Source organism: Spirillospora sp. NPDC047418, assembly GCF_040643275.1.
Lineage (GTDB): Bacteria > Actinomycetota > Actinomycetes > Streptosporangiales > Streptosporangiaceae > Spirillospora.
The window spans coordinates 1-87,272 of sequence record NZ_JBEYTW010000032.1; the positions used below are offsets into that span (position 1 = coordinate 1).

85 protein-coding genes are annotated in these 87,272 nt (G+C 73.2%); 39 read left to right on the forward strand and 46 right to left on the reverse strand.

Features of this window, described 5'->3' with window-relative positions; translation table 11 throughout:
* The 3 genes from ABZ806_RS20940 to ABZ806_RS20950 all read left to right on the forward strand — a co-directional run.
* A partial coding sequence (locus ABZ806_RS20940; protein ID WP_500218999.1) for an ATP-binding cassette domain-containing protein occupies positions 1-309 on the forward strand: 309 nt, incomplete at its 5' end.
* Complete coding sequence (locus ABZ806_RS20945) at positions 306-2,831, forward strand: ABC transporter permease (RefSeq protein WP_500219000.1); 2,526 nt, start codon at positions 306-308, stop codon at positions 2,829-2,831. The genes ABZ806_RS20940 and ABZ806_RS20945, both read left to right, overlap by 4 nt.
* Positions 2,832-3,013: 182 nt before the next feature.
* Positions 3,014-3,358 (forward strand): hypothetical protein, encoded by a 345-nt coding sequence (locus ABZ806_RS20950; protein ID WP_500219001.1) that lies wholly within the window; start codon positions 3,014-3,016, stop codon positions 3,356-3,358.
* 71 nt (positions 3,359-3,429) lie between these two features.
* Here ABZ806_RS20950 and ABZ806_RS20955 read toward each other — a convergent pair whose 3' ends face one another.
* The 4 genes from ABZ806_RS20955 to ABZ806_RS20970 form a co-directional block, all read right to left on the reverse strand.
* The gene (locus tag ABZ806_RS20955) at positions 3,430-4,839 is read right to left on the reverse strand and encodes an aldehyde dehydrogenase family protein (RefSeq protein WP_500219002.1); all 1,410 of its coding nucleotides are present in this window, start codon (positions 4,837-4,839) and stop codon (positions 3,430-3,432) included.
* Positions 4,836-5,870 carry a nitrilase-related carbon-nitrogen hydrolase gene (locus ABZ806_RS20960; RefSeq protein ID WP_500219003.1) on the reverse strand — a complete coding sequence of 345 codons (1,035 nt, stop codon included), beginning with the start codon at positions 5,868-5,870 and terminating at the stop codon, positions 4,836-4,838. The genes ABZ806_RS20955 and ABZ806_RS20960 overlap by 4 nt, the downstream gene beginning before the upstream one ends.
* Positions 5,871-5,935: 65 nt before the next feature.
* Complete coding sequence (locus ABZ806_RS20965; RefSeq protein ID WP_500219004.1) at positions 5,936-6,625, reverse strand: ABC transporter ATP-binding protein; 690 nt, start codon at positions 6,623-6,625, stop codon at positions 5,936-5,938.
* Positions 6,622-7,707 carry an FtsX-like permease family protein gene (locus ABZ806_RS20970; protein WP_500219005.1) on the reverse strand — a complete coding sequence of 362 codons (1,086 nt, stop codon included), beginning with the start codon at positions 7,705-7,707 and terminating at the stop codon, positions 6,622-6,624. The genes ABZ806_RS20965 and ABZ806_RS20970 overlap by 4 nt, the downstream gene beginning before the upstream one ends.
* A gap of 177 nt (positions 7,708-7,884) precedes the next feature.
* Between ABZ806_RS20970 and ABZ806_RS20975 the strand changes: the two genes are divergently transcribed.
* Positions 7,885-9,132: a sensor histidine kinase gene (locus ABZ806_RS20975; RefSeq protein WP_500219006.1), complete on the forward strand. Its 1,248-nt coding sequence runs from the start codon at positions 7,885-7,887 to the stop codon at positions 9,130-9,132.
* Positions 9,129-9,767, forward strand: coding sequence for a response regulator (locus tag ABZ806_RS20980; protein ID WP_500219007.1), 639 nt, complete (start codon positions 9,129-9,131; stop codon positions 9,765-9,767). Before ABZ806_RS20975 ends, ABZ806_RS20980 begins: the two co-directional genes overlap by 4 nt.
* 37 nt (positions 9,768-9,804) lie before the next feature.
* On the opposite strand, the gene ABZ806_RS20985 is transcribed toward ABZ806_RS20980, so the two are convergent.
* Complete coding sequence (locus ABZ806_RS20985; protein ID WP_500219008.1) at positions 9,805-10,584, reverse strand: IclR family transcriptional regulator; 780 nt, start codon at positions 10,582-10,584, stop codon at positions 9,805-9,807.
* 451 nt (positions 10,585-11,035) lie between these two features.
* On the opposite strand from ABZ806_RS20985, the gene ABZ806_RS20990 reads away from it, so the two are divergent.
* Positions 11,036-11,839 carry an IclR family transcriptional regulator gene (locus tag ABZ806_RS20990; RefSeq protein ID WP_500219009.1) on the forward strand — a complete coding sequence of 268 codons (804 nt, stop codon included), beginning with the start codon at positions 11,036-11,038 and terminating at the stop codon, positions 11,837-11,839.
* A gap of 39 nt (positions 11,840-11,878) precedes the next feature.
* Here ABZ806_RS20990 and ABZ806_RS20995 read toward each other — a convergent pair whose 3' ends face one another.
* The 3 genes from ABZ806_RS20995 to ABZ806_RS21005 are packed head-to-tail and all read right to left on the reverse strand — an operon-like array spanning position 11,879 to position 14,381.
* Entirely contained in the window at positions 11,879-13,138 is a 1,260-nt protein-coding gene (locus tag ABZ806_RS20995) for a DUF4437 domain-containing protein (protein WP_500219010.1), read from the reverse strand.
* A 45-nt stretch (positions 13,139-13,183) separates the two neighbouring features.
* Positions 13,184-13,633: a DUF3598 family protein gene (locus tag ABZ806_RS21000; protein WP_500219011.1), complete on the reverse strand. Its 450-nt coding sequence runs from the start codon at positions 13,631-13,633 to the stop codon at positions 13,184-13,186.
* Positions 13,634-13,655: 22 nt separating this feature from the next.
* Positions 13,656-14,381, reverse strand: a complete 726-nt coding sequence (locus ABZ806_RS21005; protein WP_500219012.1) for a VIT1/CCC1 transporter family protein — start codon at positions 14,379-14,381, stop codon at positions 13,656-13,658.
* Positions 14,382-14,502: 121 nt separating this feature from the next.
* On the opposite strand from ABZ806_RS21005, the gene ABZ806_RS21010 reads away from it, so the two are divergent.
* On the forward strand, positions 14,503-15,123 hold the full coding sequence (locus ABZ806_RS21010; RefSeq protein ID WP_500219013.1) for a neocarzinostatin apoprotein domain-containing protein: 621 nt from the start codon (positions 14,503-14,505) through the stop codon (positions 15,121-15,123).
* A gap of 62 nt (positions 15,124-15,185) precedes the next feature.
* On the opposite strand, the gene ABZ806_RS21015 is transcribed toward ABZ806_RS21010, so the two are convergent.
* From ABZ806_RS21015 to ABZ806_RS21040, 6 genes are all read right to left on the reverse strand, one after another.
* Positions 15,186-16,355, reverse strand: coding sequence for an oligopeptide/dipeptide ABC transporter ATP-binding protein (locus ABZ806_RS21015; RefSeq protein ID WP_500219014.1), 1,170 nt, complete (start codon positions 16,353-16,355; stop codon positions 15,186-15,188).
* Complete coding sequence (locus ABZ806_RS21020; protein WP_500219015.1) at positions 16,352-17,299, reverse strand: ABC transporter ATP-binding protein; 948 nt, start codon at positions 17,297-17,299, stop codon at positions 16,352-16,354. Before ABZ806_RS21020 ends, ABZ806_RS21015 begins: the two co-directional genes overlap by 4 nt.
* Positions 17,292-18,851 (reverse strand): ABC transporter substrate-binding protein, encoded by a 1,560-nt coding sequence (locus ABZ806_RS21025; protein WP_500219016.1) that lies wholly within the window; start codon positions 18,849-18,851, stop codon positions 17,292-17,294. Before ABZ806_RS21025 ends, ABZ806_RS21020 begins: the two co-directional genes overlap by 8 nt.
* A gap of 19 nt (positions 18,852-18,870) precedes the next feature.
* Positions 18,871-19,740: an ABC transporter permease gene (locus tag ABZ806_RS21030; protein ID WP_500219017.1), complete on the reverse strand. Its 870-nt coding sequence runs from the start codon at positions 19,738-19,740 to the stop codon at positions 18,871-18,873.
* On the reverse strand, positions 19,737-20,705 hold the full coding sequence (locus ABZ806_RS21035; RefSeq protein WP_500219018.1) for an ABC transporter permease: 969 nt from the start codon (positions 20,703-20,705) through the stop codon (positions 19,737-19,739). The genes ABZ806_RS21030 and ABZ806_RS21035 overlap by 4 nt, the downstream gene beginning before the upstream one ends.
* Before the next feature lie 130 nt (positions 20,706-20,835).
* On the reverse strand, positions 20,836-21,627 hold the full coding sequence (locus ABZ806_RS21040; RefSeq protein WP_500219019.1) for a DUF1838 family protein: 792 nt from the start codon (positions 21,625-21,627) through the stop codon (positions 20,836-20,838).
* 175 nt (positions 21,628-21,802) lie between these two features.
* Here ABZ806_RS21040 and ABZ806_RS21045 point away from each other — a divergent pair, with 175 nt between their 5' ends.
* The 3 genes from ABZ806_RS21045 to ABZ806_RS21055 are packed head-to-tail and all read left to right on the forward strand — an operon-like array spanning position 21,803 to position 23,907.
* On the forward strand, positions 21,803-22,465 hold the full coding sequence (locus ABZ806_RS21045; protein WP_500219020.1) for a biliverdin-producing heme oxygenase: 663 nt from the start codon (positions 21,803-21,805) through the stop codon (positions 22,463-22,465).
* A 9-nt stretch (positions 22,466-22,474) separates the two neighbouring features.
* Entirely contained in the window at positions 22,475-23,713 is a 1,239-nt protein-coding gene (locus ABZ806_RS21050; protein ID WP_500219021.1) for an NADH-ubiquinone oxidoreductase-F iron-sulfur binding region domain-containing protein, read from the forward strand.
* Between the two features lie 2 nt (positions 23,714-23,715).
* Positions 23,716-23,907, forward strand: coding sequence for a ferredoxin (locus tag ABZ806_RS21055; protein WP_500219022.1), 192 nt, complete (start codon positions 23,716-23,718; stop codon positions 23,905-23,907).
* Between the two features lie 66 nt (positions 23,908-23,973).
* Here ABZ806_RS21055 and ABZ806_RS21060 read toward each other — a convergent pair whose 3' ends face one another.
* A complete protein-coding gene (locus tag ABZ806_RS21060) occupies positions 23,974-24,639 on the reverse strand; it encodes a biliverdin-producing heme oxygenase (RefSeq protein ID WP_500219023.1) in 666 nt (221 codons plus the stop codon).
* A gap of 108 nt (positions 24,640-24,747) precedes the next feature.
* Here ABZ806_RS21060 and ABZ806_RS21065 point away from each other — a divergent pair, with 108 nt between their 5' ends.
* Positions 24,748-25,359 (forward strand): TetR/AcrR family transcriptional regulator, encoded by a 612-nt coding sequence (locus ABZ806_RS21065; RefSeq protein ID WP_500219024.1) that lies wholly within the window; start codon positions 24,748-24,750, stop codon positions 25,357-25,359.
* Between the two features lie 136 nt (positions 25,360-25,495).
* On the opposite strand, the gene ABZ806_RS21070 is transcribed toward ABZ806_RS21065, so the two are convergent.
* From ABZ806_RS21070 to ABZ806_RS21095, 6 genes are all read right to left on the reverse strand, one after another.
* Positions 25,496-26,152, reverse strand: coding sequence for a neocarzinostatin apoprotein domain-containing protein (locus tag ABZ806_RS21070; protein WP_500219025.1), 657 nt, complete (start codon positions 26,150-26,152; stop codon positions 25,496-25,498).
* A complete protein-coding gene (locus ABZ806_RS21075) occupies positions 26,149-26,946 on the reverse strand; it encodes an ATP-binding cassette domain-containing protein (RefSeq protein ID WP_500219027.1) in 798 nt (265 codons plus the stop codon). The genes ABZ806_RS21070 and ABZ806_RS21075 overlap by 4 nt, the downstream gene beginning before the upstream one ends.
* A complete protein-coding gene (locus ABZ806_RS21080) occupies positions 26,946-27,941 on the reverse strand; it encodes a hypothetical protein (protein WP_500219028.1) in 996 nt (331 codons plus the stop codon). Before ABZ806_RS21080 ends, ABZ806_RS21075 begins: the two co-directional genes overlap by 1 nt.
* 257 nt (positions 27,942-28,198) lie before the next feature.
* Positions 28,199-29,248, reverse strand: a complete 1,050-nt coding sequence (locus ABZ806_RS21085; protein WP_500219029.1) for a hypothetical protein — start codon at positions 29,246-29,248, stop codon at positions 28,199-28,201.
* A 121-nt stretch (positions 29,249-29,369) separates the two neighbouring features.
* Positions 29,370-30,692: a WxL domain-containing protein gene (locus ABZ806_RS21090; protein WP_500219030.1), complete on the reverse strand. Its 1,323-nt coding sequence runs from the start codon at positions 30,690-30,692 to the stop codon at positions 29,370-29,372.
* Between the two features lie 442 nt (positions 30,693-31,134).
* On the reverse strand, positions 31,135-33,588 hold the full coding sequence (locus ABZ806_RS21095; protein ID WP_500219031.1) for an excinuclease ABC subunit UvrA: 2,454 nt from the start codon (positions 33,586-33,588) through the stop codon (positions 31,135-31,137).
* Between the two features lie 250 nt (positions 33,589-33,838).
* Between ABZ806_RS21095 and ABZ806_RS21100 the strand changes: the two genes are divergently transcribed.
* The 6 genes from ABZ806_RS21100 (at position 33,839) to ABZ806_RS21125 (ending at position 38,971) form a co-directional block, all read left to right on the forward strand.
* The gene (locus tag ABZ806_RS21100) at positions 33,839-35,062 is read left to right on the forward strand and encodes a glycoside hydrolase family 6 protein (protein ID WP_500219032.1); all 1,224 of its coding nucleotides are present in this window, start codon (positions 33,839-33,841) and stop codon (positions 35,060-35,062) included.
* 130 nt (positions 35,063-35,192) lie between these two features.
* Positions 35,193-36,140 carry an NADP-dependent oxidoreductase gene (locus ABZ806_RS21105; RefSeq protein ID WP_500219033.1) on the forward strand — a complete coding sequence of 316 codons (948 nt, stop codon included), beginning with the start codon at positions 35,193-35,195 and terminating at the stop codon, positions 36,138-36,140.
* Positions 36,141-36,154: 14 nt separating this feature from the next.
* On the forward strand, positions 36,155-36,631 hold the full coding sequence (locus tag ABZ806_RS21110) for an ester cyclase (RefSeq protein WP_500219034.1): 477 nt from the start codon (positions 36,155-36,157) through the stop codon (positions 36,629-36,631).
* On the forward strand, positions 36,628-37,314 hold the full coding sequence (locus tag ABZ806_RS21115) for an alpha/beta fold hydrolase (protein WP_500219035.1): 687 nt from the start codon (positions 36,628-36,630) through the stop codon (positions 37,312-37,314). The genes ABZ806_RS21110 and ABZ806_RS21115 overlap by 4 nt, the downstream gene beginning before the upstream one ends.
* Positions 37,314-38,249, forward strand: a complete 936-nt coding sequence (locus tag ABZ806_RS21120) for an LLM class flavin-dependent oxidoreductase (protein WP_500219036.1) — start codon at positions 37,314-37,316, stop codon at positions 38,247-38,249. The genes ABZ806_RS21115 and ABZ806_RS21120 overlap by 1 nt, the downstream gene beginning before the upstream one ends.
* Before the next feature lie 83 nt (positions 38,250-38,332).
* Positions 38,333-38,971 (forward strand): TetR/AcrR family transcriptional regulator, encoded by a 639-nt coding sequence (locus tag ABZ806_RS21125; protein ID WP_500219037.1) that lies wholly within the window; start codon positions 38,333-38,335, stop codon positions 38,969-38,971.
* A 500-nt stretch (positions 38,972-39,471) separates the two neighbouring features.
* Here ABZ806_RS21125 and ABZ806_RS21130 read toward each other — a convergent pair whose 3' ends face one another.
* On the reverse strand, positions 39,472-39,885 hold the full coding sequence (locus ABZ806_RS21130) for a roadblock/LC7 domain-containing protein (RefSeq protein ID WP_500219038.1): 414 nt from the start codon (positions 39,883-39,885) through the stop codon (positions 39,472-39,474).
* Between the two features lie 226 nt (positions 39,886-40,111).
* Between ABZ806_RS21130 and ABZ806_RS21135 the strand changes: the two genes are divergently transcribed.
* From ABZ806_RS21135 to ABZ806_RS21155, 5 genes are all read left to right on the forward strand, one after another.
* Positions 40,112-42,559: a sensor histidine kinase gene (locus ABZ806_RS21135; RefSeq protein WP_500219039.1), complete on the forward strand. Its 2,448-nt coding sequence runs from the start codon at positions 40,112-40,114 to the stop codon at positions 42,557-42,559.
* Positions 42,556-42,972, forward strand: a complete 417-nt coding sequence (locus ABZ806_RS21140; RefSeq protein WP_500219040.1) for a roadblock/LC7 domain-containing protein — start codon at positions 42,556-42,558, stop codon at positions 42,970-42,972. Before ABZ806_RS21135 ends, ABZ806_RS21140 begins: the two co-directional genes overlap by 4 nt.
* Before the next feature lie 14 nt (positions 42,973-42,986).
* On the forward strand, positions 42,987-43,355 hold the full coding sequence (locus ABZ806_RS21145; protein WP_500219041.1) for a DUF742 domain-containing protein: 369 nt from the start codon (positions 42,987-42,989) through the stop codon (positions 43,353-43,355).
* Positions 43,336-43,947, forward strand: a complete 612-nt coding sequence (locus ABZ806_RS21150) for a GTP-binding protein (protein WP_500219042.1) — start codon at positions 43,336-43,338, stop codon at positions 43,945-43,947. Before ABZ806_RS21145 ends, ABZ806_RS21150 begins: the two co-directional genes overlap by 20 nt.
* 67 nt (positions 43,948-44,014) lie before the next feature.
* Positions 44,015-45,220 carry a cytochrome P450 family protein gene (locus ABZ806_RS21155; RefSeq protein ID WP_500219043.1) on the forward strand — a complete coding sequence of 402 codons (1,206 nt, stop codon included), beginning with the start codon at positions 44,015-44,017 and terminating at the stop codon, positions 45,218-45,220.
* A 49-nt stretch (positions 45,221-45,269) separates the two neighbouring features.
* Here the strand turns inward: ABZ806_RS21155 and ABZ806_RS21160 are convergent, their stop codons facing one another.
* Positions 45,270-48,050 (reverse strand): helix-turn-helix transcriptional regulator, encoded by a 2,781-nt coding sequence (locus ABZ806_RS21160; protein ID WP_500219044.1) that lies wholly within the window; start codon positions 48,048-48,050, stop codon positions 45,270-45,272.
* Positions 48,051-48,248: 198 nt separating this feature from the next.
* On the opposite strand from ABZ806_RS21160, the gene ABZ806_RS21165 reads away from it, so the two are divergent.
* Positions 48,249-48,485, forward strand: a complete 237-nt coding sequence (locus ABZ806_RS21165; protein ID WP_500219045.1) for a hypothetical protein — start codon at positions 48,249-48,251, stop codon at positions 48,483-48,485.
* 37 nt (positions 48,486-48,522) lie between these two features.
* Here the strand turns inward: ABZ806_RS21165 and ABZ806_RS21170 are convergent, their stop codons facing one another.
* The 6 genes from ABZ806_RS21170 to ABZ806_RS21195 form a co-directional block, all read right to left on the reverse strand.
* Positions 48,523-49,371, reverse strand: coding sequence for an SMP-30/gluconolactonase/LRE family protein (locus ABZ806_RS21170; RefSeq protein WP_500219046.1), 849 nt, complete (start codon positions 49,369-49,371; stop codon positions 48,523-48,525).
* 92 nt (positions 49,372-49,463) lie between these two features.
* Complete coding sequence (locus ABZ806_RS21175) at positions 49,464-50,204, reverse strand: class I SAM-dependent methyltransferase (protein ID WP_500219047.1); 741 nt, start codon at positions 50,202-50,204, stop codon at positions 49,464-49,466.
* 5 nt (positions 50,205-50,209) lie between these two features.
* Positions 50,210-51,187 carry an ABC transporter substrate-binding protein gene (locus ABZ806_RS21180; protein WP_500219048.1) on the reverse strand — a complete coding sequence of 326 codons (978 nt, stop codon included), beginning with the start codon at positions 51,185-51,187 and terminating at the stop codon, positions 50,210-50,212.
* A complete protein-coding gene (locus tag ABZ806_RS21185; protein ID WP_500219049.1) occupies positions 51,184-52,023 on the reverse strand; it encodes an ABC transporter ATP-binding protein in 840 nt (279 codons plus the stop codon). The genes ABZ806_RS21180 and ABZ806_RS21185 overlap by 4 nt, the downstream gene beginning before the upstream one ends.
* 7 nt (positions 52,024-52,030) lie before the next feature.
* Positions 52,031-53,137 carry a FecCD family ABC transporter permease gene (locus ABZ806_RS21190; RefSeq protein WP_500219050.1) on the reverse strand — a complete coding sequence of 369 codons (1,107 nt, stop codon included), beginning with the start codon at positions 53,135-53,137 and terminating at the stop codon, positions 52,031-52,033.
* 209 nt (positions 53,138-53,346) lie between these two features.
* A complete protein-coding gene (locus ABZ806_RS21195; RefSeq protein WP_500219051.1) occupies positions 53,347-56,250 on the reverse strand; it encodes an ATP-binding protein in 2,904 nt (967 codons plus the stop codon).
* A gap of 180 nt (positions 56,251-56,430) precedes the next feature.
* Between ABZ806_RS21195 and ABZ806_RS21200 the strand changes: the two genes are divergently transcribed.
* Together ABZ806_RS21200 and ABZ806_RS21205 are read left to right on the forward strand one after the other, a co-directional pair.
* Entirely contained in the window at positions 56,431-56,787 is a 357-nt protein-coding gene (locus ABZ806_RS21200; protein ID WP_500219052.1) for a VOC family protein, read from the forward strand.
* A gap of 53 nt (positions 56,788-56,840) precedes the next feature.
* A complete protein-coding gene (locus ABZ806_RS21205) occupies positions 56,841-57,482 on the forward strand; it encodes a glyoxalase (RefSeq protein WP_500219053.1) in 642 nt (213 codons plus the stop codon).
* A gap of 54 nt (positions 57,483-57,536) precedes the next feature.
* Here the strand turns inward: ABZ806_RS21205 and ABZ806_RS21210 are convergent, their stop codons facing one another.
* On the reverse strand, positions 57,537-58,196 hold the full coding sequence (locus tag ABZ806_RS21210) for a response regulator transcription factor (RefSeq protein ID WP_500219054.1): 660 nt from the start codon (positions 58,194-58,196) through the stop codon (positions 57,537-57,539).
* Positions 58,184-59,449, reverse strand: a complete 1,266-nt coding sequence (locus ABZ806_RS21215) for a sensor histidine kinase (protein WP_500219055.1) — start codon at positions 59,447-59,449, stop codon at positions 58,184-58,186. The genes ABZ806_RS21210 and ABZ806_RS21215 overlap by 13 nt, the downstream gene beginning before the upstream one ends.
* A 173-nt stretch (positions 59,450-59,622) precedes the next feature.
* Between ABZ806_RS21215 and ABZ806_RS21220 the strand changes: the two genes are divergently transcribed.
* The 3 genes from ABZ806_RS21220 (at position 59,623) to ABZ806_RS21230 (ending at position 64,281) form a co-directional block, all read left to right on the forward strand.
* Entirely contained in the window at positions 59,623-60,429 is an 807-nt protein-coding gene (locus ABZ806_RS21220; RefSeq protein ID WP_500219056.1) for an ABC transporter ATP-binding protein, read from the forward strand.
* A gap of 3 nt (positions 60,430-60,432) precedes the next feature.
* Positions 60,433-62,964 carry an FtsX-like permease family protein gene (locus ABZ806_RS21225; protein WP_500219057.1) on the forward strand — a complete coding sequence of 844 codons (2,532 nt, stop codon included), beginning with the start codon at positions 60,433-60,435 and terminating at the stop codon, positions 62,962-62,964.
* Positions 62,965-63,108: 144 nt separating this feature from the next.
* Positions 63,109-64,281, forward strand: a complete 1,173-nt coding sequence (locus ABZ806_RS21230) for a serine hydrolase domain-containing protein (protein ID WP_500219058.1) — start codon at positions 63,109-63,111, stop codon at positions 64,279-64,281.
* A 9-nt stretch (positions 64,282-64,290) separates the two neighbouring features.
* On the opposite strand, the gene ABZ806_RS21235 is transcribed toward ABZ806_RS21230, so the two are convergent.
* Positions 64,291-64,611 carry a DUF6223 family protein gene (locus ABZ806_RS21235; protein ID WP_500219059.1) on the reverse strand — a complete coding sequence of 107 codons (321 nt, stop codon included), beginning with the start codon at positions 64,609-64,611 and terminating at the stop codon, positions 64,291-64,293.
* Between the two features lie 414 nt (positions 64,612-65,025).
* On the opposite strand from ABZ806_RS21235, the gene ABZ806_RS21240 reads away from it, so the two are divergent.
* The 3 genes from ABZ806_RS21240 to ABZ806_RS21250 all read left to right on the forward strand — a co-directional run bounded on the left by ABZ806_RS21240 (position 65,026) and on the right by ABZ806_RS21250 (position 67,798).
* Entirely contained in the window at positions 65,026-65,859 is an 834-nt protein-coding gene (locus tag ABZ806_RS21240; RefSeq protein ID WP_500219060.1) for a peptidoglycan-binding domain-containing protein, read from the forward strand.
* 70 nt (positions 65,860-65,929) lie between these two features.
* On the forward strand, positions 65,930-66,817 hold the full coding sequence (locus ABZ806_RS21245) for a peptidase inhibitor family I36 protein (RefSeq protein ID WP_500219061.1): 888 nt from the start codon (positions 65,930-65,932) through the stop codon (positions 66,815-66,817).
* A 33-nt stretch (positions 66,818-66,850) separates the two neighbouring features.
* Entirely contained in the window at positions 66,851-67,798 is a 948-nt protein-coding gene (locus ABZ806_RS21250; protein WP_500219062.1) for a peptidase inhibitor family I36 protein, read from the forward strand.
* Between the two features lie 59 nt (positions 67,799-67,857).
* Here the strand turns inward: ABZ806_RS21250 and ABZ806_RS21255 are convergent, their stop codons facing one another.
* Positions 67,858-68,904 (reverse strand): NBR1-Ig-like domain-containing protein, encoded by a 1,047-nt coding sequence (locus ABZ806_RS21255; protein ID WP_500219063.1) that lies wholly within the window; start codon positions 68,902-68,904, stop codon positions 67,858-67,860.
* Between the two features lie 261 nt (positions 68,905-69,165).
* Between ABZ806_RS21255 and ABZ806_RS21260 the strand changes: the two genes are divergently transcribed.
* Both ABZ806_RS21260 and ABZ806_RS21265 read left to right on the forward strand, forming a co-directional pair.
* Positions 69,166-69,795: a ClpP family protease gene (locus ABZ806_RS21260; protein WP_500219064.1), complete on the forward strand. Its 630-nt coding sequence runs from the start codon at positions 69,166-69,168 to the stop codon at positions 69,793-69,795.
* The gene (locus ABZ806_RS21265; protein WP_500219065.1) at positions 69,792-70,394 is read left to right on the forward strand and encodes a ClpP family protease; all 603 of its coding nucleotides are present in this window, start codon (positions 69,792-69,794) and stop codon (positions 70,392-70,394) included. Before ABZ806_RS21260 ends, ABZ806_RS21265 begins: the two co-directional genes overlap by 4 nt.
* Positions 70,395-70,409: 15 nt before the next feature.
* On the opposite strand, the gene ABZ806_RS21270 is transcribed toward ABZ806_RS21265, so the two are convergent.
* A complete protein-coding gene (locus tag ABZ806_RS21270; protein ID WP_500219066.1) occupies positions 70,410-70,949 on the reverse strand; it encodes a helix-turn-helix domain-containing protein in 540 nt (179 codons plus the stop codon).
* 153 nt (positions 70,950-71,102) lie between these two features.
* Positions 71,103-71,984 (reverse strand): LysR family transcriptional regulator, encoded by an 882-nt coding sequence (locus ABZ806_RS21275; protein ID WP_500219067.1) that lies wholly within the window; start codon positions 71,982-71,984, stop codon positions 71,103-71,105.
* Between the two features lie 71 nt (positions 71,985-72,055).
* Here ABZ806_RS21275 and ABZ806_RS21280 point away from each other — a divergent pair, with 71 nt between their 5' ends.
* Genes ABZ806_RS21280 through ABZ806_RS21290 form a run of 3 tightly spaced genes read left to right on the forward strand, consistent with a single transcriptional unit; the run spans position 72,056 to position 74,578 of the window.
* Positions 72,056-73,252 (forward strand): thiolase family protein, encoded by a 1,197-nt coding sequence (locus ABZ806_RS21280; RefSeq protein ID WP_500219068.1) that lies wholly within the window; start codon positions 72,056-72,058, stop codon positions 73,250-73,252.
* Complete coding sequence (locus ABZ806_RS21285) at positions 73,249-73,944, forward strand: 3-oxoacid CoA-transferase subunit A (protein ID WP_500219069.1); 696 nt, start codon at positions 73,249-73,251, stop codon at positions 73,942-73,944. The genes ABZ806_RS21280 and ABZ806_RS21285 overlap by 4 nt, the downstream gene beginning before the upstream one ends.
* A gap of 1 nt (position 73,945) precedes the next feature.
* Positions 73,946-74,578 carry a 3-oxoacid CoA-transferase subunit B gene (locus ABZ806_RS21290; protein ID WP_500219070.1) on the forward strand — a complete coding sequence of 211 codons (633 nt, stop codon included), beginning with the start codon at positions 73,946-73,948 and terminating at the stop codon, positions 74,576-74,578.
* 60 nt (positions 74,579-74,638) lie between these two features.
* On the opposite strand, the gene ABZ806_RS21295 is transcribed toward ABZ806_RS21290, so the two are convergent.
* The 5 genes from ABZ806_RS21295 to ABZ806_RS21315 all read right to left on the reverse strand — a co-directional run bounded on the left by ABZ806_RS21295 (position 74,639) and on the right by ABZ806_RS21315 (position 79,082).
* On the reverse strand, positions 74,639-75,889 hold the full coding sequence (locus ABZ806_RS21295; protein ID WP_500219071.1) for an FAD-dependent oxidoreductase: 1,251 nt from the start codon (positions 75,887-75,889) through the stop codon (positions 74,639-74,641).
* Between the two features lie 20 nt (positions 75,890-75,909).
* The gene (locus tag ABZ806_RS21300; protein WP_500219072.1) at positions 75,910-76,533 is read right to left on the reverse strand and encodes a maleylpyruvate isomerase N-terminal domain-containing protein; all 624 of its coding nucleotides are present in this window, start codon (positions 76,531-76,533) and stop codon (positions 75,910-75,912) included.
* Positions 76,533-77,363, reverse strand: coding sequence for a fumarylacetoacetate hydrolase family protein (locus ABZ806_RS21305; protein WP_500219073.1), 831 nt, complete (start codon positions 77,361-77,363; stop codon positions 76,533-76,535). Before ABZ806_RS21305 ends, ABZ806_RS21300 begins: the two co-directional genes overlap by 1 nt.
* Positions 77,364-78,509 carry a cupin domain-containing protein gene (locus ABZ806_RS21310; protein ID WP_500219074.1) on the reverse strand — a complete coding sequence of 382 codons (1,146 nt, stop codon included), beginning with the start codon at positions 78,507-78,509 and terminating at the stop codon, positions 77,364-77,366.
* 78 nt (positions 78,510-78,587) lie between these two features.
* A complete protein-coding gene (locus ABZ806_RS21315; RefSeq protein WP_500219075.1) occupies positions 78,588-79,082 on the reverse strand; it encodes a MarR family winged helix-turn-helix transcriptional regulator in 495 nt (164 codons plus the stop codon).
* 93 nt (positions 79,083-79,175) lie between these two features.
* Here ABZ806_RS21315 and ABZ806_RS21320 point away from each other — a divergent pair, with 93 nt between their 5' ends.
* Complete coding sequence (locus ABZ806_RS21320) at positions 79,176-80,231, forward strand: amidohydrolase family protein (protein ID WP_500219076.1); 1,056 nt, start codon at positions 79,176-79,178, stop codon at positions 80,229-80,231.
* Positions 80,232-80,329: 98 nt separating this feature from the next.
* On the opposite strand, the gene ABZ806_RS21325 is transcribed toward ABZ806_RS21320, so the two are convergent.
* On the reverse strand, positions 80,330-81,169 hold the full coding sequence (locus ABZ806_RS21325) for a LysR family transcriptional regulator (protein ID WP_500219077.1): 840 nt from the start codon (positions 81,167-81,169) through the stop codon (positions 80,330-80,332).
* A gap of 82 nt (positions 81,170-81,251) precedes the next feature.
* Between ABZ806_RS21325 and ABZ806_RS21330 the strand changes: the two genes are divergently transcribed.
* Complete coding sequence (locus ABZ806_RS21330; protein WP_500219078.1) at positions 81,252-81,977, forward strand: SDR family oxidoreductase; 726 nt, start codon at positions 81,252-81,254, stop codon at positions 81,975-81,977.
* Between the two features lie 53 nt (positions 81,978-82,030).
* On the opposite strand, the gene ABZ806_RS21335 is transcribed toward ABZ806_RS21330, so the two are convergent.
* Both ABZ806_RS21335 and ABZ806_RS21340 read right to left on the reverse strand, forming a co-directional pair.
* Positions 82,031-83,323, reverse strand: coding sequence for a serine hydrolase domain-containing protein (locus ABZ806_RS21335; RefSeq protein ID WP_500219079.1), 1,293 nt, complete (start codon positions 83,321-83,323; stop codon positions 82,031-82,033).
* Between the two features lie 61 nt (positions 83,324-83,384).
* Entirely contained in the window at positions 83,385-84,056 is a 672-nt protein-coding gene (locus ABZ806_RS21340) for a TetR/AcrR family transcriptional regulator (protein ID WP_500219080.1), read from the reverse strand.
* Between the two features lie 169 nt (positions 84,057-84,225).
* On the opposite strand from ABZ806_RS21340, the gene ABZ806_RS21345 reads away from it, so the two are divergent.
* Entirely contained in the window at positions 84,226-85,470 is a 1,245-nt protein-coding gene (locus ABZ806_RS21345) for an oxygenase MpaB family protein (RefSeq protein WP_500219081.1), read from the forward strand.
* 29 nt (positions 85,471-85,499) lie between these two features.
* Here the strand turns inward: ABZ806_RS21345 and ABZ806_RS21350 are convergent, their stop codons facing one another.
* From ABZ806_RS21350 to ABZ806_RS21360, 3 genes are all read right to left on the reverse strand, one after another.
* Positions 85,500-85,871, reverse strand: coding sequence for a fluoride efflux transporter FluC (locus tag ABZ806_RS21350; protein WP_346046928.1), 372 nt, complete (start codon positions 85,869-85,871; stop codon positions 85,500-85,502).
* Positions 85,868-86,353, reverse strand: a complete 486-nt coding sequence (locus ABZ806_RS21355) for a fluoride efflux transporter FluC (RefSeq protein WP_500219082.1) — start codon at positions 86,351-86,353, stop codon at positions 85,868-85,870. Before ABZ806_RS21355 ends, ABZ806_RS21350 begins: the two co-directional genes overlap by 4 nt.
* A 13-nt stretch (positions 86,354-86,366) precedes the next feature.
* Positions 86,367-87,272 (reverse strand): urease accessory protein UreD (locus ABZ806_RS21360; RefSeq protein ID WP_500219083.1); only part of this gene is annotated, 906 nt, incomplete at its 5' end.

Sequence of the window (87,272 nt, forward strand, 5' to 3'; positions counted from 1 at the left end):
GGCGGCCAGCAGCAGCGGGTCGCGATCGCGCGGGCGCTGATCGCCCGGCCCGCGGTGCTGTTCGGGGACGAGCCGACCGGCGCGCTGGACACCGGTACCGCCCGGGAGGTCCTCGGCCTGCTGCGCGAGGCGGTCGAGGAGACGGGGCAGACGGTGGTGATGGTCACCCACGATCCGGTCGCCGCCGCGCACGCCGACCGGGCGCTGTTCCTGGCGGACGGGCGCCTGGCCGGCGAGCTGGACCGGCCGACCGTCGAGCGGGTCGCCGCGCGGATGACGCGCCTGGGTGCGGACGGAGCGGGCCGATGACCGGGATCGCACTGCGCACGCTGCGCTTCCACAAGGCCGGCTTCCTGGCCTCGTTCGCCGCGCTCTTCCTGGGCGCGCTGATCGTGGTGGGCTGCGGCGGGCTGCTGGAGACCGGCATCCGCTCCGCCGCGCCGCCGCAGCGGCTGGCCGCCGCCCCGATCGTGGTGACCGGCGACCAGCGCTACCACGGCACCGTCCAGGAGCTGATCTTCCCCGAGCGGGCCCGCCTGGACGCCGCCCTGACCGCGAAGATCGGCGCGGTCCCGGGGGTCGCCGCGGCGGTGCCGGACGTCTCCTTCCCCGCCGCGGTCGCCTCCCACGGCACGGTCGCCGGGCACAACTGGGCCTCGGCACGGCTCGCCCCGCACCGGCTCGCGCGGGGCTCCGCGCCGTCCGGTCCCGGGCAGATCGTGCTGGGCGAGGAGCTGGCCGAGCGGGCCGGGACGCGTCTCGGCGGCCAGGTCGAGTTGCTGGTGCACGGCGCCGCCGAACGATTCCAGATCGTCGGGCTGGCCGCCGGCACCGGTGACGTCTTCGTCTCCGACACCGACGCGCGCCGCCTGACCGGACACCCCGGCACGATCGACTCGGTCGGCGTGCTGCTCGGGCCCGGCGCCGACCTCGGCCAGGTCGCGCGGGCCGTGGAGTCCGCGCTCGGGGACGCCGCCGGGTCCGGCACGGCGGTGCTGACCGGGGACGACCGGGGACGGGCCGAGGACCCCACGCTGGTCGAGGGCACCGACGACCTGATCCCGCTCGCCGCCGCGTTCGGCAGCCTGGCGGCGCTGGCCATGGTGTTCGTGGTGGCCGGCACCGTGGGCCTGTCGATCCGGCAGCGGCAGCGGCAGACCGCGCTGCTGCGCGCGGTCGGCGCCACCCCCGGCCAGCTGCGCCGGATGATCCTGGCCGAGACGATGATCCTGGCGGTGGCCGCGACCGCGCCCGCCTGTCTCCTCGCCCCCTGGTTCGGGCATGGGCTGCTGGACGTGTTCGTGCACGGCGGCGTGGTCTCCGACCTGGTCGCGTTCCGCAGCGGCGCCGTCCCGCTGATCGCCGGCGCCGGCCTCGCCCTCGGCGCCGCGCTGAGCGCCGCGTTCATGGCCGCGCACCAGGCGGCGCGCACCCGCCCGGCCGAGGCGCTCGCCGAGGCGGCGCTGCAGCGCCGCTGGTTCAGCACCGGCCGGCTCGTCCTCGGTGTGCTGGGCCTGGGCGGCGGCGCCGCACTGGCGGTCGGCACCGCCGGGTCCGACGGTCCCGACGCGGGCGGCGTCGCCACTCCCGCCGCGCTCGTCTGGACGATCGCGTTCGGCCTGCTCGGCCCCGTCCTGGCCCGCGCCATCGCCGCCGTCCTGGCCCGGCCGGTCCGCGCGCTGTCCGGCCTGACCGGCGAACTGGCCACCGCCAACGCCCGCGCCCGCACCGCCCGCCTCACCACCGCGGTGATGCCGGTCATGCTCGCCACCGGGCTCGCCCTCAGCCTGACCTACCTGCAGACCACCCAGTCCGACGGCAACCGCCGCGCCTTCGCGCAGGCCCAGCGCGCCGACCTCGTGCTCACCTCAACCGCCGGCGGCCTGCCCCTGGACACCCTCGACACCGTCCGCGCGGTCCCGGGCGTCGCCGCCGCGACCGCCCAGATCTCCAGCCGCGGCTTCATCGAACCGGCCGTGGCACCCGCGCCGTCGGGCGGCGGAGGTGAGGAGGAATCGGCCGGGCCGCAGCCCACCGCACTCGCCCTCCAGGGCATCACTCCGCAGGGAGCCGACCGGACGACCGCCTACCGCGCCGCCACCGGCACCCTGACCGCGCTGCGGGGCGACACCGTCGCGCTGCCCACCCGCTACGCCGCCGGACACCGGCTCGGCGACACCATCGCCATGCGGCTCGGCGACGGCAGCCGCACGCGCCTCAAGCTCGTCGCCACCATCGACGCACGGCGCGGTTATGAGACCGCCCTCGTGCCGGCCGCGCTGCTTGCCCCGCATGCCGGCACGGGGCTCGTCCCGCAGATCCTCATCAGCGCCGCCCCCGGGACCGACCGGTCCGCGCTGGCCACGGCGCTGACCTCCCTTGGTCGGCCCGGCCTCCAGCTCACCGACAGCGACGGCCTGGCCGCCGCCCAGCAGGACCAGGACCGCACCCAGGCCACCATGGCCTGGCTCGTCCTCGCCGTCGTCGTCGGCTACGCGGTCATCTCCCTGATCAACACCCACGCGCTCGCGACCGCCGAACGCCGCCGCGAGTTCGGGCTGCTGCGCCTGGTCGGAGCCACCCGCCGGCAGATCCTGCGGATGATGGCCGTCGAGGCGACCCTCGTCGCCGCGGCCGGGATCACCCTCGGCCTGCTGATCGCCGCCCTGACCCTCGTCCCCGCGGGTCTCAGCGTGCTGGACTCCGCCGTCCCGGGCGGGCCGCCCTGGATCCTGGCCGCGACCGTCGCCGCCGCCCTGGCGCTCACCGCCCTCACCACCCTCGCCGCCACCCGCATCATCCTGCGCGGCGGCCCCGACACCACCGGCTGAGAGACGGCCCGGCCGCGGCATCGCCTCGAAGGACTCGCATGGAGCTTCTGCTCGGAACCACCGTCCCCGGCGGCGCACGCGATTCCGACAAGGCGCGGCTCGCGGGCTCCCCAAAACGAGACTCGCGGGCTAAACTGAAACGGCGTTCCTGAAAGTGGAACAACCTCCACGGAAGGTGCCGAATGATCTACCTCGTCTACCGCATGAAGCTGAGCGAGCGGTCCCGCCGGAACCAGAAGGCGTTCTGGGCGTGGCTGGAGGACCGCGAGCGCTGGTTCTACGGCGATCTGCCCATGGTCAGGGAGGTCCGCTGGTACTACAGCGTGATCGGCGACGTCTACACCATCGAGAACTGGGCGGCCTTCGACGACGAGGCCGCCTGGGGCGCCTACCGCGCCGCGCTCGGCACCTTGAAGGCCGACGCCGAGTGGGAGGGCGAGCGGGTCAGGCAGGACGACTGGTGGGAGTTCCTGGACACCAGGATCGTCACCGACCCGCCCGTGCCCGTCGGCCTGCGGCGGGGCTGAGCCGGCGCCCCCGTCCCTCCCGCGGCGGGTCCGCGCGGGAGGGGCGGGCCGGCGCACCGGCGCAGGCCCGGTCAGTGCCACCAGGGGTCGGCGGCTTCCGAGTCGTTGATGAGGTAGGCCCTCGTGCGCAGGAAGCGCCGCAGGGAGGCGGGGCCCATCCGTGAGGCGCCGAGGCCGGAATTCTTGAAGGAGTTCTTCTCCCCCTCGTGCACGAAGGCGGTGAGAGACGCGTCGTTGACGCTGACCGCGCCGGCTTCGAGGCGGCCGGCGACGGCGAGGGCGTCGGCGGTGGTCGCGCCGAACACCGCGGCCGACAGCCCGTAGGCCGAGTCGTTGGCGAGGCCGATCGCGTGCTCGGCGTCCCTGGCCGGCATCACGGGCAGGACGGGCCCGAAGGTCTCCTCGGTCATGATCGCCATGTCGTGGGTCACGCCGGTCAGCACCGCGGGCCGGCACCACCAGCCGCCGTCGATCCGCTCGACCGTGCCGCCGCAGTGTGCGGTGGCGCCGCGGGCGAGCGCGTCGGCGAGGTGCCACTGGACGACCGCCGCCTGGTCGGCGTCGATGATCGGCCCGATCTGGCCGTCGGTGACCCGCGGACGGGCGAGCCGGAGGCGCTTCGCCTTGGCCGTCAGCCGTCCGACGAACTCGTCGTGGACGGGTTCCTCCACGTAGACGCGTTCGATCGACAGGCAGGACTGGCCGGCGTTGGCGGTGCCGCCCCACAGGATGGCGGAACTGGCCCGGTCGAGGTCCGCGCCGTCCAGCACGATCGCGGGGTCCTTGCCGCCGAGTTCGAGGAAGGCGGGGATGAACGCGGCGGCGGCCGAGGCGGCGACGGCCCTGCCGGTCGGGACGCTGCCGGTGAACACGACGGCGTCCACCAGTCCGACCATCGCGGCGCCGACGTCGCCGTCCCCCTCGATGACGCCGAGGACCGCGTCGAGTTCGGGTACCGCCCGCAGGGTCTCGCCGAGCGGGGCGATGAAGCGCGGGGTGACCTCGCTGGGTTTGACGAGCACGGCGCAGCCCGCGGCGAGCGCGGGGATCGCGTCGATCAGCCCGAGGAGCAGCGGGAAGTTCCACGGGCTGATCACGCCGACGAGGGGATACGGGGTCGCCGCCCCGGCGATGCGCATGCCGGGGACGGACGCGGCGCGGGGCGCGGGCGGCGTGAGCAGGCCGGGCGCCTGTGCCGCCCAGCGGTCCAGCATGGCAAGGACGCTGCGGACCTCCATCTCCGACTCGATCAGCCGTCCGGTGTCGTCGACCAGCGCGGCGACCAGATCGTCGTGGGCGGCGTCGATGGCGTCGCGCCAGCGCAGCAGCGCGCGCGAGCGCTCGTCCGGGTGGAGGCCCTGCCAGTGCCCTTGCGCGGTGCGCAGTGCGCCCGCGTGCGCGCGGAGGTCGGCGGGCGGGCGCAGGGGCCGGACCACCGCCCCGGTCCGGGGATCGCGCACCTGGTACGGCGTGCCCGTCATGCGATCACCCCGGCGTCCCGCAGGCGCTCGATGGTGTCGCGCTGGCGTGCGGCGAACCAGCCGCGGTCGGGGGCCGCGGAGCCGTCGCCCAGCTCGTTGGGCCGTTCGCCGCCGAGCCGGGCGTATTCGGCCGCCCACAGTGCGGGCTTCGCCCTGGCGAGCAGGTTGGCCATGCCCGGACGGGCGCGGTGGCGGCGCAGCGCGCCGAGGTCGAGTTCGGCGGCGGCGACGAGGCTCTCGCCCGGCCCCGCCTGGGCGAGGGCGCGCCCCTCGAAGTCGATGATCTCGGATCCGCCGGAGGTGGAGTCGGCCGGGATGGGGATGCCGGTGAGCCCGCCGCTGTTGGCGGACACGACGTAGGCGAGGTTCTCGATCGCGCGGGCCCGCCTGGCCACGGCCTTCGGCGGCAGCGCGGGGCTGGACGCCTCGGAGGTCGGATGGCACAGGATCTCGGCGCCGCGCAGGGCGAGCGCACGGGCCAGTTCGGGGTAGAGGATCTCCTCGGAGCAGATCGCCGCGAGGTTCCCGATCCCGGTGCGGGCGACGGGCAGGACCGCGTCCGGCCCGTACGCGTCGAGGTAGCGGTCCCACACGTCGTAGGGGGTCGGCGAGTACATCGAGTAGAGCCGCCGGTACCGCAGGACGACCTCGCCGGCGGGGTCGATCACGAAGGACGCCTGGAAGTAGATGCCCGGGAAGTGCGGATCGGTCTCGTAGGCGTTGCCGGCGAGGTAGACGTCCTGGTCCCGGGCGATCTCGCCGAGCGCCTCGTACTCGGGGCCGCCGGGCGCCAGCGCGGCCCGTTCCGCCCAGGCCGGGACGGGGTCGCCGAGCGGGAAGCCGGTGAGGACGTACTCGGGGAGCACGACCAGGCGCAGGTCGGTTCCGATCCAGGCCCGGGACGCGCGGACCTGCCCGCCGATCCGCCCGATGGCGGCGGTGACGGCCGCGCGGGCCTCGGCGACGGGCAGCCCGCTCACGCAGCGCGTCGAGGTCTGCAGGGCGAGTGCCCGGTACGCGGGATGTTCCACGGCGACCTTCCCAAATTGAAACAGCGTTCCTAAATACGGAACATAACAGGATCGGACCGCAACGGCTAGGCGGCCGCGGCGCGGTCGGTCTCGGCCAGCCGGCCGTCGATCATGGAGTAGACGCGGTCGGCGGCGGTGAGCTGGGCCAGGTCGTGGGTGACCATGACGGTGGCCAGCCGCCGTTCGCGGGTCAGCCGCTCCAGCAGCCGCACGATCCGCTCGCCGCGGTGGTGGTCGAGGGCGCTGGTGGGCTCGTCCACCAGCAGGACCTCGGGGCCGTTCATCAGCGCGCGGGCGATGTTGACGCGCTGGCGTTCGCCGCCGGAGAGCTGGTGCGGCCGCTTGTGCTCCTGGTCCGCGAGGCCCACGGCGGCCAGCAGTTCCCGGGCCCGGCCGGTGGCCTGCCGCGCGGACCGTCCGGCCATGTGCGCCATCACCGTCAGCTGGTCGAGGGCCGTCAGCGACGCCAGCAGGTTGGGCTGCTGGAAGACGATGCCCACATGGTCGCGGCGCAGCCGGGACCGGGCGGCGGGACTCAGCCCGCCGACCTCCCGGCCCGCGACCGACACCGTTCCGGACGCGGGCTGGACGAGTGTCGCGGCGACGGCCAGCAGGCTCGACTTGCCGGATCCGGACGGGCCGACCACCGCGGTGAACTCGCCGGGCGCGACGCTCAGGCTCACCCTGTCGAGCGCGGTCAGCGTGCGCTCCCCGTCGGGGTAGGTCAGGACGACGTCATCGAGAGCGAGGGTCATCGTGCGGCTCCAAGCGCGGTCAGCGGGTCGACAAAGGTGATCTTGCGGATGGCCAGCGCGGCGCCCACCGCGCCGAGCGCGATCATCACCGCCACCGGGAACAGGGTGGTGGCGGCCGAGACGACGAAGGGGACGCCGTCCCCGATCGCGAACCCGGCCAGCGCGCCGATCGCGCCGCCGAGCCCGGCCCCGGCCAGCAGCACCAGGACGGCCTGGGCCAGCGCGTCGCGCAGCAGGTAGCCGGTGCTCGCGCCGAGCGCCTTCAGGACCGCCACGTCCCCCCGGCGCTGGATCGTCCAGACCGTGAAGAACGCGCCGATGACCAGCGCCGAGATGGCGAACAGGAACCCGCGCATGAGCTGCAGCGACCCGTTCTCGGCGGAGAACGACGGGATCGCGGACTTCGCGTCGCCCTGGGCGATCGTGGTCGTCCCGAGGCGCTGGTCGGCCGCGTCCAGGTCCGGCTTCCCGGTGACGTCCAGCAGCAGGACGGTGGCGGCCTGCCGCTGCGCGTCGCCGCCCTCCGGGCTGAGGGCGCGCCAGTCGTCCACCCCGATCCAGGCGACCGGCGTATGGCTGTAGGACGACGCCTCGCCCGTGCCCGCCACCGCGAACCGCTGCCCGGCGATCTGGACGCCGTCGCCCGCCGCCAGCCCGGTGCTCTCGGACAGTTCGGCCGACAGCACGATCTGGCCGGACGGCAGGGAGTGACGGGCGTTCCCGGTGGCCTCCCGTCCGTCGGGCGCGGCCCCGAAGAGCGCGACCGGCGCGCCCCGGTCCCCGGCCGGACCGAAGCTGATCCGGTTCATCGAGATGCCGAGCGGCTCGGCCGTCACCCCCGCGACGTCCTGCCAGCCCTTCATCGTCGCCTGGTCGATCCGGCTCTCGGAGAAGGAGGTCTCCCCGTCGCCCGTGCCGAACACGATGCGGTCGGCGGGCAGGTTCTCGACGGCCGAGGCGCTGTCGCGCGCCAGCCCCGCCGTCAGCCCCGACAGCATCGTCACCAGCAGCGTGATGAGCAGCACGACCGATCCCATGAGCGCGAACCGCCCCTTGGCGAACCGCAGGTCCCGTAGCGCCACGAACACCGCACGCCCCCCGTTTCCTCTGCGTCTGAAGTGGACATCTCCAGCGTGCGCGGCCCCGCCGTGGCGGCGCATCGTGCGCCGGGACCGGCGGATCGCCTTCTTCCGGACCGCCGGACATCCATCTTTCGATCGATCCGGCCCGTCCGGCCGCCGCCTACCGTGAGTGGGGACATGCGGACCGATCTGTTCTCTCCGGCGATGCGCCTGCTCGGCTGGGCCGTGCACGGCACCTTCCTGGTGCTGCTCGCGGTCGCCCTGGTGCGCACCCTGCACGACGGGCGGGCGTGGACGGCCGCCGGCGGCCTGGCCCTCGGTGCGATCTACGCCGGCGGGGTGCTCTGGGCCGGGCGCGATCGACGTCCTCGGCTGGGCCTCGCCCGTCTCTGGCTCGCACTGCTCACCGCCGCATGGGCGGGGCTGGCCCTGTCCTCCCCCGACTTCGTCTGGCTGGCCTTCCCGCTGTTCTTCCTCTACCTGCATCTGCTGCCGCTGCCCGCGGCACTGCCCGGTGTGGCCCTGCTGACGGCCGCGGCGGTCGGGGCCGTGGCCTGGCACGGCGGCGGGGTCAGGCTGGCCGAGGTGCTCGGCCCGACCATCGGCGCGTCCGTCGCCACCCTGATGGCCCTCGCCTACCAGGCGCTCTACCGGGAGAGCGAGGAGCGCCGCCTGCTCATCGAGGACCTGGTCCGCACCCGCGAGAAACTGGTCGAGGTCGAGTCCGCGACGGCACGGCTCACCGAGCGCGAGCGCCTCGCCCGGGAGATCCACGACACCCTCGCCCAGGGGATGTCCAGCATCATCCTGCTCCTGCGGGCCGCGCGCCGCGATCTCGGCGGCGGCACGGACGCGGCGCTGGCCCGGGTGGCGGAGGCCGAGCAGGCCGCCGCGGAGAACCTGGAGGAGGCCCGCAACTTCGTGCGGGGGCTGGCCCCGCCCGTGCTGCAGCAGTCCTCCCTCACCGACGCGCTGCGCCGGATCACCGAGTCGGCGGCCGTCCGCTCCGCGTCCCGGATCCGGTTCGACGTGACGGGCGCTCCCGCCGAACTCCCGGTCGCCTACGAGGTGGCGCTGCTGCGCATCGCCCAGGGGGCGCTCGGAAACGTCGCCAGGCACTCCGCGGCCGAGAACGTCGGAGTGACGCTGACCTATCTCGACGACATGGTGATGCTGGACGTCTTCGACGACGGGCGCGGCTTCGATCCCGCGGCGATCGGTCGTCCACCGGCCGGATCGGGGAAGGAAGCGGGGAGGGAAGTGGGGAAGGATGCGCGGGACGGTGGCGGTACCGGCTACGGGCTCCGGGCGATGCGCGACCGGGCCCGCGCGCTGGGCGGGACGCTGACGATCGAGTCCGTACCGCGGGAGGGGACGGCCGTGGTGGCGACCCTGCCGGTGCCCGGGGGTGAGGAGCGACGATGAGCGAACCGATCCGGATCCTGCTCGTGGACGATCATCCGGTCGTGCGCTCCGGCATCCGCGCCATGCTGCTCGACCAGCCCGGTTTCGCCCTGGTGGGCGAGGTCGCGACCGGCGCGGAGGGGGTGGCGGAGGCGCGGCGCCTGCGGCCCGACGTCGTGCTGATGGACCTGCAGCTCGGCGAGGGCCTGCACGGGAGCGAGGCGACCCGGCAGATCACCGCGGCGGGTTCCGGCGCACCCCGGGTCCTGGTGCTGACGACGTTCGACACCGATGCCGACATCCTCGCCGCCATCGAGGCCGGCGCCACCGGCTACCTGCTCAAGGACGCGCCTCCGGAGAAGCTGTTCGCCGCGATCCGGGCGGCCGCCGCCGGCGACAGCACGCTCGCGCCCAGCGTCGCCTCACGCCTCCTCGGCCGGATGCGCTCCCCCGTCGCGACGCTGACCGCGCGCGAACTGCAGGTACTGGAACTGGTCGCCGAGGGACTGTCGAACCGGCAGATCGGCAAGCGGCTGTTCCTCAGCGAGACCACGATCAAGACGCACCTGGTGCACATCTACGCCAAGCTCGACGTCGACTCCCGCACCGCCGCCGTAGCCGCCGCCACCCGCCGCGGCCTCATCCGCTCGTCCTGACCCGGTCAGGAGTGCGCGGGGTCAGGAGTGGGCGGGGTCAGGAGTGCGCGGCCCAGCTTTGGGAGATCTCTTCGGCGGCGTCGCGGACGAGGGGCCGGTAGCGGTCGACCGCGTCGGGGGTGAAGCGGTGGCCGGGGCCGCAGACGCTGATCGAGCCGTGCACCTCGCCGTCCGGGCCGAACAGCGGCGCGGCGACCGAGCCCGCGTCGGCCTGCCGCTCACCGAACGACACCGCCACACCCTCGCGGGCCGTCTCGGCGAGCCGGTCGCGCAGCGCCGCCCCGTCCACGACGGTCCGATCGGTCAGCGCCGCCAGCGGCCGCGCCAGTAGCGCCTCACGCCGCGACTCGGGCAGGAACGCCAGGATCACCCGCCCGGACGAGCCCGCATGCAGCGGGAACCGCCGCCCGACCTCGACCGTCATCTTCACCTCGCGGGGGCTCTCGAACTGGTCGAGGTAGACCCGCTCGTCACCGGCGAGGCCGGAGAGCGTCGTCGTCTCCCCCGTCTCGTCCCGCAACCGCCGCAGCACCGGCGCGGCGGCACTGCGGACATTGAACCGCCGCAGCGCACTCACCCCCAGCGCCACTGCCGCCGGGCCGAGCCGGTACCCCGACGTGCCCGCCTCCAGCATCTCCCGCGACACCAGCGACTGCAGAATCCGATACACCACCGCCTTGGAGATCCCCAACTCACGACTGATCGCGGTCACACCCAGATGCTCCGGCCCGCCCGCGAACAGCAGCAGCACGTCCGCGACACGCCCCGCGACCTCGGTGCCCCCGGAGGGCGGAGCGGCGGTCGTCTGGTCGGTCACGCCACGATTTTAGGGTTCACCGGCCACGGCACAGGCAGCGGCCGACCAGGTCGTCGGCGCCCATCTGTTTCGCCTAGCGGAACACACGTCAGGTCGACGTGGTCGCCACACCCGCCGCAATCAGGGTTATTGCCCAGAGGCAGCCTCAACTACTGCGGTGATCAGCGCCATCTTGACGAGTCCGGCGTGCTGATACGATCCGGATTGCCGCACGCTAGCGTTTCCGCTAGCGAAACAACTGAGCGAAGGTGGTGCCGTCCATGACCGACGCTCGGTCCGGGGCCCGGGTGGGGACGGCGCCCGGCACCATCGCGGCCGTCCCCGGCGACGAACGCTGACCGGTCACCGAGTGCTCTACGGGGCGTGATGGAATCCTCTCAGCGCCAGAACGCCGCCCATCCGCCTGTGCCGGCCGGACACGGGCGCCCAGCAAGTAGGGACTCCCATGCCCATGGACACATCCAAGCCGATCCGCCGCCGCGGCGGCGAGTCGTCGAGCAAGACGGTCGCGACCGTGGAACGCGCCGCGGACGTGCTCGTCCTGTTCGCCGAGCCCGGTTCGGTCACCCTCGGCGTGACCGAGATCGCCGAGCGGCTCGGCCTCTCCAAGGCCGCGGTGCACCGCATCCTCGCGTCCCTGCGGCTGCGCGGCCTGATCGACCTGGACCAGGAGACGCGCCGCTACTCGCTGGGCCTCACCACGATGCGGCTCGGGCTGGCCTATCTCGACCGCATCAACATCCGCCGGATCGCGGCGCCGGAGCTCACGAGCCTGTCCCGCTCCCTGTCGGAGACCGCGACGCTGTCGATCCGCACCGGCAACACGCGCGTGTACGTGGACCAGGTGACGCCGAGCCGGGAGGTCATCATGTCGGTCGGTCTCGGGATCCCGTATCCGCTGCACGCCGGGGGTTCGTCCAAGGCGTTCCTCGCTTTCCTGGACGAGGAGGAGATCGACGCCTACTTCGCGGACACGCCGCTCACCCGCCTGACCGAGCGCACCATCGTCGACGAGGACGCCCTCCGCAAGGAGCTGCGGACGATCCGCAGACGCGGCTACGCCCAGTCGGTCTCCGAACGGCAGCCCGGATCGGCGTCGGTCGCCGCCCCCGTCCTCGACCACCACGGCAGGCCGGCCGGCGTGATCAGCGTCTGCGGCCCGGCCGAGCGGTTCCGCGGCGAGGCCAAGCGGTGCGCCGAGGCCCTGCTCGAGGTGACCGGCAGGCTGTCGGCCGGCATGGGCCACAACGCCTGACCGGCAGGGCCCCGGGCGGTCCGGGACCCTGCCCGGCGGTCACATGCCGTCCCCCGCCCAGCGGCCGGTCGACCGGCTGCGCACCGGCAGGGTGGAGATGATGGGTGCGGGGATCGGCTGCCCCTCCTTCCAGGCCCGGCCGGCGCCCCAGTTGTGGCGCTGCTCGTCGGTCCGCTCGTCGGGGTGCTCCAGGTCGCCCAGCTCGGCGCCCCAGTCCGCGGTGACCGGCTCGTGCTCATGGTCGTGATCGGAGTCGTGGTCGTGGTCCGAGTCGTGGTCGTGGGCGCCGCCGGGGCCGTGCCCGCCCCGCAGCTCGGCGATGTCGATGGCCTTGGCGATGGCGATCAGGCTCTTGTCGGCGCCCGTCCCGTTCGGCACATAGTCGACGTCGTCCTTGCCCTGCTCGCGCTGGAACAGCACGGAGGCCCGCAGGTCCGCCAGGTCCCGGTCGCCGCGCGGCGGGACGCCGCGGCCGATGTCGTGGCTCGACATCGACCACCGCATGCGGCCGCCGCCCGGACCGTAGTTGACCGCCTCGCCGCCCCAGCGGAGCCACTCGTTCTGCGTGTACCAGTTGACCAGCTCGCCGTCGGAGCGCATCAGCCAGGTGACGCCGCCCTCGGGGGTGGTGAAGTGCCCGTGCTTGACGCGCGCGGGACGGAAGAAGTACGTGCCGGGGTCGAGCGTCCCGAAGTTGTACTCCATGCTGCCCTGCAGCGTGTACGCCTCCTCGTAGCACGGATGGTGGGCGAGGCGATGGTCGGTCCACCCCTCCTGCGAGTGGACGAGGCGCGTGTAGAAACCGCTGACCGGGTCCACGTGGAGGTACTTGATGAACAGGCCCGGCATGGGACCGGCGTTGGGGACGGCGTCCCACGCCATCGCCTCGGTGTCGAGGACCGTCACCTCGCCGCGGGCGTCCGCCCAGCGCGGCGCGCCCGCGCCGTCCACCGGGTCGAAACCGGCGTCGCCGTACTCGCGGTAGTGCAGGATCCGGGTGCCCTCGCGGAAGGTCATCGCCTCGGCCGGCACCCCCTTCGGCGCATGCACGTAGCCGCCCTTGCCGATCGTCCGGCCGCCGTAGGTCAGCGATCCTTCGAGGACGTGGTACTCGGTGTCGGCGTGGTGGATGCCCGGCCCGCGTCCCCAGTCAGTGTGGAAGTCGACGCGCAGCGACGACGAACCGTCCTCCTCGTCCACCGACAGGCGCCGTTCGCTCGCCCGGCCCTCACCTCCCACCAGTTCCGCGCCGTGCCAGACGTAGTCGTCCTCCTGGATCAGCTCGACATGGGCTCGCATCTCATCACTCCTTCACTGCGCCGGGGACTACTGTGCCGGGGACGTTCACGGCAGCCGGGTCTCGTTGATCAACGTGCGCTGGACGCAGCGGCCGCCGCTGACCCACTGCCAGGTGCGACTGCGGTTCGCGCCGTCGTCGCTGAGCACGATCAGCTCGAACAGCCGCATGTCGGCGCCGCGCTCCTTGTAGACCCACGACAGGTAGATCGTGGTGTCGTCGACGGCCCAGAACTCGCCCTTGATCCGCTCGGTGTCGAACGCGCAGCGGCCCCCGCCCAGGTAGGTGCCCGGGAACCGGTGCTCCTCGGTCCGCCCGTCCGCCCAGGTGTACTTGTTGACCTGGTAGTAGTCCCAGGTGCCGTCGCCGGGGAGGCGGCACGACAGCAGGGACCGGTGCTCGTCGGTGACCTTCCCCGACCGGTCCACATAGGTGTAGGTGCCCTCCCAGTCGCCCTCGTGCCGTGCCAGCAGCGGCATGTCCTCGCGGATGCCCATGGGTTCTCCTTGCTAGATCGGATCAGGACAGGCCAGCGCCGACCAGGCCGCCGATGCCGAAGGTCGCGGCGGCGGCCGCACCGCCGAGGACCAGTTGCCGCAGGCCGCCGCGCCACCAGGGCCGCGCGGTCAGCCGCGCCACGGCGGCGCCCGCGCCGAGGAGCCCGAGCGTGCTCACGATCGAGGCGATGAGCAGGCCGTCGGCGCCGAGCATGAACGGCAGCACCGGGATGATCGCGCCGAGCGCGAAGGCGGTGAAGGACGAGCCCGCGGCCACGTACGGCGAGGGCAGGTCGTCGGGGTCCACGCCGAGCTCCTCCCGGACGTGTACGCGCCAGGCCAGTTCGGGCTGCTCGGAGAGCTGCCGGGCCACCGCGCCGGCGGTCTTCTCGTCCAGTCCGCGGGCCCGGTAGAGGGCGGTCAGCTCCGCCAGCTCGCCTTCGGGGTCGCGGGCCAGCTCGGTGCGCTCCACCTCGATCTCGGCCCGCATCAGTTCCGCCTGCGACGCCACGGAGGTGTACTCGCCGGCCGCCATGGAGCAGGCCCCGGCGGCGAGCCCGGCGAGCCCGGTGACGACCACCGCCGAGGACGACGCGCCGCCGCCGACCACGCCGCTGAGCAGGGCGAAGTTGGACACCAGCCCGTCCATCGCGCCGAACACCGCGGGACGGAGCCAGCCGCCGGTCACATCGCGGTGCCCGCGGTGGTGCTCCACCGGCGGGGTCAGGGTCGCGGCCTCGGCGTTCATGGGGGTCCCTTCGGCTCTCCACTGCTCTTGTTTTACGACACTATGTCGTGAAACAGTGTTTCGCAAGTCACTGCCGAGGCTCTTTCGGGAGCTTGCGAGCACGTCCCAAGGGAGGCCCCAGATGCCCGCACCCCACCCCCGTCCGCGCTGGGCCAGGCCGCTGTCGGCCGTGCCCGTGCTCGCCGTCGCCCTGCTGGCCGCGAGCCCGCTCACCGCCGCGGCCGCGGCCGCCGACGCCAAGCCGGAGATCACCCTCACCCCGTCCGGGGACCTCACGCCCGGGACCGAGATCACGGTGCGGGGCACGGGCTTCGAACCGGGGAAGCTGCTGTTCGTGGCCCTCTGCGACACCGGCAAGCCGCTCGGCAGCGCCTGCGACACCGGCCACTACGCCAAGGCGACCACCGGTGCGGACGGATCGCTGAACACCAAGCTCAAGGCGGTCGCGTCCTTCGGTGACACCGACTGCGCCAAGACGTCGTGCGCCCTGATGACGAACGACCCGGCCGATCCGAGATCGACTCGCAACTACGTCACCGCGCCGGTCACCTTCACCGGCGGCGGAAGCGCGCCGGCCGCCGCCCCGTCCGCGAAGGCGGCCGCGGCGGAGGACGGCGCGACCGGCGACGACGACGGCGGCAGCGGCATGCTGCTGGCCGGCGGGGCCATCGTGGTCGTGGTGGTGGCGGGCGTGGTGCTCTTCCTGGTCAGGCGCGGCCGGTCCTCCCCCGCCGGTTGCTAGCCCGCGGCGCGGCCGGGGGCTGGACGGGCGCACCGTCCCGCCCCCGGCCGCCGGCGTCGCCGTCACCGGTCTTCGGCGGCCGCGATGTCCAGCACCTCGGCATCGCGCAGGCACGCGCTGTGCCGCGCCCCGATCGCGACCAGCTCCGGCCTCTGCCGTGCGCAGACGCCGACCGCGTACGGGCAGCGCGGGTGGAACGCGCAGCCCGGCGGAGGGTTCACCGCCGAGGGCACCTCCCCGGTCAGCACCGGCAGGTCGCGCCGGGACGGGTCGGGCTCGGGGATCGCGGCCAGCAGCGTGCGCGTGTAGGGGTGGCGGGGCGAGGCGAAGACCTCCGGTGCCGGGCCGGCCTCCACCACGCGTCCCAGGTACATGACCGCGATGTGGGTGGCCAGATGCCGGGCGATGTCCAGCTCGTGGGTGATCAGCACGTAGCCGAGCCCGAGCGACTCGCGGAGATCCAGCAGCAGGTTGACCAGCGTCGCCTTCACGCCGACATCGAGGCTGGCGGTCGGCTCGTCCAGGACGATCGCGCGCGGGGAGGCGGCCAGCGCACGGGCGACGGTGACCCGCTGCAGCTCGCCGCCGCTCACCCCGCCGGGCCTGCGGCCCGCGTACTCGGGCGGCAGCCCCACCTGCTCCAGCAGTTCGCGGACCCGCGCGGCGCGCTCGGCGGCCGACGCGCACAGCCCGTGCACGGCGAGCGGCTGCCCGATCGCGTGGCCGATGCTCTTGCGCCGGTTCAGCGCCGACCACGGGTTCTGCGAGACGAACTGCACGGTGCGGCGCACCTCGCGCGGCAGCCGGGCGCCGGCCGGAACGCCGCCGACGCGCACCTGCCCCAGCGTCGGCCGCAGCAGCCCCACCGCCAGCCGCGCGACGGTCGACTTGCCGCAGCCGGACTCGCCGACGATCGCGAGGGTCTCTCCGGGCCCCAGCGACAGCGACACGTCCTCCACGGCGTGGACGACCCGGCGCCCGCGCGGACCGAGCGCCTTCCCAAGAGTGAACCTGCGGGTGACATGGTCCAGCTCGATCAGCGGCACGCCGTTCCAGGGCGGGCTGTTCTGGGCCGGCGTGTTCGGGGGCGGGGTGTTCGGGGCCGACGTGTTCGGGGCCGACGTGTTCGGGGCCGACGTGTTCGGGGGCGGCGTGTTCTGGGCCAGCGTGTTTTGGGGTGGGGTGTTCGGGGGTGGGGTGTTCGGGGACGCGCTGGTCGGGGGTGGGGTCATGTGGGCTCCTCGGCGTGGTGGCAGCTGATGGTGGCCTCGGAGGTGACGACCGGGCGGGGCGCCTCCTCGCGGCAGCGCTCCAGTACCACCGGGCAGCGCGCCGCGAACGGGCATCCGGGGTGGCGGGCGGCGTCGACGGCGCTGCCCGGGATGGCGCCGAGCCGGTCGCCGGGCCGGGTCCGGCCGGGCAGCGCGGCCAGCAGCGCCTTGGTGTAGGGGTGCCGGGGCGCGGCGAAGATCTGCCGGACCGGTCCCGTCTCGACGAGCCGCCCGCCGTACATCACCGCGACCCGGTCGCAGACCTGCGCCACCACGGCGAGGTCGTGCGTGACGTAGAGGATGCCCAGGCCGAGCCGGTCCCGCAGGTCCAGCAGCAGCCGCAGCACCTGGGCCTGCACGGTGGCGTCCAGCGTCGTGGTGGGCTCGTCGGCGATCAGCAGGTCGGGGCGGCGCGCCAGCGCGGCCAGCACGATCAGCAGCCGCTGCAGCTGGCCGCCGGAGAAGCGGTGCGGGTAGTCGCGGGGCCGGTCCAGGACGGCGCGCAGCCCGACCTGCTCCAGCAGCGGGACGAGGTCCTCCCCGCCGCCGTACCACCGCAGCTGCCGCAGCACCGGGGTCGCCGGGCTGAGGGACGTCATCGGCCGCTGCGGAACGAGCCCGATGCGGGTCGCGCGCAGCCCGCGCATGGCCTCGTCCGGCAGGCCGATGAGCCCGGTGCCGTCGAACGCCAGGCCGGCGGCGCGCAGCCGCGCGCCGTCCGGGAGGGTCCGGGTCAGCGCCGCGCACACGCTGCTCTTGCCGCTGCCCGACTCCCCGACCAGGCCGAGGACCTCGCCGCGGCGCAGCCGGAAGGTGACCCCGCGCACGGCCGGAACGGTCCGGCCGGCGTGCCCGGGGTAGTCGACGTGCAGGTCTTCGACGTCCAGCAGCACCGGCTCAGGCACGGGAGCCTCCGGCGGGGCGGAGGGCGGCGACGCCGAGGCGGCTGATCCGCATTCGCGCCGGATCCATGGGTGCCACGCCGTCGCGCTGCCCGGTGACCATCTGCGGGTAGGCGGGCGGGAACATCACGGCGTCCTCGGCCAGGGTGCGGCCGACCTGCTTCAGCAGCCGGGCCCGCTCGTCGCGGTCGGAGGTCTCCCACACCCGGTCCAGTGCCCGGTCCACGGTGTGGTCGCGGTAACCGCACGCGAGGACGCTGCCGGACTGCGCGGGCGAGAGCGTGAGGTAGTTCGCGGCGCCGCTGGTGAAGCCGCTGGCGAACTTGTTCATGATCATCTGGTAGTCGCCGGAGATCCACCGCTGCGCCCACGGGCCGCTCTGCAGCACCTCCAGCTTCACCCGCACGCCGAGGCTCTTCCAGTTCTCGACGAGGATCTGCGCGATTCCCTCGATGGTCTGGCCCGCCGCGATGGTGAGGGTGAACTCGCGGCTCCCGCCGGCGGCCGCGAGGAATCGTTCGGCCTTCGCCAGGTCGGGACGGGCCGGGAACGCCTTCAGCGCGGGGTCGTAGCCGAGTTCCGCGGGCCCGATCGGCCCCTGGCCGAGGGTGGCGGCGCCGCCGAAGACCTTGTCGACCACGGCCTGCCGGTCCATCGAGTACGCGATGGCCTTGCGGAAGTTCGCGTCGGAGAACGGCCGGTCGCCGGCCTTGACGTAGGTGAGGACGTCGATGGGGGCGTCCACCTTGTGGACGGTCACCCGCTTGTCGCCGCGCAGCAGCGGCAGCGCGGCGACGGGCAGGTTCGTGGCGATGTCGACCTTGCCGGCGCGCAGGTTCACCGCGCGCGTCGAGCCGTCCGGGATGATCTGGTATTCCATCCGCTGGAAGGCGGCCTTGGTCCCGTGGTAGTCCGGGTAGGCGCTGAGCGAGTAGCCCAGCCCGTCCGACACCCGGTCCAGCCGGTAGGGCCCGGTGCCCATCATCGTGTCCTTGCGCCCGACGAACGACCGGTGCGTGATCGGCAGGTTGGTCAGGTGCGACCGCATCAGCCCGTACCGGCGGTTGAGCTTGATCTCCACCGTGTGCGCGTCGACGGCGCGGGCGGCGGAGTAGTAGTGCAGGAAGTAGACGATCCATTCGCTGCCGCTGGCGAGGGCGGTCACGTGCTTGAGCGAGGCGACGACGTCCTCGGCGGTGAACGCGTCCCCGTTGTGGAAGGTGATCCCCTTCTTCAGCGGGATCGTCATGGTGAGCCCGTCCGCGGAGACCCGCGGTTCCGCGCTCGCCAGCAGCGGGACCGACCGCAGCTCGCCGTCGTAGTCGTACAGCGACTCCATGATCGGCTCGGCGATCCAGCGGGTCACCTCGCTGCCGGAGTCGAGCGGGTTCAGGTTGCCGGGGCCGGCCTCGATCCCGATCCGCAGGGTGCTGCCCGCGGCGGTCCCGCCGCCCGCGCAGCCGGCGGCGCCGGACAGCGGGATCGCGGCGGCGCCCGACGCGAGCGTGCCGAGGACCCGCCGCCGGGACCAGCCGGACGCCGGTGTGTTGGCCATCATGGAAACCTCCGGGAGGTCATCGCGCGGTGCCCCGCTCGCCGAGGCGGTCGGCCAGCGCGTCACCGATCAGGTTGAAACCGAGGATTCCGGCGAGCATCACCGCGCCGGGCAGGACGGAGTACCACCACACGCCCCCGGGCAGGTAGCCGGTGCCGCCGCCGGTCAGGTTGCCGAGCGTCGCCTGCGGGAGCTGGACGCCGAGGCCGAGGAAGCCCAGGCCGCCCTCGGCGAAGACGGCCAGGGCCATGGCCAGGAACGCCTGCACGACCATGGCCGGCATCACGTTGGGCAGCAGTTCGCCGAGCACGATCCGGGACCGCGGGACCCCGATGACGCGCAGCGCGGACACGTAGTCCTGCCCGGCCTCCGCCATCGTGGCCGAGCGGACGACCCGCGCGAAGTAGGGGATGAACGCGAACCCGAGGAGCAGCACGACCTTCGCGGTGATGGTGACGGGGACGGGTCCGACGTGCCCGGTGCCGGTGCCGGTGAGGCCGATCACGAACATGGCCAGGACGAACATCGGCAGCGCCTGGACGGTCTCCAGCACCCGCATGACGAGGTCGTCCAGCAGGCCGCCGCCGACATAGCCCGCGAGGACCCCGAGCGGCAGCGCGATGAGCAGGCCGAGTGCCACCGCCGACAGGCTGACCAGCAGCGATACCCGCGTTCCGGCCGCCGTGCGGGCCAGCAGGTCGCGTCCGAGCTGGTCGGTGCCGAACAGGTGCTCCAGGCTCGGGCCCGCGAGCACGGTGGCGCTGCCGGCGTTCGGATCGGGCGTCAGCAGCGGCCCGAGGACGGCCAGCAGGCAGAACAGCCCGGCGCAGCCGCCGCCGAACCAGGTCAGCGCGTCGCCCCGGCGGCTCCACCGCCCGGCTTCGCTCATGGCGTCTCCGTCCCGGAGAGGACGCTCTCCTTGATGCGGGGATCGATGACCATCTGGGCGAGGTCCACGAGCAGGTTGCTGAACAGGTAGAGGACCGCGACGGCCAGGCAGCATCCGGCCGCGACCGGGTAGTCCTGGCGGCGGAAGGAGTCGACCATCAGCTGGCCGAGGCCCGGGATGCCGAACACGTTCTCGATGAGGATGGCGCCGCTGAGGAGCATCCCCAGCATCAGCCCCATGACGGTGACCGCCGGGACGGCGGCGTTGCGCAGGGCCACCTTGCGGACGACGAGCCGGCGGCGCATGCCCATCGAGGTCGCGAACGCCACGTAGTCGCGGTCCAGCACCTCCAGCAGCGAACTCCGCAGCGTCCGCGCGACCACGGCGAAGGCCGGCAGGCCGAGGACGAAGGACGGCAGCACCATCGAGGCGAGGTGCCGCCCCAGCCCCTGGGACGGCGGCACATAGGCCACCGGGAAGACCCCGGTGAGGTAGACGCCGAAGACCAGGACGCAGGCCAGCCCCAGCCAGAAGCTCGGCACCGAGAGCGCCACGACGCTGAACACGCGGAGGAACCCGTCGAAGAACGAACCGCGGCGCAGGGCCGCCAGGCATCCGGCGGCGACGCCGACGGCCATCCAGACCCCGCCCGACAGCACCGCCAGCTCCAGCGAGACGGGGACGCGCTGGGCGAGGGACGTCCAGACCGGCTGCCCGGAGAACACCGACTGCCCGAGGTCCCCGCTGAACATGCGCGCGATGTAGCGGACGTACTGCTCGGGGATCGAGGCGTTGAGGCCGAGCCGCTCGGCCACCGCCGCGCGGCCCTCCTCGCTGTAGCTGTAGCCGAGCAGGGTGTAGAGGGGGCTGCCGGGCGAGAGCCGGAGCAGGAAGAACACCAGCGAGACGACCACGAATACGGTGGCGAGGAGGGAGAGGATCCGCCGGAGCACGTAGCGGGCCAAGAGAGATCACCCCTTCCGGTGGAATTCCGGAATCAGGTTCCCGATAGTGGAATCAGGGCGCGATGGTCCGATGCTAGGAGCCGCCGCGCCGGACCGTCGTCATCCGAACGATGGATTGCCCGGCAGGGCGTCAGCCTGCGGATTCGGCCGGATGGAGTTTCTTGAAGGCGGTCCAGCTGGTCTCGCTCGACGGCGACCACTCCGTCGGGGCGTGCCGGAACTCGGGCCGGCGCCGCTCGACGAACCGCCGGACCCGGCCGGGCACCTCGTCCCAGCCGGCGACCTTCGCGCCGCGGCAGTGGTACACCATCGCACCGGGCCGGTCGGCCATCCGCATCCACGGAAGCCAGGGCGCGACCCGTACCCACGACAGCGTGCACGGCACGCTGTCGAGCGCGGGGTCGGCCAGGTCGGCGGCGCGGGTGAAGAACTGGAACAGCTCCATCGCCCGGTAGACGTCGTCCCCGGAGTTCGCCGGATAGTCGGCGACCGGCAGGGGGGACGGGTAGGCCAGCAGCACGTCGGTGTTGAAGACGACGTCGCCGCCGATCCGCGTCCGGGGGAACCGGAACGGGCCGCGCCGCCCGTCGGCCAGCCAGCGGAAGTCGACCGGGTCGTTCCAGACGTGCTCGACGTCCACGGTCTCGCCGGTGTAGCGGTTCTCCCAGGCGTCGACGACCTCCCGGGAGGACGGGTCGAGGTAGCTCGCCGCCTCACGGCTGAGCTGCTCGTACCCGCCGTCCACGGGGATCGTCCGGGCGACGTTGACGCCCTCGAAGCCGAACAGGTGGTGCGGCCCGTCCCCGGGCAGCCAGGCGTAGACGTCCCCGGTCCACCAGATGAACGCCTCGCCTCCGCCGCGGGTCGTGCGCACCCGCACCATCTCGTCCAGTGCCCGCCGGGGGTCGTGTTCGGGCGGCATGCCGGCTCCTCTCCGCCGCCTGCTCCGCAGCCGGCCTGTTTTCACGACGACATGTCGTCAAAACCCTTGACGCGTGTCGCCATCTTGATGACACTCTGTCGTGAAACATCGTTTCAATGCAAGCCTTTCACGACGCCGTCCCGATCGGCGGCGCGACGCGGACAAGGAGACCACGTTGACGGACGCACAGGCTGAGGGATTCGCCGACCAGCTGAGAAAGGCGACCTGGACCGACCACGAGGCGGCCGAGTACACCAACTACATGCAGGCGCTCCTCGGCGGCCAGATCTCCAAGGACGGCTACGCCGAGATGGTCGCCCAGCACTACTTCGCCTACGTCGCTCTTGAGGAGGCGGGGCACGCGCTCGCCGGCGACCCGGTCGCCGGCCGGTTCGTGTTCCCCGAACTGGAGCGGGTCGAGGCGCTCGAACACGACCTCGAGGTGCTCTACGGCGACGGCTGGAAGGACGCCGTCGAGCCGTCCAAGCCCACGCTCACCTACGTGGCGCGGATCAACCAGATCGCGGACTGGCCTGGCGGATTCATCGCGCACCACTACACCCGCTACCTCGGCGACATGTCCGGCGGGCAGGTGATCCGCAAGTCCGCGGAGCGCGCCTACGGGTTCGGCGGCGACGACGGCGTGGGGTTCTACAACTTCCCGGAGATCCCCGACTACAAGGCGTTCAAGGTCGAGTACCGCGACAGGCTGAACGCCCTCGGCCTGGACGAGGTGCAGCGCAAGCGGGTCATCGGCGAGACGCTGCTGGCCTACCAGCTCAACACCGAGGTGCTGGCCGACCTCGGCAAGCGGATGTCCGAGTTCCAGGTCGCCTGACCGGCCGCCATGGGATTCCCGCTGCACACCCGGCCGCTCGGCACCGCGCGCCTGCTGGCCGCGCCGCCGAGCGGCCCGTCCGCCCCTGGAACCGGCTTCCGCCCGTCCGGCACCGGTCCGTCCGGGACCGAGATCATCGAGATCGCGGGGGCGGCCGGGATACGCGGGCGGGGCGGGGCCGGGTTCCCGCTCGCCGTCAAGCTGCGCGCGGTGGCCGACGCCGCGGCGCCGCGGCGGTACGCGGTCGCGAACGCCGCCGAGGGCGAGCCCGGGTCGGTGAAGGACAGGTTCCTCATCCGCGAGCGGCCCGAACTGGTCGTCGAGGGCCTGGCCCTGGCCGCCCGCGCGGCCGGCGCGGAGCGGTCGTTCCTCTACGCCTGCGACCGGCCCGGCGCCGACGCGCTGGAGAAGGCGGCGGGCGCGTTCGCGGACATGGAGGTCGTCCGGGTGGAGCCCGCCTACGTGGCCGGGGAGGAGACCGCCGTCGTCCGCGCCATCGGCGGCGGCCCCGCGCTGCCCGCCGTCAAACCGCCGCGCCCCTGGCAGGAGGGTGTGCACGGTGCGCCGACGCTCGTCGCCAACGCCGAGACGCTGGCGCAGCTGGCCCTGGCCGTGCGGCTCGGGCCGCGCGCGTACCGGTCGGCCGGCACCGGCGATTCGCCCGGTACCTTCCTCGCGACCGTGTCGGGTGGCGGGCGGCCGCCCGTCCTGTACGAGGTTCCGTACGGCGTTCCGCTGCGCGAGCTGGGACGCGTTCACCTCGGGGACGCGGCGGCGGTGACCGGCGTCCTGGCCGGCGGGCTCGCGGGCGGGCTGCTTCCGGGCGGCCTGCTCGGCCTGTCGCTGACGCACGCGGCCTTCACCGCGGCCGGCAGCACGCTCGGGTGCGGGGCCTTCGTGCTGCTGACGGACGAGTGCCCGGTCGAGGCCGCGGCGGGCGCGGCGGCCTTCCTCGACCGGGAGAACGCCCGGCAGTGCGGCCCGTGCGTACGCGGCACGCAGGCGGTCGCCGCCCTGCTCGCGGCGCTCATGTCGGGCACCGCCGGACCCGACGGCGCCGCCCGCCTGGAGCGGATGGCCGGCGGCCTCGTCCGGCGCGGCAACTGCGCCACCCCGGACGCGGTGAGCGTGCTGGTCGGTTCGCTGTTCCGGCATCACCGCTCCCTGGTCGACGGGCACGCCGCCCGCGGCTGCGCCCGGTGCGCCGGGGCCCGGCCCTTCGATATCCGGATCCAGTTGGGAGATTGAGCATGAAGAAGGTCGTCATCGACGCCTCGGCCTGCGATGGCCAGGGGTACTGCAAGCGCTTCGCACCCGAGGTCTTCGACCTGGACGAGTGGGGCTACGGCAAGGTGGTCAAGGAGGAGATCCCCGACGAGCTGGTGCCCAACGCCGAGGCGGCGGTCGAGGCGTGCCCGATGCAGGCGATCAAGCTGTTCTGACCGGGCAGGACGCGCCGCCCCCGCCGGAGCCTCCGGCGGGGGCGGTCCCGTTCTCCGGGCGGGCGCTCAGGACAGGCCCGCCTCGGCCCCGAGCTCCGTGGTGATCGCCGTGTTGGCCTCGAACGCGCGGTTGCCCTCGGCGACCAGTGCGGCGATGTCGTCCGGCCCGACCGGGACGGCGTTCATGCGGGCGTGGTACTCGCCGATGAAGGCGGTCCGGTCGGGGATGGCGGCGAAGTCGTAGAACCGCATGCCCTCGCCCTCGGGCAGCCCGTAGGTCGTGGTGAGCATCTTGGCGAGGGTGGCCCCGCCGTGCAGGTAGCCCGCGTAGCGGATCCAGTGGTGCGGGACGAGCCCGAGCGGCCACTCGTCCCGGACGTGGCGCAGCCGGGCCACGTAGGCGTCGGTGCCCGGCGACGACGCCAGCTCGTCCCGCCACGACCTGCCGTAGAAGTGGGCGAGGTCGCGCTCGATCGCCTCCGTGCGGTCGAGTTCGGGCAGGCGCAGCCCGCCGACGGCGGAATCGCCGCGCAGCGCCTCGGACGTCTCCTCCAGGGCCGCGTAGACGAAGTGGAAGCGCACGAGCCAGCGGCCGTAGTCCTCCTTCGGCAACGTGCCCTGGAACAGCGCGAGCATGTAGGGCGTCTGCTCGGCGGCCTGGTGGGCCGCCGTCGTCCCCCGGTACAGCAGCTTGGACAGGGGCTCGCGGTCAGCGGTGGTCTCGGCCGGCATGAGAACTCCTTTTCACGACAGAGTGACTTAAAGATAACGACATACTGTCGTGAAAACAATGCCTCGACCGGCCACTGGGGACAGCGGGGGGTCATGAGAAGATGAGGCATGCCTAAGATCTCGGCCGGGACGCTGGGAGAGCACCGTGCGCAGACGGTGGACCGCATCTTCGACGCGGTCGCCCAGCTCTCCCGCGACCGTGGCATCGACACGATCTCCATGACCCAGGTGGCGGCCGCGGCCGACGTGACCCGGACCGCGCTGTACAACTACTTCCCGGACAAGGCGGCCCTCCTGCTCGCCTTCACCGAACGGGTCACGACGTACTTCATCGAGAGCTTCGAGCGCGGGCTGCCGAAGAACGCCGGCGCCACCGCCCGCCTCCGCGCGTTCGTCCGCCTCCAACTGCGCGGGCTCCTCGCGCACCCGCACCCGAGTGCCGCGGAGGTCACGGCGGCCCTCGGCCCGGAGGCGTACGCGTCGCTGGCCTCCCATGTCGCGCCCATGCAGCGCATCCTCACCGGGATCCTCGCCGACGGGATGGAGTCCGGCGAGTTCCGGCGGGCGGACGTCGAGGCGACCGCGCGCAGCATCCTCGCCGTCGTCGGGGCCGAGCGCCTCCCGCTCATCAGCGACGCCACCACGATCCGCAAGTCGGAGCGCAACGTCACCGCCTTCGTGCTCGGAGCCGTCGCCGCGCCACCGGCCGCCGACGACTGAGGCCGGCCGCCGGCCACCGGGGGCCGGGGACTGAGGCCGTCCGCCGGCCGCCGGGGACTGAGACGGTGCGGTGCGCCGGGCGGGCCGCCGCTCCCCCGGTGCGCGCCGCACCGTCCGTTCGTCCCCTACCGGGCGTTCACGAGTCGTGCCTGCGGCGCGGGACGATGAGCAGCGCGGCGCCCCCGGCCATCACCAGGGCCGAGGCGACGAGCGCGTAGGTGGGAAGGCCGTCCGGGCTGCCGGTGTGGGGAAGCTGCCCGCCGGGCTTGCCGCCGTCGGGCTTACCCCCGCCGCCGCCATTGTTTCCACCGCCGTCCCCTCCGTTGCCGCCGTTTCCGCCGTCCCCGCCGTTCCCGCCGCTCTTGGCGAAGGTCAGCGGGACCTTGGCGAGCACGTGCGTCGGGTCCAGGAGGCTGGTGGCGGCGATGACGCAGGCGCCGGGCTCGGCGGTGCAGTCCACGTCGCCGATCTTGTTGACCAGGACGATCGACTTCGGCCCTCCGCTGCCGGGGGTCCACGTTCCCTTCGCGTCGGTCTTGCCGCCGACCAGGGCCTTGTCGTTCACGCAGGCCCCCTGCGCCAGCTTGGGCTTGCACTGGCCGATGACGATGGCCTGCAAGTTCGGGTCGAGCCCGGTGAACGACTCGACGGTGACGGAGTCGCCGGCCTTGACGCCGGTGGTCTTACTGAGCTTGAGCGTCGGTGCCGCGAGCGCGCTGGGCCCCAGGCCGAGCACGCTCGCGGCGCCGATCGCGGACACCACGCCGAGGCGCCGGTACAACGAGCGCATCATTCCTCCTGCTTGTCGTCGGAAGGGTTCGCGGCCGGTTCGCGGCCGGTTCCGTCATGGGCCCGCCCGGACGCCGGCGGGCGGACGGCGCGCAGCGACTCGGCGATCGACGCCGGGCGCGGGGCCGTGAACTCCGCCGTGATCCGGCCGTCCCCGAGCACGCACGCCCGGGTGCCGGCCGCGAGCGCGACGGGAATCACCGGTTCGGCGATGACCGCTGCGGCGCCCGCCCCGAGCAGCCGCCGCACGAGGACCGGCAGCGCGTCCAGATGAGGCCCGGCCAGGCCCGGGGTGAGCCCGTCGATCAGCAGCAGTTCGGGCCGGGACAGCAGGGCTTCGGCCAGCCCGAGCAGCCGGTGCTCGCCGTCGGTCAGCGCCCCCAGCGGTGACCGGGCCCTGGCCCGCAGCATCGGGAAGACGTCCAGGACGGCCGCGGCGGAGCGCGGGTCGCCGCCCCGCAGCCGCGCGCGTCCGGCCAGGTGCTCTTCGACCGTCCGGGTGCCGGCACGTGCCGGGGCCGGTCCGATGGAGTGGCCGACGCCGATCCCCCGCGGCTGCTCGGCGCCGTGCAGCAGGATCGCGCCGCCCGACAGCGGTACCCGGCCGGCGAGGACCGCCACGACCGTCCGCGCGCCGGGTCCGAAGAGGGCGACCGCCTCGCCCCGCCGCACCCGGAGGCCGACGCCGCGCAGCCCGCCGGACTCGGGCGCGGTGGCCAGGTCGCGCGCCTCCAGCAGCGGCGCCCCGTTTCCGTCCGCCGCTTCGGGGCGGGTCCGGGACCGGGGACGCGCGCCCATCACCGCTGCTCCCGGAGGTACCGGTCGAGCGCCTGGAGATCGACCGGGGGCTCGCCGCGGCCGCGCAGGTAGGAGACGAGCTCGGCGCGGTCGACGCGGTCCGGGTCGCCGCGCCCGAGGCCGGCCGCCCGGTCGAGATGGGCCAGCACCTCCCCGACCTCGACGGCCGGGCGGGAGCGCGGGGCCATCCGGTGGTGCGCCGGCGCGGACGCGCCGGCGGAGGCGATGGCCCCGCGCGTTCGTGACGCCGCCCTCCGCGCCGCCCGGCGGCGGAGGGCACGGCGGACGCCGAGGAGCAGGAGCAGCGCGGCGAGGACGTTCACGCCGATCAGGCCCCACGGACAGGTGGTGAACGAGGTCTTGAACGGGACGGAGCCGGCGTACCGGCCGCCCACGACGAACGTCCCGAACGAGGCGGGCGGGAGCTTTACCGCGATCCGGTACGTCGCGGTCTCTCCGGGCTTCACGACTCCGCTCGGCGGCGCGTCGAGCGGGTTGTCGGGGTCCGTGCCCGCGCCCCAGCCGACGACCAGCGGGGCGTCCGCGACGGGGTCGGCGCCGCTGTTGCGCAGCCGCACGACCAGGGTCCGGCGGGGGCCGCCGCCGAAGAGCTCGCCCCATCCGCCGCCACCGACGAGTTCGAGCCCGACGACGTCGGCCCGGACGGGGACGATCTCCGGCAGGATCGGGCCGACCGGGTGCCCCGGCACGGCGAGCGGGACGGCCGCGTGCCGGACGGGCCCGCCGCCCGAACCCGGCAGCGTCACCGCTCGGAGCACGCACGGGCAGTCGGTGGGCGGCGCGCCGACGGTGAGCCCGGCCTCGAAGGTGCCGGCGGGCGCGGTCCGCGCCGTGACCCCGCCTCGCGTGTCGCAGTCGGCGGAGCCGTGGACGGCCCGCTGCCCGCAGATCTGGACCTGCACGATCGCGCCGGGCGTCCACGCGCTGCCGCGGACGCGCACCGCGGTGCCGACCGCGGCCTGCTCAGGCTGCACGCTGAGCCCGGGCCCACCGGCGCCAGGCTGACCGACAACAGCGGCACCGCTCACCGGCGAAAACGCGACAAGAGCGGCCACGAACACCACACCGACCACGAACACAGAGGCAGCCGCGAACAGAGGAGCGCCCGCGAACCCGCGACGACGGCTTGGGCGGCCAAAGCTCAGGCGATGGCTCGGGCGGCTGAAGCTCGGGAAGCTGAGGCTCGGGAAGCTGAGGCTCGGGCGATGGCTTGGACGGTGGCTTGGGGGGGTCATGGGTGGGCTCCGTCGTCGAAGTACGACGGGTCTACGAGGTCTTCGGGTGGGCGGGCGAGGGCGTGGCGGCCCCCGTCCAGTCCCGCACGCAAGCGCCAGCGACGCACCAGCCGGGGGAGCACGAGCCAGCCGAACAGTGCGGCGGTGGCCAAGGCGGCCAGCGCTGACCACGGCACCTCGACGTACTGGCTCTGCGCGCGGGCCCTGATGCCGTCCCCGGCGGTCAGTTCGACCCGTACGGTGACCGCTTCCAGCGGCGGCGGATCGTCCCAGGGGACGGTGAGTTCCGTCCTCTGGCCGGGCAGGATCTCCGGGACGCGCTGGAGCGGCCACTCCTTGATGGTGCGGCCGAAGAGCCCGGTGGCCCACACCCGGGCGGTCGGGCTCAGCCGCTGGTTTCCCGTGTTGACGACCTCGTACCGCACCGTCCCGCGCCCCTTCCCGAGGTAGGGCAGGAGCGGCTGGCTGCGCCGCACCGCCGGCGCGGCCGGTTTCAGGCCCGGGGTCAGCGGCCCGTCGACACGCAGGTAGATCCGCGCGGCGACCGCGCGCCGCAGCCCGATGGCGGCACCGCCCGACCGCTGGACGCCCTCGACGGCGGTGTTGAGCGCGACGATCCCGCCGATGTGCTCGCCGGGTGTCGCGTTGGCGGGGATCGTGATGCTGAACGGAACATCGCGCGCTCCGCGCGCGGGAACCTTCAGCCGGCCGGCCCGTAGGTCGAGCCAGGCTCCGACGTCTTTCTGGTCTTCGGCGGCGGACCGCAGGGCGAAACCCGCGTCGCGCGGGGTGTTGTAGGCGTCCGCGCCGTAGAGCTGGAAGGTGAGCGGCTCGCCGGTCAGGTTCGTGATGCGCACCGCGTCCTTGATCGTCCTGCCTGCGGGGGCGTCCATCGCGAAGTAGGGCCGGGGGGCGAGTTCGTCGCCGTGGCCGACCGGGCCCACGGACCAGGAGCCGTTGCCGGTCGCCGGCGCCGGTTCACGCGCTTCGGCCGGCGGCACGGCGGCGGTGAGCGCGCAGGCTGTGAGGGTGTAGACCGTCGCCACCCTCGCTACCGCGGCGGGTGAGGGCCATGGGCCGTGGGTCACGGTTACCTCGGTTCTTGCCGGAGCGGGGTGTGCCGGAGCCGGCCGGGCCGCGTCGCGGCCCGGCCGGGGATCGGACCGGTCAGGACAGGACGATGGTGAGGACGGCCTGGTACTGGCCCGCCCCGGTCACCGCGGGGACGTCGAGCGTCAGCCCGGCACCCGCGTCGTAGGCACCGCCGACGATCGCGCCGCCGTCGCCGCTCGCGCCGCTGCACAGCGTCGCCGCCGTGGTGGTGCTCAGCGGTCCCGGGCTGCCCGTCGTGACGGGGGTCGCGCCGGCGCCCGCCGTGCAGGCGGGTGCCCAGGACAGGTTCCCGGCCGGGATCTTCGGGCCCCCGGCGGAAGTGAAGTCCGTCATGGTGCCCGTCAGCGACCAGCCCGTGCTGCCGCCGCGGGCGTCGATGACCTGGACCTGCTTGATGTCGCCGGTCGCGGTCTTCGGCGTGCCGTCCAGGGTGATCTTGCTCAGGTCGACCGCGCCGGGCTGCTGCGCCATCGTCAGTTTCCCGGCGGCCACCCTGAGGTTGATCTTCTGCTCGCCGCACTGCCCGGCGGGCTTGTCGGCGCATGCGCCGGTGGGCGGCGGCACCTTCTCGGTGACGGTCAGCCCGACGGTCTTCGCCAGCGCGCCTTGGGTCGCCTTGATGGTGCGTGCTCCGGGGGCGGCGTCCTCGGCGACCGTGGCGGTCCCGGTCAGCGTTCCGTAGCCGTCCGCCGAGGCCGACACGCCGGTCAGCCCGGTGGCCGAGCAGGCGGCGCCGTTCTCATCGCACAGCGCCAGGTCCACCGGACCGCTCTCCCAGCGCGCGCCGCCGACCGTGATGCCACCGCCCTGGTGGACGGTCGCCGGCCCCACGGTCAGGGACGGCCCCGCGTTGCCGGCCCTGACCGTGGCGAGAGTGGGCGGGTCGGCGGGCGCCTGGCATTCGATCGCGGCCTCGACCCCGGAGGCGTCCATGTCCATTTTGACCGTCTTAGGGACGATCGAGATGTCTCCCGGGGCGGAGGCGTTGAACTTACCGGTGAGCTTGTTGATCGGTATCGGGGTGTTCTTCGGGATGTTGCCCGTCTGCTTCGGGGTACTGAAGGCGAACTCGCCGGACACCGCGCCGGACAGTGCCATCGTCCCGCTCGTCGTCCAGGACAGCACCGGCAGGGGCGACTTGCTCGGCATGTCGCTCAGGTCGACCTCGACCGTCACGTCGTCGCCGGTGGTCGCGGTCTCCGGCGCCGTGACGGTGACGGTCGCGGGGTAGGGGAAGGCGTTGCCGAGGACCGTGCAGGTGTAGTCCACCTGCGTGGTCGCCGCGAACGCCGCCTGCCCCGCGAGCGCGGGGACCAGTGACGCGCCCGCGATCGCGGCGGCCGCCGCGATCGCCTTGAGCCTGGGGGGACCTGTCATCAGGAGTGCCGCTCCTTCATGTCGGGCGTCCCGCCGCCGGGACGGGACGCGCGGGCAGCCGGCGCCGCACCACCAGCCCGCCTGCCGGGCCAGCGCCCTCGCTTGTTCCACATGCAGGAACATAGTTCCGCAAGTGCCCACAGCGAACTCTGTGGCACGGTCGATGTCAAGACCGTCCAGGACATCGTTTCGATAATCGGATCAGCGTTTCGAAACCATGGATACGGGTGCCGGGCAGGCCGACATTGCTGCACGGTTCGGCAGAGCCGGTGCTCACCGCCGGTCCGCCGCCGGCCCGCAGCGGCCGTCCGGACGGCCGTTTCCGGTCCGCACCGGCGGCCGAAATCGGTCACCGCACCACGTGACGGCGCCGGTTCACTCGCGGCATCGGTTCAACCGCGGCATCGGTTCAACCGCGGCGCCGGTTCAACCGCGGGCGGCGCTAGTCTCCGCCGCGGAGGTGGCGGGCGAGGTAGCGCCCGGTGATGGACGCGGGGTCGCGGGCGACCTGGCCCGGGGTCCCGGTGGCGATGATCCTGCCGCCGTCCTCGCCGCCGCCGGGGCCCAGGTCGATCATGTAGTCGGCGTTGGCGATCAGGTCGAGGTCGTGCTCGATCACGATGACGGTGGCGCCGCGGTCGGACAGCCGTTGCAGGACGGTCAGGAGGGTGCGCACGTCCAGCGGGTGCAGGCCCACGCTCGGTTCGTCGAGCACGAAGACGGCGTCGGTCTGGTCCCGGTGCATCTGGCTCACCAGCTTCAGGCGCTGCGCCTCGCCACCGGACAGGGCCGGGGTCGCCTCACCGAGGGTGAGGTATCCCAGCCCCAGTTCGTCCAGGGCCGCCAGGCGCTTGTGTACCCGCCGCAGGTCGGTGGTGGCGGTGAGGGCCTCGCGGATCGTGCACTGGAGCAGGCCGGGCAGGGTGATGCCGTTGCGCCGGTAGGCGTCCGCGCGGGGTGCGAAGCGGCTTCCGCCGCACTCGGGACAGATGATGTCCACGTCGGGGAGGAACTGGACGTCCAGGGAGACCTCGCCGGTGCCCTCGCATCGGGGGCAGGCCAGCGAGCCGGTGTTGTAGGAGAAGTCGGAGGCCGTCAACCCGTCGCGGTGGGCCTCCGTCGTCGCGGCGTACGCCTTGCGCAGGTCGTCCATGACGCCGGAGTAGGTGGCCACGGTGGAGCGGACGTTGATGCCGATGGGGGCCGCGTCGACGACCTGGACCTTGGTGCCGTCCGGTGCCCGCAGGTCGCGCACATGAGCCGGCGCCGCCACGGGCGATGACTTCGACCGTGCCTGCAGGGCCGGGACCAGGCATTCGAGTATGAGGGTGGTCTTGCCCGATCCGGAGACGCCGGTGACGGCGGTCAACCGGCCGAGCGGAATCTCGACCTCCAGGGGATGGACGGTGTGGATGGCGTCGGTCTTGAGGGCGATCGCGCCGTGCTCGAACACGGCGGCCGGCTCGGCGCAGGCGCGGACGATCACCGGCTCGTCCCCGGTGAGGAACCCGGCGAGCCGGGAGCGGGGCGCGTCCGCGAGGGCGCCGGGGCCGCTCTCGGCGATGACGGTGCCGCCATCGGTCCCGGAGCCGGGGCCGATCTCGATCAGCCAGTCCGCCTCGCGCAGGATCTGCACGTCGTGGTCGACGAAGACGACCGAGTTGCCATCGGCCAGCAGGTCGCGCATCACGCCGAGCAGGCCGTCGACGTTGGCCGGATGCAGGCCGATGGACGGCTCGTCCAGGACGTAGAGGACGCCGGTGGTGCGGTTGCGGACCGCCCGCGCGAGCTGTGCGCGCTGCCGCTCACCGGTGGACAGCGTGGACCCCGCCCGGTCCAGCGCGAGATAGCCGAGGCCGAGTTCGACCAGGCGCCGCCCCATCTCGACCAGGGTGTCGGTCAGCGACCGGGCCATGGCCCGCATGTCGGCCGGGAGGTCCGCCACCACGCCGGGCGCCCACGCCAGCACGTCGTCCAGGGTCATCGCGGTGACCTCGGCCAGGTTCCGTTCACCGATCCGGGGCGCCCGCGCGGCGGGGCTGAGGCGGCTGCCCCCGCAGTCCGGGCAGGTGCCCTCGCGCAGGAAGCGGCTGACCCTGGCCAGCCGCTTGTCGGTGTCGGCCCGCTTCAGCTCCTCGGTCACCGTCAGCCGCGCGTTCCGGAAGGTGAAGTCGAGTTCGTGGACCCCCTTCTTGCTGGTGACGGTGATGTGCTTCTTCTCTTCCGGCCCGTCCAGCACGATCTCGCGCTCGGCGTCGGTCAGCTCGCTCCAGGGCACGTCGGTGCGCACACCGAACTCGCGTGCGATGTCGGGCTGGACGTTGAAGCCGAACATCCGCCAGGGCACGACCGCACCGTCCTCCAGCGTCCTGGACGGGTCCGGGACGAGCGTCGCGTCGTCCACCGTGCGCACCACGCCGATGCCCTGGCAGCGGGGGCAGGCGCCCGTGGAGTTGAACGACAGTGACTCCGCGCCCGGCGGATCAACCCGCTCCCCGCATACCGGACACGCGAAGGGCACCTCGGCCGCCACATCGATCGTCGGCGGAACCCGGTGGCCGTTGGGGCACACGTGCGAGGCCAGCCGCGAGAACATCAGCCGCAGTACGTTCAGCAGCTCACTGGACGTGCCGAAGGTCGACCGCACACCGGGCACACCGGGCCGCTGCCGCAGCGCCAGCGCGGCGGGGACGTGCTCCACCGAGTCCACGGCCGCCCGCGGCGCCTGGGCCATCCGGCGGCGGGTGTAGGTCGACAGCGCCTCGATGTACCGGCGGGACCCCTCGGCGTACAGCACGCCCAGCGCCAGCGACGACTTCCCCGAGCCGGACACACCGGCGATCCCGACCAGCGAGCGCAGCGGGACGTCGACATCGACGTTCCGCAGATTGTGCACCCGGGCACCGCGCACCCTGAGCCGATCAGGCTGAGTAGAACTCATCGCCGCATGCTCCCTCTGCAAGGTCTCCACCTCACGACCCGGACCGAACGCTCCGTACCCCTCACCCGACCGAGTACAACCCGGCGAAGGCGCCCGATGATGCCGCGGCAGCACCGGAGATTGGGTCTTGACGGACGCTCGAAGGGTGATCAAAATCACGCGTGGGAGCGCTCCCACACCCTCTCTCGAAAGTCTGGAGTACCGGATGAGACGACGCATCGGGATCCTCGCCGCCGCCTCGGCGAGCATCGTCGCGGTCCTCGCGGCCCCCGCGCCCGCGCAGGCGCAAGGGCACGCGCAGGGGCACGGGCACGGTGATCCGCTGGCCGGGAAGGCGAGGTTCTACGTCGAGCCCGCGACCAACGCGGCGAAGCAGGCCGACCTCTGGGCGGCCGAGGGGCGCGGCGCCGACGCGGCGCGGATGCGGGCCCTGTCCAAGGTGTCGCAGGCGATCTGGTTCACCGGCGGCACCCCCGCCGAGGTGCGGGCGGCGGTGCGGCGGACGATGGCCGGCGCCGCCCGGCAGCACGCCGTCCCGGTCCTGGTGGCCTACAACGTGCCGGGCCGGGACTGCTCGCAGTACTCGGCGGGCGGCGCACCGACCGAGGCCGCCTACCGGGCCTGGATCGACGCCCTCGCCAGGGGGATCGGCGGGGGCCGGGCCGTGGTGGTCGTCGAGCCGGACGGGCTGGCGCTGCTGTCCAGCGAGCCGTGGTGCAACGAGGGCGGTGGCGGTACCACCGGAACGCCGGAGGACACCGCCCGGGTCGACGAGCGCTTCCGCGAGATCGACTACGCGATCACCGCCCTGCAGCGGCTGCCGCGCACCGGTGTCTACGTGGACTCCGGGCACTCGGACTGGCAGCCGCTCAACGACTACGACGCCGGATACGGCGAACCGCGCGCGCAACTCGGCATGGCCGGCCGCCTGCTCAAGGGCGGCATCGCCAAGGCCGACGGCTTCGCGCTGAACGTCTCGAACTACCGCAGTACCGACGAGCTGGTCTCCTACGGAACCAGGCTGTCGAAGTGCCTGTACTTCCGCCAGAAGACGGGCGCGGCCAGTTGCTCCGACACGGATCTCGCCGGTGTCCGGAACGACCCGCGCAGGCTCCCGCACTTCGTCCTCGACACCAGCCGCAACGGCCAGGGGCCGTGGACGCCGCCGGCGGATCAGTACACCGACGCCCAGGTCTGGTGCAATCCGCCGGGCCGCGGCCTGGGCTCCCGTCCCTCGACCCGTACGGGTGACCCGCTGGTGGACGCCTTCCTCTGGGTCAAGCGTCCCGGCGAGTCCGACGGCCAGTGCACCCGCGGCACCGCCGGTCCGGAGGATCCCGAGTACGGCGTGGTCGATCCGGCGGCCGGCGCCTGGTGGGGCGAGTACGCCCTGGGCCTCGCCCAGCGAGCCGTCCCTCCCCTCCACTGACCGGCCGGGCGGGGTCCGCCGGGACCGGCGGGCCCCGCCCGGAGCACGCCCGCCGAATCGCGGACGCATATTTACATACATGCAGTATGTATGTAGCCTCCCGAGTGATCCTTTCAGGAGGGGGGCGCTCATGCGGGCGATACAGCAGGCGGCGTGGGGCGGCGCCGAGGCCATGGCGCTGGTCGAGGTGGCGGAACCGGTGCCGGTCTTCGGCGAGGTGCTCGTCAGGGTCGCGGCGGCCGGGGTCAATCCGGTGGACGTCTACACGCGCCGCGGGCAGGCGTACAACCGGGTGCTCGACCTGCCGTTCGTCAACGGCTGGGACGTCGCCGGCGAGGTGGTGGAGACCGGTTACGGCACGTTCCGGTTCCGGCCGGGCGACCGGGTGTTCGGGATGCCGTGGTTCCCCCGGGCGGCGGGCGGCTACGCCGAGTACGTCACCGCCCCCGCCCGCCATTTCGCCCGGATGCCGGAGGGCCTGTCCTTCACCGAGGCGGCGGCGCTGCCGCTGGCCGGACTGACGGCGTGGCAGATGCTCGTCGAGGTCGCCGCCGTCGCACCCGGGCAGCGGGTCCTGATCGCGGGCGCGGCCGGCGGGGTCGGGCACCTCGCGGTCCAGATCGCCAAGGCCCGGGGCGCGCACGTGACCGGCACCGCGAGCGCCGCCAAGCACGCCTTCGTGCGTGCGCTGGGCGCGGACGAAGTGATCGACTACACCGCGACCGAGGTGTCCGCCGAGGCACGTGACATGGACGTCGTCATCCAGATGTTCGGCGGCCGGGCGGGGCTCGCCGCGCTGGACTGCCTGCGGCCGGGCGGCGTCCTGGTCAGCGGCCAGGCGGCCTGGACCCCGGGCCTGCGGGAGCGCGCCGCCGAGCTCGGCGTGCGCGCCGTGGACTACCTCGTCGACCCCGACGGTGCGGGGCTCGACGCCCTGGCCGGGCTCGTCGCGGACGGACGGCTCGCGGTGCATGTCGACGCGGTGTTCCCGCTGGCGGAGGCGGCCGCGGCCCACGACCGCGTCGAAGGCGGCCACACCACCGGCAAGATCGTGCTCGCCGTCGGCGGGCACGCGTGAGAGGAGGCAGCGGAATGCCCGAGAAGCACACGACGCCGACCGAGGTCGTCCGGGACTACGCGCGGGCGAAGAGCCGTGCGGACATCCCGGCGGCGATGCGGTTCTGCCACCCGGACGTGGTCTTCGAGACGGTCGCCTTCCAGGCCGTCGCGACCGGCTGGGACGAGGTCGCCCGGCAGAACACCGCGTTCCTGCGCACCTTCCCCGACTACGGCGTGGAGCTGGAGTACCTGGTCGAAGCCGGTGAGCTGGCCGTCGGCTCCGGGACCGTCCGGGCCACCATGAAGGAGAGCCTGGTGGGGATCGCACCCACCGGCAGGTCCTTCGCACTGCCGTTCGCCTGCCACTGGACCGTGCGGGACGGGCTGATCACCCATGAGCGGTTCTTCTTCGACTTCCATCAGATGTGCGAGCAGCTCGGGCTGCCCACCGAGGCCGCCGCGGCGCAGTTCGCGGCATGGCGCGAGCGTGCGGAGGAGACGGCGCGATGACGACCTATGTGCTGGTTCATGGTGCGTGGCACGGCGGCTGGTGCTGGCGGGACGTGGCCGCGCGGTTGCGGGAGGCCGGGCACGACGTCCACACCCCGACGCTGACCGGGCTCGGTGAGCGCGCCCACCTGGCGGGCCCCGAGATCGGCCTGCGCACGCACGCGGACGACCTGCTCGGCCGGCTGGAGTACGAGGATCTCCGGGACGTCGTGCTCGTCGCGCACAGCTACGGCGGCCTCGTGGCGCGCGAGGCCGCCGACCGCATGCCGGAACGCGTCGCCCGCATCACGATGGTCGACGCCTGGGCGGGCCGCGACGGCGAGTCGCTGGACGACCTCGCCCCCGCCTTCTTCCGCGACTGGGTCGCCTCGGTCACCGCCGACGGCCTGGTCCCGCCCGGCCCCGCGGCCGCCGTCGGCGTGACGGAACCGGACCAGGTCGCCTGGCTGGAACCCAGACTGACGCCCCACCCGCGGCGGACGTTCTCCGACCCGGCCCGGCTGTCCGGGGCCGTCGACGCGATCCCGTGCCGCGCGGTGCTCTGCACGCCCGGCGGCCCCATGCCGTTCGCCCGGATCGCCGACGACCACGGCTGGCCGCCCACCATCCTGGACGCCGGCCACGACGCCATGGTCACCGCACCACACGCGCTGGCGGACGTCCTGCTGAAGGACGCGTCCTGATGCCGGCGGCGGTGAAGATCGGCTACCTGCTGCCGACCCGCGACCCGGCCGCGGGCGGTGACGACGACCCGGCCCGGCTGATCGAGCGGGCCCGGCACGCCGACGCCCTCGGGTTCGACTCCGTCTGGGCCGGGGACAGCCCGCTCACCCGGCCCCGCGCCGACCCCCTGCTCGTGCTGTCGGCCGTCGCCGTCGCCGCGCCGCGGCTCACGGTCGGCACCGCGACGCTGCTGCCCGCGCTCCGGCATCCGATCCTGCTGGCGCACCAGCTCGCCACGCTGGACCGGCTCGCCGGCGGGCGGCTGATCGTCGGCATGGGCGCCGGCTTCCCCACCGACGGCACCGCGGCGCAGTTCGACGCGATCGGAGTCCCCTTCCGCACCCGCTTCAGCCGCCTGGAGGAGTCGATCGAGGCGATGCGGCGGCTCTGGAGCGGCCCGGAGGCGTCGTTCACCGGCCGGCACTTCGACTTCCGCGGGGCCACCCTCGCGCCCGCCCCGGCCCGTCCGGGCGGGCCGCCGGTCTGGCTGGCGGGCGGCGGCGACTCCGCCCTGCGGCGGGTGGCCCGGCTGGGCGACGGCTGGCTGCCCTATCCGCCCGACGTCGCCGACTACGCCCGCGATCGGGCGGCCGTCGAGCGGCAGGCGTCCCGTCCGGTGACCGCCGCCCTGTACGCGACGCTCTGCCTGGACGACGATCCCCGGCACGCGCGCACGCTGCTGCGCAGGAGCATCGAGCTCTACTACAACTTCCCGTTGGAGACGGTGGAGAAGATCCAGACCATGTTCGCAGGCCCTCCGGTGGACGCCGCCGCCTGGCTGAACCGCTACATCGCGGCCGGGGCCCGGCATCTCGTCATCCGCCTGGTGGGCGGCGACCATAAGGCGGACCTGGAGCGGTTCGCCGCCCGCGTCCTGCCCCTGCTGGACGGGTGAGGACGGCTCCCTCCCGCCACCGGCACCGGCACCGGCACCGCGTACGTTCTTCTATCCTCGGTCCAGGTCGGGAGGATACGCGGGTGGCATCGAACACGAATACGCGCCGGAGCCAGCGGGAACGCACCGCCGCGACCACGGGCGCCTTGGTCGCGGCGGCTCGCGAGCTCTTCGTCGAGGACGGCTTCGCCGCCACCTCCCTGGACGCGATCTGCGCCAGGGCCAAGGTGACGCGCGGCGCCTTCTACCACCACTTCGGCAACAAGGAGCACATCTTCCGCGAGGTCTACGCCGCCGACCAGGAGAGGCTCTCCGCGGTCGTCCGGCAGGCGTTCCAGGCCCAGCCGGACCCGTGGGACGGGATGTTCGAGGGCTGCCGCGCCCTGCTGGAGGCGTCGCTGGAGCCCGGCGTCCGGCAGATCACCCTGCTGGAGGCGCCGGGCGCGATCGGCTGGTCGGCGATGCGCGACATCAAGGCGGGATGCAAGGACCAGACGCGTCGCGGGCTGGCCATCGCGGTCGAGGCCGGGTGCATCAGCGAACGGCCGCTGGGCCCCGTCACCTCGCTGCTGTACGGCGGGATCTGCGAATGCGCCCTCGACATCGCGCGCGCCGCGGACCGGCGTGCCGCGCTGGACGACTCGCTGGCGGAACTGCGCCTGCTCCTCGCCGGCGTCTCCGACCGCCCCACCGGCGGCTGCGCCCACAGGGAACCCTCCTAAGCCGGCCCGGAACCGGGCCACATTTCACCGATACTTTCGCCGGCGAGTTCGACTTCTTCGCCTGTATGAGCACTTGAGCAAAGGTCGGCAAAATTCTCGCCGCCAAGGCCCCGAGTTGACAACGCACTGATTTTCAAGTACAGGGCTGCAATCGACCGAATCGATTGTTACCTCCTCAGTCAGATTTCACCGTGATTTGCACGACAATGCCATGCCCAAATCGCGGAACACGAAATCCATGCCAGAAGTGATTCGGCAGTCACCTGACGCACCGATTGACCAGGCGAAATACGCTTTCGCTGCGTGAGGCGGCCGGACGATCACCGCCGACCGCACACCGTCGCCAGTGCTGTCTCGTCCGGTGAATACGACGGCGATGACCACCGCCCCATCAACACGGCGGTGTCAGGTAGACCCGAGTTCACCGAACTCGGTGGGTTCTCTCCGCGCCCTCCTGCTCGTTCCCCATATTCCGACGTCCGCCCCCGGCGGGATCCGGCTCAGGAGCCCGCGTGGTTCCGCGGACGGGACGCGAGGTGCTCCCCGACCCGTCCGACCAGGAGGGTCATCTCGTAACTGATCTGCGCCGGGTCGGCACTCGCGTCGGTGAGGACGGTCAGCGAGGCGCCCTCCCCGGCTGCGGTGACGAACAGGAACCCGTTGTGCATCTCGATGATCGTCTGATGCACCTCGCCCGCGCCGAACTGGGTGCGGGCGCCCTGCGCGAGGCTCTGCACACCGGCGGCCAGGGCGGACAGGTGCTCGGCGTCCTCCCGGCCGAGGCCGGCGGACGCCCCCATGAGGAGCCCGTCCGCCGACTGCACCACCGCCTTGGTCACCTGGGGCACGCGTTCGACGAGCCCGTCGATCAGCCAGTCCAGCCGGTTGGTCGATTCGCCTCGCAGCGGCGTCACGTGGCTTCTCCTCTTCCGAGACATCGGTGGGCGTCCGGGGTCGCCGAACGCCGCCACATGATTCCATCGGCGCGCCGAGAAGATCCATCGAATTCCAGACAAATGATCAAACTTGTGGCTACGGTGTAGCCCGAGTTCGGCCGTCCGGTGCCCCCGCCAAGCCTGAGAGAGACACCATGTGCGACCACGCCCGTCATATCCGCGTTGACCTCGGCCTTTTCGCCCGGTGAGGGGCCCACGCCGCCGGCGTTCGATCCGGTTCTCCCTTTTCGGCCTGATCATCATTCCGCTGATCTCGCTGATCACGTTGTGGGCCTTCGCGGCGCAGAGCACCGCGGCCAAGGCCCTCAACCAGCGCGACCTCGACACCACCAACGAGATCTACGGCGGCGCCGCGCAGCCGATGCTGGTCACCCTGGCCCAGGAACGGCAGGAGTCGGTGACGTGGCTGAGCCGCAACGAGCGGCTGCCGCGCGCGCCAATGGACGCCGTCCGCGCGAAGATGGACGGCACGATCGTCCAAATGAACAAGGCTGTTAACTCTGGCAGGTTCCAGGCCACGCTGACCGACGCGATGAAGCAGCGGCTGTCGGTGCTGATGGGCAAGCTCAACGGGATCGGCGAGCTGCGGAGCCAGGTCGACTCCCGGGCGCTGACGAGGCTGGAGGCGTTCAACGCCTACAACGACGTCCTCGAGGCCCACTTCCAGTACGTCAACGTGCTGGTGGCCGGCGACGGCCTCCAGCAGTCGGCCCACACCGCCGCCATGTCGCGCGGCATCGAGTTGCGCGGACGGGAGATAGCCCTGGTCGGCGGCGTGCTCACCGACGGGGGCCGGATGACCGCCGGCGAGTACGCGGCGGTCAGCAGGCTGGTGTACGAACGGCGGTTCCTGGAGGGCTCGAACCTCGCCGAGCTGCACCCGGCCATCGCCGCTCCCTTCAGGCAGGCGCTGGCGTCACCCGCCGAGCGGACCTTCACCTCGGTGGAGGACGCCATCCTGGCGACCCGTCCCGGCAAGAGGCTGCAGATCACCCCGGCCGCCTGGAAGGCCGTCGCCGGCGCCTCCATCGGGGCGGTGGACGGCGCGCTAGGGAAGTCCCGGGCGCTGAACGCCGCCGAGGCCAAGGAAGCCTCCGACGACACCCTGCTGCGCCTCGCCCTCATCGGCGTCCTCGGCCTGATCGCGATCACGCTGACGGCGTTCCTCATGCTCCGGTTCAGCCGCCGCATCAGCCGCGACCTGCTCGGCCTCCAGGGCGCCGCGCGCACCATGGCCGAGGAGCGGCTGCCCGACGTGGTCCGCCGGCTGAGCCGCGGGGCGGAGGTGGACGTGGCGGCGGAGGCCCCGCCGCTGGAGGTCGGCCGGACGGCCGAGGTGTTCAACGTGTCGGCCGCGTTCTCGTCCGTGCAGCGCACCGCCGTCGAGGCCGCCGTCCGGCAGGCCGAGCTGCGCGCGGCGGTCAACCAGGTGTTCCAGAACCTCGCCCGGCGCAACCAGTCGCTGCTGCACCGGCAGCTGGCGATGCTGGACACGCTGGAGCGCAAGGCGTCCGACCCGGACTCCCTCGCCGACCTGTTCGCCATCGACCACCTCACCACCCGCATGCGGCGGCACGCCGAGGGCCTGATCATCCTGTCCGGCGCCGCGCCCGGCCGCGGCTGGCGGCACCCGGTCGGCATCCTGGACGTGCTGCGCGGCGCCATCGGCGAGATCGAGGACTACGCCCGCGTCGAGGTGGTCAGCACGGCGGAGGAGGGCATCGTCGGCTCGGCCGTCGCCGACGTGATCCACCTGCTGGCGGAGCTGATCGAGAACGCGACCGTCCTGTCGCCGCCGAACACGCCGGTCGAGGTGGACGCCGGGCTGGTGGGGCAGGGTTTCGCGATCGAGATCCAGGACCGCGGCCTCGGCATGAACCCGGAGAAGCTGGCCGCCGTCAACGAGCAGCTCCGCCGCGAGCCGGAGTTCGAGCTGACCCACGGCGACCAGCTCGGGCTGTTCGTCGTCGGGACCCTCGCGCACCGGCGCGGCATCAAGGTGGCGCTGGAGCCGAACGCCTACGGCGGCCTCAAGACCGTCGTGCTGCTGCCGCACTCGCTCGTCGTCCCGGCGGACCGGGTCGGCCGCGCGAGCGACACCGCCACCGACACCGCCACCGAGCCGGCGGACGCCCCGGACCGGGCCGCCGCGGCCGGGACCCCGGTCGGCACCGGGCCGCTGGACATCACCGGCCACGACACGCAGGAGAACGCGATGGACTCCGTCGGACGGCACCGCGCCGACGGCACCGAGCCGGACGGCGACCACGACCCGCTCGGCACGCCGCCGCCGGCCCCGGCCCCGGCCGAGCCGCCCGCGCCAGACGCGCCCGGCGCGCGGCCCGAGCCGCACCAGGCGCCGGCGGCGTCCGCCCCCGCGTCCACCACCGCGTCCACCACCGAGGGCACCCACGCGGGGATGCCGCGCCGCGTGCGCCGCGCGAACCTGGCGCCGCAGCTGCGCGACGCCGCGCCGCCCGCCCGGGAGGACAAGCGGCCGCCCGGACGGAGTGCGCGCTCGCCGGAGCGGGCCAGTTCGGTCATGGCCTCGATGCAGAGCGGGTGGCGGCGCGGCCGGAGCGAGCCGCCGCCGGTCCCGCCCACCGGACGCGACGAGGAGGGCGAACGATGACGGAACCATCGATCACGGCCGATGAGGTGCGGCTGCTCCTGGACCGCCTCGGCGGCCGGGCGGAGCTGGTGGGCGGCGCCGTCCTGCTGTCCAGGGACGGGCTGGTCGTGGCCTGCTCCTCCGGCCTCGGCCGGGAGGACTCCGAGCATCTGGCCGCGCTGGTGGCGGGCGTGCAGGGCCTCGCCCGGGGCGCGTGCCGCCGGTTCGACGGCGGCGAGCTGCTGCAGAGCGTCATCGAGATGGACTCGATGCTGGTGTTCATGGTCCCGGCGGGCGAGCAGGCGTGCCTCGCCGTGCTGGCGGACGCCGCCGCGGACGCGGGCGCGGTCGTGTTCCGGATGTTCCAGCTCGCCGAGGAGCTGGCCGAGCGGCCGCCGTTCGTTCCCCGGCTGTCGGGATCGGGCGCCAGGTGAGGCCGGGGTGACCGATGAGCGATGACCGATGGCTCGACGGGGACGCGGGCCCCGTCGTCCGTCCCTACACGGTCACGCGGGGCCGGACGCGGCTCCGCGACGACGGCCTCGACCTGATCTCCGTGCTGGAGGCGACCGGTGTGCCGGTCCCCCGGCGGGTGCGGCTCGACCCCGAGCACCGCAGGCTGCTGGCGATCTGCCGGGAGCCGATCACCTTCGCCGACCTGGCGTCCGAGATCGACCTGCCCGTCGGGGTCGTGCGGGTCCTGGTCGACGACCTGCGCGACGAGAACGCGCTCAGGGTGCTGAAACCGACTCCCACCGGCGACGTCCCGGACGAGCTCGTACTAAGGAAGCTGCTGAATGGACTACGCGCACTCTGACACGGCCGTCCGGAATCCGGGCGGCGCCGGAGGCGGCGGTCAGCTGACCGCCGCGAAGATCCTCATCGCGGGCGGGTTCGGGGTCGGCAAGACGACCATGGTGGGCTCGATCAGCGAGATCCGCCCGCTGCGCACCGAGGAGATCCTCACCGACCGGAGCGTCGGCGTCGACGACACCACGGGCGTGGACGGCAAGGTCAGCACCACCGTGGCCATGGACTTCGGCCGGATCACGCTCCCCGACGACCTGGTGCTGTACCTGTTCGGGACGCCCGGCCAGCAGCGGTTCTGGTTCATGTGGGACGAGCTGGCGCTCGGCGCCGTCGGCGCGGTGGTGCTCGCCGACGTGCGCCGCCTCGCCGACTGCTTCGGCACCGTCGACTACTTCGAGGACCGCCGCACCCCGTTCATGGTCGCGGTGAACTGCTTCGACGGCGCCGAGCGCAAGAACCCCGAGGACGTGCGGATCGCCCTCGACCTGGACGACGACGTCCCGCTGGTGCTGTGCGACGTGCGCAACCGGGAGTCGGCCAAGAAGGTGCTGGTCACCATGGTCGAGCACGTCCTCACCAAGACCACCTCCAGGCGCTGAACGCACCAACGCTCCCGCGCCACCGCAATCCCCCCATCCCCCCGCACCCACAAGGGATCACATGCCAATGCCCCTGCCCGCCTTCCCCGCCGCGGACGAGAAGCCGCTCGACACCTGCGTCCGCCTGCGCGAGATCGCCCCCGTGGTCGAAGTGGAGTTCCCGGGAGGCGTCGCCGCCTACCTGGCGCTGACCCACGACGCCGTGAAGGAGATCCTCGCCGGAGACAACAAGACGTTCCTGCGCGAGCCCGAGAACTGGCCCGCCCTGTACGACGGGACGATCCCGGAGGACTGGCCGCTGCGGGCCGTCGTCCAGGGTGGTCACCTGTCCACCAAGGACGGCGGCGACCACCGGCGGCTGCGCGGCCTGATCGGGAAGGCGTTCACCCCCGCGCGGATCCAGGCGATGGAGCCGCGCGTCCAGCAGATCGTGGACGACCTGCTCGACGACGTGATCGCCGCCGGCGACGGCGTCGACCTGGTCCCGGCCTTCACCGAGGCGCTGCCGATGGGGGTGATCTGCGAGCTGTTCGGCGTACCGGCCGCGGACCGGACCCGGATGCGCAACTGGACCGCCGCCCTGCTGGCGCACACCACACCGCCGGAGGAGGCTTTCGCGACGCAGAAGGCGTTGCAGGCGTACCTGCACGAACTGGTGGACCGCAAGCGGGAGGCGCCCGGCGACGACCTCACGTCCGGGCTGGTCCAGGCGCACGACGAAGGTGACCGGCTCACCACCGAGGAACTGGTCGGCGTGCTGTGGCTGATGCTCGTCGCCGGCCACGAGACGACCGTCCACCTGCTCGGCCACGCCGTCCTGGCGCTGGCCGAGCACCCCGACCAGCTCGCGCTCGCCAAGGCCGAGGACCGCTGGGACGACGTGGTCGAGGAGACCCTGCGCTACCGCCACTCGGTGATGATGACCAGCTGGCGCTTCACCGCCGAGGACGTGACCATCGCCGGGGTGGACGTCCCCAAGGGCCAGGCGGTCGGCGTCGTCTACCAGGTGGCCGGCATCGACCCGGCCGAGCACGGCGACACCGCGGACCGGTTCGACATCACCCGCGAGCAGAACACGCGCCTTAGCTTCGGCCACGGCCCCCGCTACTGCATCGGCGCGTCGCTGGCCCGGCTGGAGGGGCGGCTGGCGCTCGCCACGCTGTACCGGCGGCTGCCCGGACTCACCCTCGCCATCGACCCCGGCGACGTCCCCTACTCGCCGTCCTTCTTCACCATCGGCCCGCTCTCCATCCCGGTCGACCTCGGCCTCTAACACACCGCGCCGGCCCGGCGGCCCCGGCCGCCGGGCCGGCCCGGCGGGGCTAGCCCGCGCCGAGGCGGCTGAGCGGGACGTGCGGGAGCTGGTTGCGGGAGCTCACGTCGAGCTTGGCGAAGACCTTGCCCAGGTGGTACTCCACCGTCCGGTGGCTGATGAACAGCTGGGCGCCGATCTCGGGGTTGGACAGGCCGTCGCGGGCGAGGCGGGCGATCTGCGCCTCCTGCGGGGTGAGGTCGCCGCGGACGCCCACGGCGCGCCTGCGGGCGGTCGCGCCGGTGGCCGCCAGCTCGCGCCCGGCCCGCCCGGCGAACGCCCGCATGCCGATGTCGGCGAACAGGTCGTGGGCCTCGCGCAGCTGCGTCCGCGCGTCGGTCCGCCGCCCCTCGCGGCGCAGCCACTCCCCGTACAGCAGGTGCGCGCGGGCCAGCTCGGCCCGGAAGCCGATGCGGCCGAGCCGGTCGACCGCCTCGCGGTACCCCCGGTCGGCGTCCTCGCCCTCGGCGAGCAGCGCCCGGGACCGCGCGTGGACACCCTGCGCCCAGTCGGTCCGGGCGACGCCGGTCACCTCGGTGAGACGGTCGAGCGCCTGCGCCGCCTCCCGGGTCCGCCCGCTCCTGGAGGCGGCCTCGATCAGCTCGGGGAGTGCCCACATGGAGACGTACAGTTCGGGTGCCTGCTCGGCGGCCTGCCGCGCCGGGGCCAGCGCCTCCTCGTGGCGGCCGAGCCCGTTGAGCAGGACGGCGGACATCCACTGCGACATCTGGACCGCGCTGCCCTGGCCGGCGTGCCCGGCGGCGGCGGCCACGGCCTCGATCATCGGGGCGTCCTCGGCCTCGTCCCCCCGGTGGCCGGCCAGGAGCAGGGCCGCGTGGCGGGCGAACCCGGCGCCCGTCGCCGCCGCGAGCTCCTTCTCCTCGGCGGCCAGCGAGACGGCCGCCGCGAAATCGCCGCGCCAGATCGCCATCACCGCCATCGGGCCGAGGTAGAGCGCCAGCTGGGTGAGCATGCCCGTCTCCCGGCACGCCTGGACGTCGCGTGCGAGGATCGCGCGCCAGTGCTCCTCGTCCCACACCAGTGCCGCGGCGGCCAGCGCGACCCGGCTGCACTGGAGGCGCTCCGCCGGCGGGATGTCGTCCTCGGCGACGGTCCGCGCCGCCTCCCGCAGCACGGGTGCGGCCTCGGCGCGTCCCTCGGTGACCAGCAGGGACAGCCCGTCCACCAGCAGGTCCACCGGACGGGGCACGCCCTCGGGCGGTGGGGCGGACCGCGCGGCCCGGGAGACCTCGTGCAGGTCGCCGGCGCCCGCGGCCCGGCCGGCGTAGACGGCGGCGAACCAGGCGTCGAGGTAGGTCTCGCGCGCCAGCCCGGCGTCCAGCGGCTCCAGCTGCCCGGCCGCCTTCAGCAGCAGCGCCGGGGCGTCGCCGCCCTGGCCGGAGGCGAACGCGAGCCGCCCGCGCAGCAGGGCCTCGCGGGCCTGCCGCAGCTCGTCCGGCGGCCCGGCGGCGGCGCGGGCGAGCAGGTCCGCCGTCGCGTCCAGCGCACCGGCCTGGAGACCGGCCCGCGCCGCCGCCAGCGCGCGGTCGGCGCGGCGGGCGGGCTCGTCGGTCAGCTCGGCCGCGCGCCGCAGGAACGCCGCCGCCGCGGCCACCCCGCCGCGGGCCTGCGCCCGGTCCGCCGACCGCTCCAGCTCCGCGGCCACCTCGTCGTCGGGACCGGGCGCCGCCGCCGCGCGATGCCACGCCCACCGGTCCGGATCGCGGTCGCGGTCGGTCACCTCGGCCAGCGCCCGGTGCGCGGCCCGCCGCTCCCGCGGCGACGCCGCCGCGTAGACCGCCGACCGCACCAGCGGGTGCCGGAACCGCAGCAGCGTCCCGGCCCGCAGCAGCCCGTCGGCCTCGGCGGCCTCCACGGCCGAGGCCGGGATCCCGAGCCGTCCGGCCGCCCGCCAGATCAGGCCCGGATCGCCGGCCGCCTCCACCGCCGCGACCAGCAGCAGCGACCGCGTCGCGGCGGGCAGCGCCGCCACCCGGCGGCGGAAGCCCTGCTCGATGCGGGTCGGCACCCCCTGCTCCCCGGCCGGGCCGGGCTCCCCGACCAGCCCGAGCCCGCCCGCCAGCTCCGCCGGGCCCAGCCCCCGCGGCAGCTCCAGCAGCGCGAGCGGGTTGCCCTTCGTCTCGGCCAGGATCCGGTCCTGGACGGGCCCGTCGAGCCGGAACCGCACCACCGACCGCAGCAGTGTGCGGGCATGCCGGTCCGGCAGCCCCCGCACCTCCAGTTCCGCCAGCCCGCGGTACTCCTCGCCCGGCTCGCGCGCGGCGAAGACCACCCCCACCGGCTCCGCCAGCAGCCGCCGCGCCGTGAACGCCAGCACCTGCGCCGACGCCTGGTCCAGCCACTGGACGTCATCGATCACGCACAGCAGCGGCCGCTCCTCCGCCGCCTCCGACAGCAGCGTCAGCACCGCGAGGCCGACCATGAACCGGGCCGGCGGATCTCCCTCCCGCAGCCCGAACGCGACGCTCAGCGCGTCCCGCTGCGGTCCCGGCAGGGCGTCGAGCCGGTCGAGGAGCGGCACGCACAGCAGATGCAGCCCGGCGTACGCCAGCTCCATCTCCGATTCGACGCCCGCCGCCCGGACGACCCTCATGTCCGCGGCCGCACCGCCCGCGTAGTCGAGCAGCGCCGACTTGCCGACGCCCGCCTCGCCCCGCACGACCAGCGCCCACCCGCGTCCCGACCGCAGATCCTCCAGCACGCCGTCGAGCACCGCACGCTCGTCCAGCCTGTCCAGCAGCTCCGGCGCCGGCTCAGGTCCAGTCCGCATGCCCGTTCTCCCTACGCAGCCCAGCGCCGGCCCGCAGGCGTCGGTACATCGCATCCGTGCAGGCCAAACCACACAAACCGACCAGGACACGATATCGCCCAGCCGCCCGGACGCGCTGTGCGGAGACTGTCACCGATCGGCGTGCCGCCCGGTCTTTATGGAGAACGAACCCGCGCATTCCACCGAAGGAGACAGCACATGCCCGGCGTAGACGGCACGCTCAGCTTCGAGAAGGACATCAGGCCCCTTTTCCGGGCCAAGGACCGCAACGCGATGCTCGCCCGCTTCGACCTGTTCGATCACGCGGACGTCGCCCGGCACGCCGACGCCATCATCGGCTCCCTGCTGAGCGGCCGCATGCCCTGCGACGGCGCGTGGCCCGAGGAGCACCTGGCGACGCTCCAGCAGTGGATCGACACGGGCAAGGCCGCCTAGCCCGCCAGGCGTCGATGGCGGTCGGCGCGTGCATCGGCTATCCGGCGAACTCGCGGGCCGGTGCGCCCTGCACGCCCACCGCCGCCCGGAACAGCGAGCCCGCGGACGGTTCGTCGCCCGGGGCGAGTCCTTCGCGGGACGTGGTGATGAAGAGTTCGTCCAGGTCCGGGCCGCCGAAGGTGCACGCGGTGACGCCCCGCACCGGCACCTCGACCACCTCGTCCAGGGCGCCGGCGGGGGTGTAGCGGCGCACCTGCCCGCCCTGGTTCAGCGCGACCCACACCCCGCCCCGGGCGTCCACGGTGAGGCCGTCCGGGACGCCGTCCTCCGCCGCGATCGACACGAACGGGCGCCGCCCGGTCAGTCCCGATGCCGGGTCGTAGTCGAACACGGCGACCTGCTGGGTGGCCGTGTCGTTGTAGTACGCGAGGTCGCCGTCCGGGCTCCAGTCCAGCCCGTTGGAGATGGTCACGCCTTCGAGCACGACCGCCGTGGAACCGTCGGGGTCGATCCGGTAGAGGGAGGCCGCACCCGCCGTCTTGTCATAGGCCATGGACCCGCAGTAGAAGCGGCCCTCCGGGTCGCAGGCGCCCTCGTTCATGCGGATGCCCCGATCCGGCCACAACTCGGGCAGGGACGTCAGCGTGCCGTCCGCGTCCTCCAGGGCGAAGCCCCGCTCGACGCCGATGACCGCGCCCCCGTCCCGCCGGGGACGCAGCGCGGCGGCGACGTCGCCGACGTGCCGCCGGCCGACCGTCCCGTCGGCGGCCAGCGACAGCACGTCGCCGGCGAGCATGTCGACCCAGCGCAGCCCGCCCCAGCGCGGCGACCAGACCGGCCCTTCCCCATGAAAGGCCACCGCATCGGTGATCTGTTCGGCACGCACGAACCCTCCCCCCCACCCGGACCCGGCCCCGGACCCGGGTCCGGCGGTACCCCGCCGCGAGCGGCACAAACGACGCGCCACCGGACGAGGAGTCAGGCGGCGTCCGGGTTCCGGGCGGTGATCAGGTGTTGCAGGGTGCGGCGGTGGTCGGTCGCGACGCCGTGGACGCCGTCGAGCTCGTAGAGGCCGGTCAGCGCCGTGACCTCGACGCCGGTGAAGCCGGCGGCGGTGATCCGGTCCTGCCAGGCGGTGATGGTCTCGGCCTCGGCGAGGACCAGGGCGCGGCGGGCCTCCTCGTCGTAGGCGCGGGCCCGGGGGTCGGTGTCGGAGTGCCGCATCCCGCCGGCGTGCCAGGGCGCGTCCACGATGGCCAGCCGGCCGCCGGGCCGCAGCAGGCGGCGCCAGTTGCCCAGCGCGGTGTCGACGTCGGGCAGCGTCCAGAGGAGGTAGCGGCTGACGAGCGCGTCGAAGGGGCCGCCCGGTACCTCGGGCCTGACGGCGTCGCCCTCGACGAAGGTGATGTCGAGTCCGCGTGCCCTCGCGTTGTCGCGCGCGTAGCCGATCATGGCGGGTGCGATGTCGATGCCGGTCACCGCGAGGCCGAGGGCGGCGATGGTCAGCGCGGCGTGGCCGGTGCCGGTGCCCACGTCGAGCACGGTCGCGGTGCCGTCCGGCAGTGCGTCCCGCCAGATGCGGGTCCAGGCGGCGCTGTAGTCGGGGTGGGCCAGCCGCTGTTCCTGGAACTGCTGGTAATCGGGGGCGTCCTGGTTCCAGTACCAGGTGATCCGCTCCTGGACCGTCGAGTTCGGCTGGACCGGCGAGTTCGCGGGCATGGCGTTCACTTCCCCTTGAGGTAGGCGGCGAGGCGCTCCAGTCCGTCCAGGACGAGAGGCGTGGGCGGTTCGGTGAAGTTGAAGAGCTGCACGGTGATCGCGCCGTTCTTGACCGCGCGCAGGTCCGTGGCACCGGGGATGTCGAGCAGGGCCCGCCGGATCTCCTGGTCGGTGCCGTCGGTGTGCAGCAGGACGATGACGTCGGGGTCGCGTCCGAGCAGTTCCTCCATGGAGACTTCGAAGACGCGCTTGCCGACGTCGGCGAACACGTTGCGGGCGCCGAGCGTTTCGAGCTGCGGTGTGGCCATGCTCTGGCCGCCGTAGGCCCCGACGGTCCCCTCGCCCCGGTAGGGCCAGAGGACGGCGACCTTGCGGCCCTGCTGGCCCGGCAGGCCGGCCTCGACGGTCCGGACGCGCTGCCGCAGCTCCTCGACGGCCTGCTCGGCCTTCTCCCGGCGGTCGAAGACCTTGCCGTAGAGCCGCATCTGGTCGTAGATCGTCGCGTAGCCCGGGTCCTTGATCCCCTCCGGGCAGAAGCTGGGCTCGATGAGCACGGGGATGCCGGCGGCGGCGAGCGACTCCCGGGTGACGCCCTCCGGCAGGCCGAGCAGCAGGTCGGGTTCCGCGGCGATGATCGCCTCGGTGGAGATCTTCAGGTGCCCGTCGGAGCCGAGCCGGTCGGTGAGGGACGGCACCTTGTGCACCGCCTCCAGGGTCTCCTTCGAGTAGTACTCCGGCGGGAACTTCCCGGCCCGGGAGGCCAGCCGGTCCAGCACGCCGAGCGTGGACAGGTACTGCAGCGGAGCACTGTTGACGATCATGACGCGGGACGGGGGCCGCGCCAGCTCGACGTCCACCCCGCAGTTCCGGACGGTGACGGGCGCCGCGCTCCCCCGGCCGCCCGCCTCGGGACCGGTCGAGCCGCAGCCCGCGAGTGCGGCGGCCAGCAGGCCGGCCGCCAGGCAGGCGAGGGGTCGCTTCATCTGGCAGATCGCTCCTTGGCGTGATCGGCGGTGGCTTCGTGGGAGTCGGCGTCAACGGAGTCGGCGTCAACGGAGTGGGCGTCGAGCGGGTGGAAGAGGAACTGGAGGCCGCGCGAGGTGTCGAGGCGTTCGACGCCGACGCCGTAGACGCCTTCGAGGAGTCCGGGCGTCAGGACGTCCGCGCACGGCCCGTCGGCGACGACCTCCCCCTGCTGGAGCACCAGGACGTCGTCGCAGTACCGCGCGGCCAGGTTGATGTCGTGCAGCACGATGACCGTGGTGATGCCGAGCCCGCGGATCATGGTGAGCAGCTCGTGCTGGAACCGGATGTCGAGGTGGTTGGTCGGCTCGTCCAGCACCAGGTGCGCAGGCTGCTGCGCCAGCGCGCGGGCGATCATCACGCGCTGCTTCTCGCCGCCGGACAGCCGGACGAACGTCCGGTCGGCGAGGTGCCGCGCGCCGACGCGGCGCAGCGCGGCCGCCGCGATCCGGTGGTCCGCGGCGCTGTTGCGCGCGAACGTCGACTGGTGCGGCGCCCGGCCGAGCATGACCATGTCGGCCACCGTCATCGGCAGGTCGCCCGACGACTCCTGCAGGACGACCGCGACCTGGCGGGCGAGTTCCCGGTGCGGGACGGAGCCGAGCGGCCGCCCGTCCAGCAGGACCTGCCCGCCGCGCGGGGCCACGATCCCGGTGAGCATCCGGACCAGCGTCGTCTTGCCGCTGCCGTTGGGGCCGAGCAGCCCGAGGATCCGCCCCGTGTCGGCCCGCACGTCGATGTCGCGCAGCACGGTCGTCGCGCCGTAGGCGTAGCTGAGCCCGCGTCCTTCGATCATGGTTGCCTCACTCGCTCCCGGCGTGCAGCCGGCGGACCAGGATGAGCAGGAACGGCGCCCCGACCAGCGCGGTGATGATGCCGATCGGCAGCTCCTGCGGGCTCAGCACCATGCGGGCGCCGAGGTCGGCCCACAGCAGGAAGGTCGCGCCCATCAGCGCGGCGACGGGGACGGCCCGCCGGTGCGTGGCCCCGACGACGCGCCGGGCCAGGTGCGGGATCACGAGGCCGACGAAGCCGATGCTGCCCGCCGCGGCCACCAGCACCCCGACGGCCAGGGACACCAGCACCAGCAGGACGAGCCGGAACCGCGCCGGCGAGATGCCGAGGGTGTGCGCGGTCTCGTCGCCGATCGCGAGCGCGTCCAGCCGGCGTCCCCACAGCGTGAGCAGGGCGGTCACCAGGACGACGGCGGTGACGACCACGGCCAGCGGCATCGACCAGTGCGCGAGCGCCAGCGTGCCGAGCAGCCAGAACAGCACCGACCGCGACCCCTCGGCCGAGTCGGACGCGAAGATCAGGAAGCTGGTCAGGGCGTAGAGCGCGTACCCGACGGCCACCCCGGTCATCAGCAGCCGGGTCGAGGTGATCCGCCCGGCCGTCCGCGCGATCACGAACACCAGCAGCGAGGCGCCGAGCGCGCCGAGGAACGCGGCGAGCTGCAGCGCGTGCTCGCCCCACCCCGCGCCGAACCCGAACAGGATCGCGGCCGCCGCGCCCGTCGAGCCGCCGGAGTTGACGCCGAGCAGGTACGGGTCGGCGAGCATGTTGCGGACCATCGCCTGCAGCGCCATGCCGGTGACGGCGAGCCCGGCGCCGACCGCCGCGCCGAGCAGCACCCGCGGCAGCCGGACCCGCCACACGATCGAGTCGTGCGCCGGCCGCCAGGTTGCCTCGGCCGGGCTGCCGACCAGGTGGTGGCCGACGATGTCGAGGACGGTGAGCGGCGGCACCCGCACCGCGCCGAGCCCGATCGCCGCGACGACCGTCCCGCCGAAGGCCGCCAGCAGCCCGACCAGGAGCAGCAGATACCGGCGCCGCCGGACGGACGCCCCCAGATCGTCGCCGCCCGGCCCCGCGACCCCGACCGGCGTGACGACCGCTGACGAACTCATGCATCCCCTCAGTTATTGCGACCGATACGCAATAGCCAAGATCATGCAAGAGCGTCCTGTCAAGCGGGGACACCATGAGACAAACCGCTCATCAGCAACGACAACCGCAGCGGCCGACCAGACGGGCGACGGATTACCGGACCCGCGGCGGGCTACCGGACCCGCGGCGGGCTACCGGACCCGCGGCGGGCTACCGGATGGGCGGCGGGCTACCGGACGGGCGGTGGGGTGAAGCCGAGGGCGGTGAGGGCGGCCGCTCCGCGGGGGGCGTGCTCACCGCCCGCCAGTACCGCGGTCCGGGCCGACTGGTAGTGGCAGCCGGCGGCGTCGAACGCGTCCGCCGTGACGAGCAGCCGTTCGGAGTCGCCGTCGAGCAGTGCCTCGGCCCGCGCCACGATGGCGCCGGCGACCGGGTTGCCGGCGGTGAGCTCCCGGGCGTCGGCCAGGCGGTCGCGGGCCTCGGGGCCGCCCGCGAGCACGGTGGCCTCGGCGCGCAGCGCCACGTACCAGTGGAGCCAGACCCAGGTGACCCACCGCCACACCTCACCCGGTTCGGGGGCCAGCCGCTCCAGCGCTTCCGGCGCCCGCCCGGCGTGGAGCAGCAGCATCGCGTCGAAGACCGCGCCGTAGCCGTGGACCCGGTTCGGCGACGTGCCGAACCGCTCCAGGATCGCCTCCCACTCGTGCTGGGCGTCCTGGTCGCCGCGCAGGCCGTGGACCGTCGCGACGGCGGTCACCGCCGGTTCCAGGTCCGGCCAGACGGGGCTGCCGCTCCGCTGCCACGCGTCCAGGAATCGGACGGCGCCGGTGAGCACGCCGTCGCCGTCGCCCGCCAGCGCGTCCGCGACCAGCTGCCAGCTCGTGGCGCGGTGCCCCACTTCGGCCAGCGACGGATGATCGGCGAACCGCCTCGCCCAGCGGCGGGCGCCGGGCAGGTCCCCGACGCCGATGCCGGTCTGGGCCGCCTCGCCGAGGGCCTGGACGAGTTCGTGGACGACGGCGGGCGTGGCCGGCGCGGACGACAGGAGGGTGACGCGGCGGCGGGCCGTGGCGGCGGCGGCGAACGCGTCACCGGCCCAGCTCCGCACGGCGGCCAGCGCGTCCAGCGCGGCGGACTCGGCGGGCGGGTCGCCGGTGCGGTGGGCGAGTTCGACCGCGTGCTCGGCGCGGGCGAGCGTCTCCGCCACGGCGCCGTCCCGCGGGTCCTGGTCGGCGCCGAATGCGTCGGCGGCCGACGCGGCCTCGGCCAGCGCGACGGCCGCGCGAGCGGCGGGGTCGTCGCCCGCGTGCTCCCGCGCCTCGGCGATCAGCGCGAGCGTCTCGTCCGGCGCCGGCGTCCGGACGAACGTGCCCGCGAACCGGTACACGGTGCTCGCGGCGGTCGCCAGGTCGGCGGCCGCGCGGGCCGGGGCGCCGGACCGGCGGGCGGCGTCCCCGGCGGCCCGGTGCAGGCGGTACATGTCGTCGCCGTGCATGCGGCACCCGGCGACGGCGGCGGCGTGCCGCAGCATCGCCGCCGCGGCGGCCGGGTCGCCGGCGAGCGCGGCGGCCTGCTCGTAGCGCTGCTGGGACTCGCCGACCAGATTGCGGGTGAAGGCGAGTCCCGCCAGGTGGCGGGCGAGGTCGTGCGCGTCCGCGCGGTGTTCGGGCTCGCCGGCCGCCCAGGTCAGGGCGGCGCGGAGGTCGTCGGCGACGGCGTCGAACCGGGGCCGCGAACCGGCGCCCGCGCCGTCGAGGCCGGCCGCCTCGGCCAAACACCAGCGGAGGTGCCGGGCGCGGGTGCCCGCCAGCTCACCGGCCTCGGCGAGCCGCTCGGTCCCGTACTGGCGGATCGTCTCCAGCGCCCGGTACTCGGTCGCGCCCGCGGACGCCCGCACGACCAGCAGGCTCTGCTCGGCGAGCCGGGCCAGCCCGTCGGCCGCGGCGGCCTCCGCCGTCCCGGCGACCTGCACCGTCCCGGCCACCTCCGCCGTCCCGGCGACCTGCGCCGTCCCGGCGACCTCCGCCCCGGCCAACGGCGCCGTCCCGGCGACCTGGGCCGCTGCGGCGGCGGTGAACGGCGCGACGAACACCGATACGCGCCGCAGCAGTTCCCGGTCGGCGGGGTCCAGCAGGGTGTGGCTCCAGTCCACCGCCGCCCGCACCGAGCGGTGCCGGTCGTCGGCGCGGGAGCCGCCGGTGAGCATCCGCAGCGGGTCGGACAGGGCGGCGGTGAGGCCGTCCAGCCCGAGCGTGGGGTACCGGGCGGCGGCCAGCTCGATCGACAGCGCCATGCCGTCCAACCGCTCGCAGATCGAGCGGATGTGGTCGTGCAGCGGCGGGTCCAGCGGCCAGCCGATCGCCGTCGCCCGCTCCTTGAACAGCGCGACCGCGTCCGACCCGCCGCCGTCGGACAGCGACAGCGGCGGGACGGTGTACACCCGCTCGAACGGCACCATCAGCCGGGCCCGGCTCGTCGCCAGCACGCTCACCCGGGGGCATGCCACGAGCAGCCGCTCCAGGAACAGCGCCACGCCGTCCCGCACCTGCTCGCAGTTGTCCAGGACGAGCAGGGCGTGCCGGTCGGCCAGTGCCGAGGCCACCGACTCGGTCATGCCGCGGCCGGGCTGCTCGCCGAGGCCGAGCGCGCCGGCGACCGCGTCCGCGACCATGTCCGGGTCGGTGACCGGCACGAGATCGACGAACCACACGCCGTCCGGGAACGCGCCGGCCGCGTCCGCCGCCACGGCCAGCGCGAGCCGGGTCTTGCCCACGCCGCCGGGGCCGGCCGCGGTCACCTGCCGGTGCCCGGTGATCATCGCGGTCAGCTCGGCGCGCTCGCCCGCCCGGCCGACGAACGAGGTCAGCGGGGCCGGCAGCACGGGCACCGGGCGCGCGGCGCCGGCGGAACCGCTCGCGGGGACGCGGCTCGCTGCGGCGCGGCTCGCGGCGGCGTGCCCGGCTAGCGCCCGCCGGTCCGGGACGTCCAGTTTCCGCAGCAGCGCGGAGACGTGGCTCTCGGCGGTGCGGACCGAGATGAACAGCCGTGCCGCGATCTCGGCGTTGCTGAGATGGTCGCCGACCAGCTCCAGCACCTCGGCTTCCCGGGGCGAAATATCCACTGTGGCGGTCACCGTCCCATTCTGGCGCACGCCGTCCGTGCCGCCTCCGTGCCCGCGATCCGTGGCCCCTGTCCGTGGCCCCGGTCCGTAGGCGGTTCCGTATCCGCCACGGATGTGGTGGGGGCGGGCCCCGGGCGAGGCTATGAGCAGTCGAGCAACGGGCCGATACCGCCCACGAATCCAGGAGCCACCATGAGCGACTCTCTCGTCCAGGGCATCAGGACAGTGCTGCACCCCGTGAGCGACCTGGCGAAGGCCAAGGCGGTGTACGCCGCCCTGCTCGGTGAAGCACCGCAGACCGACTCGCCCTACTACGTCGGGTTCGATGCCGGCGGCCAGCACATCGGGCTGGTCCCGGACGGCGGACCGCAGGGCATGACCTCGCCGGTGGCCTACTGGCACGTGCCGGACATCGAGGCGAAGCTCGCCGAGCTGACCGCCGCCGGCGCGACCATCCAGGAGGCCGCGCACGACGTCGGCGGCGGGCGCCTGGTCGCCGCCGTCACCGACCCGGACGGCAACGTCCTCGGGCTGATCCAGGACCGCTGAGCACATCCGCCGCCGCCACGAGACGACGACCCACCTCACCAGAAAGAAGCGTCATGACCTCCTTCGAATCCCTCATCCTGGACGTCTCCGACACCGCGGCCGCGCAGGCGTTCTACGACGCCATCGGCCTCGCCCCCCACGTGCACGTCCGCGCCTCGGACGAGCCGGCCACCGGATCCGGCGGCTTCGCGCTGTCGCTCGTCGCGTCCCAGCCCGGCAACGTCGACGCGCTCGTCCAGGCCGCCCTGGACGCCGGCGCCACGACGCTGAAGCCCGCCGCGAAGTCGTTCTGGGGCTACGGCGCCATCGTCCAGGCCCCGGACGGGACGATCCTCAAGATCGCTTGCTCGAAGAAGAAGGACTCCGCGCCCGCCGCCGCGGAGTTCGACCAGATCGCGCTGCTGCTGGGCGTCGCGGACGTCAAGGCGAGCAAGCGGTTCTACGTCGACCGCGGCCTGGCCGTCGGCAAGAGCTTCGGCGGCAAGTACGTCGAGTTCGCCGCCCCGTCGTCGGCCGTCACGCTGGCGCTCTACCCGCTCCGCGCCCTCGCCAAGGACACCGGCGTCGCCGCGGAGGGTACCGGCTCGCACCGGCTCGTCCTGGCCGGCGGCGGCGAGCCCTTCACCGACCCGGACGGGTTCGCCTGGGAGGCCGCACCCGCCCGCGTCCGCCCCGCCGCCGGCAGCCCGGCGTAGGGCCCCCGGCCCGGCGAGCCGCCGGCCGCCGCGAGTGCGCGGCGAGCCCGGCGGCTAGCTCTGGGCGCCGGTGCTCTGCAGGTGGCGCAGGACGGCGGTGACCCTGCGGTCCGCGCGGTCGGTGGGCGCCAGGTCGAGCTTGGCGAAGATGCTCCGGATGTGCTTGTGGACCGCGCCCTCGGTGACGAAGAGCCGCTCGGCGATCGAGGCGTTGCCGAGCCCCTCCGCCATCAGGCCGAGGACGTCGCGCTCCCGGACGGTCAGCCGCTCCAGCCCGCGGTCGGGACGGGAGCGGGTGAGCATCTGCGCGACGACGTCCGGGTCGATGGCCGTGCCGCCCCCGACCACCCGGTGCAGGGCGTCCAGGAACTGCTCGACGCGGCCGACCCGCTCCTTCAGCAGGTACCCGAGCCGGCTGCTGCCGCCCGCGAGCAGCTCGGTGGCGAACGCCTGCTCGACGTGCGCCGACAGGACGAGCACGGGCAGGCCGGGGCGGCGGCGCCGGGCCTCGACCGCGGCCCGGATGCCCTCGTCGGTGTGGGTGGGCGGCATCCGGACGTCCACGATCGCGACGTCCGGTTCGTGCTCGTCCACGGCCGCGAGGAAGGTCTCCGGGGAGTCGGCGGTCGCGACCACGTCCAGCGACTCGGCGCGCAGCAGCATCGCGACGCCCTCGCGCAGCAGGAAGTCGTCGTCGGCGATCACGATCCGCAAGGCAGCTCCATCTCCAGCACGGTCGGCCCGCCGGGCGGGCTGGTCACGGTGAGTCGGCCGTCGTGGGCCTCGATCCTGCTCCGGATCCCGGCGAGCCCCGAGCCCCGGCGCGGCGCCGCGCCGCCGGCGCCGTCGTCCTCGATCCGCAGCGCCAGCAGCCCGCCGCGCAGCCGGACGGTGAGCGACGCGCCGCGGGCGCGGCTGTGCCGGGAGATGTTGGTGAGCGCCTCGGCCGTCACGAAGTAGGCGGTCGCCTCGGCGGAGGCGGCGCAGCGTCCGGGGATGTCGATGTCGGTGCGGCAGGGCACGCCGCAGTCGGCGGCGAGCCCGGCGAGCGCGGCGGGCAGCCCCCGGTCGGCGAGGACGGGCGGCAGGATGCCGCGCACGACCGTGCGGAGTTCGGCGAGCGCGGTCTCGGCGGCGTCCTGCGCCTGCTCCAGCATCGGCAGGGCGGTGGCGGGGTCGCGGGCCAGCGCGCGGCGGGTCGCGCCGAGCAGGACGGTGACGGCGACGAGCCGGTTCTGCGTCCCGTCGTGCAGCGAGCGCTCGATGCGGCGCAGTTCCGTCGCGTGCGCGTCCAGCGCCGCCGCGCGGGTGGCCGACAGCCGCGCGACCCGCAGGGACAGGTCGGCGTCCGGCGGCGGCGCCAGCAGCCGCCGGCCCGGCCACGCCTGCAGCCGGGCCAGGCCGGGCGCGATGAGGACGAAGACGGCGGCCAGCACCAGGCCGAAGCACGCGACCGCGAGCGCGTCGAGGTCGGTGTGGACGTGCCAGGACACGAGGTTCGGGCTGGCGTTGTCGCGCGGCAGCATCCGCCACCACAGCGGGTAGCTGATGTCCTGGACGGCCTGCACCGCCAGCGTCGCCCCGGCCGCGCCGACGGCCAGGCCGAGCGTGCCGTGCGCCAGCAGCCAGCGCAGTTCCCGCCGCATGACCGGGTCGGCGAGGGCGGCGCGGACCCCGGACGGCGCCGCGCCCATCGCGATGACCTCCGGCCCCCAGCGCGACAGCCGGGCGCGCTCCCGCTCGGCCGGGGCCCGGACGAGCCGAGGCAGGGTGGGCGCCAGCAGGAAGCCGAGACCGACCGCGCACAGCAGGGCGACCAGCAGCAGCCAGACCAGCACCACGAACGCGGGGAGGGCGGTGCCGAGGCCGCCGACGAGGTGTTCGAGCGCGTCCAGGACCACGCGTCCGCGGCTGAGGACGATCGTCCGCAGGGCCCTGCCGCGGGTGCCCGATTTCACATTGTTCACTGCCAAATCCCCCGACAGACCCTAGGGCAGGTGATCACTGCGCGGCAGCCGGAATCGCGGACAGTGGTACAGCCTGCACTACCTCCTTGGGGCACCTGGCTGCATTGTCCGGGCGGGGCGCTCTTCCTAGCGTCGTGAGCCGTCGCACTCAGGCTCCCCGGAAGGTACCCGCTATGTCAGTCCCGCTACCCACCGACGCCGTCCGCGTCGAACGAGTGACCAAGACCTATGGAGGCGAGCAACCGGTCGCGGCGCTGGCCGAGGTCGACGTCCAGTTCGCCCGGGGGACGATGACGGCCGTGATGGGCCCGTCCGGGTCCGGCAAGAGCACGCTGCTGCACTGCGCGGCGGGCCTGGACCGCCCGACCTCCGGGCGCGTCGTGGTCGGCGGCACCGACCTGTCGACGCTGTCGGAGAAGCAGCTGACCGAGCTGCGCCGCGACCGGATCGGCTTCATCTTCCAGGCGTTCAACCTGGTGGGCGCGCTCACCGTGGAGCAGAACATCCTGCTGCCGTCGCGGCTGTCCGGCCGGCGTCCGGACCCGGCGTGGCTCGCCGAGGTGATCGGCCGGGTCGGGCTCGGCCAACGGCTCGCGCACCGTCCGGCGGAGCTGTCCGGCGGCCAGCAGCAGCGGGTGGCGATCGCCCGCGCGCTCGCGACCCGGCCCGAGGTGATCTTCTGCGACGAGCCGACCGGGGCGCTGGACACCCAGACCGCGGCCGAGGTGCTGGCGCTGCTGCGCGCGGCGGTCGACCAGGCCGGCCAGACGGTGATCATGGTGACGCACGATCCGGTCGCGGCGTCCTACGCCAACCGGGTCATGGTCCTCGCCGACGGCCGGATCGTGCGGGACATGCCGCAGCCGGGCGTCCAGCGGATCGCCGAGCAGCTCGCGATGCTCGACCGCCGCCCGCAGCAGCCGCCCGGTCAGCAACAGCAGCAGCCGTGGCGGCAGCCCTTCGCGACGCGGGAGGGCTGAGCGGTGCTCGGACTGGCCGCACAGATGCTGCGGCACCGCAAGGGCACGTTCGTCGCGACCTTCCTCGCGCTCGCCGCCGGGGTCGTGGTCCTCACGGTGTGCGGGGTGCTCGTCGAGTCGGGGCTGCGGTACCAGGGGGAGCCGCAGCGCTACCGCGCGGCGACCGCCGTCATCGCCGAGCACGGGCTCGCGATCCAGGGGCCGGAGCACTTCGGCGAGCGCGAGACCAGCACGGTGATGCTGCCGGAGCCCGGCACCGTCGCCGAGTCCCTGGTGGGCGAGGTCGCGGCGGTGCGCGGGGTGGCGAGCGCGGTCCCGGACCGGACGATCGCGGTCGCGGCGGCGGCCGCGCCGAAGGTGCCGGTCGCGGGCCACGGCTGGGCGAGCGCCGCCCTCGCCCCCTACACGGTGCTGTCCGGGACCGCGCCGCGCGCCGAGGGCGAGATCGCCGTGGACGAGCGGCTCGCGGCGGCGGGCGGCCTCCGGCCGGGCGGCACCACGGCGATCCTGACCGGCGGGACGGTCCGGCAGGTCCGGGTGAGCGGTGTCGTGAAGGCGTCCGGCGGGCAGGGGGCGCAGGCCGCGCTGTTCTTCACCGACGCGGAGGCGGCCCGGCTGTACCCGCGTCCCGGCCGCGTCGACGCGATCGGCGTGATCGCGAAGAAGGGCGCCGACGAGGACGCCGTCGCCGCGGCGGTGCGGCGCATCGCGGACGCCGCCGGCGCGAACGCCTACAGCGGCGCCGAGCGGGGGCTCGCCGAACGGCCGGCGGAGGTCGCCGCGAAGAGCTTCCTGCTGGAGGCGGGCGGCGCGTTCGGCGGCTACGCCGCGCTGATCATCGGTTTCGTGGTCGCCGCGACGGTCGGCCTGTCGGTCCGGCACCGGCGCCGCGACTTCGCCCTGCTGCGCGCGATCGCGGCGACGCCGGGCCAGGTGCGGACGCTGATCCTCGGCGAGGTCGGCATGCTGAGCCTGCTGGCGGCCGTCGCCGGCGTCCCGCTCGGGCTGCTCGCCGTCCGCTGGATCAGCGGCGAGCTGGCGGACCGCGGCTTCGTCCCGGAGACCTTCACCGTGAGCGCCGGGCTCCTCGCCGCGCCGGTGGTGATCGCGGCGGTGGCCGCCGTCGCGCTGCTGTCGGCGTGGATCGCCGCCCGGCGCACCACCCGCATCCGGCCCACCGAGGCGCTCGGCGAGGCGGCCGTCGAGGCGACGCTGGGCGGACGGGTCCGGGTGGTGTCCGGGCTGGTGCTGCTCGGTGCCGCGTTCGTACTGATCATCGTGACCGGCGGTGCCAGGGGCCAGACCGCCATGGGCGCCGCCATGGGCATGCTCTACACGTTCGTGCTGGCGATCGCGCTGCTCGCGCCGTGGATCAACCGGGCCGCCGCGGTGGCGCTCGCCCCCGTCCTGCGCGCCGTGTTCGGCGACAGCGGGTACCTGGCCGCCGCGAACCTGCGGGCGAACGCGCGCGGCATGGTCGCCGTGCTGACGGCGCTGGTGCTGTCCGTCGGGTTCGGCGGGACGATCTGGTTCCTGCAGGACAACCTGCAGCACCAGGCGGTCGTCCAGAGCGAGGACGGCACGATCGCCCAGCACGCCCTGGTCGGCGGCGCCGGGCTGCCCGCGGCGGCGACCGAGCAGGCCCGCCGGATCCCCGGGGTGGTCGCGGCGACCGGGGTGCGCCGCACCTCGGTGCTCGTGCCCATGATGGGCGAGGCGATGGCGGTCGTCGGGCAGGGCATCGACCCGCAGGGCGCGAGCCGGACCATGGACCTGAAGGTGACGTCCGGGAAGCTGGAGGACCTGGCGGGCGACAACACCGTCGCGGTGTCGTCGTCCCAGGCGGACAGCGCGAAATGGAAGGTCGGCGAAACGGCCGCCCTGTGGCTCGGGGACGGCACGCCGGTCAAGCTGAAGGTCGTCGCGATCTACGACCGCGGCTTCGGCTTCGGGGACGTCACGCTGAACAGCCGGACGCTCGCGGGCCACACCGTGACCGGCCTGGACGACCACGTGCTGATCCGCAGCGAGCCCGGCACCGACGTCGGACCGGCCCTGGCGAAGCTCGCGGAGGCGTACCCGGGAAGCACCGCGACGGGCACCGGCCAGTTCACCGGCGAGCTGGCGAAGGACCTGGCGATCAGCTCCTGGCTCAACAAGCTGCTGGTCGCCGTGCTGATCGGGTACGCGGTGCTCGCGGCGGCCAACACGCTGATCATGGCGGCGCTGGCGCGGGCCCGGGAGCTGTCGCTGCTGCGGCTGGTCGGGGTGACCCGCCGCCAGGCGAAGCGGATGGCGAACGCCGAGCAGGCCGCCCTGCTGGGCGTGGCGCTCACGATCGGTGTCGCGATCGCGGCGGTCACGCTGTCGTCGATCGTGAACGCGGTGGCCGGGCAGCCCGTCCCGTACGTCCCGGCGCTCGGCTGGGTCGTCGTCCTCGGCGGCACGGTGGCACTGGCGCTCGTGTCCACGACGATCCCGATCGGACGTCTCCTGCGCACACCGCCCGTCGAGGGCATGGGCATCCGCGAATAGCCCACCTCGCCAGACCGCGCCGGACCGCGTCCGGTGTTTCTGACAACCCCCCGCTCCACCGTCCAGGTGGTTATAGGAGTCATGATGTCCGATACGTTCCTGCGCGCTCGTCCGACCGGCCCTTCCAGGCGCCGTTGGAGGCCGGTGGCCGCGGCAGTGGCCGGCGCCCTCGTCGCGGGCGGCCTGGCAGGTTGCAGCACCGGCACGGCGGCCGACGCCGAGGCCGAGATCGGCACGGCCAAGAACGAGATCGCCCTGCAGAAGGCGATGCGGGAGCTGGTGCAGGCCGGATTCCCCGGCGTGCTGGTCTCCGTCAAGGGCAAGGACGGCAAGACCCGCGACTACACGGCCGGGATCGGGAACCGGGAGACCGGCGACGCTCCCCCGAAGAACGGCTACCTGCGCATCGGCAGCAACACCAAGACGTTCGTCGCCGCGACCGTCCTCCAGCTCGTCGGCGAGGGCAAGATGAAGCTGGACGAGCCCATCGGCACCTACCTGCCGGGCGTCGTCAAGGGGCCGGACTACGACGGCGCGAACATCACCGTCCGGAACGTGCTGGGGCACACCAGCGGCATCCCCGACTACACCGAGTTCATGGACTCCGACACGTCCAAGGTCCCGACCCGGACCTACACGGCGGAGGAACTGCTCAAGCCCGCGCTGCGGAACAAGGCGGCCTTCCCCGTCGGGAAGAGGCGGCAGTACAGCAACACGAACTACATCATCGCGGGGATGCTCGTCACGAAGATCACCGGCAAGCCGGTGGGCCGGGCGGTCACCGAGCGGATCATCGACCGGATCGGCCTGGAGCGGACGTACTGGCCCGAACCCGGCGACACGAACGTCCGGAAGCCGCGCATGGAGGGGTACATCGCGCCGCCCGGAGGCCAGCTGAAGAACGCCACCGAGATGGACCCGTCCATCTCCGGCGCCGCCGGCATGGTGGTCTCCACCCCGCGCGACCTCAACCGCTTCTTCGCCGCGCTGGTCGGCGGCACGCTGGTCCCGGCCGCGCAGCTGAAGGAGATGCGGACGACCATCGAGTCGCCGGACGAGGAGCCGAACACGGTCTTCGGGCTCGGCCTCGACAAGATCACCCTGTCCTGCGGCGCGCTGTGGGGCCACGGCGGTGACATCCACGGCTACGAGACCCGCGGCGGCGTGACCGCCGACGGCCGGGAGGTCACCGTGGCCGTCAACGCCCTGCCGGGCGCGATCATCGCCGAGCAGGAGTCGATGGAGGCGATGACCAAGGACGCCATGACGAAGGCGATGCAGGTCATCGCCCTGGTCGACACCGCCATCTGCAAGTAGCGGCCGGGCCTACCGCCGTCTGAGGACGCCCGGGAGGGTGCCGAGGACCACGGCGACCAGGCCGAGCAGGAGGGCGACCACACCGCCGCCGAGGCCGTTGCCGGTACCGAGGCCGCCGTCGGCCGTGGCCACGACCAGGCCGCCGAGGGCCATGGCGGCGGGACGGGCCAGCGCCAGGCCGCCCATGACCACGCCGCCCAGCGCCAGCAGGGCGGCCACGACGGCTCCGAGCCGTCCGGCGCTCATGTCGTAGGCATCGGCGGCATACGGCTCGACCGGGACACCGGCCGCCGCCGGCCCGGCGAGCACGAACATCCCGAGCACGGACATCCCGAGCACAACAGTTCCGGACAGAACGGTTCCGGACACGGCGCACACGCGCCGGACCGGCATCAGCGTTCCCGAGCACCTCATGTCGCTCTCCTCTTTCGTGCGTCTCGTCGCGGGGGCGAACACTTTCGATCATGTCGCCGCGCCGCACCGCCCGTCGTCATGCAAACGCGGACACTTCGCACTGCCGCGGACACGGCAGCCCACGTCCGGAAGTGCCGCACGCGCGGTAGACGCCGGTGGCGGCGGGCTGTCAGATGCGCGTTCGGGCTGTCAGATCGCGCGTTCTGGCTGTCCGGGGTGTTCGGGAGTGCGCGCCGGACAAGCTGACAACACGGATCTTCTTGTGGACACCCGGGCAATCCGTGACGTTGGTCTCCGCCGCGAGCTTCGTCCCGCCACCAGGAGACCACGATGAAGTTGCCCTCACTCGCCGCCGCCCTCGCGACGGCCGCACTGCTCGCCCCGCTGGCCGGGGCGTCCGGGACACCGGCGGCGCGGGCCGCCGTCCCGAGCGTGAACATGGAGGCCACCGTCAAGGCGGCCCAGATCGACCCGCGGCGGGCCGACGACACGCTGACGCCGGGCGCCAAGGCGAGCGTGCTCCTCGTCGAGCGGGCGCTGCGTGACCGGAACCTGCTGGACGACCAGTGGGTGGACGGCTACTTCGGCACCACGACGATCGCCGCCTACGCGAAGTACCAGAAGTCGCTCGGCTACACCGGCCTCGACGCCAACGGCCTGCCAGGGAAGACGTCGCTCGCCAAGCTCGGCGCCGGCCGCTTCACCGTCACGCACGTCATCGGGCCGGGTGCCCGGGTGTCCACCGGCGGCGTCGTCGTCAACACCCGCACGCAGAGCATGCTCACCGAGGCCGAGCGGCTGCTCGGCCGCACGCTCGTGCTGGAGCAGGGGTCGTACAACCCCGGCGGCGACCCCACGTCCGCGGGCACCCACGACGGCGGCGGAGTCGTCGACATCTCGGTCGGCGGGATGAGCGCCGCCACCCGCACCTCGGTCGCCCGCGCGCTGCGCCGCGTCGGCTTCGCCGCCTGGGTGCGCAGCCCCTCGCAGGGCGACTGGCCGTGGCACATCCACGCCGCCGCCATCAGCGACACCGACCTCTCGAGCCAGGCCCAGCACCAGACCGGCGACTACTACCTCGGCCTCAACGGGCTGGCGAACCGCGCCCCGGACGACGGCCCGCAGGTCGCCATCCGTACCTGGGAGGAGTACCAGCGACGCTGACCCCCGGCCATTCCAGCAACTCCGGCAACTCCGGCAACGCGAACAGCAGGCACAAGGAAAGGGAACGGTTATGAGCACGCTGAACAAGATCCTCACGCTGACGACCGCCGCGGTGGCGGTCGGCGGCACGGTGGCCGCACTCGCGGCCCCCGCCTCGGCCGCCGCGCGCAACGGCGTCTGCGAGAGCGGCGAGTTCTGCTACTACTACAACAGCAACAACGCCGGCTCGGTCTCGGACTTCACCGGATCGCTCGCCGACTACGGCACCACCCAGCCGTCCTGCTACGACTTCAAGGGCCCGGGGAACGGCAAGGGGCTCTGCATCAAGAACGAGGCCGCCTCGGTCTGGAACCGCAGCAGCAAGACCGTTCGGGTCTACTACAACAGCAACTACGGCGGCACCTACCAGGACTTCAAGGCCGGCGCCAAGGGCAACCTGAACTCCAGCCTGAAGAACCAGAACGCCTCCCACAAGTTCTCGCCGTCGTCGCGCACGAACATGTCGTACGCGCTGTACAAGGCGAGCGGCGGCCGGATCACCTGCGGCTTCGACGGCTACACCTCCACCCCCGGGCGGCACGAGGGCATCGACATCGCCCGCAGCGTCGGCTCCGACGTGCACGCCCTGGTCAGCGGCAAGATCACCTACATCGCGCGCGGGGCCACCGGCAGCTCGGGGCTCTCCACGATCGCCGTCTACAACTCGTCGGCCAACAAGACCGTGATCTACCTGCACTCCGCGCCGCGCTCCTCGCTGAGCGTCGGCCAGTCGATCAGCCGCGGCCAGGTCATCGCGGACGAGTCGTGGCACGGGGTGTCGTCCAGCTCCGCCGCGCACACCCACGTCGAGATGCGGCCCGGACGGCAGACGCACGCGTCCAAGAGCGTCAACGACCCGGTCCTGAACAACCCGAACCCGACCTCGTTCTGGCAGTCCCAGGGCTACAACGTCCGATAGCGGGCAGCGGCTCACCGGAAGAGAGAGTCAACTGTGTCGACACGAAAAGCGCGGCTGATCCCGCGGCTCAGCGCGGCGGGCGCCGCGCTGGCGATCGGCGGGGCGGTCCTCATCCCGGCCTCGCCCGCATCGGCGGCGAGCCGCGACGGCGTGTGCCAGAGCGGCGAGTTCTGCTACTACTTCAACAGCAACAACGCCGGATCGGTCTCGGACTTCACCGGATCGGTCGCCGACTACGGCACCACGCAGCCCTCGTGCTACGACTTCAAGGGGCCGGGCAACGGCAAGGGCGAGTGCATCAAGAACCAGGCCGCCTCGGTCTGGAATCGCAGCGGCAAGACCGTCCGGGTGTACTACAACAGCAACTACGGCGGGACGTACCAGGACTTCAAGGCCGGCGCCAAGGGCAACCTGAACTCCAGCCTGAAGAACCAGAACGCCTCGCACAAGTTCCTGAGCTCCACCACACCGCCGACCGGTTGCAAGACCGACGGCACGGACAGCAAACTGCCCACGACCATCCTCGTGTACCGGGTCTCCCTCAACCGCGTGGACCGGGTGGCGTTCAAGACCTACGTCAAGAACGTCCTGCCCAACGAGTGGGTGTCGAGCTGGCCACAGGAATCGCTCCGGTCCGGGGCGGTGGCCGTGAAGAGCTACGGCTGGTACTGGGCACTGCACTCGACGCGCAAGACGTCGGACGGACGGTGCTTCGACGTCTACGACACCACGTCCAGCCAGGTCTACAAGCCCGGCTCGGCGAAGGCGTCGACGAACTCCGCGGTGGACGCGACGTGGTCCACCCGGATGACGCGCAGCGGGAAGATCCTGCAGGCCCACTACTGCTCCACGACCACGGCGTGCGGCGGATGGGTCACCGGCGACTGGATGTCGCAGTACGGCTCCCGTGACAAGGCCAACGCGGGCTGGAACCACTCCAGAATCCTCAAGGCCTACTACAGCGGGATCACGCTCTCCTGACCCCGCGGATCATCCGATCCCCGTTCCCCGCCGCGCACCGCCGCGGCGGGGAACGGCCATCATCCCTCGACGATCACCTGGAAATTGACCGGACGGCTACCGGGGAACGCGACCTTTCCCGCGGCGTCCACCATTTTGAATCGCACGTAGCACAGGCCCGGTTTTCTCGGCGTGGTGATTTCGGTCCGAATGTCGACCATCTTTCCGGGTTGCGTGTCATCGATCGGCACATCGGAGATGGTCTGGCATTGATCTGCCTGCTGAGGAACATCGAGACGGCGCAAAGAGTACCCCTTCCAGGGCACTTTCCCGGCGTTCTTGAGCCGCCACACCTTGGTCACGGTCTGGCCGGTGCCGACGCGCGTGCAGTCGGGCAGGCTGATGTCGGCGATGAACAGGGCCACATCGCCCTTGTGCGTCGGCGGCGCCGGCGCCGGGTTGGTCGCCAGCACCGGGCAGTCGGCCGGGGACAGCGCGGGCTTCGACCGGCCCGCCGCCTTCAGCCCGTCCCCGCCGGGCGCGGAGTCGCGGTTGACGGCGACCACGATGAGGACGGCCGCCCCCGCGCCGACGGCCGCCGTCGCCAGCACGACCGCGGCACGGCGGGTCGGCCGAAAACGCTTTCCCGGCGCGGGCGGGTCTGCGGGGTCGTCGTCAGCGGGCTCTTCGGCAGGAGGCGGTAATGACTCGGGCGCGGATGCCGCGGGCTCGTCCTCCTCGGGCGGGCCCGGTTCGATGGCGATGTGCATGGCCTGCCGTTCCGCCGTGCTCGCGGCGGGGGCGACCCCGCCGGGCGGGCGGGCCGCGGACGAGCCGGCGACGGCCGGCGGGCGCCCGGCACGTGCCGAGCCGACCACCCGGTTCGCCTGCTCCCAGCGCTCGCGGTAGGCGGCCGGGTCCGCGCCGCACGCCTTGACGAACTCGGCGGTCGTCCCCCAGCTCGGGAGCCGGTTACCCTTCGTGGCCTCGTGCAACGTGGTGTGCGAGATCGCCCCCGACCGTCCGGACATTTCCCGGAACGGCGGATTGCCCACCGACCTGCGCAGTTCCTGCAGAGTTGCCGCGAAGTCCGCGATCGCCTGCGCCTGTGCACGCGTGTCGTCCACCGGGTGAAGCTAACAGCGCCCACGGCCCTTACTCAAGCCCGGACGGATACCGGCAGGTGGACCGGGTTCTCCACGACACCGACATGATCGACAAGATTCCTTTCCATTTTCCCCCGACTTCACGGTCGCGCAGGGCGCCGATGCTCTTTACGAGGCGGCCGGTTTTGCAACCCCCGCTGCTCTGGGCGGTGCTGCTCTGAGCGGATCCGCTGGGGGCGGATACGGCTGTGACCTGTGCGCGGGGCGGCGCAGAGTGAAGGCATGAGCGAGGAACAGAGAATCCCATTGTTCAACGAACGGGCGCGGCGCGAGCTCTACCAGCAGCGCGTCCTCGTCCTCGACGGCCCGCTGGACGACGACAACGGCACGCTGCTGGCGACGCAGCTCATCACGCTGGCGCGGGAGGACGCCTCGTCCGACATCTCGCTGTGGATCCACTCCCCCGGCGGGTCGGTGCCGTCGATGCTCGCGATCCGCGACGTCATGCGGATCGTCCCGTGCGACGTGTCCACGCTGGTGCTCGGCATCGCCTACAGCGCCGGCCAGTTCCTGCTGTCGTCCGGGACGCGCGGCAAGCGCCGCGCGATGCCGCACGCCCGCGTGCTGATGCACCAGGGCTCCGCCGGGATCGCCGGCGCCGCCGTCGACATCGAGTTGCAGGCCGGCGACCTGCGGCACACCCGGGACACGGTGCTCGGGCTGATCAGCGAGGACACCGGCCAGCCCCTGGAGCGGGTCTTCGAGGACTCGCTGCACGACCGCTGGTACACCGCACGGGAGGCCCTCGACTACGGGTTCATCGACGCGATCGTCAGCACGTTCGACGAGGTCGCACCGGCGGGGCACCGGCCCATCGGGCTCCGCATCGCCGCGGAGGGGGACGCCCGATGAGCACCTACACGATCCCGAACGTCATCGCGCGGGACTCGCGCGGCGAACGCATCATGGACGTCTACTCGCACCTGCTGACCGAGCGGATCATCTACCTCGGCACCGCCATCGACGCGGGCGTCGCCAACGCCCTCGTCGCGCAGCTGCTGTACCTGGAGGCCGACAGCCCCGACCGCGACATCCAGCTGTACATCAACTGCGAGGGCGGCGACCCGAGCGCGATGCTCGCCGTGTACGACACGCTGCGCTACATCCGCGCGCGGGTGGCGACGACGTGCGTGGGGCAGGCCGTCGCCGTCGGCGCCGTCCTCCTCGCCGCGGGCACTCCGGGCATGCGTTCCGCGCTCCCGCACACGCGCGTCGTCCTGCACCAGCCGATGGGGCAGGGACGCGGCGCGATCCCCGACCTCATCCTCCAGGCGGACGAGGTCGTGCGCGTGCGCGCGGACATCGAGAGCATCCTCGCCCGGCACACCGGCCAGGAGACGGCGACGCTGCGCGCCGACACCGACCGCGACCGCGTGTTCACCGCGAAGGGCGCCCTCGACTACGGCCTCATCGACCAGGTGATCGAGGAACGCCAACCGATCCCCGCCTAACCACCCCGCCCGGGGTTACGCGGCGAGGGCGTATGCGGTCTGGCAGGTCGGGCCCGTCGGAGCGGTCGCGGCGGGCGCGGCCAGCAGGGTGGTCGCGACCGCGAGCGCCAGGTCGGCGAGCGTCGTGTCCAGGGCGCCCGCGACCGCGGCGATCATCTCGCTGGACGGCTCCTTGACCCCGCGTTCCATCTCGGAGAGGTACTGCGGGGAGACCCCGGCGCGGCGGGCGGTCTCGACCAGGATCTCGCCGCGCTCCAGGCGCAGCCGGCGCAGGCAGCCGCCGAGCGCGTCCCGCCACAGCGGCTCCGCCGCACCGCCCGCCCCGGCCGGGCCGCCCGCCCCGGCCGGGCCGCCCGCCCCGGCCGGGCCGCCTGCTGCGGCCGGGCCGCGCGGCTCTCCGCGCGGCGGCTCGTGCGACTCCTCACGCGGCGGCTCGTACGGCGTCACGTGCGGCTTCACGTGCGGCTTCACGTGCGGCGGCTCGTGCGACTCCTCGCGCGGCGTCTTGTACGGCGTCTCGGCGGCGGGTGTGAGCGGGCGGGTCGTCTCGGCCATGCGCACATCGTAAGTCGGCGGCGCGCTCATTCCCCAGCCGTTCCGCCGACCGCAGAACGGCGGGTGAAGGGGAGGACCACCGCCCTCGGCTCCGCCTCATGGATCGCGACCTGCGCACGCCGGCCGGTCGGCTCCCACAGGGCGGATGACAGGTCAGACGATGTGCCGGATGACCGAGACGGCGCGGGCGAGGTGGGGTTCGGTGCGGTCGGTGCGGTGGGCGATGGCCAGCTCGACGTCCACGGCCGGGTTCGCCAGCGGGCGGTAGGCGACGCCTTCGAGGGCCAGGGCCGTCACCGGCTCCGGGACGACGGCGACACCGAGACCGCCCGCGACGAGGGTGATCAGCGTGGAGGTCTCGGCGACCTCGTGCCGGATCCGGGGCTCGACGCCGGCGTCGCGGAACAGCCCGAGCACGACGTCGTACATCACCGAGCGGCGGTCCGCGGAGTGCACGATGAGGTCGGCGTCCGCCAGGTCGGCGACGCCCGGCCGCGGGACGGCGGCGAGGGCGTGGTCGGCGGGGACGGCGACGACGAGCCGGTCCCGGCGCAGCGGCAGGACGGTGAGCGACAGGTCGGCGATCGGCGGCCGCAGCAGCGCCAGGTCGACCTCGCCGGCCCGCAGCGCCGCAACCTGGTCGGGCACCAGCATCTCGCCGCGGAAGGAGAAGTCGACGCCGGGCAGTTCCAGCGAGAGCCCCCGCGACAGCGCGGGCAGCAGGCTGTAGGTCGCCGACCCCACGCAGCCGATCGCGAGATGGCCGACCGCGCCGGCCGCGACCAGCCGGGCCTCGTGCGCCGCCTCGTCCACCTCGCCGAGGATCTTGCGGGCGCGGGCCAGGTAGGCGCGGCCCGCGTCGGTGAGGCCGACCCGGCGCGTGCTCCGGTGGAACAGCTCCACGCCGAGTTCGGCCTCCAGCCTGCGGATCGCCTGCGACAGCGGCGGCTGGGCCATGGTGAGCCGCTCGGCGGCGCGGCCGAAGTGGAGTTCCTCGGCGACGGCGACGAAGTACCGCAGGTGGCGCAGATCCATATGCTGAGCGTCTCAATGAGAGTAAATATTGATACTTCACTGTATCAAGCCAGCTCACTAGCCTCGATGGCATGAGCTCCTATGTGTACTCCGCCGTCCGGACGCCGTTCGGGCGATTCAACGGCGCGCTGGCGGGCGTGCGTCCGGACGACCTCGCGGCCGGCGTGATCACCGCGCTGCTGGACCGGGCGCCCCGGCTGGACCCGGCCGCGATCGGCGAGGTCGTGTGGGGCAACGCGAACGGCGCGGGCGAGGAGAACCGCAACGTCGGCCGGATGGCCGCGCTGCTCGCCGGGCTGCCGACGAGCGTGCCCGGCACGACCGTCAACCGGCTGTGCGGGTCCAGCCTCGACGCGGCGATGATCGGCTCCCGGACGATCGAGACCGGCGACGCCGACATCGTCCTGGCGGGCGGGGTCGAGTCGATGACGCGGGCGCCGTGGGTGCTGCCGAAGCCCGCCAAGGGCTTCCCCGCCGGGAACCTGGCGGCGGTGTCGACCACGCTCGGCTGGCGGCTGGTGAACCCGCGCATGCCGAAGGAGTGGACGGTCTCGCTCGGCGAGGCCAACGAGCTGCTCCAGGAGCGGTACGGCATCGGCCGGGAGCGGCAGGACGCGTTCGCCCTGCGCTCCCACCGGCTGGCGGCGGCCGCCTGGGACGAGGGCTTCTACGACGACCTGGTCGTCCCGGCCGGCGACCTGAAGCGCGACGAGGGCATCCGCGCCGACACCTCGCCGGAGAAGCTGGCCAAGCTCAAGCCGAGCTTCCGCCAGGACGGCACCATCACCGCGGGCAACGCCTCGCCGCTGAGCGACGGCGCGTCCGCGCTGCTGCTCGGCTCGGCGGCCGCCGCCGACCGGATCGGCCTCGACCCGCTCGCCCGCATCGCCGGACGCGGCGCGTTCGCGCTCGACCCGCAGGACTTCGGGTACGCCCCCGTCGAGGCGGCGAACCGCGCCCTCGCGCGGGCCGGGATCGGCTGGGACCAGGTCGGCGCCGTGGAACTGAACGAGGCGTTCGCCGTCCAGTCGCTGGTCTGCGTGGACGCCTGGGGCATCGACCCGGAAATCGTCAACGCGAAGGGCGGCGCGATCGCGCTCGGCCACCCGCTGGGCGCCAGCGGCGCCCGCGTCCTCGGCACGCTCGTGAAGGTGCTCCGCGAGCGCCGCGAACGCTGGGGCGTCGCCGCGATCTGCATCGGCGTCGGGCAGGGCCTGGCCGTCGTCGTGGAGAACACGGCCGTGAAGAACACGGGGGTGGGGGCGTGAGCCGCGCGGAGATCCTGGAGAGCGTCGACGAGGCCGTCCAGGGCATCGAGGACGGCAGCACCGTGCTGGTCGGCGGCTTCGGCTTCGCGGGCATGCCGTTCGACCTCATCGACGGGCTGATCCGGCAGGGCGCGACGGACCTCACCATCGTGTCCAACAACGCCGGCAACGGGGACGTCGGGCTGGCCGCGCTGCTGAAGACCGGGCGCGTCCGGAAGGTGCTCTGCTCGTTCCCCCGGCAGAGCGACTCCTACGTCTTCGACGAGCTGTACCGGGCCGGGCGGATCGAGCTGGAGATCGTGCCGCAGGGCAACCTCGCCGAGCGGATGCGCGCGGCGGGCGCGGGCATCGGCGCCTTCTTCTGCCCGACCGGGGCCGGCACCCCGCTGGCCGAGGGCAAGGAGACCCGGACGATCGACGGCCGCGTCCACGTCCTGGAGTACCCGATCAAGGGGGACGTGGCGCTGATCAGCGCGCACCGCGCCGACACGCTGGGCAACCTCGTCTACCGCAAGACCGCCCGCAACTTCGGTCCCGTCATGGCGACGGCCGCCGCCAGCACGATCGTGCAGGTCGGCGACGTCGTCCCCGCCGGGGGGATCGACCCGGAGGCGGTCGTCACGCCCGGCATCTTCGTCGACCGCGTGGTGCGGGTCGAGGCACGGCAGTACACCGTCCAAGGAGCGCGCTGACATGGCCCTGAACCCCGATGAGCTGGCCGCGCTCGTCGCCCGCGACATCCCGGCCGGCTCGTATGTGAACCTCGGCATCGGCCGTCCGACCAGGGTCGCCGACCATCTGCCGGACGGCTCGGGCGTCGTGCTGCACACCGAGAACGGCATGCTCAACATGGGCCCCGCCGCGGTCGGCGACGAGATCGACCCGGATCTCACCAACGCCGGAAAGGTTCCGGTGACGGAGCTTCCCGGGACGGCGTACTTCCACCACGCGGACTCGTTCGCCATGATGCGCGGCGGCCACCTCGACGTGTGCGTGCTGGGCGCGTTCCAGGTGTCGGCGACCGGCGACCTCGCCAACTGGAGCACCGGTGCCCCCGACGCCATCCCGGCCGTCGGCGGCGCGATGGACCTGGCCATCGGCGCCAAGCAGGTGTTCGTGATGATGACGCTCTTCGACAAGAAGGGCCGCTCGAAGCTGGTCCCCGAGTGCACGTACCCGCTGACCGGCGCCGGCTGCGTGAGCCGCGTCTACACCGACGTGGCCGTGATCGACGTGGGCGAGGACGGCGCGTCCGTCCGAGAGACCTTCGGCATCACGCTGGACGAGCTGCGCGACCGCGTCCCCGTCCCCCTCAACCCGGCCTAACCCGTTGATCTGCGGCGTGTTGTTGTTATGAGAGCGCTGATAACAACAACACGCCGCAGGTCAACGAAGGGCTGGGGCGGGTGCGGTGGAGAGGGGGATCGGCTCGAACATCGGGGGCTCGTCATGCGGGTCCAGGGCGGTCGGGCCGTAGAGCCAGTCCACGAACGCGTAGTCGTGGGGGTCGCGTTCCCGCAGCAGGGCGTTGCGCTGCCGCCGGGGCGTTCCGTCGAGATGCCACAACTCGCCCCACGCGCGGGACGTGGTGAGGACGCGGCAGCAGTGCTCGGGCCGGACGGCCTGGTAGGCGGCGAGGACGGCGGGCCAGTCCACCGTCCCGCCGCCGTCGCGGTGGCGGGCGACGTGCTCGCCGAGGACCCAGCCGTCCTCCAGCGCCATGATCGCGCCCTGGGCGATGTACTGGAGCGGCGGGTGCGCGGAGTCGCCGAGCAGCGCGATGCGGCCGTTCACCCAGGTCATGATGGGGTCGCGGTCGTACATCCGCCACCACTTGTCGCGCCACATGTGCGGGAGTCCCTCGCGGACGAAGTCGCAGGTCTGCTCGAACGCCGCGTCCAGTTCGTCGGGTGTGCCCCAGTCCGCCTCGCCGGCGCGCGCCTTGGGCGACTCGAAGACGGCGACCTGGTTGAGCAGCTCACCGCCGCGCAGCCCGTAGTGGACGAAGTGGCAGCGCGGCCCGACGTAGACCACGACCTCGCTGAGGTCGATGCCGGCCGCGCGCCCGCTCGACGTCGGCACGGTGCCCCGGTAGGCGACGTACGCGGAGGAGACCGGCTCGTCGTCCGACATCAGTTCGCGGGCCACCGAGTGCAGCCCGTCGGCCGCGATGACGACCCGCGCCTCCTCGGTGTGGCCGTCGGCGAGCGTCACACGGGCGCCATCGGCGGTGTTGGCGTAGGCGACCGCCTGCTGCGACGTCACCAGGTCCACGCCGGCGCGGCGGCAGGCGCGCAGCAGCATGGCGTGCAGGTCGCTGCGGTGGATGACCAGGTACGGGTACCCGTAGCGGCGTTCCAGGTCGCGCAGGTCGAGCCGGGTCAGCTCCGACCCGTCCACGGCGTCGCGCATGATCATCGCGTCCGGGACGACGCCGAGGCCCATGGCCTCGTCCAGCAGGCCGTAGTCGTCGAGGATGCGCGTGCAGTTGGGCGCGAGCTGGATGCCGGCGCCGACCTCGCCGAACGCGTCGGACCGCTCCAGCAGCCGGACCGCCAGGCCCCGGCGGGCCAGCGCGTAGGCGGCGCCGAGCCCGCCGATCCCGCCGCCGACGACGATCACATCAGGGTTGCTCATGGTCTCTTCCTTCTCGGGCCTCAGAGCCAGGGGCCGAGGGACGGGGCGCCGGCGAGGGCGTGCGGGCGTCCGGCCAGCCAGGCGGCCACCTCGGGCAGCGGCCCGTCCGGCAGTGCGTCCAGCCGCCGCTTGGCGGTGATGTCGGTGACGAGGGCGCGCAGGAAGTCGCCCGGCAGGTCGTCGAAGGAGATGCCGCAGCCGAGGTCGACGGCGTGGACGAGGACCTCCCGCGACCGCAGCCAGGGCACTTCGGTGGCGGGCACGGTACGGCCCTGCGCCGTCACGACCTCGGCCTGCCAGTGGCGCTCGGTCAGCTCGTCCATCGAGGTCCGCAGCGTCGCGGCCGAGGAGCCCGCCCATGCGGCCAGTTCCGCGCCGCTCATCCGGGGGCCGCGCGCGATCCCGGCCGCCCGCTCTTCCGGCGAGGCGTACATGGGGGTCGCCTCGCCGGTCGCGGCCCAGCGCACCAGGTTGCCGAGCGCTTCCGCGTTGGCCGCGACGTGGGCGATCAGGTGCTTGCGGGTCCAGCCGGGCAGCAGGCTCGGGGCGTCGTACTCCGGTTCGGTCAGGCGGTCGACGGCGCCGAGGAACAGCGTCGTCCCGTCCTGCGTCCAGCGGAGGACGTCGGTGAACGAACGGGCCATCAGGCGTCCTTGACGATGCGGTTCGTGCAGGCACCGAGCCCGTCGATCTCGGTCACGACCGTCTCGCCGCCGGTCAGGTAGACCTTCGGGTCGCGGGCGTGGCCGACGCCGGCCGGGGTACCGGTGGCGATCAGGTCGCCGGGACGCAGCCGGACGATCGTCGAGACGTACTTGACCAGGAAGACAGGGTCGAACAGCAGCGTGCCGGTGTCGTCGGACTGCATCTCCCGGCCGTCCACGAGTGTCCTCACTTTCAGGGCCGGACGGACGCCGCCGACCTCGTCCGGGGTGACGAGGTAGGGGCCGACAGGCGTGGAGGAGTCCCAGATCTTGCCCTGCGTCCACTCGATGGTGCGGAACTGCCAGTCGCGGACGGAGACGTCGTTCATGACGGTGAAGCCCGCGATCGCCGCCTCGGCCTGGGCATCGTCGGCGCGGCGGACGTCCCGGCCGATGACGACGGCGAGTTCCACCTCCCAGTCGAGCGCGTCCGTCTCAGCGGGCTTGACGATGTCGTCGCGAGCGCCGACGAGGCTGTCGGCGAACTTCGGAAACAGCGTCGGATAGGACGGAAGCTCCCGCCCCATCTCCTTGATGTGGTTGGAGTAGTTGTGCCCGACGCAGATCACCTTCGAGGGACGGGGCACGACGGGCGCGAAGTCGGCGCCGTCGACCTCGTAGGCCGGGCCGGTGGCGTCCGCCGCCCTGGCCTGCCAGTCCGGCTCGGCGAGGAGCGCGCCGAGGTCGGGAAACCCGACGTCGACGAGCTTGCCGCCGTCGAGCCGGACGGCGCGGGTACCGGTGGCGGTACGGATGGTGGAGAGCTTCATTCAAGAGTCCTTGGCGAATCGGTTGAGCTTGAGGGCCTCGAAAACGGGCGCGTCGCAGAAGCGGAACAGATCAAGCGCCCCGGAGTCGGAGTCGGTGGACCCGGCCTCGGACCGCACCGAGAACGGCTCCCACGAGGGAACGACGAAAAGGTCGCCACGGGCCACCGACCAGGACCGGTCGCCGACCGTCACCGTGCCGGAGCCGTCGAAGACCTGGTACACACTGGAGCCGGTCTCGCGCACGGGAGCCGTCTCGGTGCCCCGCGCCACCCGGTGGAACTCGGCGCGCAGCGTCGGGAGCACATCGGTGCCGTCGACCGGGTTGCTGTACCGGACGGCGGCGTGGCCGGGCTCCACCGTCCCCGCGTGCCCTTCCCTCTCCAGCGCGAGCTGATCGCTCAGCGCACGGTCGGTGTACTCCCACTTGTAGGAGAGCAGCGGCGACCCGGGAGTCGCGTGCCCGACACCGACCGGACGCAGCCCGGGGTGCCCCCACAACCGCTCCGAACGCGACCGCTCAGGCGTGACGTGCTCGCCCTCCGACAGCTCGTCCCGCCCGAACTCGAAGAACTGTGTCTCGGTCAGGTACTGGAAGGGGATGTCGAGCCCGTCGATCCAGGCCATCGGCCGGTCGGTCGCGTTGTGGTGCGCGTGCCAGTTCCAGCCCGCCTGGGGCAGGAAATCGCCCCGGTTCATCGGCACCGGGTCACCGCCGACGACCGTCCACACTCCGCTGCCCTCGACCACGAACCGGAAGGCGTGCTGCGTGTGGCGGTGCTCGGGGGCATCTTCCCCCGGCATCAGGTACTGGATCGCCGCCCACAGCGTCGGCGACGCGAACGGCCGTCCGCCCAGCCCCGGATTGGCCAGCGCGATGGCCCGCCGCTCTCCCCCGCGCCCCACCGGCACGAGCCGCCCGGCCTGCTCGGCGAGCCGGACCAGCGCGTCCCACTTCCACACATGCGGGACGGCCTTGGACCGCGGATGCACCGGCATCAGGTCACCGATCTCGGTCCACAGCGGCACGAGCAGCTCGGCTTCGAACCCGCGGTAGAGGTCTTCGAGCTCGGGCGTGACATCCGGCTGCCCGGGAGCGTCCACGGCCGACAGCTTCACGGGCGACCCCGCGACAGGAGTGCTGGTCATACCGGCAATCGTGCGGCCAGTTCCCGCAGAAGAATAAAAGATTCTGCTACCCAGAACAGCCCGGCTCAGCCGGGCCGCTCAGCCTGCCGAGGTGGCCTCCTCAGCGGGGGGCGGTGGTTCGGCTAGTCGGCGGAGCAGGTTGACGAGTTGGTCGCGTTCGTCCGGGCGGAGTCGGCCGAAGAGCCGCTCGCCCACGTCGGCCCCGGCACGCCGGCCGCCCTCCAGGGTGCGCCTGCCGTCATCGGTCAGCATGACCGAATAGGCGCGCCTGTCCTCCGGTACCCGTTCGCGCCGGACCAGCCCACCGCGTTCCAGCTCGTCGACGATGCGCACCATCGTGGACTTGTCGATGCCGGTCAGCTCGATGAGGCGCCGCTGGCTGGACGGCCCGTACATGTCCAGGGCGAGCAGCATGGTGAACTCGCGGACGTCGATGCCGAGCGGGCGCAGCTCGTCGTTCATCCCGGCGCGGCTCTGGCCGTGCGCGGCGGCCAGCAGCATGCCGAGCCCCACGTGCCGCGCGGCGGCGTCGCCGTCCTCGGCCAGGATCCGTTCGAGCAGGTCGTCGAGCATGGCCCCATGGTAGGGCCTTCTGATATAGTCTCACTTGAGACTTTCTCAGGAGAGACGTGGGCGGCGTTCCGACTGAGCCGAACGGAGACGGCCATGCCCGAACTGACCCGCCGACGCGCACTCCAGCTGTCCGGACTGACCGCGGCGGCGACCGCGCTGCCCGCGACCGGCGCCGCGGCGAGCCCGCCCCGGCCCGCGCGCGGCAGGATCGACACCCACCACCACGCCGTCCCGCCCGCCATGCGGCGATGGGCGGTCGACCAGGGCATCCTCCCGCCGACGGGCGGCCCGTCCTGGGCCCAGTGGACCTTGGAGAGCACGCTCCGGACCATGGACGCCAACGGCATCACCGCCGGCGTCGCGTCCGCGCCGGTGCCCGCCGAGATCTTCCAGGACCGCGCGACCGCCGTCTCGGGCGTCCAGGTGTGCAACGAGTCGCTCGCCGAACTCGCCCGCGACCACCCCACCCGCTTCGGCTTCTTCGCCAACGTGGCCATGCTCCACCCGGACCTGGCCCTCACCCAGACCGCCCACGCGCTGGACGACCTCGGCGCCGACGGCATCCTCCTCAACACCTCGGCCGACGGCCACTACCTGGGCGACCCGATGTTCGAGCCGCTCTTCGCCGAACTCGACCGCCGCCGCGCGGTCGTGTTCGCCCACCCGGTCGCGCCCAAGGGCATCGTCGAGGTACCCGAGGTCGGGGACTGGCTCGCCGACTTCCTGCTCGACACCACCCGCACCGCACTGAGCCTCATCGCCGCCGGAACACTCGACCGGCACCGCAACGTGTCGGTGATCCTGTCCCACGGCGGCGGGTTCCTGCCGTACATGGCCGGCCGCGCCGAACGCGCGCACCGGGAGGACGGCGGCCCGTTCCCGGCGGACATGCGCCCCACCCTCCGCCGCTTCTACTACGACACGGCGCTCCCGACGTCCCCGTACGCCTCCCCGACCCTCCTCAACGCCGTAGGCCCCGGCCGCGTACTGTTCGGCACCGACTGGCCCGCCAACTCCGCCCGCGAGGTAACCCTCAATACAAGGGCCTTCGACCGCGACCCGTCCCTGGACGACCGCGCCCACCGCGCCATCGTCCGGACCAACGCCCTCCGCCTCCTACCCCGCCTGGCCGCCCGCCTCACCCGCTGACCCGTCCCGCCCGAGCCCGCCCCGCGTTCTGGGGCGGGTGCGGGTGGTCACGTGAGTTCGAACCAGGTATCGAGGCGGCGCCCCTCGCCGTCCGTGTTCTACACAGTGGTGGCGGTTTGGATCAGTAGGGCGAGGGGGTGGGAGCGGCTGTGCGGGGGCCAGGCGATCACCGTCGTCACCTTCGGCGCGTCCAGCAGCGGGACGGCGGCCAGGCCGTCCCGCAGGTAGCTGCGGGCCGATTCGGGCAGGACGGCGGTGGCGCGGCCGAGGGCGATGAGTTGTAGCAACTGCGCGTGGTCCCTTACCCGGGGGCCGGGGCCGTCCGGGTAGGTGCCGTCGGAGGCGGGCCAGCGCGGCATGGGCAGGCCGGGCAGGCCGGTGACGTCCGCCATGCGGAGGTGCGGCCGGCTGGTGAGGGGGTGTCCGGCGGGCAGCAGCACGACCTGGTCTTCCGTGCGCAGTTCCTCGGTGTCGAACCCGGCCGTCGAGTCGAACGGCCGATGCAGCAGGGCCACGTCGGCGCGGCCGTCGCGGAGGAGCCGCTCCTGCTCGCCGGGGCCGCAGAGAAGGACGTCCACGGTGATCGCGCCGGGTTCGGCGGCGTAGGCGTCGAGAAGCTTCTGCAGGAGTTCGCCGGACGCGCCGGCCTTCGTGACCAGGACGAGGCCGGGTTCCACGTGCGCGGCGCGGCGGGTGCGGCGGTCGGCGGCCTCGACCGCGTCCAGGGCCGCCCGTCCCTCGCGGAGGAGCACCGACCCGGCCTCGGTCAGGGCGACGTTGCGGTTGGTGCGTTCGAGGAGCGTCACTCCGAGCCGCCGTTCGAGCTGCTGGATGGCCCGCGAGAGCGGCGGCTGCGCGATGCCGAGCCGCTCCGCCGCCCGGCCGAAGTGCAGTTCCTCGGCGACGGCGACGAAGTAACGCAGCTCCCGCGTCTCCATACCCGCCACGATACCCGGGAGGTATCACCGGCCACCCAGACGGTGTTGGAGGTTCGGGCCGTGGCGGGCGCAGGCTTGAGGCATGAGCGAAAAGACCATTGCGCTGGTCACCGGCGCGAACAAGGGAATCGGGTACGAGATCGCGGCGGGGCTGGGCGCCCTCGGCTGGAGCGTCGGCGTCGGCGCCCGGGACGACGGACGGCGCGAGGCCGCCGTGGAGAAGCTCCGCGCGGACGGGATCGACGCCTTCGGCGTGCCGCTCGACATCACCGACGACGCGAGCGTGGCCGCGGCCGCCGAGCTGATCGAGGGACGGGCCGGGCGCCTGGACGTGCTCGTCAACAACGCCGGCATCACCGGCGGCAGGCCGCAGGAGCCCACCCAGGTCTCCGCCGAGATCATGCGGACGGTCGTGGAGACCAACGTCATCGGCGTCATCCGCGTCACGAACGCGATGCTGCCGCTGCTGCGCCGCTCGGCCTCCCCGCGGATCGTGAACATGTCGAGCACCGTCGGCTCCCTGACGCGGCAGAGCGACCCCGGCTTCGAGACGGGCCCGATCGCGGCCGCGTACGCGCCGTCCAAGACGTTCCTCAACGCGGTCACGGTCCAGTACGCCAAGGAGCTTGCCGGTACCGGCATCCTGATCAACGCCGCCTGCCCCGGCTTCTGCGCGACCGACCTCAACGGCTTCCGCGGCGTCCGCACTCCGGCGCAGGGCGCGGCGACCGCGATCCGCCTCGCCCGACTCCCCGACGACGGCCCCACCGGCGCCTTCTTCGACGACGACGGCTCCATCCCCTGGTGAGCACACTGCCGGCCGGTGGCGCGCCGCCCGCCTCGGCGGTGGAGGGCGGAACGTCAGGCCCCGGTCCGGGCGGCGGCGCGGACGTCGGCGCGGCCCGTGTGCAGGTAGCGTGCACGGCCCTCGCCGTCGTCCCCCAGGAACGCGACAGGGCCGTGGCCGGGCTCAGCGGGCAGCAGGGAGTCGCCGCGCCGGCCGAGCAGTTCCGTCCGGTACGGCTCGTCGCCGGCCTCCGCCGCGAGGCCGAGAGGGACCTGCGAGAGCCACAGCCGTCCCTGCTCGTCCGCGCTCACCGTGGTCTCGCTCGTGCTCGACACGTAGACGCCCGCGCAACGCCTGATATCCGGGCGCGCGGTGGGATCGGGGACGGGCTCGGCGGGCGACTCGACGACCCGGCCCAGGATCTCCTTCATCAGCGCCTTGCGGTCACCGCCATTGGTGAAGATCGCCACGGACAGGTCGCGGCCGGGGTCGACCCGCAGGACGGCCGACTGCCCGATCGTGTTGCCATCGTGGCCGAACACCGGGCCGCCGGGCAGGTCGTAGAGCGTCCAGCCCAGGCCCCAGGCCGTCCCCCAGCCGATGTCGGGCAGGACGACCTGCGGCTCCCGCATGGCCCGCAGCCCCTCGTCGGCGAGATGTGCGCGGGCGAAGGCCAGCAGGTCGCGCGGGGTCATGGCGAGCATCGACCCGGCGGGCGCGTTCGAACGCGCCATCGCCCACACCGGGACGGGCCGCCCGCCGAGGTGCCCCACCGCCGCGCGATGCAGGATCGCCTCATACGGATCGCTCGCCGCGTGCGTCATGCCAAGCGGCGTGAACAGGTGGTCCCGCATGCACCGGTCGAACGGCTCGCCCCGCACGACCTCGACGATCCGCCCGAGCACGCAGTAGCCCGCGTTGTTGTAGGAGAACATCTCCCCGGGCTCGAAGATCTGCGGCACATCGGCCAGCAACTCCACGTACCGCTCCAGGCAGTCGTCACCCTTGCCGGTGTCGGTGAAGACGTCCCCCTCGAACCCGGCCGTGTGGCACAGCAACTGCCGGACGGTCGCCTCCCGGAACCCGGGAAGGTACCTGCGCACAGGCGCGTCGAGTTCCACCAGCCCCTCGGCGACGAGCCCCATCACCAGCGTCGCCGTCAGCGTCTTGGTGACCGACCCGATCTGGAACACCGAGTCGACCGTCGCCTCCACCCCGGTCGCCGTGCTCAGCACCCCCGCCGCCCACTCGACCAGCCGCCCCCCGGCATCGACGGCGACCGCCACCCCCGGCACCCCGTGCTCCGCCACCAGCCCCGGCAACCGCTCCCGCAGCCACGCCCCGACCTCGTCGATCTCCATCCGCATCCGCCCACGGTAGAAGGCCGCACCGCAACAGCGAACCGAGACCGCGGCGGTGGCGGCAGGGTCAGGGGGGTGGGGGGGTGAGCATGGGGACGAGGAAGCGGCGGGCCAGGGCGGCCAGTTGGTCGTCGTCGTCGAGGTCGATGAGCTCGCTCGGGATCGCCAGGAAGGACGCGGAGATCCGGACCATCAGCTCGGCCACGTGGTCGATGTCGAGGTCCGCCGAGACGGTGCCGGCGCGCTGCTCGCGGCGGAGCTGGCCCGCGAGGAACTGCCGGACGGTGGCGAGGGTCCGGCCGCCGTCACTGATCATCGACGGGACGACCAGGTCCGGTTCGGTCGCGATCAGCCCGCCGATGAGGGGGTGCCGGCGGATGGTGCGCAGCGAGCTGACGAAGCCCAGCACGACCCGGTCGGCGACGGTCTCGGCCCGCCCGATGTCGACGAGGAACTGGTCGAAGTACCGGCGGTACTCCCGGCGGACCACGTGCTCGACCAGCGCGTCCTTCGTGGCGAACCGCCGGTAGACGGTGATGCGCGAGACCCCGGCGCGGCGGGCGACGTCCTCCATGGTGGAGCGCTGGACGCCCATCCGGGAGAACTGCTCGTAGGCGGCGTCGAGGACGCGCGTCCGCGTCTGGTCCTTGTCGTCGACCTGCTCGACCGCGTCGGTGTAGGCGCGTTCGAGCACTGATCCCTGGCCCTGCTCGGCCAGGAAGGGCAGCACAGAATCCACGAGCTCCTCCCGAGACTCCCGGTTTGCACCCAATCGTAACCATCATCACATTAGGTCTTGTGATGGCGGACACGTTGTGCTGTTATTGGCGCTGTTACAGATGATACGCGGAAACGGGCTCTGTTTCACCGTATCAGCGAGGTTCTCTCGGCCACGGAGGAGCGAAGGCATGGAGAAACCCAGCAGGCGGCACGTACTGGCGGCGGGCGGGACCTTGGGAGCGTTCGGTGCGCTGAGCGTCGCGACGCCCGCCCAGGCGTCCTCCCTGTGGACCTGGTCCCCCAAGGGATCGGTCGTGGGCTACGGAGAGGGCGCCGACCCCAAGTGGGTCTGGGACCCCGAGTGCGACGAGCTGGTCGCCTCGCTGATCGACAGCGGCGCCGTGCCCGACGTCAACAAGCTGCTGAAGACCTGGACGAAGAACGGCCAGACCCTGCCCAGCGGGCTGCCGGCCGACCTCAAGAACTTCATCGAGAAGGCCCGGCAGCTCCCGTCCTGGACGGACGAGGGCAAGCTCGCGAAGGCGTTCGAGTTCAACGAGAAGCGCGGGATCTACCTCGGCGTCACCTACGGTTTCGCCAGCGGGATGATGAGCACGGCCATCCCCAGGGAGGCCCGCGCGGTCTACTACTCCAAGGGCGGTGCGGACATGCGTGACCGCATCACCAAGACCGCCAAGCTCGGCTACGACGTCGGCACGGAGAACGCCTTCGAGCCCAACGGCGAGATGATCGTGACCTGCGTCAAGACGCGGCTGGCCCACTCGGGCGTGCGGCACCTGCTGCCCCAGTCGCCGGCCTGGTCCAAGGTCGCCGACGAGAGCATCCCGATCAGCCAGGCCGACATGATGGTCACCTGGCACAGCCTGCCCACGACGGTCATGAAGCAGCTGACCAAGTGGAAGGTCCCGATCCCCGCCGACGAGTCCGCGGCCTTCCTGCACTCGTGGCAGATGACCGCGCACATGCTCGGCATCAGGGACGAGTACATCCCGAAGTCGTGGGACGAGGCGAACGCCCAGGCCAAGCAGGTCCTGGACCCGATCCTCGCGCCCACGCCCGAGGGCATCAAGCTCGCCGACATGCTGCTCAACCTGGCGTCGTTCATCGACCTCGGGATCCTGTCCAAGCCCGTGCTCAGCGCGCTCACCCGCTACGTGCTCGGGGACGAGATCGCCGGCTGGCTGAAGATCCCGCGGCAGCCGCTGTGGGACCCGATCTTCGAGAACCTGTGGCCGGCGTTCGTCGCCGTCCGGGAGGGCATCCTCGACATCACCGACGCGCCGAAGGGGCTGCGGCAGGTCTACTGGCTCTTCGACGAGATCATCCGCCAGGTGGTCCTGTTCGTCCTGTCCGGGGCGGAGTACCCGATCAGCATCTCGATCCCGACGACCAACAACCCGAACTACCCGTGATGACGCGCGTCGTCTTCCGGCACCTCCCGTCAGGTGAGGTGCTGGAAGGCGACGTGGAGGGCGAGGAAGACCCCGAAACCCAGCAGCAGGCTGCCGGCGGCGTTGACGGCGGCCCTGGCGTAGGCGCCGTCCTGGAACAGGTGGACGGTGTCGAGTTCGAAGGTGCTGAAGGTGGTCAGCGCGCCGCACAGACCGGTGCCCATCAGCGCTTCGACATAGGTCCCGGTTCCGGCCCCGTGCAGGGCGCCCAGTGCGCCCGCGCCGAGGAGGTTGACGGAGAGCGTGCCCCACGGCATCGACTTGCCGGCGGCCGCCTTGACGTAGCCGTCCAAGACGTAGCGCATCACCGCGCCCACGGCGCCGCCCGCCAGGACGAGGAGTACCACGATGAAAGTCGTCACGCTTCACTCCGGTGCGGGATCTTCCGTCCGAGCACCAGGCCGGCGGCGATCATGACCCAGCCGAGCACCGTGCTGGCGACCGCGTAGCCGATGCCCAGGCCGGGCCTGCCGCCGTCGCCGAGGGTATAGACGCCGTCGATCAGGTGCGAGAACGTCGTGAATCCGCCCAGGTATCCGGTCACGGCCAGCGGACGCGCCCAGGGGTGCGCGCGGCCGCCGAGCAGGTAGCTGGTCAGCAGGCCCATGGCGAGGCAGCCGAGCATGTTGACGGTGAACGTGCCCCACGGGAACCCCAGCCGGGCCGCCGGGATCGCCTGGGTGAGCCCGTAACGGGCGAGTGCGCCGAGCGCGCCGCCCACCGCGACGTCCGCGATGACCCGCGGCTTCAACCCGGGCAGCGGCGGCGGCCCCTTGTGCGGGTGCAGGACGCGGGCCTCGGCCCGCTCACGGTTGTGCAGGCGTCCCCGCAGCGGCTCCTTCACGGCAGCGCCTCCTTCACGGCAGTACGCCTCGCGGCCCCAGGGCGGGGACGCCGAGAAGCAGCCGGCGGACGGCGTCCCAGGTCCGCTGGAACGCGGCCTCGACCTCCGGCGATCGGTCGCCGAGCAGCCGGGCCCACGCCCCGCAGTCGCCGGGCAGGACGCTCGCCCCGCCGCGCAGCCCGGTCGCGGCGAGCGCCTCGTGCATGGCGTCCGCGATCTGCCGGGCCGGTCGCGCCCGCGTGACGACGTAGAGGGACGCCATGAGCCCGAAGCCGTCCATCACCGCGGGCCCGGTCACCCCGTCGTCGGACGGGACGAGCCGGACCGGGTCCGCGAACAGCAGCCGCCCGTCCGGGTCGCGGACCTCCAGGTCGGTGCAGTAGGCGGTGTAGGCGTGCCATTCCTCGCGGGCCAGCCGCCCCGCCATCAGCCGGTCGCCGAGGACGACGGTCGCCTCCGGGTCGGCGGTGACGCTCATGCGCTGGTAGAACCGCGACTCCCCGAACGGGATCGTGGTCGCGGGCAGGTACTCGACATGGCTGCCGGGCCCGGCGGAGAGCTCGACGACCTGGGTCGCGTAGTCGTGCTCCATCCGGTAGAGCCGCGTCGCGGTCTGGGTGGTGAAGTGGACGGACGTGCCCGGCCCGCAGTCCAGCGCCATGCGGTACCGGTCGCCCTGCAGGATCCCGGCCCCGGACGACATGAACAGGACATGCGGCATGTCCGGCCGGCCGGGGTCGGGGTAGAGGGGCCGGGTGGTGTGCAGCGGCGCCTTCTGGAAGTGGCCGGTCATCTCCGTCCGGCCGCCGGCCACGGCGAACTCCAGCTCCAGCACGCCGACCTTGCCCGGCGACCCGACCGGGAGCGTGTCCGGTGTCGCGGCGTGCCGGGCCACCTCGGCGGGCAGCCAGGACGGGGC

Bases quoted from the DNA above. Each gene is read 5' to 3' on its own strand.
- ABZ806_RS21290 (WP_500219070.1), top strand. From the start codon at position 73,946: ATGGCCCTGAACCCCGATGAGCTGGCCGCGCTCGTCGCCCGCGACATC.
- ABZ806_RS21185 (WP_500219049.1), bottom strand. From the start codon at position 52,023: ATGATCGAAGGACGCGGGCTCAGCTACGCCTACGGCGCGACGACCGTG.
- ABZ806_RS21140 (WP_500219040.1), top strand. From the start codon at position 42,556: ATGACGGAACCATCGATCACGGCCGATGAGGTGCGGCTGCTCCTGGAC.
- ABZ806_RS21235 (WP_500219059.1), bottom strand. From the start codon at position 64,611: ATGTCCGTGCTCGGGATGTTCGTGCTCGCCGGGCCGGCGGCGGCCGGT.
- ABZ806_RS21180 (WP_500219048.1), bottom strand. From the start codon at position 51,187: ATGAAGCGACCCCTCGCCTGCCTGGCGGCCGGCCTGCTGGCCGCCGCA.
- ABZ806_RS21300 (WP_500219072.1), bottom strand. From the start codon at position 76,533: ATGGCCCGTTCGTTCACCGACGTCCTCCGCTGGACGCAGGACGGGACG.
- ABZ806_RS21120 (WP_500219036.1), top strand. From the start codon at position 37,314: ATGCCGGCGGCGGTGAAGATCGGCTACCTGCTGCCGACCCGCGACCCG.
- ABZ806_RS21345 (WP_500219081.1), top strand. From the start codon at position 84,226: ATGGAGAAACCCAGCAGGCGGCACGTACTGGCGGCGGGCGGGACCTTG.
- ABZ806_RS21050 (WP_500219021.1), top strand. From the start codon at position 22,475: ATGGGATTCCCGCTGCACACCCGGCCGCTCGGCACCGCGCGCCTGCTG.
- ABZ806_RS20990 (WP_500219009.1), top strand. From the start codon at position 11,036: ATGGACACATCCAAGCCGATCCGCCGCCGCGGCGGCGAGTCGTCGAGC.
- ABZ806_RS21175 (WP_500219047.1), bottom strand. From the start codon at position 50,204: ATGCCCGCGAACTCGCCGGTCCAGCCGAACTCGACGGTCCAGGAGCGG.
- ABZ806_RS21105 (WP_500219033.1), top strand. From the start codon at position 35,193: ATGCGGGCGATACAGCAGGCGGCGTGGGGCGGCGCCGAGGCCATGGCG.
- ABZ806_RS21090 (WP_500219030.1), bottom strand. From the start codon at position 30,692: ATGACAGGTCCCCCCAGGCTCAAGGCGATCGCGGCGGCCGCCGCGATC.
- ABZ806_RS21115 (WP_500219035.1), top strand. From the start codon at position 36,628: ATGACGACCTATGTGCTGGTTCATGGTGCGTGGCACGGCGGCTGGTGC.
- ABZ806_RS21325 (WP_500219077.1), bottom strand. From the start codon at position 81,169: ATGGAGACGCGGGAGCTGCGTTACTTCGTCGCCGTCGCCGAGGAACTG.
- ABZ806_RS21160 (WP_500219044.1), bottom strand. From the start codon at position 48,050: ATGCGGACTGGACCTGAGCCGGCGCCGGAGCTGCTGGACAGGCTGGAC.
- ABZ806_RS20945 (WP_500219000.1), top strand. From the start codon at position 306: ATGACCGGGATCGCACTGCGCACGCTGCGCTTCCACAAGGCCGGCTTC.
- ABZ806_RS21040 (WP_500219019.1), bottom strand. From the start codon at position 21,627: ATGCCGCCCGAACACGACCCCCGGCGGGCACTGGACGAGATGGTGCGG.
- ABZ806_RS21000 (WP_500219011.1), bottom strand. From the start codon at position 13,633: ATGGGCATCCGCGAGGACATGCCGCTGCTGGCACGGCACGAGGGCGAC.
- ABZ806_RS21100 (WP_500219032.1), top strand. From the start codon at position 33,839: ATGAGACGACGCATCGGGATCCTCGCCGCCGCCTCGGCGAGCATCGTC.
- ABZ806_RS21030 (WP_500219017.1), bottom strand. From the start codon at position 19,740: ATGAGCGAAGCCGGGCGGTGGAGCCGCCGGGGCGACGCGCTGACCTGG.
- ABZ806_RS21265 (WP_500219065.1), top strand. From the start codon at position 69,792: ATGAGCACCTACACGATCCCGAACGTCATCGCGCGGGACTCGCGCGGC.
- ABZ806_RS21335 (WP_500219079.1), bottom strand. From the start codon at position 83,323: ATGCGGATGGAGATCGACGAGGTCGGGGCGTGGCTGCGGGAGCGGTTG.
- ABZ806_RS21010 (WP_500219013.1), top strand. From the start codon at position 14,503: ATGCCCGCACCCCACCCCCGTCCGCGCTGGGCCAGGCCGCTGTCGGCC.
- ABZ806_RS21065 (WP_500219024.1), top strand. From the start codon at position 24,748: ATGCCTAAGATCTCGGCCGGGACGCTGGGAGAGCACCGTGCGCAGACG.
- ABZ806_RS20955 (WP_500219002.1), bottom strand. From the start codon at position 4,839: ATGACGGGCACGCCGTACCAGGTGCGCGATCCCCGGACCGGGGCGGTG.
- ABZ806_RS20975 (WP_500219006.1), top strand. From the start codon at position 7,885: ATGCGGACCGATCTGTTCTCTCCGGCGATGCGCCTGCTCGGCTGGGCC.
- ABZ806_RS21310 (WP_500219074.1), bottom strand. From the start codon at position 78,509: ATGACCAGCACTCCTGTCGCGGGGTCGCCCGTGAAGCTGTCGGCCGTG.
- ABZ806_RS21150 (WP_500219042.1), top strand. From the start codon at position 43,336: ATGGACTACGCGCACTCTGACACGGCCGTCCGGAATCCGGGCGGCGCC.
- ABZ806_RS21240 (WP_500219060.1), top strand. From the start codon at position 65,026: ATGAAGTTGCCCTCACTCGCCGCCGCCCTCGCGACGGCCGCACTGCTC.
- ABZ806_RS21155 (WP_500219043.1), top strand. From the start codon at position 44,015: ATGCCCCTGCCCGCCTTCCCCGCCGCGGACGAGAAGCCGCTCGACACC.
- ABZ806_RS21205 (WP_500219053.1), top strand. From the start codon at position 56,841: ATGACCTCCTTCGAATCCCTCATCCTGGACGTCTCCGACACCGCGGCC.
- ABZ806_RS21060 (WP_500219023.1), bottom strand. From the start codon at position 24,639: ATGCCGGCCGAGACCACCGCTGACCGCGAGCCCCTGTCCAAGCTGCTG.
- ABZ806_RS20965 (WP_500219004.1), bottom strand. From the start codon at position 6,625: ATGACCCTCGCTCTCGATGACGTCGTCCTGACCTACCCCGACGGGGAG.
- ABZ806_RS21075 (WP_500219027.1), bottom strand. From the start codon at position 26,946: ATGGGCGCGCGTCCCCGGTCCCGGACCCGCCCCGAAGCGGCGGACGGA.
- ABZ806_RS21015 (WP_500219014.1), bottom strand. From the start codon at position 16,355: ATGACCCCACCCCCGACCAGCGCGTCCCCGAACACCCCACCCCCGAAC.
- ABZ806_RS21200 (WP_500219052.1), top strand. From the start codon at position 56,431: ATGAGCGACTCTCTCGTCCAGGGCATCAGGACAGTGCTGCACCCCGTG.
- ABZ806_RS21070 (WP_500219025.1), bottom strand. From the start codon at position 26,152: ATGATGCGCTCGTTGTACCGGCGCCTCGGCGTGGTGTCCGCGATCGGC.
- ABZ806_RS21280 (WP_500219068.1), top strand. From the start codon at position 72,056: ATGAGCTCCTATGTGTACTCCGCCGTCCGGACGCCGTTCGGGCGATTC.
- ABZ806_RS21005 (WP_500219012.1), bottom strand. From the start codon at position 14,381: ATGAACGCCGAGGCCGCGACCCTGACCCCGCCGGTGGAGCACCACCGC.
- ABZ806_RS21055 (WP_500219022.1), top strand. From the start codon at position 23,716: ATGAAGAAGGTCGTCATCGACGCCTCGGCCTGCGATGGCCAGGGGTAC.
- ABZ806_RS21165 (WP_500219045.1), top strand. From the start codon at position 48,249: ATGCCCGGCGTAGACGGCACGCTCAGCTTCGAGAAGGACATCAGGCCC.
- ABZ806_RS21330 (WP_500219078.1), top strand. From the start codon at position 81,252: ATGAGCGAAAAGACCATTGCGCTGGTCACCGGCGCGAACAAGGGAATC.
- ABZ806_RS21220 (WP_500219056.1), top strand. From the start codon at position 59,623: ATGTCAGTCCCGCTACCCACCGACGCCGTCCGCGTCGAACGAGTGACC.
- ABZ806_RS21190 (WP_500219050.1), bottom strand. From the start codon at position 53,137: ATGAGTTCGTCAGCGGTCGTCACGCCGGTCGGGGTCGCGGGGCCGGGC.
- ABZ806_RS20995 (WP_500219010.1), bottom strand. From the start codon at position 13,138: ATGCGAGCCCATGTCGAGCTGATCCAGGAGGACGACTACGTCTGGCAC.
- ABZ806_RS21260 (WP_500219064.1), top strand. From the start codon at position 69,166: ATGAGCGAGGAACAGAGAATCCCATTGTTCAACGAACGGGCGCGGCGC.
- ABZ806_RS20980 (WP_500219007.1), top strand. From the start codon at position 9,129: ATGAGCGAACCGATCCGGATCCTGCTCGTGGACGATCATCCGGTCGTG.
- ABZ806_RS21025 (WP_500219016.1), bottom strand. From the start codon at position 18,851: ATGGCCAACACACCGGCGTCCGGCTGGTCCCGGCGGCGGGTCCTCGGC.
- ABZ806_RS21110 (WP_500219034.1), top strand. From the start codon at position 36,155: ATGCCCGAGAAGCACACGACGCCGACCGAGGTCGTCCGGGACTACGCG.
- ABZ806_RS21320 (WP_500219076.1), top strand. From the start codon at position 79,176: ATGCCCGAACTGACCCGCCGACGCGCACTCCAGCTGTCCGGACTGACC.
- ABZ806_RS21245 (WP_500219061.1), top strand. From the start codon at position 65,930: ATGAGCACGCTGAACAAGATCCTCACGCTGACGACCGCCGCGGTGGCG.
- ABZ806_RS21145 (WP_500219041.1), top strand. From the start codon at position 42,987: ATGAGCGATGACCGATGGCTCGACGGGGACGCGGGCCCCGTCGTCCGT.
- ABZ806_RS21305 (WP_500219073.1), bottom strand. From the start codon at position 77,363: ATGAAGCTCTCCACCATCCGTACCGCCACCGGTACCCGCGCCGTCCGG.
- ABZ806_RS21315 (WP_500219075.1), bottom strand. From the start codon at position 79,082: ATGCTCGACGACCTGCTCGAACGGATCCTGGCCGAGGACGGCGACGCC.
- ABZ806_RS21295 (WP_500219071.1), bottom strand. From the start codon at position 75,889: ATGAGCAACCCTGATGTGATCGTCGTCGGCGGCGGGATCGGCGGGCTC.
- ABZ806_RS21275 (WP_500219067.1), bottom strand. From the start codon at position 71,984: ATGGATCTGCGCCACCTGCGGTACTTCGTCGCCGTCGCCGAGGAACTC.
- ABZ806_RS21270 (WP_500219066.1), bottom strand. From the start codon at position 70,949: ATGGCCGAGACGACCCGCCCGCTCACACCCGCCGCCGAGACGCCGTAC.
- ABZ806_RS20950 (WP_500219001.1), top strand. From the start codon at position 3,014: ATGATCTACCTCGTCTACCGCATGAAGCTGAGCGAGCGGTCCCGCCGG.